This window comes from Streptomyces sp. NPDC050546 (assembly GCF_044457425.1).
In the GTDB taxonomy this organism is placed as follows: Bacteria; Actinomycetota; Actinomycetes; order Streptomycetales; family Streptomycetaceae; genus Streptomyces.
On the sequence record NZ_JBITGX010000020.1, the window covers coordinates 56,232 to 158,551 of the forward strand.

The 102,320-nt window shown below is 69.4% G+C and carries 90 protein-coding genes and 10 pseudogenes (1 of these 100 only partly in view); 62 read left to right on the forward strand and 38 right to left on the reverse strand.

The window, feature by feature from the left end:
- On the forward strand, nucleotides 1–2,479 hold the 3' portion of the coding sequence (locus ACIBK5_RS36720; protein WP_399026657.1) for an RICIN domain-containing protein. 689 nt of this gene lie to the left of the window's left edge; only the last 2,479 of its 3,168 coding nucleotides appear in the window; the start codon falls outside the window, past its left edge; the stop codon is at nucleotides 2,477–2,479.
- A gap of 62 nt (nucleotides 2,480–2,541) precedes the next feature.
- Here the strand turns inward: ACIBK5_RS36720 and ACIBK5_RS36725 are convergent, their stop codons facing one another.
- Complete coding sequence (locus ACIBK5_RS36725) at nucleotides 2,542–3,996, reverse strand: glyceraldehyde-3-phosphate dehydrogenase (protein WP_399026658.1); 1,455 nt, start codon at nucleotides 3,994–3,996, stop codon at nucleotides 2,542–2,544.
- Between the two features lie 146 nt (nucleotides 3,997–4,142).
- Between ACIBK5_RS36725 and ACIBK5_RS36730 the strand changes: the two genes are divergently transcribed.
- Nucleotides 4,143–5,033, forward strand: a complete 891-nt coding sequence (locus ACIBK5_RS36730; RefSeq protein ID WP_399026660.1) for a hypothetical protein — start codon at nucleotides 4,143–4,145, stop codon at nucleotides 5,031–5,033.
- Nucleotides 5,034–5,082: 49 nt separating this feature from the next.
- On the opposite strand, the gene ACIBK5_RS36735 is transcribed toward ACIBK5_RS36730, so the two are convergent.
- Nucleotides 5,083–6,411 (reverse strand): CitMHS family transporter, encoded by a 1,329-nt coding sequence (locus ACIBK5_RS36735; protein WP_399026662.1) that lies wholly within the window; start codon nucleotides 6,409–6,411, stop codon nucleotides 5,083–5,085.
- 142 nt (nucleotides 6,412–6,553) lie between these two features.
- On the opposite strand from ACIBK5_RS36735, the gene ACIBK5_RS36740 reads away from it, so the two are divergent.
- The 6 genes from ACIBK5_RS36740 (at nucleotide 6,554) to ACIBK5_RS36765 (ending at nucleotide 13,579) form a co-directional block, all read left to right on the forward strand.
- The gene (locus tag ACIBK5_RS36740) at nucleotides 6,554–7,477 is read left to right on the forward strand and encodes a LysR substrate-binding domain-containing protein (protein WP_399026664.1); all 924 of its coding nucleotides are present in this window, start codon (nucleotides 6,554–6,556) and stop codon (nucleotides 7,475–7,477) included.
- Between the two features lie 123 nt (nucleotides 7,478–7,600).
- Nucleotides 7,601–8,821, forward strand: coding sequence for a CaiB/BaiF CoA transferase family protein (locus ACIBK5_RS36745; RefSeq protein WP_399026665.1), 1,221 nt, complete (start codon nucleotides 7,601–7,603; stop codon nucleotides 8,819–8,821).
- Entirely contained in the window at nucleotides 8,811–9,764 is a 954-nt protein-coding gene (locus ACIBK5_RS36750) for an HpcH/HpaI aldolase/citrate lyase family protein (RefSeq protein ID WP_399026667.1), read from the forward strand. Before ACIBK5_RS36745 ends, ACIBK5_RS36750 begins: the two co-directional genes overlap by 11 nt.
- 154 nt (nucleotides 9,765–9,918) lie before the next feature.
- Entirely contained in the window at nucleotides 9,919–10,356 is a 438-nt protein-coding gene (locus ACIBK5_RS36755; protein ID WP_399026669.1) for a Fur family transcriptional regulator, read from the forward strand.
- A gap of 51 nt (nucleotides 10,357–10,407) precedes the next feature.
- Nucleotides 10,408–12,627: a catalase/peroxidase HPI gene (katG, locus tag ACIBK5_RS36760; protein WP_399026671.1), complete on the forward strand. Its 2,220-nt coding sequence runs from the start codon at nucleotides 10,408–10,410 to the stop codon at nucleotides 12,625–12,627.
- Between the two features lie 166 nt (nucleotides 12,628–12,793).
- Nucleotides 12,794–13,579, forward strand: coding sequence for a carbonic anhydrase (locus ACIBK5_RS36765; RefSeq protein WP_399026673.1), 786 nt, complete (start codon nucleotides 12,794–12,796; stop codon nucleotides 13,577–13,579).
- Between the two features lie 46 nt (nucleotides 13,580–13,625).
- On the opposite strand, the gene ACIBK5_RS36770 is transcribed toward ACIBK5_RS36765, so the two are convergent.
- Nucleotides 13,626–15,023 carry a Tat pathway signal sequence domain protein gene (locus ACIBK5_RS36770; RefSeq protein WP_399026674.1) on the reverse strand — a complete coding sequence of 466 codons (1,398 nt, stop codon included), beginning with the start codon at nucleotides 15,021–15,023 and terminating at the stop codon, nucleotides 13,626–13,628.
- A 117-nt stretch (nucleotides 15,024–15,140) separates the two neighbouring features.
- On the reverse strand, nucleotides 15,141–16,859 hold the full coding sequence (locus tag ACIBK5_RS36775; RefSeq protein ID WP_399026676.1) for a VanW family protein: 1,719 nt from the start codon (nucleotides 16,857–16,859) through the stop codon (nucleotides 15,141–15,143).
- Nucleotides 16,860–17,078: 219 nt separating this feature from the next.
- Here ACIBK5_RS36775 and ACIBK5_RS36780 point away from each other — a divergent pair, with 219 nt between their 5' ends.
- From ACIBK5_RS36780 to ACIBK5_RS36790, 3 genes are all read left to right on the forward strand, one after another.
- The gene (locus tag ACIBK5_RS36780; RefSeq protein WP_399026678.1) at nucleotides 17,079–18,344 is read left to right on the forward strand and encodes a glycosyltransferase family 4 protein; all 1,266 of its coding nucleotides are present in this window, start codon (nucleotides 17,079–17,081) and stop codon (nucleotides 18,342–18,344) included.
- Nucleotides 18,341–19,150, forward strand: a complete 810-nt coding sequence (locus ACIBK5_RS36785; protein WP_399026679.1) for a transferase — start codon at nucleotides 18,341–18,343, stop codon at nucleotides 19,148–19,150. The genes ACIBK5_RS36780 and ACIBK5_RS36785 overlap by 4 nt, the downstream gene beginning before the upstream one ends.
- Before the next feature lie 187 nt (nucleotides 19,151–19,337).
- Complete coding sequence (locus ACIBK5_RS36790; RefSeq protein ID WP_399026680.1) at nucleotides 19,338–20,000, forward strand: YceI family protein; 663 nt, start codon at nucleotides 19,338–19,340, stop codon at nucleotides 19,998–20,000.
- A gap of 13 nt (nucleotides 20,001–20,013) precedes the next feature.
- Here the strand turns inward: ACIBK5_RS36790 and ACIBK5_RS36795 are convergent, their stop codons facing one another.
- From ACIBK5_RS36795 to ACIBK5_RS36810, 4 genes are all read right to left on the reverse strand, one after another.
- The gene (locus tag ACIBK5_RS36795; protein ID WP_399026682.1) at nucleotides 20,014–20,511 is read right to left on the reverse strand and encodes a molybdenum cofactor biosysynthesis protein; all 498 of its coding nucleotides are present in this window, start codon (nucleotides 20,509–20,511) and stop codon (nucleotides 20,014–20,016) included.
- Nucleotides 20,512–20,621: 110 nt separating this feature from the next.
- A complete protein-coding gene (locus ACIBK5_RS36800; RefSeq protein WP_399026686.1) occupies nucleotides 20,622–21,623 on the reverse strand; it encodes an MASE1 domain-containing protein in 1,002 nt (333 codons plus the stop codon).
- Nucleotides 21,624–21,682: 59 nt separating this feature from the next.
- Nucleotides 21,683–22,513: a PP2C family protein-serine/threonine phosphatase gene (locus ACIBK5_RS36805; protein ID WP_382484004.1), complete on the reverse strand. Its 831-nt coding sequence runs from the start codon at nucleotides 22,511–22,513 to the stop codon at nucleotides 21,683–21,685.
- Between the two features lie 142 nt (nucleotides 22,514–22,655).
- Nucleotides 22,656–23,459 (reverse strand): DUF817 domain-containing protein, encoded by an 804-nt coding sequence (locus tag ACIBK5_RS36810; protein WP_399026688.1) that lies wholly within the window; start codon nucleotides 23,457–23,459, stop codon nucleotides 22,656–22,658.
- 100 nt (nucleotides 23,460–23,559) lie between these two features.
- Here ACIBK5_RS36810 and ACIBK5_RS36815 point away from each other — a divergent pair, with 100 nt between their 5' ends.
- Nucleotides 23,560–24,165 (forward strand): DUF998 domain-containing protein, encoded by a 606-nt coding sequence (locus tag ACIBK5_RS36815; protein WP_399026689.1) that lies wholly within the window; start codon nucleotides 23,560–23,562, stop codon nucleotides 24,163–24,165.
- 452 nt (nucleotides 24,166–24,617) lie between these two features.
- Nucleotides 24,618–25,298 carry an NPP1 family protein gene (locus ACIBK5_RS36820; protein ID WP_399026691.1) on the forward strand — a complete coding sequence of 227 codons (681 nt, stop codon included), beginning with the start codon at nucleotides 24,618–24,620 and terminating at the stop codon, nucleotides 25,296–25,298.
- Nucleotides 25,299–25,383: 85 nt separating this feature from the next.
- On the opposite strand, the gene ACIBK5_RS36825 is transcribed toward ACIBK5_RS36820, so the two are convergent.
- Nucleotides 25,384–25,920, reverse strand: coding sequence for a cupin domain-containing protein (locus ACIBK5_RS36825; RefSeq protein WP_399026693.1), 537 nt, complete (start codon nucleotides 25,918–25,920; stop codon nucleotides 25,384–25,386).
- 269 nt (nucleotides 25,921–26,189) lie between these two features.
- Nucleotides 26,190–26,861, reverse strand: a complete 672-nt coding sequence (locus ACIBK5_RS36830; RefSeq protein ID WP_399026695.1) for a pyridoxamine 5'-phosphate oxidase family protein — start codon at nucleotides 26,859–26,861, stop codon at nucleotides 26,190–26,192.
- Between the two features lie 217 nt (nucleotides 26,862–27,078).
- Between ACIBK5_RS36830 and ACIBK5_RS36835 the strand changes: the two genes are divergently transcribed.
- Nucleotides 27,079–27,420, forward strand: a complete 342-nt coding sequence (locus tag ACIBK5_RS36835) for a transglycosylase family protein (RefSeq protein WP_399026697.1) — start codon at nucleotides 27,079–27,081, stop codon at nucleotides 27,418–27,420.
- 64 nt (nucleotides 27,421–27,484) lie between these two features.
- Here ACIBK5_RS36835 and ACIBK5_RS36840 read toward each other — a convergent pair whose 3' ends face one another.
- On the reverse strand, nucleotides 27,485–29,359 hold the full coding sequence (locus tag ACIBK5_RS36840; RefSeq protein ID WP_399026699.1) for a SpoIIE family protein phosphatase: 1,875 nt from the start codon (nucleotides 29,357–29,359) through the stop codon (nucleotides 27,485–27,487).
- A 316-nt stretch (nucleotides 29,360–29,675) separates the two neighbouring features.
- Between ACIBK5_RS36840 and ACIBK5_RS36845 the strand changes: the two genes are divergently transcribed.
- The 10 genes and pseudogenes from ACIBK5_RS36845 (at nucleotide 29,676) to ACIBK5_RS36890 (ending at nucleotide 41,445) form a co-directional block, all read left to right on the forward strand.
- Entirely contained in the window at nucleotides 29,676–33,851 is a 4,176-nt protein-coding gene (locus ACIBK5_RS36845) for a HAMP domain-containing protein (RefSeq protein ID WP_399026822.1), read from the forward strand.
- Nucleotides 33,848–34,456 (forward strand): two-component system response regulator, encoded by a 609-nt coding sequence (locus ACIBK5_RS36850; RefSeq protein ID WP_399026701.1) that lies wholly within the window; start codon nucleotides 33,848–33,850, stop codon nucleotides 34,454–34,456. The genes ACIBK5_RS36845 and ACIBK5_RS36850 overlap by 4 nt, the downstream gene beginning before the upstream one ends.
- Nucleotides 34,457–34,525: 69 nt before the next feature.
- Nucleotides 34,526–36,697 carry a telomere-associated protein Tap gene (gene tap / locus ACIBK5_RS36855; RefSeq protein WP_399026703.1) on the forward strand — a complete coding sequence of 724 codons (2,172 nt, stop codon included), beginning with the start codon at nucleotides 34,526–34,528 and terminating at the stop codon, nucleotides 36,695–36,697.
- A gap of 3 nt (nucleotides 36,698–36,700) precedes the next feature.
- On the forward strand, nucleotides 36,701–37,258 hold the full coding sequence (tpg, locus tag ACIBK5_RS36860) for a telomere-protecting terminal protein Tpg (protein WP_399026705.1): 558 nt from the start codon (nucleotides 36,701–36,703) through the stop codon (nucleotides 37,256–37,258).
- 87 nt (nucleotides 37,259–37,345) lie between these two features.
- A pseudogene (locus ACIBK5_RS36865) lies at nucleotides 37,346–37,989 on the forward strand (VOC family protein).
- 276 nt (nucleotides 37,990–38,265) lie between these two features.
- A complete protein-coding gene (locus ACIBK5_RS36870) occupies nucleotides 38,266–38,796 on the forward strand; it encodes a hypothetical protein (RefSeq protein WP_399026707.1) in 531 nt (176 codons plus the stop codon).
- Nucleotides 38,797–38,891: 95 nt separating this feature from the next.
- Nucleotides 38,892–39,470, forward strand: a complete 579-nt coding sequence (locus ACIBK5_RS36875) for a dihydrofolate reductase family protein (protein WP_399026709.1) — start codon at nucleotides 38,892–38,894, stop codon at nucleotides 39,468–39,470.
- Nucleotides 39,471–39,591: 121 nt separating this feature from the next.
- On the forward strand, nucleotides 39,592–40,170 hold the full coding sequence (locus ACIBK5_RS36880) for a TetR/AcrR family transcriptional regulator (protein ID WP_399026711.1): 579 nt from the start codon (nucleotides 39,592–39,594) through the stop codon (nucleotides 40,168–40,170).
- Nucleotides 40,171–40,202: 32 nt separating this feature from the next.
- Complete coding sequence (locus ACIBK5_RS36885; protein WP_399026713.1) at nucleotides 40,203–41,072, forward strand: NAD(P)H-binding protein; 870 nt, start codon at nucleotides 40,203–40,205, stop codon at nucleotides 41,070–41,072.
- Between the two features lie 172 nt (nucleotides 41,073–41,244).
- Complete coding sequence (locus tag ACIBK5_RS36890; protein WP_399026715.1) at nucleotides 41,245–41,445, forward strand: SCO3870 family protein; 201 nt, start codon at nucleotides 41,245–41,247, stop codon at nucleotides 41,443–41,445.
- Between the two features lie 52 nt (nucleotides 41,446–41,497).
- Here ACIBK5_RS36890 and ACIBK5_RS36895 read toward each other — a convergent pair whose 3' ends face one another.
- Nucleotides 41,498–42,478 (reverse strand): phosphotransferase family protein, encoded by a 981-nt coding sequence (locus tag ACIBK5_RS36895; RefSeq protein WP_399026824.1) that lies wholly within the window; start codon nucleotides 42,476–42,478, stop codon nucleotides 41,498–41,500.
- A 108-nt stretch (nucleotides 42,479–42,586) separates the two neighbouring features.
- A complete protein-coding gene (locus ACIBK5_RS36900; RefSeq protein WP_399026826.1) occupies nucleotides 42,587–42,988 on the reverse strand; it encodes a VOC family protein in 402 nt (133 codons plus the stop codon).
- Between the two features lie 159 nt (nucleotides 42,989–43,147).
- On the opposite strand from ACIBK5_RS36900, the gene ACIBK5_RS36905 reads away from it, so the two are divergent.
- Together ACIBK5_RS36905 and ACIBK5_RS36910 are read left to right on the forward strand one after the other, a co-directional pair.
- On the forward strand, nucleotides 43,148–43,858 hold the full coding sequence (locus tag ACIBK5_RS36905; RefSeq protein ID WP_399026717.1) for a 2-phosphosulfolactate phosphatase: 711 nt from the start codon (nucleotides 43,148–43,150) through the stop codon (nucleotides 43,856–43,858).
- A gap of 110 nt (nucleotides 43,859–43,968) precedes the next feature.
- Nucleotides 43,969–44,715, forward strand: coding sequence for a phosphotransferase family protein (locus ACIBK5_RS36910; RefSeq protein ID WP_399026719.1), 747 nt, complete (start codon nucleotides 43,969–43,971; stop codon nucleotides 44,713–44,715).
- A gap of 167 nt (nucleotides 44,716–44,882) precedes the next feature.
- On the opposite strand, the gene ACIBK5_RS36915 is transcribed toward ACIBK5_RS36910, so the two are convergent.
- Nucleotides 44,883–47,267 (reverse strand): ABC transporter permease, encoded by a 2,385-nt coding sequence (locus tag ACIBK5_RS36915; protein WP_399026721.1) that lies wholly within the window; start codon nucleotides 47,265–47,267, stop codon nucleotides 44,883–44,885.
- A complete protein-coding gene (locus ACIBK5_RS36920) occupies nucleotides 47,267–48,034 on the reverse strand; it encodes an ABC transporter ATP-binding protein (RefSeq protein ID WP_399026723.1) in 768 nt (255 codons plus the stop codon). The genes ACIBK5_RS36915 and ACIBK5_RS36920 overlap by 1 nt, the downstream gene beginning before the upstream one ends.
- Nucleotides 48,035–48,143: 109 nt before the next feature.
- Between ACIBK5_RS36920 and ACIBK5_RS36925 the strand changes: the two genes are divergently transcribed.
- Nucleotides 48,144–49,364 (forward strand): sensor histidine kinase, encoded by a 1,221-nt coding sequence (locus ACIBK5_RS36925; RefSeq protein WP_399026725.1) that lies wholly within the window; start codon nucleotides 48,144–48,146, stop codon nucleotides 49,362–49,364.
- Complete coding sequence (locus tag ACIBK5_RS36930) at nucleotides 49,349–49,996, forward strand: response regulator (RefSeq protein WP_399026727.1); 648 nt, start codon at nucleotides 49,349–49,351, stop codon at nucleotides 49,994–49,996. Before ACIBK5_RS36925 ends, ACIBK5_RS36930 begins: the two co-directional genes overlap by 16 nt.
- 26 nt (nucleotides 49,997–50,022) lie before the next feature.
- Here ACIBK5_RS36930 and ACIBK5_RS36935 read toward each other — a convergent pair whose 3' ends face one another.
- A complete protein-coding gene (locus ACIBK5_RS36935; protein ID WP_399026729.1) occupies nucleotides 50,023–50,376 on the reverse strand; it encodes a hypothetical protein in 354 nt (117 codons plus the stop codon).
- 900 nt (nucleotides 50,377–51,276) lie between these two features.
- Between ACIBK5_RS36935 and ACIBK5_RS36940 the strand changes: the two genes are divergently transcribed.
- Nucleotides 51,277–51,978, forward strand: a complete 702-nt coding sequence (locus ACIBK5_RS36940; protein WP_399026731.1) for a restriction endonuclease — start codon at nucleotides 51,277–51,279, stop codon at nucleotides 51,976–51,978.
- Nucleotides 51,979–52,731: 753 nt separating this feature from the next.
- On the opposite strand, the gene ACIBK5_RS36945 is transcribed toward ACIBK5_RS36940, so the two are convergent.
- The 5 genes from ACIBK5_RS36945 to ACIBK5_RS36965 form a co-directional block, all read right to left on the reverse strand.
- Nucleotides 52,732–53,256 carry an ATP-binding protein gene (locus tag ACIBK5_RS36945; protein ID WP_399026733.1) on the reverse strand — a complete coding sequence of 175 codons (525 nt, stop codon included), beginning with the start codon at nucleotides 53,254–53,256 and terminating at the stop codon, nucleotides 52,732–52,734.
- 297 nt (nucleotides 53,257–53,553) lie between these two features.
- Complete coding sequence (locus ACIBK5_RS36950) at nucleotides 53,554–54,012, reverse strand: hypothetical protein (protein WP_399026735.1); 459 nt, start codon at nucleotides 54,010–54,012, stop codon at nucleotides 53,554–53,556.
- Nucleotides 54,013–54,081: 69 nt separating this feature from the next.
- Nucleotides 54,082–54,495, reverse strand: a complete 414-nt coding sequence (locus tag ACIBK5_RS36955; protein ID WP_399026737.1) for a hypothetical protein — start codon at nucleotides 54,493–54,495, stop codon at nucleotides 54,082–54,084.
- A gap of 201 nt (nucleotides 54,496–54,696) precedes the next feature.
- Complete coding sequence (locus ACIBK5_RS36960; protein WP_399026738.1) at nucleotides 54,697–55,419, reverse strand: transposase family protein; 723 nt, start codon at nucleotides 55,417–55,419, stop codon at nucleotides 54,697–54,699.
- A 92-nt stretch (nucleotides 55,420–55,511) separates the two neighbouring features.
- Nucleotides 55,512–55,967 carry a hypothetical protein gene (locus ACIBK5_RS36965; protein ID WP_399026740.1) on the reverse strand — a complete coding sequence of 152 codons (456 nt, stop codon included), beginning with the start codon at nucleotides 55,965–55,967 and terminating at the stop codon, nucleotides 55,512–55,514.
- A 537-nt stretch (nucleotides 55,968–56,504) separates the two neighbouring features.
- On the opposite strand from ACIBK5_RS36965, the gene ACIBK5_RS36970 reads away from it, so the two are divergent.
- From ACIBK5_RS36970 to ACIBK5_RS37010, 9 genes and pseudogenes are all read left to right on the forward strand, one after another.
- A complete protein-coding gene (locus ACIBK5_RS36970) occupies nucleotides 56,505–57,614 on the forward strand; it encodes a hypothetical protein (protein ID WP_399026741.1) in 1,110 nt (369 codons plus the stop codon).
- A gap of 175 nt (nucleotides 57,615–57,789) precedes the next feature.
- The gene (locus ACIBK5_RS36975; protein WP_399026828.1) at nucleotides 57,790–58,617 is read left to right on the forward strand and encodes a DUF3626 domain-containing protein; all 828 of its coding nucleotides are present in this window, start codon (nucleotides 57,790–57,792) and stop codon (nucleotides 58,615–58,617) included.
- A 119-nt stretch (nucleotides 58,618–58,736) separates the two neighbouring features.
- Nucleotides 58,737–59,111: pseudogene (locus ACIBK5_RS36980) on the forward strand (transposase); the annotation flags it as partial.
- Between the two features lie 707 nt (nucleotides 59,112–59,818).
- Entirely contained in the window at nucleotides 59,819–61,363 is a 1,545-nt protein-coding gene (locus ACIBK5_RS36985; protein WP_399026743.1) for a fused MFS/spermidine synthase, read from the forward strand.
- Nucleotides 61,364–61,978: 615 nt separating this feature from the next.
- The gene (locus tag ACIBK5_RS36990) at nucleotides 61,979–63,079 is read left to right on the forward strand and encodes a polyprenyl synthetase family protein (RefSeq protein ID WP_399026745.1); all 1,101 of its coding nucleotides are present in this window, start codon (nucleotides 61,979–61,981) and stop codon (nucleotides 63,077–63,079) included.
- Complete coding sequence (locus ACIBK5_RS36995) at nucleotides 63,076–64,149, forward strand: polyprenyl synthetase family protein (RefSeq protein WP_399026747.1); 1,074 nt, start codon at nucleotides 63,076–63,078, stop codon at nucleotides 64,147–64,149. Before ACIBK5_RS36990 ends, ACIBK5_RS36995 begins: the two co-directional genes overlap by 4 nt.
- Nucleotides 64,146–64,886, forward strand: coding sequence for an HAD family hydrolase (locus ACIBK5_RS37000; RefSeq protein ID WP_399026749.1), 741 nt, complete (start codon nucleotides 64,146–64,148; stop codon nucleotides 64,884–64,886). The genes ACIBK5_RS36995 and ACIBK5_RS37000 overlap by 4 nt, the downstream gene beginning before the upstream one ends.
- The gene (locus tag ACIBK5_RS37005) at nucleotides 64,883–66,193 is read left to right on the forward strand and encodes a WS/DGAT domain-containing protein (RefSeq protein WP_399026751.1); all 1,311 of its coding nucleotides are present in this window, start codon (nucleotides 64,883–64,885) and stop codon (nucleotides 66,191–66,193) included. The genes ACIBK5_RS37000 and ACIBK5_RS37005 overlap by 4 nt, the downstream gene beginning before the upstream one ends.
- Before the next feature lie 167 nt (nucleotides 66,194–66,360).
- The gene (locus tag ACIBK5_RS37010; RefSeq protein ID WP_399026830.1) at nucleotides 66,361–66,549 is read left to right on the forward strand and encodes a hypothetical protein; all 189 of its coding nucleotides are present in this window, start codon (nucleotides 66,361–66,363) and stop codon (nucleotides 66,547–66,549) included.
- A gap of 116 nt (nucleotides 66,550–66,665) precedes the next feature.
- Here ACIBK5_RS37010 and ACIBK5_RS37015 read toward each other — a convergent pair.
- Nucleotides 66,666–66,902: pseudogene (locus ACIBK5_RS37015) on the reverse strand (transposase); the annotation flags it as partial.
- Nucleotides 66,903–67,070: 168 nt separating this feature from the next.
- Here ACIBK5_RS37015 and ACIBK5_RS37020 point away from each other — a divergent pair.
- Nucleotides 67,071–67,475, forward strand: coding sequence for a type II toxin-antitoxin system PemK/MazF family toxin (locus ACIBK5_RS37020; protein WP_399026752.1), 405 nt, complete (start codon nucleotides 67,071–67,073; stop codon nucleotides 67,473–67,475).
- A gap of 117 nt (nucleotides 67,476–67,592) precedes the next feature.
- Here the strand turns inward: ACIBK5_RS37020 and ACIBK5_RS37025 are convergent, their stop codons facing one another.
- The 4 genes and pseudogenes from ACIBK5_RS37025 to ACIBK5_RS37040 all read right to left on the reverse strand — a co-directional run bounded on the left by ACIBK5_RS37025 (nucleotide 67,593) and on the right by ACIBK5_RS37040 (nucleotide 69,595).
- Nucleotides 67,593–68,336 carry a TIGR02391 family protein gene (locus ACIBK5_RS37025; protein ID WP_399026754.1) on the reverse strand — a complete coding sequence of 248 codons (744 nt, stop codon included), beginning with the start codon at nucleotides 68,334–68,336 and terminating at the stop codon, nucleotides 67,593–67,595.
- 62 nt (nucleotides 68,337–68,398) lie between these two features.
- Nucleotides 68,399–68,488: pseudogene (locus tag ACIBK5_RS37030) on the reverse strand (transcriptional regulator); the annotation flags it as partial.
- Nucleotides 68,489–68,633: 145 nt separating this feature from the next.
- Complete coding sequence (locus tag ACIBK5_RS37035) at nucleotides 68,634–69,365, reverse strand: hypothetical protein (RefSeq protein WP_399026834.1); 732 nt, start codon at nucleotides 69,363–69,365, stop codon at nucleotides 68,634–68,636.
- Nucleotides 69,287–69,595, reverse strand: coding sequence for a helix-turn-helix domain-containing protein (locus ACIBK5_RS37040; RefSeq protein ID WP_399026756.1), 309 nt, complete (start codon nucleotides 69,593–69,595; stop codon nucleotides 69,287–69,289). Before ACIBK5_RS37040 ends, ACIBK5_RS37035 begins: the two co-directional genes overlap by 79 nt.
- A 258-nt stretch (nucleotides 69,596–69,853) precedes the next feature.
- Here ACIBK5_RS37040 and ACIBK5_RS37045 point away from each other — a divergent pair, with 258 nt between their 5' ends.
- The 5 genes and pseudogenes from ACIBK5_RS37045 to ACIBK5_RS37065 all read left to right on the forward strand — a co-directional run bounded on the left by ACIBK5_RS37045 (nucleotide 69,854) and on the right by ACIBK5_RS37065 (nucleotide 72,741).
- Nucleotides 69,854–70,045 carry a hypothetical protein gene (locus tag ACIBK5_RS37045; protein ID WP_399026758.1) on the forward strand — a complete coding sequence of 64 codons (192 nt, stop codon included), beginning with the start codon at nucleotides 69,854–69,856 and terminating at the stop codon, nucleotides 70,043–70,045.
- Nucleotides 70,046–70,501: 456 nt separating this feature from the next.
- Nucleotides 70,502–71,091: pseudogene (locus tag ACIBK5_RS37050) on the forward strand (IS5 family transposase); the annotation flags it as partial.
- 41 nt (nucleotides 71,092–71,132) lie between these two features.
- A complete protein-coding gene (locus ACIBK5_RS37055; RefSeq protein WP_399026760.1) occupies nucleotides 71,133–71,726 on the forward strand; it encodes a DUF4291 domain-containing protein in 594 nt (197 codons plus the stop codon).
- 28 nt (nucleotides 71,727–71,754) lie between these two features.
- Complete coding sequence (locus ACIBK5_RS37060; protein WP_399026762.1) at nucleotides 71,755–72,291, forward strand: hypothetical protein; 537 nt, start codon at nucleotides 71,755–71,757, stop codon at nucleotides 72,289–72,291.
- A gap of 174 nt (nucleotides 72,292–72,465) precedes the next feature.
- Entirely contained in the window at nucleotides 72,466–72,741 is a 276-nt protein-coding gene (locus ACIBK5_RS37065; protein ID WP_399026764.1) for a hypothetical protein, read from the forward strand.
- A 1,942-nt stretch (nucleotides 72,742–74,683) separates the two neighbouring features.
- Here ACIBK5_RS37065 and ACIBK5_RS37070 read toward each other — a convergent pair.
- The 4 genes from ACIBK5_RS37070 to ACIBK5_RS37085 form a co-directional block, all read right to left on the reverse strand.
- Nucleotides 74,684–76,183 (reverse strand): sensor histidine kinase, encoded by a 1,500-nt coding sequence (locus tag ACIBK5_RS37070; RefSeq protein WP_399026831.1) that lies wholly within the window; start codon nucleotides 76,181–76,183, stop codon nucleotides 74,684–74,686.
- Between the two features lie 140 nt (nucleotides 76,184–76,323).
- Nucleotides 76,324–77,073: a response regulator transcription factor gene (locus ACIBK5_RS37075; RefSeq protein ID WP_399026766.1), complete on the reverse strand. Its 750-nt coding sequence runs from the start codon at nucleotides 77,071–77,073 to the stop codon at nucleotides 76,324–76,326.
- 292 nt (nucleotides 77,074–77,365) lie between these two features.
- Nucleotides 77,366–78,196: an ABC transporter permease gene (locus tag ACIBK5_RS37080; protein WP_399026768.1), complete on the reverse strand. Its 831-nt coding sequence runs from the start codon at nucleotides 78,194–78,196 to the stop codon at nucleotides 77,366–77,368.
- Nucleotides 78,196–79,110 (reverse strand): ABC transporter ATP-binding protein, encoded by a 915-nt coding sequence (locus tag ACIBK5_RS37085; RefSeq protein WP_399026770.1) that lies wholly within the window; start codon nucleotides 79,108–79,110, stop codon nucleotides 78,196–78,198. Before ACIBK5_RS37085 ends, ACIBK5_RS37080 begins: the two co-directional genes overlap by 1 nt.
- A 403-nt stretch (nucleotides 79,111–79,513) precedes the next feature.
- Here ACIBK5_RS37085 and ACIBK5_RS37090 point away from each other — a divergent pair.
- The 5 genes and pseudogenes from ACIBK5_RS37090 to ACIBK5_RS37110 form a co-directional block, all read left to right on the forward strand.
- A pseudogene (locus ACIBK5_RS37090) lies at nucleotides 79,514–79,777 on the forward strand (hypothetical protein); the annotation flags it as partial.
- 87 nt (nucleotides 79,778–79,864) lie between these two features.
- Nucleotides 79,865–80,032 carry a hypothetical protein gene (locus ACIBK5_RS37095; RefSeq protein WP_399026772.1) on the forward strand — a complete coding sequence of 56 codons (168 nt, stop codon included), beginning with the start codon at nucleotides 79,865–79,867 and terminating at the stop codon, nucleotides 80,030–80,032.
- Nucleotides 80,033–80,201: 169 nt separating this feature from the next.
- Complete coding sequence (locus tag ACIBK5_RS37100; RefSeq protein WP_399026774.1) at nucleotides 80,202–81,200, forward strand: YdcF family protein; 999 nt, start codon at nucleotides 80,202–80,204, stop codon at nucleotides 81,198–81,200.
- Nucleotides 81,201–81,480: 280 nt separating this feature from the next.
- Nucleotides 81,481–82,326, forward strand: a pseudogene (locus ACIBK5_RS37105) (aldo/keto reductase); the annotation flags it as partial.
- Nucleotides 82,327–82,758: 432 nt separating this feature from the next.
- Nucleotides 82,759–83,115, forward strand: coding sequence for a hypothetical protein (locus tag ACIBK5_RS37110; RefSeq protein WP_399026776.1), 357 nt, complete (start codon nucleotides 82,759–82,761; stop codon nucleotides 83,113–83,115).
- A 400-nt stretch (nucleotides 83,116–83,515) separates the two neighbouring features.
- Here the strand turns inward: ACIBK5_RS37110 and ACIBK5_RS37115 are convergent, their stop codons facing one another.
- A complete protein-coding gene (locus ACIBK5_RS37115; RefSeq protein ID WP_399026778.1) occupies nucleotides 83,516–83,974 on the reverse strand; it encodes an RNA polymerase sigma factor in 459 nt (152 codons plus the stop codon).
- Nucleotides 83,975–84,602: 628 nt separating this feature from the next.
- Here ACIBK5_RS37115 and ACIBK5_RS37120 point away from each other — a divergent pair.
- A complete protein-coding gene (locus ACIBK5_RS37120; RefSeq protein ID WP_399026780.1) occupies nucleotides 84,603–85,337 on the forward strand; it encodes a hypothetical protein in 735 nt (244 codons plus the stop codon).
- On the opposite strand, the gene ACIBK5_RS37125 is transcribed toward ACIBK5_RS37120, so the two are convergent.
- Nucleotides 85,243–85,731, reverse strand: a complete 489-nt coding sequence (locus ACIBK5_RS37125) for a hypothetical protein (protein ID WP_399026782.1) — start codon at nucleotides 85,729–85,731, stop codon at nucleotides 85,243–85,245. The two genes, ACIBK5_RS37120 and ACIBK5_RS37125, sit on opposite strands and share 95 nt — an antisense overlap.
- Nucleotides 85,732–86,083: 352 nt before the next feature.
- Here ACIBK5_RS37125 and ACIBK5_RS37130 point away from each other — a divergent pair, with 352 nt between their 5' ends.
- Together ACIBK5_RS37130 and ACIBK5_RS37135 are read left to right on the forward strand one after the other, a co-directional pair.
- Nucleotides 86,084–86,479 (forward strand): hypothetical protein, encoded by a 396-nt coding sequence (locus tag ACIBK5_RS37130; RefSeq protein ID WP_399026784.1) that lies wholly within the window; start codon nucleotides 86,084–86,086, stop codon nucleotides 86,477–86,479.
- 41 nt (nucleotides 86,480–86,520) lie between these two features.
- A complete protein-coding gene (locus ACIBK5_RS37135; protein ID WP_399026786.1) occupies nucleotides 86,521–87,138 on the forward strand; it encodes a hypothetical protein in 618 nt (205 codons plus the stop codon).
- A 365-nt stretch (nucleotides 87,139–87,503) separates the two neighbouring features.
- On the opposite strand, the gene ACIBK5_RS37140 is transcribed toward ACIBK5_RS37135, so the two are convergent.
- On the reverse strand, nucleotides 87,504–88,037 hold the full coding sequence (locus ACIBK5_RS37140) for a GNAT family N-acetyltransferase (RefSeq protein WP_399026788.1): 534 nt from the start codon (nucleotides 88,035–88,037) through the stop codon (nucleotides 87,504–87,506).
- A gap of 512 nt (nucleotides 88,038–88,549) precedes the next feature.
- Between ACIBK5_RS37140 and ACIBK5_RS37145 the strand changes: the two genes are divergently transcribed.
- The 4 genes and pseudogenes from ACIBK5_RS37145 to ACIBK5_RS37160 form a co-directional block, all read left to right on the forward strand.
- Nucleotides 88,550–89,002, forward strand: coding sequence for a hypothetical protein (locus ACIBK5_RS37145; protein ID WP_399026836.1), 453 nt, complete (start codon nucleotides 88,550–88,552; stop codon nucleotides 89,000–89,002).
- Nucleotides 88,915–89,347, forward strand: a pseudogene (locus ACIBK5_RS37150) (MerR family transcriptional regulator). Before ACIBK5_RS37145 ends, ACIBK5_RS37150 begins: the two are co-directional and overlap by 88 nt.
- Before the next feature lie 708 nt (nucleotides 89,348–90,055).
- The gene (locus ACIBK5_RS37155) at nucleotides 90,056–90,463 is read left to right on the forward strand and encodes a hypothetical protein (RefSeq protein WP_399026790.1); all 408 of its coding nucleotides are present in this window, start codon (nucleotides 90,056–90,058) and stop codon (nucleotides 90,461–90,463) included.
- Nucleotides 90,464–90,661: 198 nt separating this feature from the next.
- A pseudogene (locus ACIBK5_RS37160) lies at nucleotides 90,662–90,880 on the forward strand (restriction endonuclease); the annotation flags it as partial.
- Nucleotides 90,881–91,178: 298 nt separating this feature from the next.
- Here the strand turns inward: ACIBK5_RS37160 and ACIBK5_RS37165 are convergent.
- Nucleotides 91,179–92,021 (reverse strand): MerR family transcriptional regulator, encoded by an 843-nt coding sequence (locus ACIBK5_RS37165; protein WP_399026792.1) that lies wholly within the window; start codon nucleotides 92,019–92,021, stop codon nucleotides 91,179–91,181.
- Nucleotides 92,022–92,343: 322 nt separating this feature from the next.
- On the opposite strand from ACIBK5_RS37165, the gene ACIBK5_RS37170 reads away from it, so the two are divergent.
- The 3 genes and pseudogenes from ACIBK5_RS37170 to ACIBK5_RS37180 all read left to right on the forward strand — a co-directional run.
- Nucleotides 92,344–92,487, forward strand: coding sequence for a hypothetical protein (locus tag ACIBK5_RS37170; protein ID WP_399026795.1), 144 nt, complete (start codon nucleotides 92,344–92,346; stop codon nucleotides 92,485–92,487).
- A gap of 66 nt (nucleotides 92,488–92,553) precedes the next feature.
- Entirely contained in the window at nucleotides 92,554–93,210 is a 657-nt protein-coding gene (locus tag ACIBK5_RS37175; RefSeq protein ID WP_399026797.1) for a DUF2238 domain-containing protein, read from the forward strand.
- Between the two features lie 105 nt (nucleotides 93,211–93,315).
- A pseudogene (locus tag ACIBK5_RS37180) lies at nucleotides 93,316–93,446 on the forward strand (transposase); the annotation flags it as partial.
- A 102-nt stretch (nucleotides 93,447–93,548) separates the two neighbouring features.
- On the opposite strand, the gene ACIBK5_RS37185 reads toward ACIBK5_RS37180, so the two are convergent.
- Nucleotides 93,549–94,472: an NmrA/HSCARG family protein gene (locus tag ACIBK5_RS37185; protein WP_399026799.1), complete on the reverse strand. Its 924-nt coding sequence runs from the start codon at nucleotides 94,470–94,472 to the stop codon at nucleotides 93,549–93,551.
- A gap of 107 nt (nucleotides 94,473–94,579) precedes the next feature.
- On the opposite strand from ACIBK5_RS37185, the gene ACIBK5_RS37190 reads away from it, so the two are divergent.
- Entirely contained in the window at nucleotides 94,580–95,143 is a 564-nt protein-coding gene (locus ACIBK5_RS37190; RefSeq protein ID WP_399026801.1) for a TetR/AcrR family transcriptional regulator, read from the forward strand.
- Nucleotides 95,144–95,520: 377 nt separating this feature from the next.
- Here the strand turns inward: ACIBK5_RS37190 and ACIBK5_RS37195 are convergent, their stop codons facing one another.
- Nucleotides 95,521–95,787 carry an aldo/keto reductase gene (locus ACIBK5_RS37195; protein ID WP_399026802.1) on the reverse strand — a complete coding sequence of 89 codons (267 nt, stop codon included), beginning with the start codon at nucleotides 95,785–95,787 and terminating at the stop codon, nucleotides 95,521–95,523.
- Nucleotides 95,788–96,257: 470 nt separating this feature from the next.
- Between ACIBK5_RS37195 and ACIBK5_RS37200 the strand changes: the two genes are divergently transcribed.
- Nucleotides 96,258–96,731, forward strand: coding sequence for a hypothetical protein (locus ACIBK5_RS37200; RefSeq protein WP_399026804.1), 474 nt, complete (start codon nucleotides 96,258–96,260; stop codon nucleotides 96,729–96,731).
- Here ACIBK5_RS37200 and ACIBK5_RS37205 read toward each other — a convergent pair.
- Nucleotides 96,704–96,967, reverse strand: coding sequence for a hypothetical protein (locus tag ACIBK5_RS37205; protein WP_399026806.1), 264 nt, complete (start codon nucleotides 96,965–96,967; stop codon nucleotides 96,704–96,706). The genes ACIBK5_RS37200 and ACIBK5_RS37205 overlap by 28 nt on opposite strands.
- A gap of 1,849 nt (nucleotides 96,968–98,816) precedes the next feature.
- Here ACIBK5_RS37205 and ACIBK5_RS37210 point away from each other — a divergent pair.
- Entirely contained in the window at nucleotides 98,817–99,398 is a 582-nt protein-coding gene (locus tag ACIBK5_RS37210; protein ID WP_399026808.1) for a hypothetical protein, read from the forward strand.
- Nucleotides 99,399–99,411: 13 nt separating this feature from the next.
- Here ACIBK5_RS37210 and ACIBK5_RS37215 read toward each other — a convergent pair whose 3' ends face one another.
- The gene (locus ACIBK5_RS37215; RefSeq protein WP_399026809.1) at nucleotides 99,412–101,805 is read right to left on the reverse strand and encodes a Helicase associated domain protein; all 2,394 of its coding nucleotides are present in this window, start codon (nucleotides 101,803–101,805) and stop codon (nucleotides 99,412–99,414) included.
- Between the last annotated feature and the right edge of the window lie 515 nt (nucleotides 101,806–102,320).

A 102,320-nucleotide genomic window follows, 5' to 3' on the forward strand; every position in this document is an offset into this window, starting at 1 on the left:
CACCAACTACTGGGGCACCCAGATCGGCCCCGACGGACAGCCCACCGGCGGCCGCCAGGAGGGCGCCCACGCCGGCCCGGAGCTCCAGCAGAAGGTCGTACTCGCCGTGCGCCGCGCCCTCGACAAGGCGAAGACCCGCGCCACCGTCTCCGCCATGGACGAGACCAACCCGAGCACCTTCGTCCGCAACTGGAACGCCTACGACAGCTCCGCCCGCGCCGCCGTCGACCAGCTCAACGTGCACACCTACGGCACCGGCATGCGCACCAGCGCCCGCGACAGCGCCAAGGCCGCCGACCGGCCGTTCTGGATGAGCGAGGTCGAGGGCACCTGGGGCACCGGCACCGACTTCACCGGCATGGAGCCGGGGCTCGGCATCGCCACCCGGGTCGTCGAGGACATCCGTGAACTGGAGCCGTCCGCCTGGGTGTTGTGGCAGCCCGTGGAGGACTCCATCCCCCAGGCGCAGGCGGGCAAGAACTGGGGAAGCATCCACATCCCGTTCAACTGCACCGCGAAGGACACCCTGGAGACCTGCCCGGTCAAGGCCAACACCAAGTTCCACACCCTGCGCAACTTCACCCACCACATCCGCCCCGGCGACCACTTCGTGAAGGCCGACGACCCCTCCAGCGTCGCCGCCGTACGGAAGTCGGGACGCGGGGCGACCGTGGTGCACGTCAACAACGGCACGGCCCCGCGCGCCGTGACCCTGGACCTCTCACGCTTCGGGCGCGTCGCACCCGGAGCCAAGGTGACCCCCGTGGTGACCAGTGCGGACGGAGCCCTCGTCCGCGGCACACCCGTCAAGGTGAAGGACGCCTCCGCCACGGTGACCGTGCCCGCCAAGTCGGTCACCTCCCTCCTCGTCGACGGTGTGTCGGGCACCGCGAAGGACGCCGCGCTCGTCCAGCCCGGCCACGTCTACCGCCTCCAGGGAGCCCAGAGCGGCAAGTCCCTGGCCCCGTCCGCCGACGGCAACGGCGTCGTCGTCCGTACGGCCGACCCGGCAGCCAAGTCCCAGCTGTGGTCCGTGAAGCGGCTGACCAAGGGCGACGGCAACCGTGAGCGCCACGCCCTCGTCAACGCCGACACGGGCACGCGCCTCGCCGTGCGCGACAACGAGGCGGTGCTGGAGGAGAACGACACCCCGGCCGCGCAGTGGATCATGTCGACCACCGGGGACGGCACCTGGACCTTCGTGAACGCCGCCACGGGACGTCTGCTCGACGTGGTAGGTCAGTCGACCGCGGACGGCGCCCGCGTGTCGGCCTTCCTGCCCACCTCCAACGCCAACCAGCGGTGGGCCGTCACCGACGAGACCGTGCTCCGTACCCAGCAGGCCGAGGCGTTCACCGTCCCCGGCCGCACACCCGAACTGCCCGGGACCGTGACACCCGTCTACCGGGACGGCGCCCGGGGTTCGCTTCCCGTGCGGTGGACGCTGCCCTCCGAGTCACGGTGGCGTGAGCCCGGAACCGTCCGGGTGAAGGGCCGGGCCACCGGCGCGCTCGGCCGGACCGTCCGGGCCGAAGCGGTCGTGACCGTGGACACCATCTCCTCGACGCGACCGGCCCGTGCCAAGACCTACACCGGCGGACGCCCGGACCTGCCCGCCACGGTCACCGGTGTCGGACGGCACGGCGGAACGGCCGACCTCCCGGTCACCTGGGACCCCGCACCCGACGGCGCGTTCGACGACGCCGGGGTGGTGACCCTGCGCGGCACCGCCCGGGTCCCCGGCGGAACGACGGCAGCGGCAACCGTACGCGTCCAGATCACCGCGCCCCGGGAGACGAACTCCGCGCTCGACGAGGGCGTGACGGTCGGCGCGACATACACCGAGAGCGGCTACTCAGCCGAGGGCCTGCGCAACGGGAACACGTCCGAGAAGGCCTGGTCGAACTGGAGGTCAGGCACGAAGAACCCGTCCGACACCATCACCTTCACCCTGCCCGAGGCACGCGATCTGACCCGGGTCGTCACCCACTTCCACCGGGACGGCTCCAACCTCAGCTTCGCGGAGTCCCTCAAGGTGCAGGTGCGCGGGACCGACGGCACCTGGGCCGACGCGAGCGACGAGGTCGCCGTGGGGACCGAGGGCACACCGGTGGTCGACGTCCCGGTACGCGCCACCGGCCCGGTGACCGGGGTGCGCGTGGCCATGACGGCACGCCCGGGCGGCTACCTCACCCTGGGAGAGATCGAGCTGCGCGCCAAGGCGCCGGGGACCTCCTCGGACGCCGGGGCCGCCTCGATCGAGGTCGACGGTGTGCCGGTCGGCGGCTTCGACCCGGACCGGACGAACTACCGCGTGACCTCCGACCGCCCGGACCGGGCGAAGATCACCGCGACGGGCCGCGACCCGTACGCGACCGTGACCGTACGCAAGGAGGCATCCCGCGCGGCCGTGGTGACCGTGAGCAGCGAGGACGGCTCGCGGACCCGGGAGTACAGGGTCGAGCTCTCCCGCTCCTGACGCGTGAAAGCGCGGGGCCCGCACGCCCCGCGCTTTCACCGGACCACCGGGATCAGACGGGATCAGACCGCCGGAGCCGGGTACGTCGGGTACTCCACGCCCGACACGTGCTGCACGACACGGATGACCTGGCACGAGTAGCCGAACTCGTTGTCGTACCAGAGGTAGAGGATCGCGTTGTCGCCCTCGACCTTGGTGGCGCCGGCGTCGACGATCGAGGCGTGGCGCGAGCCGATGAAGTCACTGGAGACCGCGTCCGGGGCGCTGATGAAGTCGATCTGGCGCTTCAGCGGCGAGGTCAGCGAGACGTCACGGAGGTAGTCGAGAACCTCCTGGCGGGTGGTCTCCCGCGCGAGCTGCAGATTGAGGATCGCGATGGAGACGTCCGGCACCGGCACCCGGATGGAGCTGCCGGTGATCTTCGCCTTCAGGTCGGGCAGCGCCTTGGAGACGGCGGAGGCCGCACCGGTCTCGGTGATGACCATGTTGAGCGGCGCGGAGCGGCCCCGGCGCTCGGACTTGTGGTAGTTATCCAGCAGGTTCTGGTCGTTGGTGAACGAGTGGACGGTCTCCACGTGACCGCGCTGGACCCCGAACTCGTCGTCCATCGCCTTCAGCGGCGGCACCAGCGCGTTCGTGGTGCACGACGCGCAGGACAGGATCTGCTCGTCCGGCTTGATCGTGTCGTGGTTGACGCCATGGACGATGTTCGGGACGTCGCCCTTGCCGGGCGCGGTCAGCACGACCTTTTCGATCCCGGGGCGCAGGTGCTGCGACAGGCCCTCGCGGTCGCGCCACTTGCCGGTGTTGTCGATGAGGATGGCGTCCTTGATGCCGTACGCCGTGTAGTCGACCTCGGACGGGTCGTTCGCGTAGATGACCTTGATCTCGTTGCCGTTGGCGACGATCGTGCTGTTCGCCTCGTCGACGGTGATCGTGCCCTGGAACTGGCCGTGGATCGAGTCGCGGCGCAGCAGCGAGGCCCGCTTGACGAGATCCTCGTCGGCCCGCCCGCCCCCGCCCCGGACGACGATGGCCCGCAGCCGCAGACCGTTGCCCGAGCCGGACTTCTCGATGAGCAGCCGGGCCACGAGCCGGCCGATGCGGCCGAAGCCGTAGAGGACGACGTCACGCCCCTCGCGGCGCTCGATCTTGTTGGCCCCGGTGGCACCGGCGACGGCCTCGGCGGTGAACTCCGCGATCGACAGACCGCGGTCGTCCTCGCGGTACGTCGCGGCGAGCATGCCGATGTCGATCTGCGACGGCCCGAGGTCCAGCGCGGCGAGAGTCTGCAGGAACGGCAGCGTCTCGGTGACGGAGAGCTCCGCACCGGCGATCTGGCGGGCGAACCGGTGGGTCTTGAGGATGCTGACCACCGACTTGTTCACCAGGGAGCGGCTGTGCAGCAGGACGGTCACGTCCTGCTCCCGGTGCAGCTTCCCGATGATCGGGATCATCGACTCCGCGATCTCCTCGCGGTGCTTCCAATTGGTGAACGAGTCGTCGTTGACAGTCACAGATCCATCTTTCGAGCTAGGCGGCGCTCATATGTTAAACCGTCGATTTCTCGATCTTGAACGGGGTGCCTCCGGAGCCTTCCGCGAGCCCCGGACGGCATGGCCTGAGACGATCGAAACGGAGCTTCCGCGCGAAAGGGACGCTCATGGAGTACGACGCCGTGGCCGACGAGCTGTACGCCCTGCGGCCGGAGGAGTTCACCGCGGCCCGCGCCTCGGCCGTCGCCGCCGCCCGCACCGCCGGTGACCGGGACCTCGCCGAGCGGATCGGCGCGCTGCGCAAGCCCAGCCTCGCGGCCTGGGTCGGCAACCTCCTGGTCCGGGGCCTCCCCGGCGAGGTCGAGCCCCTGCTCCGCCTGGGGGAGGGCCTGCGGCAGGCCCACCACGACCTGGACGGCCCACAGCTGCGCGAGCTGAGCCGGCAACAGCACGCGATCGTCCGTGCCCTGTCCGCACAGGCCCGGCAGCTCGCAGCGGAGGCCGGCCATTCGATCGGCGACGGCGTGCAGCGCGAGGTCGAGAACACCCTGCACGCCGTGCTGGCCGACCCCGAGGCCGCCCGGGCCTGGGCGAGCGGCCGGCTGGTCAAGCCGCTGAGTGCCACCGTCGGCTTTCCGGCCGTCGGGGAGCGTGCCGTCGCGGAGAGCGGGGGAGCCAAGGGGCAGAGCCGCCCACCGGCCGTGGCCGCCTCGTCCCGTCCGGGCCGGAAAGACGACGCGCAGCGGCGGAAGCGAGTGACCCAGGCCCGGCGGGATGCCGAGGCCGCCGAGCGGGAACTGCGGGAGCTGCGGGACGAGGCGGCGGCCGCCGACCGGGCGGTGCGGGAGGCGAAGGAGCAGGTGGACGGCCTCCAGCGACGCGTGGGCGAGCTCACCGAGGAACTGGACCGCGTCAGGGGCGAGCATGAGCAGGCCCGCTTCGCCCAGCGGTCGGCCCGGGAACGGGCGCGTACGGCGGACCGCCGCGTCCGCGAGGCCGAGCGCAAGGCCGCGACAGCCGCCGCCCAGCTCGAACGCCTGACCGCGTCGGGCGTCTGAACCTGCCCAGCGAGCCGAGCCTCCGTCAGAGGAGAGGGCGCCGGTGAGGTCAGAGGGAGAGAGCGCCGGTGAGGAGGGCGCCGGCGGTCATCACGAGCGTGGTGGCGAAGGCCCAGCGGAAGATGAAGCGCTGGTGCTCGCCGAGCTGGACACCGCTCATGCCGACCAGGATGAAGGTGGAGGCGGTGAGCGGGCTGAGCGGGAAACCCGTCGTCATCTGGCCGAGGATGGCGGCCCGGGCCACCTCCGCCGGGTCGGTGCCGAAGCCGTGCGCCGTCTCGGCGAGGACGGGCAGGACACCGAGGTAGTAGGCGTCCGGCGTGAAGACCAGGCTCAGCGGCATGCCCGTGACGGCCACCAGCACCGGCAGATGGCCGCCGAGGGAGTCCGGGATCACGGACACCAGCGCCCCGGCCATCTCGTCGATCATCCCGGTTCCGGTGAGGACGCCGGTGAGCACCCCGGCCGCGAAGATCATCGTGGTGACGAGGACGACGTTCTTCGCGTGCTTGTCGAGCAGCGCCTGCTGCTGTTCCCACGTGGGGTGGTTGACCAGGAGGGCCACCGCGAACCCGAGGACGAACAGCACGGGCAGCGGCATGACCTCCAGGATCAGGGAGACGACGAGGACGACGGTCAGCAGCAGATTGAAGACGGTCAGCCAGAGCCGCGGCGGCTCCGCCACCCGGACGGCGCCCGGGCCCTCGCCGGGTGAGGCGACGGTCGCGGGAGCCGGGGCCGCCTCCCGTTCCGGCACCGTGAGCACGCCGAGCCGCCGCCGCTCGCGGCGGCCGATCAGCCAGGCCGCCACCAGGACCCACGCGATGCCGAGGCCCATCGCGGGAAGTACGGGCGTGAAGACGTCCGAACTCTCCAGCTTCAGCGCCGCCATGGCACGCACCGTCGGCCCGCCCCAGGGGACCATGTTCATCACGCCCGCACCCAGACAGACGACCCCGGACAGCACCAGCGGACTCATGCCCAGCCTGCGATAGACGGGCAGCAGTGCCGAGACGGTGATGAGGAAGGTCGAAGCCCCGTCGCCGTCCAGGGCCACGCACAGTGTCAGGACGGCCGTGGCGACGGTGATGCGCAGCGGATCGCCCTGCGCCATCCGCAGCAGACCGCGGATCAGCGGATCGAACAGGCCCGCGTCCACCATGAGGCTGAAGTACAGGACGGCGAAAGCGATCATGATGCCGGTGGGCGCCACCTTCGACAGCCCGTCGAGCACCATCCCGCCCAACTCGCCCGCGAAGCCGCCCGCCAGCGCCGCCAGCACCGGAAGCACCACCAGCGCGACCAGGACCGAGACCCGTCTGGTCATGGTGAGCAACAGGAACAGGGCGATGGTGGCGAAGCCCAGGGCTGCCTGCATGGTGGCGCTCGCTTTCAGAGCGGGGCGTACGGGGATAGCCGAGAGTGTCCGAGCGCCGGAAGATCCATGTCCAGCATCAAACCGGGATCTGTTCATGCGATCCGCGCATCAATCGGCCCGCGCTGACGTACGCTTCCCCGCCATGGAAGCCACCTTGCGACAGCTCTCGGCGTACGCGGCCGTCGCCCGGGCGACGAGTTTCACCGCGGCCGCCGCCCAGTTGGGTGTCGCGCAGTCGTCCCTCAGCCGCGCGGTCGCCGACCTGGAACGGCAGGTCGGCGCCCAGCTCCTCGAACGCGACACCCGCAACGTGCAGTTGACCGCCGCCGGTGCGGAAGCGCTGCGGATCGCCGAGCAGATCCTCAGCGCCCACCGGGCCGGGATGAAGGAGTTGGACCGCTTCCTGCTGGGGGAGTCCGGCACGGTCGCCGTCGCCACCCTGCCCTCGGTGGCCGCGGTGCTGCTCCCGCAGGTCATCTCCGGCTTCCGCGAGGACCGTCCGCGGGTGGCCGTACGTCTGCTGGACGGTTTGGAGCGGGCGGTGCTGAACCGGGTCCTGTCCGGTGACGCGGATTTCGCGATCACCACGGTCGGGGTGCCGCCGGACCGGTTGGAGCACCGCCCTCTGGTCCGGGACCGTTTCGTAGCGGTCCTGCGCGAGGACCACCCGCTCGCCGAGCGCGACGAGGTCGGCTGGGCGGACCTGGCCCGCGAACCGTTCCTCGCTGTCGGGCGCGACTCCAGCGTGCGGCGGCTGACCGACGCCGCGTTCGGTCAGGTCGACGCGCACGCCGTACCGGCGGCGGAGGCCGGCGGTGTCGCCACGGTGGGCGGACTGGTGGCCGCCGGCCTCGGGGTGAGCGCGCTGCCCGCGCTGGTACTGCCCCTGCTGGGCACGGGCCCCTTCGCCTTCCGGCCGCTCGTGGACCCCGTGGTCGACCGGCGCCTCGACATCGCCCTGCGCGCACGGCGCACCCTCCCGCGCGTCACCGAGCACTTCCTGGAGACGCTCGAGGACTTCCGCGCCCAGGGCAGGGAGCTGCCGCCCGGGGTGTCCTGGTCCTGAGGCCGCCTTGGAGTCTCATTCATGCGTCAACCGCATTGATTGATGGCGTTCTTTTGCTGGACAGGCATTTCTGCGCGTCGGCAGGCTGAAGAGCCGGACCAGCCGAGCCGAAGGGACGCATCCGTGTCGGACGAGGACAAGCCGAACACCACCGGGCAGGGACAGTTGCGCGGGCTCAGGGTGGTCGAGTTCGCCCATGTGGTGGCCGGCCCGCTCGCGGGTTCGATGCTCGCCGACCAGGGCGCGGACGTCGTCCACGTCGAACCACCGGGCGCCGGCGACGCCGCCCGCGCGATGGGGCCCCGGCGCGACGGCGTTCCCCTGTGGTTCAAGGTCGCCGGCCGCAACAAGCGCTCCGTCACCCTGGATCTGCACCACGAGGCGGGCCGCGCGGTCGCCCATCGCCTCGTCGCCTGGGCGGACGTCGTCATCGTCACGCTGCGCGCCGGGCGGCTGCGCGGCTGGGGCCTCGACTGGGAGGCCGTGCACCGGATCAACCCCAGGGCCGTCCTGTTGCAGATCTCCGGCTTCGGCGCCACCTCCAGCCAGGCCGACGCCCCCGGCTTCGGCAAGATGGGCGAGGCCCGCAGCGGCGTCGTCCACCTCACCGGTTCCCCCGACGGCCCGCCCGTCCACACGGGTTTCTCGCACGGCGACGCCGTGACCGGCCTCATGGGTGCCTACGCGGTCCTCGCCGCCCTGCACCGGCGGGACCACGACCCCGACTTCGACGGCGAGTGGATCGACCTCGCCCTGTTCGAGCCCCTCTTCCGGCTCGTCGAGTGGCAGGTCATCGTCCACGACCAGCTGGGCACGGTGCCGCAGCGCTCCGGCAACCAGCTGGCGGTCGCCCCCGCCGCCGTGATCAACACCTACCGTTCCCGCGACGAGCAGTGGATCACGGTGACCTCCGCGACCCTGCGCTCGGTACGCAACGTGGCCCGGCTGCTGGGCCTGCCCGAGGAGGAGTTCGCCACGTCGGAGCAACAGCACGCGCGACGCGGTGAGTTGGACGAAGGACTGCGGGCCTGGGTGGCGGACCGCTCCGAGGCCGAGTGCCTGGAGGCGTTCGCCCGCGCCGAGGTCGTGGCCTCCCGGGTCTTCGACGCGGCCGACATCGCCGCCGACCCCGTCTACGCCGAGCGCGACGACATCGTCACCGTCGACGACCCCGACCTGGGCGAGGTGCGTATGCAGGCGGTCATCCCGCACTTCCGGCAACGCCCCGGCCGCATCTGGCGCACCGGCCCGGCGCTCGGCCAGGACAACGACCTCGTGTACCGGGACTGGCTCGGACTGAGCGACGAGGAAGTGGCGGAGCTGGAGAAGAACGATGCCGTCTGAGGGCCCTACGCCCGCGACCGGGCCGGCCATCACCAAGGCCCCCACCGAGTCCCTGGCCCGGACCCCCCTGCGCTCCCTCCTCTTCGTCCCCGGCCACCGCACCGACTGGCTCCCCAAGGCCCGTGCCGCCGGCCCCGACGCCGTCATCCTCGACCTGGAGGACGCGGTGCCCGGGCCCGACAAGCCGCGCGCCCGCGCCCGGGTCGCCGAGGCCCTGGCGGAGGCCGCCGCGGAACCAGCGGGAACCATGCCCCTGTTCGTCCGGATCAACCCGCTCGACGACTGGACCGCCGCCGAGGAACTGCGTGCCGTCGTACGCCCCGGAGCGGCCGGGATCGTCCTGCCGAAGGTGCACACCGCCGCCGATGTACGGCTCGCCGACCGCCTGATCACCTGGTGCGAACAGGAACACGGCCTCCCCGCCGGCACGACGGCCCTCGTCCCCCTGCTGGAGTCGGCCCGCGCGCTCCACGACGCCTACGACATCGCCGCCGCGACCCCCCGGGTCGCACACGCCGGTGCGCTCACCGCACCCGGCGGAGATGTGGAGCGCGCCGTCGGCTACCGCTGGAGTCCCCAGGGCACCGAGACCCTGGCGCTGCGCTCCCGCGTACTGCTCGACGTCCGTGCCGCCGGAGCGCCGTACCCGGTGACCGGACTGTGGACGCACATCGCCGACCTGGCGGGCCTGCGCGCCTTCGCCGAGCAGAACCGCGCCCTCGGCTACGACGGCATGATGGCCGTCCACCCGACCCACATCCCCGTGATCAACGAGGTCTTCGCCCCCACCCCCGAAGAACTCGACCGCTGCGCCCGCCTCGTCGCCGCCGTGGAGTCGGCCCAGCGCACCGGCACGGGCGCGCTCACCTTCGAGGGCCAGATGGTCGACGAGGCCATGGCGGCGACGGCACGAGCGGTGCTGACACGCCACGGGCACGGCTGACACCCGCGCCGACGGCGCCTCACGGCACAATCGCTGTGACGGAGTTCACAAACCTGCGATGAGGCCCGCCACACAAGGCCTCACGAAGACGACACCAAAATTGAACCGTTCGTTTTCTTGAACCGCTCGTGTTTGTGCCGTTAGGTTGTGCGGCATGACCGCATCCCAGAACCCGACCACCGCCGAGGAGCTCCGCGGTGCCGGCCTGCGGGTGACGGCCGCCCGCGTCGCGCTGCTCGAGACCGTGCGGGAGGGTGACCACCTCGGCGCCGAGGTCATCGCCTCCGAGGTGCGCGGCCGCGTCGGCCACATCTCCGTCCAGGCCGTGTACGAGGGGCTCCACGCACTCACCGCGGCCGGACTCATACGCCGCCTCGACCCGCCGAACAGCCCGGCCCTCTACGAGGGGCGAGTCGGGGACAACCACCACCACCTCGTCTGCCGGTCGTGCGGGGCCGTCGCCGACGTCGACTGCGCGGTCGGCCACGCCCCTTGCCTGACCGCGTCCGACGACCGCGGCTTCGCCGTCGACGAGGCCGAGGTCATCTACTGGGGCCTGTGCCCCGCCTGCTCCACCGCCCGCAGTTCCTGAGCAATGTGATCCACCCGAGCACCGTGATCCACCCCGTCCGGAAGGATTTCCATGACTGAGAACCACGACGCGATCGTCACCGACCCGAAGTCGGAGGAGACGGGAGGCGGCTGCCCGGTCGCGCACGGCCGCGCGCTGCACCCGACCCAGGGCGGCGGCAACCGCCAGTGGTGGCCCGAGCGGCTCAACCTGAAGATCCTCGCCAAGAACCCCGAGGTGGCGAACCCTCTCGGTGGGGACTTCGACTACGCCGAGGCCTTCAAGAACCTCGACCTCGACGCCGTCAAACAGGACATCGCCGAGGTACTGACCTCCTCGCAGGACTGGTGGCCGGCCGACTTCGGCAACTACGGCCCGCTGATGATCCGTATGGCCTGGCACAGCGCGGGCACCTACCGCATCAGCGACGGCCGCGGCGGCGCCGGCGCCGGCCAGCAGCGCTTCGCCCCGCTCAACAGCTGGCCGGACAACGGCAACCTCGACAAGGCCCGCCGTCTGCTGTGGCCGGTCAAGAAGAAGTACGGCCAGTCCATCTCCTGGGCCGACCTCCTGATCCTCACCGGCAACGTCGCCCTGGAGCAGATGGGCTTCGAGACCTTCGGCTTCGCCGGTGGCCGCGCCGATGTCTGGGAGGCCGAGGAGGACGTCTACTGGGGTCCCGAGACCACCTGGCTCGACGACAAGCGCTACACCGGCGACCGTGAGCTGGAGAACCCGCTCGGCGCCGTCCAGATGGGCCTCATCTACGTCAACCCCGAGGGCCCCAACGGCAACCCGGACCCGATCGCCGCGGCCCGCGACATCCGTGAGACGTTCCGCCGCATGGCGATGAACGACGAGGAGACCGTCGCCCTCATCGCCGGTGGCCACACCTTCGGCAAGACCCACGGCGCAGGCCCCGCCGACAACGTCGGCGCCGACCCCGAGGCCGCCTCCATGGAGGAGCAGGGCCTCGGCTGGCGCAGCACCTACGGCACGGGCAAGGGCGGCGACGCCATCACCTCCGGCCTGGAGGTCACCTGGACCACCACGCCCACCCAGTGGAGCAACGGCTTCTTCAAGAACCTCTTCGAGTTCGAGTACGAGCTCGAGCAGAGCCCGGCCGGCGCCAACCAGTGGGTCGCCAAGGACGCCCCGGAGATCGTCCCGGACGCGCACGACTCGTCGAAGAAGCACCGCCCGAAGATGCTCACCACCGACCTGTCGCTGCGCTTCGACCCGATCTACGAGCCCATCTCCCGCCGGTTCTACGAGAACCCGCAGGAGTTCGCGGACGCCTTCGCCCGCGCCTGGTTCAAGCTGACCCACCGTGACATGGGCCCGAAGTCCCTGTACCTCGGCCCGGAGGTCCCGGAGGAGACGCTGATCTGGCAGGACCCGCTGCCCGAGGCCGAGGGCGAGACCATCGACGCCGCCGACGTCGAGACCCTCAAGACCAAGCTCCTCGAGTCGGGTCTGTCCGTCTCGCAGCTGGTGTCCACCGCGTGGGCCTCGGCGTCCACCTTCCGCGGCAGCGACAAGCGCGGTGGCGCCAACGGGGCTCGAATCCGCCTGCAGCCGCAGCGCGGCTGGGAGGTCAACGAGCCCGACGAGCTCGCCCAGGTCCTGCGTGTCCTGGAAGGCATCCAGCAGGAGTTCAACTCCGGCGCGAAGAAGGTCTCCCTGGCCGACCTGATCGTCCTCGGTGGCTCCGCCGCCGTCGAGAAGGCCGCCAAGGAAGCCGGCTTCCAGGTGCAGGTTCCCTTCGCCGCGGGCCGTGTGGACGCGACGGAGGAGCACACCGACGCGGAGTCCTTCGAGGCGCTCGAGCCGGCCGCCGACGGGTTCCGCAACTACCACGGCAAGGGCAACCGCCTGCCGGCCGAGTTCCTGCTGCTCGACCGGGCGAACCTGCTCACCCTGAGCGCGCCCGAGACGACCGTCCTGGTCGGTGGCCTGCGTGTCCTGGGCGCCAACTACCAGCAGTCCCAGCTCGGCGCCTTCACCAAGACGCCCGGCTCGCTGACGAACGACTTCTTCGTCAACCTGCTCGACCTGGGCATCGAGTGGAAGTCGACGTCCGAGGACCAGACCACGTTCGAGGGCCGCGACGCCGCCACGGGCGAGGTCAAGTGGGCCGGCTCCCGCGCCGACCTGGTCTTCGGCTCGAACTCCGAGCTGCGCGCGCTCGCCGAGGTCTACGCGAGCGACGACGCGAAGGAGAAATTCGTGAACGACTTCGTCGCCGCGTGGGTCAAGGTCATGAACCTGGACCGGTTCGACCTGGTCTGATCATCCCCGCGTGACAGGACGCCCCGGGCCCGCCGGCCCGGGGCGTCCTGCTCTGTTTCTGAGAGATCGTCAAAGACCGTTCAAGGTAAGAACATCACTTACCCAACTCTCACCATGAAACGGCAAGGAAACGGGCCGGGACGGAATCCGGGCATACGTTCTGCTCGTGAACACAGATTCCACTGCCCACAGAGGCGCCGGCCGTGAACCGCACCCCTTCGCCGGTCCGCGGCCGACCACCGGCGGTACCGTCCGCCGCACCCTTCTGCGCACCGCGCTGACCGGGGCCGCAGCCCTCGGCGCGGGCCTCGGCGCCACCCGGCCGGCCACCGCCGCCCCCGGCGCGCCCCACGCCCCCGGCCCACGGCCCAGCACCCCGGCCGAGGCTCTCGAGGAGCTGGCCGCGGGCAACCGTCGCTGGCGCGCCTGCCGGGAGCGCCACCCGCACGAAACCCCCGAGATCCGGAGGGCGTTGGCCACGGCCCAGCACCCCTTCGCGGTCGTACTCGGCTGCATCGACTCCCGCGTGCCCCCGGAGCTGGTATTCGACCAGGGGCTGGGGGATCTGATGACCGTACGCACCGCCGGCGAGGTCCTGGACGAGGCCGTCCTCGGCAGTGTCGCCTTCGGCGTTCTGGAACTCGGCATACCCCTGGTCGTCGTCCTCGGCCACCAGTCGTGCGGTGCGGTGCGGGCCGCCGTGGAGGCCGAGCAGTCCGGGAGCCACCTGCCCGCGCACATGCAGTACCTGGTCGACCGGATAAGCCCGGCCATAGACCACAGTCAGGAAGGCGACGCCCGCATCGACGCGACCGTCGACGCCAACGTCCGGCTCGTGCGCTCCGAGCTGGAGGCGGAACCCGACCTCGCGGCCAGGATCACCACGGGCAAGCTGGCGATCGTGGGCGCCCGCTACGAACTGACCGACCAGACCGTCCGCCGCGTCCGTTGACACCCCGCCCGGTCCGCCGCACGCCACGGCGGACCGGGCAGCCGGGTCACGCCTCCAACGGGTTGAAACGCGCCGCGGCCAGCAGATACCAGGCGGTCGCCCCTGTATGCCGGTACGGGTAGTACCCGAAGCCGAACCCCGTATCCAGCGGGCTGCTCGCGGACACCACCCCACAGCGTTCGGGAAGCACCCTGCCGCCGACGGTCTGACCGCCCCCCAGCAGATCCTGGGCCTGCTCGATCGAGGCGAGCAGCCGCCGAGCGCGCGCTCCGTCGCCACGTGCACCGCGGTCCCGCAGAGCGAGCGCCAGATGAGCCGTCCCCTCGAACCACACCCCGTTGCGGTCGGGCCTGGGCTGGCCCTCGGCGATCGGCGCGTCCTCGTTCGCCACGAGGCTCGCCGAGCTGAAGGTGACACCCCCGTACCACTGCCCCGCGGGCACCGTGCTGTTAGCGCGCCCGGCATGATCCAGGACCGCCAGCTCGGCCGCTGCCCAGTCCAGCGAACGGGAGTAGCCACGGCCACGGGAGCCGAGCGCGAGATGGGTCCAGGTCTGTGTGTCCTCGGGAATCGGGGACTTGTTGACGCTCACGCCGTCGTTCGTGCCGGTGTAGAAGAAGCCCCCGGACGGCTCCCACATCCGCCGCACGAACGCCTCGGCCCGCCCGCGCCGCTCCAGCCACACCCGGTCCCCGGTGAGCCGGGCGAGCCGGCCGAAGAGGCACACCAGGTCCGTGTTGTGCTCGGTGGAGGTGAACGGCAGCTTCTGGTTCGCCCCGTCCACCCCGAACTTGTAGCCGCCCAGCGGCTCGTCGGTCCGGCCGGTGCGCTCGATCCACTCGCCGATCCGTACGGCGCCGACGAGGAAACGGCGCTCCCCGGTACGGCGGGCGAGCGCGCTGAGCGCGATCCCCGCCCAGGCCATGTCGCCCACCGCCGTACCGGTGAAGCCGAACTGTGTACCGACGTTGACGGTGCCGTCCGCCCGTACGAAGCCGTCGGGCTGCACCGAGCCGTCGTAGAAGGTGTACGGCCCGACGTTGTAGGCCTGCCGGAGCCTGCCGTCGTCGTACGCCGGGTCGTGCGACTGGGCGTGCAGTAGGGCGTCACCCAACGCCGTGGCCCTGGTGCGGCCTTCCGCGGTCCGGGCCGCGAGGTGGGCCAGGATCGCCAGGGCGTTGTCGTAGGTGAACGCGGTGCTGAACAGGCCGGCCTGGTCGGTGTAGCTCTGGGTCAGGCGGATGCGGCCGTGGTCGGGATAGGCGTCCATGGCCGCGGCGAGGAAGGCCCGCCCCCGAGCCGGGGCCGATCCCCGGCCGGTGACGTTCGGACCGGCCGCCAGGGCCTGCCCGGAGCCGGCCGCGACGAGCCCCGCGGCACTGATGCCGACTCCGACACCGATGAGCGAACGCCGGCTGAACGCCGGGCCTTGTCTGCCAGTCATGGATCTCCCTTGAGAGCGCTCTCAGCACACTGCGCGCTCATTCTGCTGACGCCGTCAGGGCGGGTCAACGCCCCGGCGGCAAAGGAGAGTTCCAAGTGAAGACGAACGGCGGACGGATCACTCGCACACGATCTCGTCACGCGGCGTGTAGTGCGTGCGGTACGGCTCCCGCTTCACTTCCCTGCCGTCGCTGTAGAAGACCCGCTCCACGGTGACGTCGAACCCTTCGAGAGGCGTCTGCGGCACGCACTCCCTGTCCTTGCTCACCTTCTTCGACGGCTTCTTCACCTCGGTGCGCGGCCCCTTGACCGACTTGATCTCGTCGTACTTCCGGGTGCCGAGGAAGGAGACGGTCACGGACGTGTCCGTGGACTCTGCCTGGATGTAGATCGCCTTGCCGGAGTCGTTGGTGAATCTCAGGTCCAGGCTGCCCCAGGCGACCGTGGCCTCGCGGCCCTCCGGGTAGCGCTCGATGTAGAACGAGTGCGCGCCGTGCTGCACCGGCTTGACCCCGGCGAAGAACAGCGCGTTGTACATGGTCGTCGCGACGGCCGAGACGCCGCCGCCGGCCGCCTTCGTGAACTTGTCGTCGAGGATGATGATGCCCTCGACGAAGCCGTTCGCCTCGGTGCGCTCGCCGACGGTCCGGTTGAAGCTCCACGTCTCGTCCGGCCTGACGACGGAGCCGTTGATGAGTTCCACCGCCCGGCCGATGTTCTTCGTGCGGTACTCGGCCGGTTCGAAGTGGACGGTGAAGGACGACATCTTCTCCGTCAGCCCCAGCCCCGGGGCGTTCTCCCGGGTCACCTCCGGCCGGGTCTCGCGTACGGCCACCTCGCCGGCGCGGTCGGCGCCCGATCGCGTGAGCAGCGGCAGCACCGCCTTGCCCAGCGCCTTGTCGGTGACCTCCCGGCCCACCGTGGCGTCCGCTTCGACCACGACCTTGTCGCCGTCCGACCCCAGCTTCGCGTTCTCGGCGGTGGTGGTGATCTCGTCCAGCGGGCCGGCCACGGCGGGGTCGGCCCGCAGCCCCTTGGCGTCGAGTTCCGGTCTCAGCCTGCCGCCGCCGTCCGGCCGCATGGCGAGATGCTCGCCCAGCACGTCCTGGCCGACCGTGAACCGTCTGCCACCCACGGTGAGAGTGACGGGCGCCGACACGGCCGGCTCCGCGAACGTCCGCACCGCCCGCCCGACCTCGTCGGCCGTGACCTTCGGCCGGGTCTCGCGGGCGGGCAGCGACGTGACCGCGTCGGCGTCCCCGCGCAGGAAGGAGGCGCGCAGGGGAGCGACCGCGGCGTTCACGTCCAGCGCGTAGCCGGAGCGCGGCGCGACCTCCTCGACCCGTCCGCCGTCGAAGGAGACGGCACCGTCACGGACCTTCTGGTCGAGCCCCTTCGCCAGCCGCCCGAGTGCCGCCCGGGCCTTGTCCTCGTCCAGGCGTACGACCGGCTCGATCACGCCGCCCGAACGGAAGAGGCCGCCGAACACGCTGAGCGGATCGGCGCCGGTGCGTGCCGCCCGATCGACGGTCTCCTGAACGTCGAAGGAGAGCCCGGCGCGCCGCGGGTCGACCGTGCCCGTGCGCTCCCCGACCTCCACGGGCAGCTCCCGCGCGCCGTCCGCGCCCAGGTGCCGCTCCAGCTTCCGCACCGCCTCGGCGCGGCTCAGCCCTCCGATCTCCACCCCGCGTACGGTCGTGCCGGTGTCGATCTCCCCGCCCGTCAGCATCAACCCGGCGAGATACAGACCGCCGACCCCCACGGCCAGCGCGCCGCCGGCCAGGGCGAAGGGCGGGAGGGAGGTGATGCGCGGAAGAAAGGCTATTCGGGGGCGCATGGGTCTCCTGAAGATCGATACGAGGGTGCACCCGATGACGCGACGCTGCTGCGGGCAAACACGTCAAGCTATTCACAACCGGGCGGCAAACGGGTATGGCCCAGACCACTTATGTCCGAGATCATGTCTGAACCGGCGGGAACGCCCGCCCTGACCCGCCACGGCCACAGAGTGGTAACGACGAACAACGCTCCGGTCGTTGACGCGGTCTAGGCCACCATGAAGATCTCTTTTCTGATCCACAACGCCTACGGAATCGGAGGCACGATCACCACCACGTTCAACCTGGCCGGGGCGCTGGCCGAGCGGCACGACGTGGAGATCGTCTCCGCGTTACGCCACCGGGAGCACCCCAACCTCACCCCGCACCCCCGGGTGCGTCTGCGATCCCTGGTGGATCTGCGCAAGGAAGCGGACGATCCGCTGCACCGGAGACCGGCGCGGGTGTACCCGCCCGCCGAGTACCGGCACCACCAGTACAGCGAGCTGACCGACCAGCGGATCGGCGAGCACCTCGAGTCGCTCGACGCCGACGTCGTCGTCGGCACCCGCCCGGGCCTCAACGTGCACATCGCCCACCAGGCCCCGCAGCACGTCCTGCGCGTCGGCCAGGAGCACCTCACCCTGGACAACCACTCGCCGCGGCTGCGCACCGCGCTGCGCCGCGCCTACCGCCGTCTCGACGTCGTCACCACCGTCACCGAAGCGGACGCCGCCGCCTACCGGCGCAAGATGTGGCTGCCCGGCGTCCATGTGGAGGCCCTCCCGAACAGCGTCCCCGACCCCGCGCTGCCTCCCGCCGACGGCAACGCCAAGATCGTGATCGCCGCGGGGCGGCTCGTGCGGGTGAAGCGTTACGACCTCCTCATCGAGGCGTTCGCCCAGGTCGCCGCCGCGTTCCCGGACTGGCAGCTGCGTATCTACGGCAAGGGCGAGGAGCAGCCCGCGCTGCGGCGGCTCATCGAGCGCCTCGGCCTGTGGAACAACGTGTTCCTGATGGGGGCCGCCACCCCCATGGAAGCCGAATGGGCCAAGGCCTCGATCGCCGCGGCCACGTCCGACTTCGAGCCGTTCGGCATGACCATCGTCGAGGCGATGCGCTGCGGACTGCCCGTCGTCAGCACCGACTGCCCCTACGGCCCCGCCGAGATCATCAAGGACGGCGCCGACGGCCGGCTGGTGCCGGTCGGAGACCGCGACGCCCTCGCCAAAGCCCTGCTGGAACTCGTCGGCGACGACGAGCGACGCCGCCGCATGGGCCGCACCGCCCTGGAGAACGCCCACCGCTTCGCCCCGGCCCCTGTCGTCGCACAGGCCGAACGCATCTTCGACGAGGCCATGACGGCCAAGGACACAGGCCGGAGGGCCCCCGGGCACCACCGCCGGACGGACAGTCCGCTGGCCGGACGGGGCCACGCCGCCCGCGACCTCGCCCACACCGCGGCCGCCGGCGCCCTGCGCGCGATACGGAAGGGACAACGATGATCAAGCACCACGACACCCCCCTGCGCACCGACTGCGCCATCGACACGGACGGCCGGATCACCTTCAGCCTGCCCCCGGCCTCGGCCGCCGCCCCCCAGCTGCTCCTGGTGCTGCGCCCCAAGAAGGGCCGGCCCGAGACGACCGTCCACCACCTCGACCTGGAACCCGCCCCGGCCGACGGCGGGCAGCACGCCGTACTGGAGCCGCACCAGGGCCTCGACGAAGGCCGCTGGGACCTCTTCCTGCTGCCGGAACCGGGAGCCGAACGCCAGCGGCTGCGCCCCGGCCTGCGGGACCTGCGCGTCCTCGTCGACGGACACCTGCGCGACCGGCCCTCGCCCATCGCCGTCCGGATCCCGTACGTCACGAAGGACGGATTCCTCGCCCTGCGCGCCTGGCTGCGCCCCGCACACGCCGAGGCCCGCACCATCGACGTCACCGACCGGGCCGTCACGGTCGAGGCCCGCCTGCACGGCGCCCGGCTCCACGAGGACGCCACCGTGCGGCTGCGCCTGCGCGGCAGCAACACTGTACGGAGCATCCGGCCCCGGCTCGACGAGGACGGCAGGGGCTTCTCCTTCACCGCCGGTCAGAAGGACCTGGCGGTCGACGGCGGGGGAGCCGGCCGGTTCTGGGACGCCTTCGTCCGGCCCACCGCCGACGCACGGCCGATCCGGATCGGCCGGCTCCTCGACGACGTGGCGGACCGCAAGCACGTGTACGTCTACCCGGCCGTCACCGTGGACGGAACCGCCGCGCGTCCTTACTACACCGTCGACAACGACCTCGCGATCGAGATGACGTAAGCCGAATACGGATATGCCCGAAATGAAAATCCATGGAGTTTCGGGTGGTTATTTCGTCAAAGCGCCGCGACAGGCGTGTGTGGATTTTGTGTAAAGCGGCGGCAAAAAGGTCACGCGCTCGTTCTCAACAGCCGCAAAAGGGAAGGGGACTTGCGGCAATAACCAAACTCAAGTACCTAGATGAATCATGAACCTGTTCAACCGCGTCGTGTCGCCCCGCCGGCAGGCGCCGCCCGTCCCCCCACAGCGTCCGGCCGGCGCACCGGCATCCCCCACTGCCGTGCTGCCGGACCCCCGCCTGACGAACCTCACCGGTGAATGGGTCGTCGACCCCGCGCACAGCAGGATCGGCTTCTCCGTCCGGCACGCCATGGTGACGACCGTGCGCGGATGTTTCCTGGAGTACGAAAGCCGGCTCTACTTCGACGCGCACGACCCGTCCCGTTCGCGGGCCGACATCACCCTGTTCACCTCCAGCGTCGACACCGGTGTGGAACAACGCGACGGCCACCTGGTGGGCCGTGACTTCCTCGACGCCGCGACCTATCCGCGTATGCGCTTCACCAGCACCGCGGTGGAACAGGCCGGCAGTGATCTCTACCGCATGTCGGGCGAGCTCACCATCAAAGGCGTCTCCCGTCCCGTCGTCCTGGACATGACCTACATCGGCTACGTCAGCGACCCCTTCGGCTACGACCGTGTCGGCTTCGACGGCACCACCACCATCAACCGCTCCGACTGGGGCCTGACGTACAACAGCAGGCTGGCCGAGGGCGGCGCGATGGTGAGCGAGAAGGTGCGCCTGCAACTGGACATCGCCGCGATCCGCACGGCGCCGTCGGCGGGCTGACCCCCGGGCGGCTTCACGGCGTGGCGCCGGCCCCGGCCACGACCCGGAACGTGACCGGGCCGAGTGTGAGGACCCCGTCGCTCAGCGGCGTGCACCGCACACCGCCCCGCCCGCGCAGGGCACGCTGGGCGCCGGGGCCGATCGTCACGTCCATCCAGGCGCAGGGCCGGGCGGGCCGGTGGACGGCGAACTCCACCGGCCCGGCGCCGCAGTCCAGGGAGATCGTCGTACCGATGTACGCGTCGATGTCGATGCCCGCGAGCAGGATGTTCCGGCGGGTGTGCCGAAGGTCGGCGTCCTGCGGGAGGCTCTCCGAGGCCATGATGGTCACCGACGCGTTGCGGTGGGCGGGCCGGGCGTAGTAGCGGTCGCCCACCAGCCCCAGACCGCTGCGTACCTCCGCCCGTGGGACGCGTTCGTCCGACGGGCCGGGGGAGGGCCCGTCCGCCGGTCGTCCGGCCAGCCGGTGCGCAGGTGACACCAGCAGTTGCAGCACCTCCACCTCGGTCATGGCGCCCACCCTACGTCTCGGTGACCACGCCCGGCCGTGTGCCCGCCGGCCCGCGAAGGCTCACGGCGTCCCGGCCGCGGCAAGCGATTTCTCCGAACGGCCTCGGGTCGTCACTCGTCCTGCCTCCGTCCCTGCCCGCCCTCCTCCAGGGGGGCCCGGCCGTCCGCCGACTCGCCCGCGGTGAGGTGCTCCAGGACCTCGACCAGTTCCTGGCACGCGCGCTCCACGGAACGCCGCGTGTTGATCTGCTCGGTGATCACGGCCGACAGGATGAGCGCCGTCAGGGCCATCGCCCCGTTGAAGGCCTGCAACTTGAGCATCACCTCCACGCGGCTGAGCCCGTCGAACGGACCGACCCGGTTGGTCGCCGCGACCGTGACCATGATCGAGGCGAAGAGGGCGCACAACATGCTGCCCGCCAGCTGGAAACGCAGAGCCGCCCAGATCAGCAGGGGGTAGACGAGGAACAGCAGACTGAGCCAGCTGTGCGCGGCCAGCGGAACGACACAGCAGGCGATCAGCGCCAGGCCCGAGGCCTCCTTCCAGCGGGTCAGCCGCAGGGGCGGACGGAAGCGTGCCAGCAGGAGCAGCACCGGGGTGACGATCAGCACCCCCATCGCGTCACCCACCCACCAGGCCAGCCACACGGCCCAGAAGCTCGGCCAGTCGAGCTTGGCCGTGGCGATCAGGAGGCCCGCGCCCACGGTCGAGCTGATCAGCATGGCGGTGAACGCCCCGAGAAACACCAGGGCGAGACCGTCCCGCAGCCGCGCGAGATCGGTCCGGAAACCGGCCCGGCGCAGCAGCAGGTACCCGACGACGGGTGCCGCCGTGTTGCCCGCCAGGACGCCGAGCGACGAGGGCGTGACGGAGGTGATGGAGACGATGACGAGAAAGGCGCCCAGGGCGATCCCCGGCCAGCAGCGCAGCCCGAGGATCAGCAGGAAGGCGACCGAGACGCCGGTGGGGGGCCAGATGGGTGTGACGACCGCGCCCTCGACGACCAGCTCCCGCAGCAGGCCCAGCTTCCCCGACGCGTAGTAGCAGGCGGCGACGGCGAGCGTCTGCAGAGCGAGGACGACCGGCTTGCGCAGATCCTGGCTACCCACCACAGCAGCCATCACACACCGAGGTCGCCGCGTCGGCGAGGTGAGAGCGGAGCCCTGCGGCCCTATGGCTGAGCGTCCGGCCCGTCGAGGCCGACCACCAGGACGGCGGCGTCGTCGTCGTGCCCCACCCGCTCGGCACCCTTGATCACGGCGGCCGCGAGCCCGTCCACGTCCATGCCCGCCACCGCGGCGATGCCCGCGAGCCGCGTCACCTGGTCCAGTCCCTCCTCCAGCGGCATCGACGGCCCCTCCACGACACCGTCCGTGAGCAGTACGAACACACCGCCCGTGGTGAGCTCGTACCGGGTCACCGGATACGGCGGCCCCGCCTGGACACCGAGAGGCGGACCGCCCTCGTCCGCGGTGAGGCCGGACTTCCCGTCGGCCGTGGCCCAGATGCAGGGCAGATGCCCCGCCCGCGCGCTCTCCAGCACTCCGGCGCACGGATCGAGCCGCATGAAGGTGCAGGTGGCGAACAGGTCCGAGCCCAGGGACAGCAGCAGTTCGTTGGTCCGGGCCAGGACCTCGCCCGGCTCGCTGGTGACGGAGGCCAGGGCCCGCAGCCCGGCCCGCACCTGCCCCATGAAGGCGGCTGCCTCGATGTTGTGGCCCTGGACGTCACCGATGGACAGACCGATGCGGCCGTCGCCGAGCGTGAAGGCGTCGTACCAGTCGCCGCCCACGTTGAGGCCCTGGGTCGCGGGCGCGTACCGCACGGCCAGATGCAGCCGCCGGGCGACGGGCAGATCGCGCGGGAGCATGTCGCTCTGCAGCGCGAGGGCCAGTTCGACCCGGGAGCGCTGCATCTCGGCCTGCGCTCGCGCCTGGGCCGTCAGGTCCCCGAGCCTGGTCAGCAGCTCGTCGCCGTCGTCCGTGGTGCCGGTGCGGGACATTGATCACTCCGGCGAGGGTGGTCACGGTCGGTGAAGAACCCTCGGTGGCAAATCATCTCAAATACGTCCATAGGATGATACTCAGTCGAGGGCTCCGGCGACGACTCGCGCACGCGGGCAGGGCCACGCTCCCCGCGCTCGCTCACCGCACCGACCGGACCGCCCCGGAGCCCGCGCGCCGGCCGACCGCCGCCAGGACGAAGGTCACGCTGATCAGCAACGCCCAGGCGCCGAATTTCGCCACACCCACCGGCTCCCAGCCGTGCTCCTGATACGGATAGCGCCACGCGCCGACCAGGGTGGCCAGATTCTCCGCCACCCACAGAAAGAACCCGATCAGCACGAACGACACGGTCAGCGGCATCTGCCGGCGCACGCCCCGCACCGTGAAGCGCACCGACGTCCTCAGGGTGACGGCCACCAGCAGCCCGGCCAGCACCCACCGCACGTCGGGCAGCCAGTGATGACTGAAGAAGTTGACGTAGACGGCCGCGGCCACCGCCGCGGTCGCCCGCGGCCGGTAGCGCACGATCTCCAGGTCGAACAGATGCCAGGCGCGGCAGATGTAGCTGCCGACAGCCGCGTAGAGGAACCCTCCGTACAGCGGGACACCGGCGAACTTCAGCACAGCCGGTTCCGGGTAGCTCCAGGAGCCGAGCGAGACCTTCACCAGCTCGAAGGCCAGACCGATGACATGGCAGACCGCGATGACGGCGACGTCCCGCCCGTTCTCCCAGCCGCGCATCCAGAACACCAGCGTGAGCAGCACGCCGTAGACGACCAGCAGGTCGTAGCGCGCCACAGGGAGCTCGGGCAGCAGCGTGGACACGGCCACGCCGCACAGCAGGGCGATGGCGAAGGCGCAGGCCCGCGTCTGTGTCCAGGCGAAGTCGAGCAGCTGACGCACCGGTCCGGCCCAGGGGCCGGTGAAGCTTGAATGGATCATGGTGCCCTGTAGGACGGCACCGCACGCCCACCGGTTGCAGCGACCCTCCCACCCGCCGCTCGTGGCGCGAGGAGCCGAAGATCCGCTTTACGGTGTCCTGGTGCGATCTGTTCAAAAATGGGTGCTGTTGTCGTCCGGCTGCGCGCCCGTCGTGCTGATCATGGGCTGGGCGGTGTCGGCATCCCTGCAGGGACCCTCCTACGACCCCGCCGCCCAGACGATCAGCGTCCTCGCGGCACCCGGCGGCTCCAGCTACTGGGTGATGACAGCCGCCTTCGTCGCCCTGGGCATCTGCCACCTGCTCACCGCGTGGGGCCTGCGCCCGGCCGCGCCCGCGGGACGCGCCGCCCTGGCGGCCGGAGGTGTGGCGGCCCTGGCCGTGGCGCTGTTCCCGGCGCCGACCAGCGGCGGTTCCCTCACGCACGGTTCGGTCGCCGTCGTGGGCTTCGTCGTCCTCGCGGTCTGGCCCGTCCTGGCCGCCAGAAGGGGCGACGCCGTGCCCTGGGCCCTGAGGCCCTTTCCCTCCCTGGGGGCGACCGTCGTGATGGCGCTGGGGGCGGCATGGTTCCTGGCCGAGCTCCACCAGCAGGGTGCCCCTGGCGCCGCTGAACGCGCGGTGACGACGATCCAGTCGGTCTGGCCCTTCGCGGTCGTCCTGTCCTGCGTCTCCTTCCCCCGGTCAGCGCGTGAGGAGTACCGGGGCTGACCTCAGCCCCCGCACACCTCCCGGTACGCCGCCTCCGGCACGTACGTCCGCCACTGTGCCCTGGTCAGGTTCGAGGACCGCGCCCGCGCGCAGATCTGTTCGACCGCCCGCTCAGGGGCGACGGTGTACGCGCGTGGTGTAGAGAGTGCGGCCGCCGGGGGACAGGGCGACGGCGACGACCGCCGCGGAGCAGGCGGCCGTCGCGGGTGGCGCGCAGTTCGAAGTTGTAGCCCCTGCCGACGGAGGCCCCGCCCGGAGAACCGGGCCCGGGCCGGGGACCTGGGACGTGACGACGCGCCGCCGGACCGGGGCGGGGAGGCTGCCCAAGGGCCGGATGTCCCGGTCGAGAAGAATGAACGGCAGAGCCAGGGCCCGTCTCGGCAGGCTCACCCTCGTGGCAGGCAGCGTCGCCGCCCTGACCCTCACCCGGGCGGGCAGCGCGAGCGCCGCCATTGACGCCCCTGCCGCCGAACGCCAGCACGTTCCAGACCAAGTACAAGCCGTTCTTCGACTACGACTCGGACAGTTGCTTCCCCGCGGCGGCCATCGACAACAACGGCACCCTCAACGGTGGCCTCAACCCGTCGGGATCACTCACCGGCGGATGCCGCACCAACCACCTCGGCAAGGCCGACACGTACTCGCAGTCCCTGTGCAAGAACGGCTGGTGCGCTTACGTCTACACCCTGTACTTCGAGAAGGACCAGTGTGACCCCACCGGCATCACCGACCGCGGGCACCGTCACGACTGGGAGTCCGTCGTGGTGTTCCAGAAGGGCGAGGAGAGGCCCCGCTTCCTGTCCGCCTCCCGGCACGGCGGCTACAGCACCCACCCGATCAACGAGGTGCCGATGGACGGCAACAACGTCAAGATCGTCTACCACAAGGACGGCCCGAGCACGCACGCCTTCCGCTTCGCCAAGTGGGGCGAGACACCGGTGGCCTGGGGCGACGGCGGCTGGGACAAGCCGGGTCTGCTCACGCTGGACAACATGAGGAGCGACCTGCGCACGAAGCTGTCCAACGCCGGCTGGGGCAGCGCCAACTTCCCGCTGGCCGGTGCCCTCGTCGGCAACATCAACAGGGCCCGCGGCGCCGACAGCCGGGCCGTGTCCGCCATGCCGGCGTTCTGACGCATCCCGGGATCCGAGGCGGGACACCTCCCGACCGCGGCCGCCGACGCACCCTCCCCCAGGGCGTCGGCGGCCGCTTCCCGTCTCAGCCGCGCGCGGCGAGGGCCTCGCGCCACGCCGGGCTGTCGACGTAGTGGTTGTCGAACCGCTCCGAGGAGTCCTTGATCTCCTGCGGATCGGCCTCGCCGCGCATCACCCGGCCGAGGAGCCGCAGATAGTCGAAGCGGCCGGCGCCCGGGGTGAAGACGAACAGGACGTCGGCCGTCCTGCCGGGCGCAGCGGCGAAGGCGTGCGGGGTGTGCGGCGGCACGACGAGGAAGTCGCCCGCCTCCAGGACGGTGATCTCCTCGCCCACCAGCACCTGAAGTGCTCCGTCGATCACGAAGAACATCTCGGACGCCTTGGTGTGCAGATGGGCGGGTGCTCCGACCGCGCCTTCGGCGAACGTCGACCGGTAGCCGGTGAGCCGCCCGCCGGTGTCGCCGGAGTCCGCGAGAAGAGTCATGACACTGCTGGGGTCGCGGGTCGTCTCGGCCTCGGAGGCGCGGGTGAGGACGGGGCCGAAGCCCGCGGTCCCCGTGGTCCGGACGGTCTGCGTGGTCTCGTTGCTCTTCGTCGTCATGACTACGACCCTAGGGAGCCGATCGACCGGCCGCGGGGTGCATTTCACGGTCGGCATCATGGGTCAATTCGCTCTGGCCCTCCCTCCTCCGCCGAGGCCGGACCGGGCCGCCCCCTCGCGCGGGAGACACGCCGGTCCGCGGTTTCGAGGCCCGCGGCACCGAGGGGACGCGACGCCACGAAGGCAACCGGCCGGCCGAAGACAGCCTGGATCTGGGGACCGGCGAGGGCGCGGCCACAGGTCCTGCCCCGGAGAAGGCCGGCCGGCGCTCAGCGGGAAGCCAGACCCCGCTCCTGGGCCGCCGCTCCGAAGTAGTCGCCGCCCTTGCGCTTGACGTCGTCCGTGCCCCAGCTCTGCTCCCCGCCGGCCGCGGCACCGTCCGCACTGCCGGCGTGCTGCCGGAGCGGTGCCGGGACCAGCCGCGGTATGTGCTTCGAGCAGTGGATGTACGCCTCCTCGACCTCGACCTCCACCCAGACGTGGGGACGGCGGCCGGGTACCGGATCAACCGGCAGGTCCGGATGCCTCCGGCGCATCGTGTCGTCGGCGACCAGCCGCGCCCGGCCGTTGACATGCAGGCCGATGCGGTCCCGGGCGAAGTCGATCATCAGCAGGCCGACGTGGGGGTTCTCCCGGATGTTGCCGAGCGAGGCCATGACGCCGTTCCCGCGGTACTCCGGGTAGGCCAGGGCCTTTTCGTCGAGTACCCGGAGGAAGCCGGGCGGGCCGGCCCGGAAGGTGCTGTCGCACTCTCCGTGGCTGTCCGCGGTCGCCAGGAAGAACATCTCCTGGCGGGTCACGAACTCCCGCATGCGGGAGTTGAGCCGGTCCAGCACCTGCTCGTCGTAGAACCGGTCGGCGCGGTCGACGGTGCCCAACTCATCCTGGATCTGGTGCTCGCCATGACTTCCGGGCCGGTCTGTCCGCTCATCGTGGTGCAACGGTCCTCCTGACGGGGATCTCGGATCACCTCGGCCCAAGCGGCTGATTCGGCCACCTGGCAGGCCGAAAAGCACCACCGGCCATGCAGGAGAGGGTAGAGCAGTCGTTGCACGGGTTGATGGCTGCTTCTTTTGGCGTAGGAGTTCTTGTTCTCAGTTCGCTACATATGTGACGCGGTGCAACCGTCTACATATGATTTCTTCACAGAACGCTGAAATGAACAGAACTCGCGACTGCCGCCGCCGCAGGGCGAGTCCGGCCTTCGTGCTCTTCGCGGTCGCCGCGATACTCGGCGTCGCCACCAGGGCGGAGGCCCTGCCGACCGCCCGATTCGGGCCCGACTGGGACGCCATCGCAGCGTGCGAGTCCGGCGGGAACTGGAAGGCGAACACCGGCAACGGCCACTACGGCGGCCTGCAGTTCACTCAGTCCAGCTGGGTGGCCGCCGGAGGACGGAAGTTCGCCCCGCGCGCTGACCTGGCCACCCGCAAGGAGCAGATCGCCGTGGCCAGGCGCCTGGCCGCGTTGCAGGGCATGTCGGCATGGTCCTGTGCGTGAGTGAAGAAGCCCGGGTCGCCGCCGACTTCTGAGCCGCGCGGCACCCGCTCGGCCGATCGGCGGGTCACAACTCACCGTGAGGGTGGCCGGTTGTGATGGTTCCCGCGCTCCTGAGGACCGGCACTGCTTCGAGCACGAGTATGGCCAGGTCGTCGGCGATGGGCTGGGTGCTGAAGTCATGGGTGATCTGGCGGACGCGCTCGGCGATCGCCTTGGCACCGAGCCCGGTGCACGTGGTGAGTATGCGGGCGAGGCCGTTGTCGTCGTCGAGTTGGTGTGCGCCGTTGCGGCGCTCGGTGACGCCGTCGGTGACACAGAGAAGGGTTTCGCCGGGTGTGAGGGTGATGGTGTCGGCGTGGTAATTGGTGTGTTCTTCGACGCCCAGGAGTATTTGGGGGTGCGCGGCGGAGGTGACGGTGCCGTTCGTCGTCAGCCGCAGGGGCGGCGGATGTCCGGCGCTGGCGATGGTGCATCGGGTGTTGCCGGTGACGGCGTCGGGCTCGAGTTCTCCGTAGAGCAGGCTGAGCAGGCGAGGGTGTTCGTGTTCGCCACGGGGTGCTGCGGCTTCGGCGGCTTCCTCTGCCATCGCGTGGTTGAGGCGGTTGAGAAGGGTCTCGACGCCGTGGCCCTCGCGTGCGAGCAGCCGTACGAGGTGGCGGGCGAGGCCGGTGACGGACATGGCCTCCATGTCGTGTCCGGAGACGTCACCGAGGAGGAAGCACCACCGGTGCCCGCCCATGGGGAACAGGTCGTAGAAGTCACCGCCGACGGTCTGCCCCTCCGCCCAGGGCTCGTAGACGATCGCCGTGTCGATGCCGGGGATGGCGGCGAGTGAGGTGGGGAGCTGCCGGCGCTGGAGCGTGCGGCTGATGGTGGCCTGGCGGGTGTAGTGGCGGGCGGTGACCACCGCCTGGGCCGTCCGGCGGGCGACGTCCTCCACGAGCCGTACGACGGTGTCGGTGAGTTCGGGTTGTCCTGCCTGGCCGATGAGGAGCGTGCCGTGATACCGGCCGCCGGCGACGAGGGGGAAGGCCAGTGCGGAGCCGCCTGTGCTGTGGTCGGTCTCGTCGGGGGCGGATTCGCATTCGGGCCAGGGCCAGGGGAGACCGGTCGTGCTGAGTGCCGCGCTCGGGGGATCCTTCTCCAGGGACCGGCGGAGGGCGCGGATGTGCCGTTCGTCGGTGTGCCAGACGCGGGAGAGCCGTACCCCGGCGTGGTCGGTGGTGAGCCATATGGCGCACCAGTCGGCGAGTCTGGGCACCAGGAGCTGTCCGGCGAGGGCGGCGACCATGTCCTCGTCCAGCTGTCCGGCGAGGAGCTCTCCGGCCTCGGCGAGGAACCACTGTCCATCGCGTTCCGCCCACTGGGCTCTGTGACCGGGGTGTCCGCGCGGCAGAGCGGGCTCGGGGGGAGGCGGCGGGCGACGGGCGGCCTCGGCCGGGAGGCCCGTGACACGGTGCTCGGTGGCGGCAAGCGGGGGAGCCGTAGTCGCGCATTCCAGGCGGACCCATGCGGCCTTCCCGGTGCGCCGGCAGGTCACGCCCCAGGATTCGGCCAGTGTGTGCATGAGCTGGCGGCGGTAGCCGTGCACGGGGCTGTGCGGGCTTGTCGTGCCGCCGGGACTCCGGGCGGCGCCGTGCTCCAGCACCTCGACCACGACACCCACCCACCCGGCCCCGGCCTGTGCGGTTTCGGCCCACCCGGCCACGGAACCGGTCTGCGCGGCCCCGGCCTCGAGGTGACAGGCCACTTCGAGGCCGGACCCGGCGTGTGCGGCGGCGTTGGTGACGAGTTCGCTGGCGAGGAGCACGGCATCGTCGACGGACCGGTCGCTGATCGCCGGCCCGGCGGGGGAGTGGGGCGCGGTCCGTTCGGTGAGCACGGCACGCACGAACTTTCGTGCTGCCGCGGCCGCGAGTTCGTTGGCGGGTACATGCATCCGTGCCGCTGCCGTTGAACGCGGACCCAAGGACCGTCCTGTCTGCGACCCCGCTTGTGGCGCCACGGCAACCCCTGCCCAGCTCACTGCGGACCAGTACAGGACGAATGTAGCCTAAATGGGGAGTGGTCATATTTTGTGCCAAGAGAAGTGTGTTGTCATGGATTCTGTCGCTCGCTCCGAAGTCGCTTCCTCCGAGCCGGAATCCGGGGAGCAGGAGCCCGCTGTAACCGGTTCCGCGGTCGCTGACCGACCTGCCCCCGGTCCCGGGGACGAGTGGGTGCACGTGACCCAGCTGCGTCCGCTGCTGGCGGCCATGAGTTCTCTTCGTGACGGCGATTTCACCGTACGCATGGGTAACGTGCCCGAAGGGCTCCTCGCCGAGCTGGCTGGGGTGTTCGACCAGATCACCACGCGGAACGCGCATCTGGCTCTGGAGCTGGAGCGGGTGCGCCGGGAGGTGCTCCGGCAGGGGCGGCTGGACGAGCGGCTGGCGGCGAGCCCCGGGTCGGGCGGATGGACGACGGGCGTGGACGCGGCCAACGCGCTGCTGGAGGCGCTGGCCGTCCCGATCGTGAACGCCACGCGCGTACTGGACGCGGTCGCCGACGGTGATCTGACGCAGCGCGCCGAGCTGCACGACGGCAGGCGCCAGCTCCGCGGCGATCTGCGGCGCCTGGGGCGGGGGGTGAACCGCATGGTGGAGCAGCTGTCGCTGTTCACCGGTGAGCTGACCCGCGTCTCCCGGGAGGTCGGTACCGAGGGCCGTCTCGGCGGGCGTGCCACGGTGCAGGGGCTGTCCGGCGACTGGCGCTATGTGACCGAGGCCGTCAACACGATGGCGTCCCGGCTGACCGCGCAGGTGCGCGACATCGCGGTGGTGACCACCGCGGTCGCGCGCGGCGATCTGACCCGGCAGGTCACGGTGGAGGCGACCGGCGAGCTGCTGGAGCTCAAGCTGACGGTCAACACCATGGTCGACCAGCTGCGGGCATTCGCCGACGAGGTCACCCGGGTCTCCCGCGAGGTCGGCACGGAGGGGCAGCTGGGCGGCCGTGCCCAGGTGCCGGGCGTGTCCGGGGTGTGGAAGGACCTCACGGACAACGTCAACTTCATGGCGTCGAACCTGACCTCCCAGGTCCGCAACATCGCCCAGGTGACCACGGCGGTCGCCACCGGCGATCTGAGCCAGAAGATCACGGTGGACGCCCGGGGCGAGATCCTCCAGCTGAAGCTGACGGTGAACACGATGGTCGACCAGCTGTCGGCGTTCGCGGGTGAGGTCACCCGGGTCGCCCGCGAGGTGGGAACCGAGGGCCGTCTCGGCGGCCGTGCCCAGGTCCGCGGGGTCTCGGGGGTGTGGAAGGACCTCACCGAGAACGTCAACTTCATGGCGGACAACCTGACCTCGCAGGTGCGCAACATCGCCCAGGTGGCGACGGCGGTCGCCCAGGGGGATCTGGGCAAGACGATCACGGTGGAGGCCAAGGGCGAGATCCTGGAGCTCAAGTCGACGATCAACACGATGGTCGACCAGCTGTCGGCGTTCGCGGGTGAGGTCACCCGGGTCGCCCGAGAGGTCGGTACCGAGGGCAATCTGGGCGGGCAGGCCCAGGTCCGCGGGGTGTCGGGAGTGTGGGAGGAGCTGACGGACAACGTCAACTTCATGGCGTCGAACCTGACCTCCCAGGTCCGCAACATCGCCCAGGTGACGACGTCCGTCGCCAACGGCGACCTGTCGAAGAAGATCACCGTCGACGCCCGCGGCGAGATCCTCCAGCTGAAGGAGACCGTGAACACGATGGTCGACCAGCTGCGGGCGTTCGCCGACGAGGTCACCCGGGTCGCCCGCGAGGTCGGCACGGAGGGACAGCTGGGCGGCCGTGCCCAGGTGCCGGGTGCGTCCGGGGTGTGGAAGGACCTCACGGACAACGTCAACTTCATGGCCTACAACCTGACCTCCCAGGTCCGCAACATCGCCCAGGTGGCCACGGCCGTCGCCCAGGGCGATCTGTCGAAGAAGATCGACGTGGACGCGCGCGGCGAGATCCTGGAGCTGAAGACCACCATCAACACGATGGTCGACACGCTCTCCTCGTTCTCCTCCGAGGTCACCCGCGTCGCCCGGGAGGTCGGCAGCGAGGGACAGCTGGGCGGCCAGGCGCGCGTCGAGGGCGTCTACGGAACGTGGAAACGGCTGACCACCAACGTCAACGAGCTGGCACTGAATCTCACCACCCAGGTCCGGGCGATCGCGGAGGTGGCCAGCGCGGTCACCCAGGGCGACATGTCCCGAGCCATCACGGTCGAGGCACAGGGCGAGGTCGCCGAGCTGAAGGACAACATCAACCTCATGGTCTCCAACCTCCGCGAGACCACCCGCGCCAAGGACTGGCTGGAGTCGAACCTGACCCGTATGGCCGGGCTCATGCAGGGCCACCGCGACCTCGTGGAGGTCGCCGACCTGATCCTGCGCGAGCTGACGCCGCTGGTGAACGCGCAGTTCGGCGCGTTCTTCCTGGCCGAGGCGGGGGCGCCGCCGGGTGAGGGCCTGCAGTTCATCGCCGGGTACGGCACCGACCAGGCCGGCGGGGGCAGCCCGCTGCCGGGCACCGGTACCCCGGGCCGCGGGCTGATCGCACAGGCCGCGCAGGAGAAGAAGCGCATCCTCATCACGGACGTCCCGCCCGACTACATCACCATCAACTCCGGGCTCGGCACGGCCCGTCCGGCCAGCATCGTCATCCTGCCCATCCTCTTCGAGGACCAGGTGCTCGGAGTGATCGAGCTCGCCTCGCTCAGCAGGTTCAACGATGTGCACCTGGCCTTCATCGACCAGTTCGTCAACACCATCGGCGTCTCGACCAACACGATCATCGCCAACTCCCGTACGGAGTCGCTGCTGTCGGAGTCCCAGCGGCTCACCTCCGAACTGCGCGAGCGTTCCGACGAACTGCAGCGCTCCAACGCCGAACTCGAGGAGAAGGCCGCACTGCTCGCGACCGCCTCGCAGTACAAGTCGGAGTTCCTGGCGAACATGTCGCACGAACTGCGCACGCCGCTGAACTCCCTGCTGATCCTGGCCCGGCTGCTCGCCGACAACCCCGACGGCCACCTGGCCGAACAGGAGGTGCAGTTCGCGACCACCATCCACCGCTCCGGCTCGGACCTGCTCCAGCTGATCAGCGACATCCTCGACCTGTCGAAGATCGAGGCCGGGCGGATGGACGTGCGTCCCAAGACGCTCCCGCTGATCAAGCTGCTCGACTACGTCCACGCGACCTTCCGGCCGCTCACCATCGACCGCGGCCTGGGCTTCGAGATCGCGGTCGAGAAGGACGTACCGGGTGAGCTGTACTCCGACGAGCAGCGCCTTCAGCAGGTACTGCGCAACCTGCTGTCCAACGCGGTGAAGTTCACCCACGACGGCCATGTGGAGCTGCGCGTCAGCCGGGTGCTGGGCATGCACTTCACCGAGGAGACGCTCAGGGACGCCGAAGCCGTCATCGCCTTCTCCGTGAAGGACACCGGGATCGGCATCGCCACCGAGAAGCTTCCGATGATCTTCGAAGCGTTCCAGCAGTCCGAGGGCACCACCAACCGCAAGTACGGCGGCACCGGCCTCGGTCTGTCCATCAGCCGGGAGATCGCCGGAATGCTCGGCGGCAAGATCGTCGCCGAGAGCGAGCCGGGCGTGGGCTCGCGCTTCACCCTCTACATCCCCGCCCTCCACCCCGGCGCCACCGCGGTACAGAGCCCCGCGGACCCGCGCACCGCCGGTACCGCGCCCGCCCTTCCCCCGGAGCCCGGCCCGCCCGCGGCCGACGTCGGGGACGCCTCACCCGAGGACATGCTCGACAGCGCGGAAACCCTCCAGCCCGGCACCCCGGTCCCGGACCACCTGCCGGACGATCTGCCGGGCGCACGGACCGCCGAACCGGCCAACGGCCGCGAGGACACCTGGCCGGAGACCACACGGCTCAAGGAATGGCTCAGCGGCCGCCCCGGCCGCGTCCTGGCCGGCCGCCGCCTCCTCATCGTCGACGACGACATCCGCAATGTCTTCGCCCTCACCCACGCACTGGGCCGAGTCGGCATCACCGTGCGCTACGCCGAGAACGGCCGGGAGGGCCTCGAGGTCCTGGAACGCGCCGCTGACGTCTCCCTGGTCCTGATGGACATCATGATGCCGGAAATGGACGGATACGAGACCATCCGCACCATCCGGGACACCCCCCGGCTCGCCCACTTGCCGATCATCGCCCTCACCGCCAAGGCCATGCCCCAGGACCGCGACAAGGCGATCGACAGCGGAGCCAACGACTACGTGCCCAAACCGGTCAACATCGACCGCCTGCTCTCGGCCATCTGCGACCTGCTCGACCCACCCACCGAGCCCCCGGTACCCGCACAGGCCCAGGGCGCCGCCGACGACCCCGCACCGCCACCCGCTGACGACACCGCCGACGATCCGCCCCAGGACGCACGATGAACCTCAACCTGGCCAGCCCGTGCAGCATCCTCATCGTCGACGACATGGAGGAGAACCTCATCGCCTTCGAAGCCGTACTCGGCCCACTGCACCAGCACCTGGTCCGTGCACGCTCCGGAGAACAGGCCCTGAAAGCCATGCTGCGCCAGGAGTTCGCCGTCGTCCTGCTCGACGTCCGCATGCCCGGCATGGACGGCTTCGAGACCGCCGCCAACATCAAGCGCCTCGACCAGACCAAAGACGTCCCCATCATCCTGGTGACCGGAACCGAAGGCGGCGCCGACTACGCCTACAGGGGATACGCCATCGGCGCCGCCGACTTCATCGCCAAACCGGTCGACCCCTGGGTGCTGCGCACCAAGGTCACCGTCTTCCTCGATCTGCACCGCAAGAACCGCCAGTTGGCGATGCGTGCGACCGGCACGGACACGGACCGGCTCACGGAGATCGCCCGACAGCTCACCGAAATCGAACTGCTTCTGCGCGACAGACCGGAAGGCGATCCTGGCACGGCAGCACTCGCCGACCGCATTGCGGAGGTGGAGCGCGCTGTGGGATCCCTCCTCTCGGGCGACGTCACGCACCCACCCGGAGTCAACCCCTGATCGGGTTAAAGAAGCAGGTTAAATGGCGAGGTAAGCATTGCTAGGGTGGCCGTGCGAAGGGAGATCCGCATGGCCACCGAGGAAGAGCTGTTCGCGTCCGTCGACGCGCTGTTGGAAGAGGAGCCGCAGCTCCCACCCCCGGCGGAACGCGCCCGGCTGCGTGAGGCCGCCGGCATCACCCAGGCCCGTCTCGCCCTCGCGCTGAAGACGTCGACGCAGACGGTGAAGAACTACGAGAACGGCCGGAGCGAGCCGAAGTCGCCCCGCCTGGAGGCGTACCAGCGCCTGCTCAACGGCTGGGCGGCGAAGTACCCCACGCACGGCACCCCGACGGCCCCAGCCGCCGCGCCGCCGCAGGAGACGTCGGCCACGCCCGCCCACCCAGACGCGCCCGCACCGGAGCACACCGCACCGGAGCACACCGCACTGGAGCGCGTCGCACCGCAGCACATCGCACCGGAGCGCGTCGCGCCGGTGGAGACGCCCGCCGTCCAGCCCGCCCCCGAGCGCCCCGCCCGTCCGGCCGCCCGCCCGGCGACGTCGTCGCGGCGCCCGGCCGCGAAGAACGCCACGAAGCCCCCCGTCGACTCCGGCTTCCCGCACGGCCCGCTCGCCGTCCTGGACGATGACGGCTCGGCGTACGGCGTGGACGGGATCGTGCTGGACTGCCCCGCTTCCACCGTCCCGGAGTTGGTGGAGTGGACGCTGCACGAGTCCGGGCTCGGCGCGACCCGACTGCACCGCAACGGCCGTGACGCCGATCCGCTGATCGTGCTCACCGCGGCCGCCGCCGTGAAGCTCGGCCTGCCCGAGCGGTTGGAGGACCGCCGGGGCCTGCGGCTGGCGGATGATCACCCGGTCGTCAAGCAGGTCACCAGGGCGAAGTGGAAGCTGACCCAACGCGGATTCGGCCCGTGGGCCCGCGTGTACCGCCCGGCCCAGGGCAGTCAGCGGCAGTGCGTGCAGCTCGCGGTCCTGTCCTGGGACGCCCTCGACGAGCGATCCTGGCCCGGCGTCGCGGACTTGGCGCCGGCCGACATCGCCCGCGTCCTGGGCGTCTACGCACAGCGCGTCCTCACCCCGCGCGGTTCGACGGCCGTCTCAGGACTGGAGCTGATGACGGCGCTGCGCCCGCCCACGCGCGCGGTGCAGGATCGTACGACCGGGCAGTGGAGTCCGGGCCACAACCCCGGCTCGCTCGGCACGGAACCGATCGACCCGGCCCCGCCGGAATGCGTCCCCGAACACCCCCTGGTCGTGCACCACGACTGGAAGGGCGGCTTCCTCGACGAGGAGGCCTACCAGTGGGTGCGCGACGTCAACCTGCTCACCGGGGACGAGGTGTCCCTGCCCTGGGCACTCGGGCTGGACCTGAACACCGCCTTCCTCGCCTCCGCCGCCCGCCTCGTCGTCGGCCTGTCCGCCCCGGACCACTTCCACACCCCGAAGTTCAACCCGAAGATTCCAGGCTCCTGGCTGGTCGACCTCTCCCACGTCGAGCTCGACCCGCGACTGCCCAGCCCGTTCACGCCGTCCGGCGCCCCTCCCACAGGACCGGCCTGGTATCAGACCCACACCGTCGCCTACGCCCAGGAACTCGGCTACAACGTCCAGCCGCTGGAGGCGTACCTGCGGCGGGAGACCGGCGCCTACCTGGACCCGTGGCACGACCGGCTGCGGACCGCGTACGTCGACACCATGGCCGACCTCGGCGTCACCCGCGACCTGGACGACCGCGCCTTCCTCGCGGCGATGGAGCGGCACAAGGACACCGACCCGGCCCTGGCAGCCGTGCTCGCCGCCATCAAAGCCACAGTGAAGGGCGGAGTCGGCAAGCTCCGCGAGCGCCCCCAGGGCAAGGGCTACCGGGAGGGTGACGCGTGGCCGGCCATGGAGCGCCCGACCTGGCGCCCGGACATCCGTGCCGCGGTCATCTCCAAGGCCCGGGTCAACATGCACCGCAAGCTGCTCAACATGGCCCGGATGACGGGCCTGTACCCGCTCGCCGTGCTGTCCGACTGCGTCGTCTACCCCTCGCCGTCCCGCTCGCCGATCGACATCCTCCCGTACAGCACGTCCGGCAAGCCCATCCCCGGCACCTTCCGCCTCGGGCCCACCCCGGGCCTGGCGAAGTTCGAAGGCGTCCAGGAGATGTCCTGGGCGGTCGACCTGATGGAAGCGGGCTACAACCCCGCCCGCCACATCAAGGGCGGCGACGCCGTCCTGGAAGAAGGGGAGTAGCCGGTGAGGGAGATCGAGGAGGCGATCGAACGTGCCGACCGGGAGTCCTTCACCCGTGAGCCGCCGAAGACGCTGAAGGGCCGGATCGGCTATCTGATCCGGCAGTTGGGCAGCGCGAAGGCCGTCGCCCAGGAGATCGGTGTCACCGCTGACTCCGTGAACCGCTACCGGCGCGGCGCCCGAAAGCACGCCCGGCCCGACGTCGCCGCGAAGATCGACGAAGCCGTACGGGCCCGCTGGCAGCCGCAGGTACGCAAGCGCCGCCGACGACAGGCCGCCGCCACGGGCGGCATCACGGTCGAGACGAGGGCCCGGTTCGGCTACACCGCACCGATCGGCACAACGGACGACGGCCGCTTCCGCCGTCTCACGGTCCACCTCCCACCGGAGTACGCAGGCCGCCTGTTCGACGCTCGCGACGCCGGCGCCGGCGACCAGCAGATGCGGCAGATCATCGCCGACGGCTTCAAGGACGTGTACTTCCAGGACGGCGGAGTCCGCGCTACGGGCCTGTCGGACGTCGCCATCAACGACATCGACTACCTGGATCTCGACTACTGACGCGGCCCCCGGAATCACGAGCGCTTGCCGGAGTGGCTCAGGTGCCGGCCGAAGAACCGGTTCCCGTCGTCCACCTCGAACCACGGGGTGCCGGGCGGCCACCGCGTAGCCGTACGCCGCGCAGTGCCGGGCCCGGGCCACCAGCCGCGATCGCACGGCCTCCGGGAAACCAGCAGTGGTCGCCGTGCTCAGCCAACGGATTTTCGCGCCGAGAGCGACACTCTCTCTGACGACTCGGCGGTCGTCACCGTCCCGGAACCCAAGTCGACGACAAAGAACCGCGCGCACCTCGATCTCGCCACCACCTCCGTGGCCTCGCCGACCCCGAGGGCAACGAGTTCTGGGTACTGGAACCTCGGGAGATCTACCGGGACACCGGGCCGATCGCCGCCGTGGTGGTCGACTGCGAGGATCCGCGGGTCATGGCCCGGTTCTGGGGCGAGGCGACGGACTGGACCCTGCACGAGGTGACCGACGATCAGGCGGTACTGCGCTCCGCCAGGGGAGTCGGCCCGTACCTCGAGTTCCTCCGCACACCCGGCGTGAAGACCGTGCCCGACCGTGTTCACATCGACCTGCTCCCGTACCCCGGCGACGACAAGGCAGCGGAGGTGGCCCGGCTGCGAACTCTCGGCGCCACCGACCTCGACCTCGGCCAGGGCGACGTCCCATGGACGTGCCTGGCCGACCCGGAGGGCCACGCGTTCTGCGTCCTGGGCTCCTCGTCCTGACGCAGACCCCCTGCCGGGCATGCCGGCATGCCGGGACACGGTGAGCGTTCACTCTCAATCCATTGCAACAAACCCTCTTCGATCGTTGCATTAGTCCTGTACTCATTGCAACGAAATTGAGGCAATGGCCTGCATGTATGGGAGCAATGAGCAGTCAGCGCGTTGCTCAATCCATGAACGCAACGTAGCGTTTGAGCATCAGGAAACAATGAATGGGGAGGCCTCGTAGGCCGAGACATACATGTTTCGGGGGTAAGTGATCAAGGGGGTTGGATCATGACAGCGCAGAGCCGACACCAGGCGGCACCCAGCGTCTTCACCGCCTTCGCCCGCTTCGTGCTCTGCGGCGGCGGAGTGGGGCTCGCCTCGAGCTTCGCCGTGGCGGCGCTCGCCTCCTTCATTCCGTGGGTCCTGGCCAACGCGCTGATCACCGCGGTTTCCACGCTCGTCGCAACCGAATTGCACTCCCGCTTCACCTTCGGCGTCGGCCGGCGCGCGACGCGGCGCCAGCATGCGCAGTCGGCCGGGTCCGCGGCGGCCGCGTACGCGGTGACGTGCGTGGCGATGCTGATCCTGCACCAGTGCGTGGCGGCGCCCAGCGCGGTGCTCGAGCAGGTCGTCTACCTTTCCGCCTGCGCACTCGCCGGTGTCGCGCGGTTCGCGGTGCTGCGCCTGCTTGTCTTCGCGCGGAACCACTCACAGGTCGGCGCCCCCACCCGCACAGTCCGGCCGGTGCACGTGACCGTGGCCCGCGCCGCAGTACCGGCCGATCTGGCCGCCCCGGCGGCGCTCTGCCGGACCGCCTGACGCTTCCAGGAGTCCGGGGGCGATGAGTCTCGCCGTGGCTGCCGGTCTGTATCTCCAGCACGTGGTCAAATCGGACTCGACTCGAGGAGAGCATCATGACCGCTTCCTACACGTTCGACGTCTTCTCCAGCCTCGACGGCTTCGGTGCCGCCGGCGGCGACTGGACCGGCTACTGGGGCAAGCAGGGCCCCGAGCTCCTCGACCACCGCCTCGCCCTGTACGGCGAGGAACAGCGGATGGTCTTCGGGGCCAACACCTATCGGGCGTTCGCGCGCATGCTGGCCTCGAGCACCGAGGAATCCGACGTACGTGACCCATGGGTCACACGGATGAGGAGCCTGCCGGCGACGGTGGTGTCGACCACGCTGAAAGGATCCCTCGACTGGCCCGACGCGAACGTCGTGAGCGGCGATGCCGTCGACGTCGTCGCCCGGCTCAAGAAGGAGTCCGAGGTGCCGTTGCGCTCACACGGCAGCCTGTCGATGAACCGGGCGCTGATGGCCGCCGGCCTGGTCGACCGCGTCCAGGTGACGCTCTTCCCTGTGATCACCGGCCGGACCGGGCTGGACCCGGTCTTCCGGGGCGCAGCGGACTTCGACCTCGAGTTGATCGAGCACCGAACGCTCGACGGCCACATCCAGGAGCTCATCTACCGGCCCACCCTGCATGCCTGAACCCCGGTGTTCGGGGAGCGTGGTGGCAGGACATCAGCGACGTCTGCGGAAGTGGGGCATCAACGCCCCATAACGAGGCGGTGCTTGTCACTTGTGGGGTGGCAACCGCTACCGTGCGGTCATGGTCAGCAGTATGCGCGAGTCGGGAGTCCGCGGCCGTACGCGACGGGTGATCCTCGAAGCTGCGGCGTCCGTGCTGTCCCGTCGGTGTGATGCCACTCTGGCGGACCTCGCGGCTGCGGCGGACGTCGGGCGCAGCACCCTCCAGCGGTACTTCCCCGACCGGGAGATGCTCGTCTCGGCGGTCGTCGAGCACTCCCTCCATCGGCTCGAAGAGTCATTGCACGAGGCCCGCATCGAGCAGGGCCCGCCACTGCAGGCGCTGCGCAGGCTGGCGGTCGCGATGCTCGACGTCGGCGATCACGTGCTGTTCCTGTACGGCGACGCGCGGATCACCCAGGCCGTCGCCGCGCGAAGCGACCCCGAACCTGCGGCCAGGGAGATCGGGCGGCTGATCAGGCGAGGCCAGGCCGAGGGACTCCTGGATGCGGAGGTGAGCGCCGAGTGGATCGAACATGTGCTGTGGGCTCACGTCTGCGCGGGCTGTATGGCGGTCAGCGGGGGGACGCTGCCGCGCCATGGCGCCTCCGCATGGGTCATCCGCACGCTGGAGAACGGCATCGGGGCTCGCGACACCTGACGGATGTGACGCGACGAGACGAAAGGTGAACGATGACGATCCTGGTGACGGGGGCGGCCGGCCAAGTCGGGCGGAACGTCGTGCGGCAACTCGTCGAGATGAAGCATGACGTGCGGGCGTTGACCCGCAGGGCACAGGCCGGGGCGTTTCCGCGAGGGGTCCGGGTCCACGAGGGCGATCTCACCCGTCCACAGACGCTGACGGGCGCACTTGAGGGCGTCGACGCGCTCTTCCTCTTCCCCGTGGCGGCCACAGCCGAGGAGGTGGTCGGCCTGGCTAAGGCGGCGGGCGTGCACCGCATCGTGGTGCTCTCCTCCGCCGCGGTCACCAGCGGCTTCGACACCGACTTCCATCTGCCGGTGGAGCAGGCGGTCGAGGCGTCGGGGCTGGTGTGGACGCATGTGCGCCCCGGCGAGTTCGCCCTGAACAAGCTGGCCCTGTGGGGGCCGCCCATCCGCGCGGAGCGTGTGGTGCGCGACCCGTTCCCCGACGCCGCGTGGTTCCCGGTGCATGAGCGGGACATCGCCGACGTGGCCTGTCTCGCCCTGACCGAGGAGCGCCACTCGGGGCAGGCGTACACGCTCAACGGGCCCGAACTCCTCACCCACCGACGCCAAGTGGAGCTCATCGCCCAGGCGCTGGGGGAGGAGATCCGCTTCGAGATGGTGACTCCGCGGGAGGCCCGCGGGATCTATCTCGAGCAGGGCGGCTTCGCGGCGGAGAACGCCGACTTCCTCCTCGGGCTGGAGGACTACGGCGGTGCTGAGTCGGACCCGTCGCAGGCCGAGGCGTTCGACCCCTCGCCCCTGGGGCCCATACCGACGGCGGAAGCCGTCACCGGGCGGCCCGCCCGCACCTTCGCGCAGTGGGCCCGAGACCACGCCGAGGAGTTCCGTTCCTGACGGGCTGCCGGTGGCCTTCCTGCGTCGCGGGACGAGTGGGCGCGAGGGCAACTAGCCGGTGTGGAGCAGGGTTTGGTGCCCGGCTGATCTCCACAACCGTTTCCGGCTGTGACGTCGCGAGGCAGGTAGGCTCGTTCTCGATCAGTTGTCCAGTGGCTTGGAGGAAGCATCCATGACGAAGGGCCCGTTCGTAGCCATGACCGGCGCGACCGCTGCGCTGGGGACCGCACTGGGTTCCCTCGCGCTTCAGCTGCGCGCGGACGGCTACGAGCAGTACGTCGAATCGGTGGCCACCTTCAGCGTCCTGATGTACGTCACCGCTGCTCTGGTTCTGGTGACATGGGTCCGCGACGGCCGGCCGCACGCCAACTGAGTTTCTCGCGGGAAGCCAGGCCGGAGCGGCCGCCCCGGCCGCGGTCCCGTCTTCACCCCGCCGGAACCAGCGCCAGCGCCTCCTTCAGGTGGTGCTCGGCGATCCCTCGCATGAACTCCCGGTCGGGGAAGTCCCCGTCGAGCAGGCGCAGCGGGCCGGCTGTCAGCGACAGATGCTGGGTGAGTTTGTAGAGCGCGAGGCGGTCCTCGTCGAGGCCGTCCACCGCCAACTGCTGATACTGGCTGTCGGTATGGCGGAGGCGTAGGAACACGTGCTCCCACTCGACGTCGAAGTACAGCAGGTTCTCGATGTCGATCACGACGGGTCGGCCGTCCCGGTCGACCATGACATGGTCCAGGCCCAACTCGCCGTGGACGAGGGAGTACTCGGCGCGCGGCCGCACCGCCGCGGTCAGCTGACGCAGCCGCTCCTCCAGCAGATCGCGGGCGTCGGCGATCCTTCGGTCGCGCGCGGCCGCCTCTGCGAGGCAGCGCAGCGCGAAGGCGAGCGCTGCCTGCTCGCACGAGACCGAACGTGATGTGCCACCCGCGTCGATCAGAGCCACCTTGCCGAAGGCCGGCGCCCGATGGCCGCGCATCATCGCCAGGCTCGCGGCGAGGCGCTTCATGGTCGGCTCCGCAGCGCGGGGGTCGCGATTGCGCAGGTCCATCAGGTTCCCGCCGGGCACGTCCTCGACGATCGCGAGGTCGGCCGGGCAGTGGACGCGGTCCCGGTCGACCAGGTGGATCTCGAGAACCCGAAGGCCCAGTGCCTCCAGCTGCGCGTGCGCGGCCTCGAACAGGTCGAGCCCGATGCCGGGCGAGAACGGGTCGGCGAGGTCGCCATCGTGCTCAGTGACCGGCCAGTAGTTCTCTGAGTCCTCCCACAGGTAGGCGATCGCCGTCATCGCGTCGTCCATCGTCAGCCGGTAGACGCCCTTCGTGGTGCCGCCCGCGAGCCGCTCGACCGCCTCCAGCCGCCGCCCACCGCCCAGCGCGGCCCCCGCCGCACCCGCCAACTGCTCCCGCGTCACGCTCTTGGGTGCCACGCCCACAACCCGCCTTCCGCCTGATGACTGGCGCACGCTACGCGAGCCATCGTTCAAACCCGAACGAATTGTTCCGAAGGCGGGCCCAGTAGGTCAGGTCCCCTGCTTCGGCGACTCGGACAATGCCGCCCGCTCGGATTCGGCCAGCAGAACGCAGAACTCGTTGTCTTCCGGGTCGGCGAGAACGACCCAGCCCCAGCCGTCGGGCTTGCGATGATCGGCGACCAGGGAGGCGCCCAGCTTCAGCAGCCGCTCGACCTCTGCCTCACGTGAGGTGTCCGGGCGCAGGCACAGATGGAGCCTGTTCTTGATCGACTTCGGCTCGGGAACCTCGTTGAAGTGCAAGGCCGGGCCGCCGGGCAGCATAATCTCCGTCTCAGGGTCACCCGGTTCGTCCTCGGGATCCAGCGCGCGTCCGGTCACCTCGCTCCAGAACTGCGCCAGCCGGTAGGCGTCCGCACAGTCGATCGCCACATTCGTCACTGTAGAAGGCATGCGCGCGATCATCCCGGAGCGGCGCCTCGGCCCGCCACCGGAATATGGCCGAACCCCCGGCCTACTGCTTCAGCTGACCTCCCGCCCGGCGGTCCCGAGGCGCCGAGAGATCGCCAAATTGCTTTGTGAACCGCTTCAGTGGGCTGCAACCATCCCGGCATGGACTCGCGAGTAGTCGGAATACCCGAGGTGGACGGCAGCGAACAGGTGGCTGTCGTGATCGATGTGATGCGGGCGTTCACCACCGCCGCCTGGGCGTTCCATCGCGGGGCGGACAAGATCGTTCTCGCTGCCGACGAGGGCGAGGCACTGGAGATCAAGGCGGGCCACCCGGGTTGGCTTGCGCTCAAGGACGGGGCACCGGTCCAGGGGTTCGACCTGGTCAACTCCCCTGGCCTGCTCCAGGAGGCCGACTTGGCCGGCCGCACCGTGATTCAGAAGACCACTGCGGGAACAGTCGGGGCTCTGGCGGTTGTCGAGGCGAAGCTGGTGCTGTGCGCCAGTTTCGTCGTGGCCGGCGCGACGGCTCGTGCCCTGGTGGATGCCGGCGCCGACTCGGTGACGTTCGTCGCCACCGGCGAGGACGGCCGTGCCGTCGAGGATCTGGCCTGTGCCGAGTACCTGGACCGGCTCCTGGCCGGGGATCGTGTCGACCCAGGGCCCTGTCTGCACCGTGCCCGCACGTCCCCAGCCGCGGACGACCTGCGCAGTGGGCGACGCCGCGGCGCTCACCAAGCCGATGTGGACTTGTGTCTGGAGGTCGACCGGTTCGACTTCGCCATGAAGGTCCGGCTCGAGGATGGGATGGCAGTGCTTCGGCCGCTCCGGACTCCACCGGATGCGGTGTCAGTCACACACCGCGCTCGGTAGTCAGTCGGCCCTTCCGGCCTCACGCTCACGCGAGGCTGAGAGCGGTCTGCCGCGCAATCGCCCACGAGAGACCTGGCGTTGTCGAAGGTCATCCCGGGATAGTGGTATCCATGGACGAGGTCGAGGTCGTCGTCGCCCATTCCGAGCGCGCGACCCTGCGCGTCGGCGATGTGTTCCTGAAGGTGGATGCCGATCAGGCGCGCGTCGACGTCGAAGTCGAGGCGATGGCCTTGGCACCGGTCCCGACCCCGGAGGTCCTGTGGCGCAAGCCGCCCGTGCTCGCGATCGCCGCCGTCCCGGGGACGGCTCTCGGCCGCCTCGGTGAGCCGTCTGTCGCGTCGCCGGCGGCGTGGGCCATGGCGGGTGCCGCCATCCGGCAGCTGCACGACGCGCCGTTGCCGCCCTGGTCCGGTCGGGGCGGCCGGAACCTCGACGAGTTCGCGGCGGATCTCGACGCCGAGTGCGAGTGGCTCGTAGCGAACGGCGTCCTTCCCCCTGACCTGGTCACCCGCAACCGTCAGGTCGCCGAGGCGGCGCTCCGCCCGTGGACACCGGTGTTCACGCACGGCGACCTACAGATCGCTCACGTGTTCGTCGAGGGCGACGAGATCACCGGCATCATCGACTGGTCCGAGGCGGGCCAGGGCGATGCCCTGTTCGACCTCGCCACTCTGACGCTCGGACACGGGGAGCACCTCGGCGACGTCGTAGCGGGCTATGGGACCGACGTCGACCTCGACGTGATCCGTGCGTGGTGGTCGTTGCGAAGCCTGCTGGGGATCCGCTGGCTGATCGAGCACGGCTTCGACCCGTCCGCGCCGGGCTGCGAGGTCGACGTGCTGAGAGCCCGGCTGTGAGGCCGCCCGAGCCCGAGCCCTGTGCGTGCGTTCTGACGGCAGCGGAAACGGCAACGGCATCGGCATCGGCAACGGCATCGGCCCACCGCAGTCCCTGACGAGCGGGTGGCGTGTCCTGTGCCACCCGCCCCTTGCCTCCTTCCCGGACGAGCTCGTCCGCGTATCCCTTACGTCCCCTGCCTCCGCAGCGTCCTAGACGTGACCGCGATCCCGGCCACCACGGCCGCCAGCAGGGTGCCGACGACGGCGGTCGCGATGGCGCCGGTGTCGAGGCGCAGGCCCACATCGGATGACGTGGCCTCGGAGAGACCGGCCGCCATGCCCGCCAGCGGGGCCAGCGTCACCAGCACACCGAGGGCGGCCCCGACGGCGATGACCAGGACGGTCTCACCCGCCGCGATCAGCAGCAGTTGACGAACGGTGCCACCGGCGGACTTCATCACCCCGAAGTCGCGGCGCCGGCCATGGGCGGCCATGGCCATGCTGTTGGCCACGGCGATGACGCTGTAGCCGACGGCGATCACGATGAGCATGGAGGCGAGACTGTCGGTCAGCTGAGCGTCGGTGTTGTAGTCGGCCAACGCGTACTCGGCCGCGTCGTGCAGCGCGGTGCCGGGTACGGAGTCGGTGGCCTTGGCGTCACCCGGGACGAAGATGTCGTCGGTGAGCGCGGCCGGGTCGTGGGCCCGGACCAGGTCGCGGGCGACCACGAAGTCACCGCGGGCCGGGTCGTCGGGCAGGACCGCCCCGACGCGCAGGGTGACTGCGATGCCGTCGGCGAACCGGACCGAGACGTTCTGATCCTTCTTCAGGCCCAGGCCCCTGGCGGTGCGCTCGCCGAGCACGGCCTCGCCCGGCTTGTTCCACTTCGGGTCCCGGCTGCCCAGGACATCCAGGACCGTCGGGCTGCCCTTCGCGTCCTTGACCACGAAAGCGCGGGTCGGCAGGGCGGCCTTGCCCACCGGGTTGGCGGCGACCACCTCGTCGGTGTTGCCGGGGGTGCCGTCCGGGGTGACGATCGTCCGGCCCGAGACCTTGAGCGCATCCCCGGCGGGATAGGCCACCCGCATCGTCTCCACCATGCCGCTCAGCAGGACCGCGAAACCCACTGCGGCGATCACGGGAGCCATCAGGGAGGCGGCACGCCCGGGGTTGGCGACCAGTTCGGCCCGGATCAGGACCGGCCCGGCCGACCCGCCGCGGTTGAAGGGCGCGGTCAGGAAGCGGCCGAGGGGGGCGACGAACACCGGAGCCAACAGAGCCGCCGCGACGATGAGCGTCATGGTCGCGAGGATCGCCATGTTGATCCGGTTGTCGGCCCGGGAGGTGGCGGTGCCGAGGGCGAGCAGCACGCCGCTGCCGAGGACGGCCGAGCCGGCGATCCACCGTCCGCGCCCCATGCCCTTGTTGACGGAACGGCTGTCCAGCAGCGCCTCGACGGGGGCGACCCGGGCGGCCCTACGGCCGGCGGTCCAGGCGCCGATCACAGTGACCCCGACACCCGTGGCTGAGGCCGTGAGCAACGGCCAGGCGGCGACCGTGACCTGCATGTCCGGCGGAAGCACGTCCAGCCCGCCGAGGATGGAGTGCAGCAGCGGGGTGGCTGCCACGCCGGCCACGCAGCCGGCGATCGAGCCGAGCAGACCGACCACGGCGGCCTCGCCGAGGATCATGCGGCGGATCTGGGCGGGGGCGGCGCCGATGGTGCGCAGCAGACCGATCTCGCGGCGGCGCATCCCGGTCGACAGGACCAGCATGGAGGCGACCACGAACACCGTGGTGAACAGGCCGAGCACGGCCATGGCGCTGATCAGCTGGACGCCCAGGAAGCGCTTGTGCTCGATGTGCGCGGGCTGGAGTTCGGCCCGGCCGTCGCCGGAGACCAGACTGCCTTTGTCGCCGAGCACCGACCGGGCGTCGGCGACGATCGCGCCGGTGTCCGCGCCCGTGTCCGCGATCAGGGCGATGGCGCGGACTCCGGGCTGCTGCCGCGCGGCGAACGCCTCGCTGAAGTAGTAGCCGGGGCCGTCCACGGTGCCGACGACGGTGAACTGCCTGCGGCCCTCGGTGATGTTGACGGTCAGTTCGCTGCCCACCGCCGCGCCCAGGGCGCGGTCGACGACGACCTCGTTCACGGCGCTCGGGGGCCGACCGGCGACCAGACGGTAGGGCGCCAACCGCGCGCTGTCCCAGCCGTGGCCGGACTCCAAGGCGCCCTCGTCCGCGACGGGCTTGCCGCCCTTGACCGCCTGGGCGTAGAAGGCGCGGTCCACCACGGCGTCGGCCACGTCCGGAACCTTCTCGAGTCCGGCCAGCAGCGGCTCGGCCTCGGACTTGCTCCACGGCACACGGTCTTCGAGGCTGCCGTCGATGTCGAGGGCCTGCTCGGGCAGCGCAAGGGCGGCGGTGCCCGCGTACCGCGGTCGGACCTCGGGTCGGGCGGAGTCGTAGATGACCAGAGTGGCGGTGATCAGGGCCACGCCGACCAGGACGGCGATGAAGGCCCCGAGGAATCCCGACCAGCGTTCGCGTACGTTCGCGAGGATCAGCATCACGCCTCCAGCCGGGCCATGTGGGTGGCGATCGCGGCCGCGTCGCCGCCGCCCGCGTCCCGGCTGAGCGGGAAGCGATCGGTGATCCGGCCGTCCTTGAGGAAGACCACGACATCGGCCATGGCCGCCGCCACCGGGTCGTGGGTGACCATCAGGGTGGTCTGGCCCTCCTGGTCCACCAGCATCCGCATCATCCGCAGCACCTCACGGGAGGTGACGGTGTCCAGGGCGCCGGTCGGCTCGTCCGCGAAGAGGACGTCGGGACGGGTGACCAGGGCCCGGGCGAGGGCCACGCGCTGCTGCTGGCCACCGGACAGCTCACTGGGGCGGTGCCCTGCGCGCTCGGCCAGACCGACCGCGCCGAGCGCGTTCGCGACGGCCTCGCGGCTGACCTTGCGGCCGGCGAACCGGGACGGCAGCTCCACGTTCTGAGTCGTCGTCAGGGATTCCACCAGGTTGAAGGCCTGGAAGACGAATCCGACGTGGTCGCGGCGGAGCTGGGTGCGTTCCTTCTCGCTCTGCCGGCCGAGGTCCACGCCGGCGAGGACGATCCGGCCATCGGTCGGCCGCTCGAGGCCCGCCGCGCACTGCAGCAGGGTCGACTTCCCGGAACCGGAGGGGCCCATGATGGCGGTGAAGGTACCGCGGGGAAAGCCGAGGGAGACGCCGTCCAGCGCGGTCACCCGGCGCCCGCCGATGCCGTGGACCTTGCGCACGTCCTGGAGTTCGACCGCGTCCTGCACGGAGGTTCGCCTCATCGTTGTCATGCGTCGATTCCACTGCTCAGGGGGTGGGCGACACACTGATCCACGCTCTACCTCGGAGGTAGAGCCAGCTCTACCGCGGCGACCGAACGAGCCGGGCTACGGTGACGCCATGCGTCCCACAACGGCCTGGCAGGCCATGGCTCAGCGTCCTTTGAGCTTTCTGACCTCGAGCTGGCCCTGGCGGTCGCTGGCCTATCTGACCGGAGGCGTCGTGGTCGGCGCCGCGGCGGTGCTGGTCTTCGCCCTGGGCCTGGCCGCAGGGGTCGCCCTGCTCATCGTGCTGATCGGCGTCGCGCCCCTGGTCGGCCTGGTGCTGGCCTCCACCGTGGTGGCCACGGTGGAGCGGCACCGGCTGCGTCTGGTGGACCTGGACCGTCTGCCCGACCCGCACCGGGCCCCGGACGGCCCCGGCCTGCGCGCCTGGGTGGCCACCCGGCTCAAGGAGCAGGCGACTTGGCGGGAGCTGATGTACACGCTGCTGTCGGCGGCGGCACTGTGGTGGCTGGACCTGCTGGTGCTCGGCTTCTCCTTCGGCGTGCCCGCCGTGACCTTCGCCTCGGTCGACGGCCAGACCTGGCCCTGGACGGTGTTCGGGGCGATCGTGTTGCTCGCCTCGCCCTACACCGTGACCTCATGGGCGGGCGCCCGGGCCGCCATGTCCCGCACCTTCCTCGCCCCGCGCGACAAGGAACTAGGGGAGGAACTGCGCGAGGTGCGCGCCTCGCAGTCGCGGCTTCTCGACTCCTTCGACGCCGAGCGGGTGCGCATCGAGCGCGATCTGCACGACGGGGCGCAGCAGCGGCTGGTCTCGCTGGGACTCACGCTGGGGCTGATGCGCCTAGATGTTCCCGAAGGCTCCCCGCAGGCCGAGCTGCTGACCCGGGCCGAGGACCAGCTCTCCGCCGTCCACCAGGAGTTGAGGGCCCTGATCCGGGGACTGAACCCCCCGGTGCTGGCCGATCACGGACTGGTCGCGGCGATCGAGGACTACGCCGGCCGGTTCCCGATCCCCGTCACGGTGGACCTGCGACTGCCCGAACGGCTGCCCAGGAAGCTCGAGACGACGATGTACTACCTGATCAACGAGGCCATGACGAACATCGCCAGACACAGCGGGGCCGGCAGCGCCCGGATACATGGTCGCTACCATTCCGATCTGTTGATCCTCGACATCACGGACGACGGCCACGGCGGCGTCGATCCCGAGGCGGGCACCGGTGTGACCGGACTCGCGGACCGGGTCACGGCGCTCGACGGCCGGATGCGGGTGTCGAGCCCCGTGGGTGGTCCCACCCTGCTGCATGTGGAGGTGCCGTGTCGCTTCGCCTGATCGTGGCCGAGGACGCCGTTCTGTTGCGCGAGGGCCTGATCGGGCTGCTCGAGCGGGTCGGCCACGAGGTGGTGGCGGCGGTCGGGGACGCCGACGCGCTGGTCGAGGCGGTACGTGCCGAGCGGCCCGACCTGGTCGTCACCGACGTACGGATGCCGCCGTCGCTCAGCGATGACGGGCTGCGGTCCGCGGTGAAGCTGCGCGAGGAGTTCCCGGTGCTGCCCGTGCTCGTCCTCAGCCAGTACGTGGCCCGTTCCTACGCACTGCGTCTGCTGGACTCGGGCGGCGGAGTCGCGGTGGGCTACCTCCTGAAGGAACGGGTGAACGCGGTGGCCGACTTCACGGCCGCGATCGAGCGAGTCGCCGCCGGAGGAACGGTGGTGGACCCGGAAGTGATCCAGCAGCTGGTCCGCCTGCGCCAGGACCCGCTGGAGCGGCTGAGTGCCCGGGAGCGCGAGGTGCTCGGGCTGATCGCGGAGGGCCGCTCCAACGCCGGCCTCGCGGCGCACCTGTTCATCAGCGAGGCGGCCGTCAACAAGCACATCGGCAACATCTTCAGCAAGCTGGACCTGCCGGTGGACACCGAGGGCCATCGGCGGGTGCTGGCGGTTCTGGCTTTCCTGCGAGCGTGACGGCGGAGCTCGGCCCGCCGCTCCGCTCAGCCGGGCGGGATCCGGTCCCACGGCCCGTCAGCCGGCTCTGCGGCGTCGTCGTCCATGTCGTCCATGTCGTCCATCTGTGCGCGCTCGGCCACGGTCGGGTCGGTCGAGTCCGAGACCAGCTCCGCGATGCGCAGGGTGCACTCCCACTGCGTCAGCTTGCCTTTGATCACCACCAGGTATGACTCCTGGTCGGCGAAGCGATACACGCGGCGCCACTTCTCGACGATATTCTTGCTCGGCACATACGTGTGGACTGCAGCACGGAGTGCCTCCAGCGCCTGGCCCTTCGTTTCCTGTCCACGACAGACGAACTCGGTCCTGTACGTGTCGCTGTAGTACTCCGCGATCACGACCCAGCTCCCCATGCTCACTCCCCCTCGGCACCGCTGCCAGTCAGCCACAGCTCAACCTCCGGGGCAAGGGTGATGCGGAGCGGTCGATGGCTTCTACTGCGGGGGCGGTGTGGGCCGGGGGAGGGGACGAGCAAGTGACCACTCCTGGACAGGACGCGCCATAGTCACGCTGAACTCGACGGGGAAGGCGAAGAAGCGGACCGGCCACTGTTCAGTTCGCCATTCATGCGGGCTACCACTCCTGTCACATCGACGGCCCCTCTGTCAGGCGCTCTTCGTCCAACCCGTAGTACGCCTCAGCGAGGCCTCCGGTCACCGAGGCGACGGATTCGAACCATCCGACGGCGAACGACTCTCGACCTGCGGAGGTGCGCCGTCTCAGGCGCCCTGGCTCCGAGACACCGGTACGGGTCACATAACTCCATCCGGCGGTCGCGCCAGGCAGGCCTCGGCCGCCGTTCGGGTGCTGTGAGCCGAGTCCGCCACCGGCAACGTCCGGATCACGCCTTCCTTGATCACTGTGTGTGGTGCAGTGCGGACCGGTTGTCAGTGCCTGCTGTCACGATGGGCGGTCCTGGTCATTGGCTTCGAGGGGGAGGCTTGTATGCCTTTGGTGCGTCCGTATGTTCGCTCTGATGGGACGTTCGTTCGGGGACATTCGCGGTGGGCTCCGGGCGCCAGACGGGAGATGACGATTGTCGCCGGGTTCGCGTTAGCCGTCGTCGCGTTAGGCAACGGGAACGGCAACACGTCGGCGGGGAACGGAGATACGGTGCCGCGGCAGCAGTCGACTGTGCAGTACCCGATCCGGTTCGACGACGCCCCGCCGTCCCGGATCCAGCAGCCTCGGCCCACGGTTTCCTACCCCGTCCGGTTCCTGGATACGGAGGGAGACCGGTGACGCGCCGGCGTCCGGCCACGCGGCGGCGCACGCGGCGCCCGGGCAAGCGAAAGCAGCAGCGGGACGCTCAGCTGATCGCCCTCGTTGTCGTGGCGACGGCGGTCATCAGCCTGGTCGTGATGGTGGTCAACTGGCTGCTGGCCCACTGGTGGGTGCTCCTCGCCGCCCTGGTGCTCGCCGCGCTCGCGGGAGCCGGCTGGCTCTACGGCCGGCAGCAGCGGGCCCGCTGGGACGCCGTCCGTGCGCAGGGCCTGCGCTACGCGCTGTCCGAGCTGGACGTGTTGCATCACGCCAAGTTCGAGGAGGCGGTCCGGGACCTGATGCGCCGGGACGGCTGCTCGGACGCCCGGCGGGTCGGCGGGGGCGGTGACCTGGGCGCGGACGTGAAGGCCACGGACCCCCTCGGGCGGCGCTGGGTGATCCAGTGCAAGCACCGCCGCCACGGCGCCCGCGGTTCGGCGGTGGGCACGCCGGACATGCAAGTGCTCAACGGTACGGCCCGTCCGGTGCACGGGGCGGACGTCGCGGTGATTGTCACGAACGGCAGGGTGAGCGGGCCGGCTGTCACCTTCGCCAAACAGCAGCGGCTGCATGTGGTGGACCGCCAGATGCTGGCGGCGTGGGCGTCGGGCTCCCGGCCGCTGTGGGAGCTGCTGCGGGCCGTTCCACCCCCGAGGCGTCCCACGTCGCTGAGCTGATCGCACAGCTGCCCGGCCGCCTTGGCCGAGGTTGTCGTTCCACGTCACCGGCCGGGCGGGTCAGTCGAGGATGCGGAGGTCGATGTCGGGCTAGCAGTGGGGGCAGGCGGGCAGTCCAGTTGTCAGCAGCCGGCGGCCTCGTCCAGTCGATGGCGCGGCGGCATACCAGTCGCCGGCTGTGATGCCGTGCTCCGTCCGGACCGGCTGGGGAGGAGACCTACCGGCAGGGCCTGGAACGGCTCGCTGACCTGTTGCAGAGGTGCTGCGCGTGAGGACACTCTCGCGCCTCGGTGCCGAAGTCCGCGTCGGTGCAGGCCAGCCGTGACACGTTAGTTGGGAACCTGGCCATGAGAGTTGGAACCAGTCGCAATTGGCGCCGACTAGGCTCGCCTCTACGCCCGAGCCAACCCCTGATCCTCGCCTGCAACCCTTGATCAACCGGCTCCGGCCGGGCCGCGTGAGAACGGTGGAGGTCATCGGGTTCGACAACGCGGATGTGCTCGTGAAGCTAGTGGGTGCCGAGCGAGAAGATACCGAGATCGGTCGGTCCCCCGTCATGAGGCTTCGTCGCGTCCGGGGGGGGGAGGGGGGACCCGACGCAGCTGTTCGAGATCGGCCAGTAACTTGAGGCCGAGGAGATCGGACGTTGGGGTGTAGGTCAGCTTCACCTCTCCGCGAGGGCGTGCGAGATCCCGTTACCGGTTCCAACTATCGTGTCCCGGCTCAGAGCTCTGGCGCCGGAAGGTCGTTCTCTCAATCCTTGAGGGCCTCTGCGATCTGCTGGGCGGCCTGGGCAGGTGTGAGGTGCGTGGTGTCGACGACCTCAGCCTCGGCATGCAGCCACGTGCGAGCCGCCACGGAGTAGGGCTCAAGGTACTGGAGACGGAACGGGGAGTTGGGGCCAAGAACGGTATCGCCCGCGATACGCCCGCGGAGGGTGTCCTGGTCGGCATGGAGGACGAAGTGCCGGACCGGAATGGCGTACTGGGCGAGGCCCGAGCTGATCTCGCGCCAGTACTCCTCGACGAGGACTGTCATGGGCATCACGAGGGTGCCGCCGGTGTAGTCGAGGACGCGTCGGGCGGTCTCGACAACGAGTGGCCGCCACGGCGGCCAGTGCTGGAAGTTGTCCGTCGCGGGCAGCCCCGGCGTGATGTCCATGAGCGCCTCGCCGACCTTCTCGGCATCGAACACCCGCGAATCGGGGATGAGCTGCTGTACGAGCACGCTGGTCGTCGTCTTGCCCGCGCCGTGGGTGCCGTTGAGCCATACGATCATGGAGCCGACGCTAGCGTCGTGCGGGCCGCGGGGGCAGGCAGAGTCGAGAATCCGGCAGAGTCCGCCGGCTCTCGGCTGATCTCTCAGGAGAAAGGGCAAGGACACTGAGCCTCCGCCAACTTGAAGTCGCAGGTCAAAGGGCTAGTGTGGCGGTCTCTCGGATGCTCGTGCTGGTCGCGGGCGGCAGTCTGCGGAGAAGATCGTCTGCCGGGCTGTGCCAGAACCATCGTTCTGTGACGCTCGGTGTCCAGTTACGGCTGACGCCGACAGCCCTTTCTGAACGGAGGCCGTGACGCTTCAGCCGTGTTGGTTCCTGATGGCCATCGTGTGGAATATCTTCTTCGGTTCCCAGCGGGCCTCGTCGAGCACCCGGACGACGCCGTACGAGCCAAGGTCGTGCTGCCTGGGCCTGCTGTAGCCGGCGAAGGTGAACCAGAGCGCGGTGTCCACGCCTTCCTCTTCGAAGATGTCCAGCAGCTCGGTGAAGTAGCGTGCCTGTTCGTCCTCGTCCGGCACCGCGCCGTGCGGCACTTGCCAGGCCATGCCGCCACGTTCGCCCGCGCCCTGGTAGGCGCAGGTTCCGTACTCGGTTACCGCGACGGGCTTTCCGTGGGCGAGGTGGCCGCGCAGCTCGTCCCGGAAGCCATCAGCGTTGTAGGCAGCCCGGTAGGCATCGATGCCGACGAAGTCGAACGGATGCCAGTCGACGAACTCCCAGGGCGCCGAGGCGTAGGTGACCGGCCCGCCGAAGTGCATGCGGGTGGTCGCAGCGGCTTCGGAGAGGAAGTCATTGAGGCGTTCTTGCGCCGGTCCGAGGGAGGACCACTACTCCATGTCGGCGCTGGCCATGGCCTGCAGGCGGTCGCCGTAGGTGTCGCCCGGGATGAAACCCCCGCAGAACGCGCTGATCTCGCAGCCGGCGACGAACACCACGTCGGCGCCGGCCTCCCGCACGGCTTCGGCGCGTTGGGCGCAGTCGGCGAAGAACGGGAGCAACTGGCCGTGAGGGAGGTCCACGGGAAAGGGAGCGAACCAGACCTCAAGGCCCGTGTCTGCGGCATGCCGGGCAGCAATGCTCAGCCGTTCGGGCTCTCGCCCGGAGATACGAACGGCGTCGCAGTGGAGCTCCCCGGAGATCACCGCCATGTCGTGGCGGACTGTCTCAGGGGTGAAGCTCTTGCGGGAGAGTTCTTCCCCAGGCAGGAATCCAGTGTCGTAGTTGATGCCGCGTGCGCGCACGCCCTTGCCCCTTTCGCATGCCCGGTGCAGTGTTCTGGCAAGTCAATGCCGTGCCCGGGGTCCTTGGCCAGAGGGGGAACGCTCCGGACGAACGTCGCGCATTGGCTGTGGCGTTGTCTCAGCGGCTGACTTCGAGGTTCGTCAGGACGAGCAGGGCGCGCAGGAGTTGGGTGGCGCGGGCGGGGTCGGTGCGGAGTTTGGTCAACACGCGCCAGTTCTTGAGGTGAGCGAAGCCGTGCTCGACTGGGGCCCGTCCGGCGGCCAGCACGTGGTTCGCCGTCTTTGTCCGGGGATGAGTTTGCGGTAGCGGGTGGCCTTGAAGCCGGTGACGATGACCAGGTCGTCGGGGTCGTTGGGTTTGTCCACGCCGAGGAAGCCCAGGTCGGCGAGTGCACCGAGGCCGGCTTCCTTCAGGTGGGCGACGAGGTGGTCGTGGCGGGCGGCGGTGGCGTCGTGGGTGCGGCCGGGCCGGGCGGCTGAGATCCAGATCAGCCGTCCCTTCTCGTCGGTCAGGGCGAGGAAGTGCAGGCCGTGGCGGTGGTGCTTGCCGGAGAAGTTCTTCCGGTTGTCGCGTCCGGTGCGGCGCTGGGTGGGGATGAGGGTGCCGTCGACCAGGACGACTTCCCCGCCCCGCTTCGCGATCTTCTTCAGGGCCCGGTCCAGGCGCGGGGCCCTCGCGGCGAGCAGGTGGATCATCTCGTCGCGCCAGCGGCGGACAGTGGATTCGGCCATGCTGTGGCCGCCAGCCATGTCGGCCAGGCGCTGGTCGTGGCGGAGCACGGCCAGGACGATCACCGCGATCTTCCCCGGAGGCAGCGACCGCCAGCGGGCGCCTATCGATTTCAGGTGGCGCCGCAGCAGGCCGCCGAGGTGGTTGACGGTGTGCGTGGACAGCGGCAGACGGCACTGGTAGACAAGGGACACCGTTGTCCCCGGCGTGCTCTTCGGTTTTGGTCACACCCTCCCAACGAGCCCCAGGGGCACCGCAGTTACGACCCCTTGTACCGGCTCGCGCCTCACGGGCGGACGGTGAACCGCCCGTCGGGACGTTTGCGCAGCCAGCCCCGATCGGCCAGTTTGGTCAGCTTCCCGCGCAGCGGCTCCAGCTTGCCTCGCACCCCGGTATCCAGCCCGATCGCCTCACCGACCTGGCGGACCGTGACGGGCCCGCCCGCGTCACGCACTGCGGCGAGAATGCGGTGGTACTCCGGTGGGAGCACGGTCTCGGTGACCTCCGGCGTGCGGTGCGGGATCAGCAGCACCGCTTTCCCACCCACCTGCGCGGCAGCCGGCGCCGTTACGGCTCGTACGGCGGCGATCTGCTCGCCCATCCGGGTCAGCACCCGCTCGGCCGCGGCGAGGTCATCGCGCTCGGCCCGCACCTCCGCCAATTGCTTGACCAGCTGTTCCTCCAGATCGTCCAACTCCGCGCGGCGTACTGCGATCCGCTCGGTCACCTCGGGATCCACCATGCGCCGGATCGTAGGGAAGAGGGAGAGGCAGCGGACCGGAACAGGCGAAGCGCCCTGCCAGATGATCTACATGCTGGACACTGCCCCACCACCAGCCCGAGCAGCCCCACCCACCATTACGTCAGGGCCCCCGACCAGCCGCAATCAAGATGGCGGAGGCTCGCTGTCGGAGGCAATGACCGCGCTGGCCGCGGCAGGGGGCACTGCGGTGGTACAGGCCGCAAGCACCGACGCATGGGCAGGGCTGCGCCAGCGGCTGGCCCATTGGCTCGGCCGGGGAAACCCGCAGCGCGAGAACGCCGAACTGGAGCGCCTTGACCAGACCGCAGATGAGCTGGACCACGGCCGGGCCGAACATGGGCAGCGTGACCGTGGGAACCCTCCGCAGCCGGGTCCGCCCCAGGGCTGAGCGGACCCGGCACCAGCTCACCCCCGAGCCCCGCTCCCGCCTCTGTACAGGCGACACATGGCGGAGTCGCCGCCTACAGCATCGGGCATCTCCACCAGCATATTTCCGAGAGGCGGAACTTTGCCCGGATGGATCGTCCTCGGCCTGTAGCGTCGTGGACAGCGCAGCAGCTCGGCGTCCACCCCGCCATTCATGGCACCACCCCACCGGATGACGACGCCGTTTTCGTACTCCCGGACTGCATTGAACGCGACCATGACCGGCGGCTGCGCGACCATCTGGTGAGGGCGGCCTCCACCGGTCAGCCGACGTTGGTGCTCGTGCGCGGAGAGTCCTGCACGGGCAAGACCCGGACCCCCTTCGAAGCCATCCGCGCCTGTCTGAAGGACTGGCAGCCGGTCTTCCCGACTTCCCGAAGAACGCCAGGAGGCTCCTCACCCGCCCTGCTCGATGCCCACGCCCTCGCCCCACGCACCGTCCTGTGGCTCAACGAAGCCCAGCATTTCTTCACCAGGACCGACGGCGAGGAGGCCGCCGCCGCGTTGCACAGCCGACTGGAGCAACCCGGGCCGGTCGTGATCCTGGGCACGCTGTGGCCCGGGCATTACCGCATCCTGACTGCTACCCCGGAGCCCGGGAAGGACCCGCACCCGAACGCCCGCGCCTTGCTCAACTTGGTCAAACCGGTCGACGTTCCGGCGTTCTTCACCACAACGGCCCTGCGAGACTCACTCGTCCACCGCGACCGATCGCTGGCCACGGCCGTGAGCACAAGCATCGGCGGGAGGATCACCCAGACCCTCGCGGCAGGTCCTCAACTGGTCGATCACTACCAACAGGCCACCAGCCACAGCCCCTACGGCCATGCCGTCATCACCACGCCCATGGACGCCCGCCGCTTCGGCCACACCTCGCCCCTGCCGACCGCACTTCTCAAGGCCGCTGCCCCTGGCTACCTGACTGAGCAACAGCGCGCCGCCGCAGACCCCGACACCTGGTTCGCCCACGCCCTCGACTACGCGCGGGAAAAGGTCAAGGGTGTGGTCGCGGCCCTGGAACCGGTCGCTTCCCGCCGGACTCTTTCTGGACGGCGGTCCGGGGACCACACAGCCGGCACGGCAGACCTGGAGGTCCCGGCCGCAGCGGCCGATCAGCGGGGCCCTCACCGCATTGCCAAACGGTGGAGGCCATTCGACGTGGAAGCTGACGGTTCCCCAGGTCGCCGACAACGTGGCTGAGCTGATCACCCGCCGACTCGCAGCGGGCCGCCGCCACGCCTGGCTCGGCCCCGGCGCAATCCGCGTGCGCCAGTCGATCGCCTTGGGGAAGACTCTGCGGATGAGCTCCGCAACCTCCCAGACATCGCAGGAACGGGCCCTTCGGCATGTCACGGAACTGGCGTCGGGCCCTCCGATGGACCCGGGGCTGCGGGTGACCCTCAACTTCCACCCGGACCGTCTGCTGCACGGCAAGCCGATCCTGGACGCCATGGCCGAGGACGGCGTCTACCGCTCGCAGTTCGTCACGGGGACCAGTAACGGCGGACTGACCGCGCACCCAGACGGCGACCGGTGGCGCTGGGAGAGCCGGATCTTCAACGGGGCGTACGACGAATCGACCGCTGACGATCGGCCCGTCTACGGGGCGTTGAACTTCCGTCGCAAGCCGGTCGGTGGAGCGCCGCGGTTCGGCTCAGCCCACTTCCGCCTGACTGCCGAGACGCTGACGCGGACCACGTTCTGCTACCCGGACAGTTTCCTTGAACCTACGCATTTCGGTGTCGCGGCCCGCATGGGGCTCCTCGAGCTTGCCCTCGCCGATCGTCAGGATGAGCTTGACGACTACGTCGAGGCGCAGGTGCACGGGCCGGTCCGGCTGAACTGCCATGTGGCAGCACTGGTCCTGGACCCCTGCTACCGAGACACGACCGTCGAGGCCGCGGCTCTGCGCCTTGGCTGCCCCGTAGAGTGGCACCCCGGCTTCCGACTCGAGGTTGAAGAACTCCGGCGTCACCCCGGCTACCGCGGCCAGGAATACGTCGACCTGGGCACGCAGATCGCCGTCGACGGTGTGCTCGATCCCCGGATCGTCGGAGACGCTGCATGTACCGGCCGCTACGACCCCCAGGCGGTCAAGAAGGTGTGGCACTACCTGGCGCGATTCGGCACGCTCTGGAAGTCCGCTGACAGGTCGGTGGCTCCGACACCGATGGAGGGGGCTGTACTCGATGGCCTTCGTTGAAGGGCTGGTGCCGGAGGGCCTGTGGGAGGTGTCCGGCCTGTGAGACCGTCGATCCCCACTGGTCCGCAAGGCGTTGACCGTCAGAGGGTCGATGATCGCGCGGTGCTCGGGCCTCATGACAGTTGGACTGGTCGCGATGCGCGATCGACTCCGTGAACGTGCGAGCCCCGAAAGGGGGGATCTGACGCGCCCGAATCCCGTCGATCATGACAAGAAGGGCTCGAAAATCCACTTGATGACACAACGGACAGAACTGCCCCTCTCCATCGGTATCTCCGCCGTCAACACCCACGACAGCCAGAGCCTCGAACTCCTCGTCCGCGGCATACCGGCCATCGCTCTCGCGTGCGCCGCGTCGTCGCCGCCCCACCCATCTGCACGGTGACAAGGGCTACGCCTACGACTACTTGCGGAAGTGGCTTCGCTCTCGGTACATCACGCCGCGCATCGCGCGCAGGGGCATCGAATCTTCCCAGCGTCTCGGTCGTCATCGTTTGGGGCCGAGCTGCTGGACGGGCGCTCGTTGCCGGCCAGCCGGTCCCTCTCATGGACCGAAGGGCGTCCGGATCGCCGGTACGCGGCGCGCATCGCGCGGCTGCGAGGTCCCCCTCGTCCCTTACGAACTGGGGCTTGGGCACGATGGTGGAGCGCCGGGAGTTGCGCCGTGCGAGCGCGGTGGCCTCCGCGGGCGGCTCGTTTCAAGGTCGCCTCGGAGCACAGCGTGCGCTCGGCGAGTTCGGCATGGGTCAGGCTGGACCCGTCTCGCGGCCGGCGCAGGTGGGTGGCCAGAGTGCCGGCCGCGGGCACCGTGTAGTCGATCGGCTTCTCGGGGCGTGCCATGGCGCCCTCAGCCCCGCGCCGGACCGTTGCCGGTTGCAGCGTTCAGCAGCCTTCGCAGCATCCGACCGTCCCTCTTGTTCTCACCTCCCTTCACGTTCGCGGCCAGGAGGACGGTGATGCCGACGCAGCCCGCGGTGCTGAGGAGGAGAATTACGTCGCGCACCGGCATGTGTGCGACGAGTCGGCGAAGTCCGTGGCTTCCTGATCCGCTTCGTCGATGAGGAGCTACTGCTCCCACTTGGCCCTAAGGAGAGGCAAGAGGCGGTTCGTATCTGGCGCCGCACGCTGCCTACTTGATGGGAGACCGCCGTTTCCATGCCGATCTGCCGCCCCTGAACTGCTGAGTTGCCCGCGTGTGAGAATGTCGCCTGTGACCGGATCGTCTTCCCCGCCCGCTGCCGAAGGCACGCCTGGCGACCACGGCCTGGGTTCCCGTACCGCTGCCACGCTCGTGTTCGCGTCCTCTGCCGCGGTCCTGGTGGTCGAGATCGTGGCTCTGCGGCTGCTGGCGCCCTACCTGGGGCTCACCCTCGAGACCAGCACCATGGTGATCGGTATCGCCCTCACTGCTATCGCCTTCGGCTCCTGGCTGGGCGGGCGTATCGCCGACCTGGTCGATCCGCGACGACTTCTGGGTCCTTCGCTCGGAATCTCGGGCGCGGTCGTGGCCCTCACACCCGCCGTGCTGCGCACCACCGCGGAGTGGGGGCCGGTGATCCTGTTGCTGATCGCGTCGCTGACCATCCTCGTGCCGGGCGCGCTGCTCTCCGCGGTGACGCCGGTCGTCACCAAGTTGCGTCTCACCAGCCTCGCCGAGACCGGAACGGTGGTCGGCCGACTGTCCGGCGTCGGCACTGTCGGCGCCATTGTCGGCACGGTCCTCACCGGCTTCGTCCTCGTATCGCGGTTGCCGGTGAGCGGCATACTGATCGGCCTCGGAACGCTGCTGGTGGCCGGTTCTGCGCTGGTCGAGTGGCGAACGCGCGGGTGGAGCGGCACCCCCGCCCTGACACTCGTGGTGGTTGCCGGCGGACTCGCCGCCGTGGTCGCGCCCGGTGACTGTGACACGGAGACCAAGTACCACTGCGCACGGGTCGTCGCGGACCCCGACCGCGGCAGCGGGCGCACACTCGTTCTGGACGGCCTACGGCACTCCTACGTCGACCTGGACGACCCGACCTTCCTGAAGTTCGCGTATGTTCGCGCCATCGCGTCGGTCGTCGACGCCGGCTTTCCCGCGGGTGAGTCGCTCACTGCCCACCACCTCGGTGGCGGCGGGCTCACCTTCCCCCGTTACCTCGCGGCCACACGGCCCGGGACGCGCAGCCTCGTGTCCGAGATCGACAGCGGGGTCGTACGTATCAACCGCGACCGGCTCGGTCTGACGCCGGGGGCCGGTGTCGACGTACGCGTCGAGGACGGCAGGCTCGGGCTGCGGCGACTGGACGACGGCAGTCGTGACCTGGTCGTCGGCGACGCCTTCGGGGGCGTCAGTGTGCCGTGGCACCTCACCACGGTGGAAGCGATGGCTGACGTACGGCGAGTGCTCAGCGAGGACGGCCTGTATGTCGCCAACCTCATCGATCACGGTCCTATGGCGTTCGCGCGTGCCGAAGTGGCCACCCTCGGCTCGGTTTTCCAGCACGTCGCCTTGGTCGGCGAATCCTCGGACATCGGCCTCGACTCGACCGCCACCGCCGAGGGCGGCAATGTGGTGGTGCTCGCCTCCGACCGCCCCATCGACCTGCCGTCGCTCCAAAAGGCGCTGGACGCCCGGCAAACCGGCTGGAAGATCGCCGCTGGCGACGACCTCGCCTCCTGGACCGGCGATGCACGGCCGCTCACCGACGACTACGCACCGGTCGACCAGCTCCTCCAGCCCTCCGGCCCGCAGAGCAGCCGGTGAATGACCGTGTGCGGTCCGGGGCTTGCAGGGCGAGGGGTGACGCGGCATGGGCCGCCTTGATCATCGTGGAGATCTTCGTGTCCGGCTGGGTCGGTCTCGAGGTGGCGCAGTGGCAGGGGCCGCGGGCGCTGTAGTCGTTCCACCATCGAGGCGTCCCAGGTCGCTGGGCTGATCGGGCAGCTGTGCGGCTTCCTTGGCCGGAGTCGTCGTTCGACGTCGCTGGCCGGGTGGGTTGGTCGAGGGTGGGGGGCAGTTCGGAGGCTAGGGGCTGGCGGGCCTCGTCCAGGTCGATGGCGCGGCGGCGCAGTACGGGCCCCTCGGAGACCCGCTGTGCCCCGGCTGGCAGGAGCAGGGGACAGTTGCCGGTTCCCGTCGTCTTCTTCGATGCAGTGGGGCGCGGCGCGGCGCGGAGCCGGACGTCGGCGGCGTTCCGGTAGCGGGTGTTGCACAGCGCCACGGCGGCGAGGATCAGGGCTCAGTGTCTGTTTGAGATCTCAGCTCGCAGTCGGCCCTTCCGCGGCCGGCCGCTGCTCGCGTCGCCGGCGTCATCAGTTGGGGTGATTCAGCCCGAAGGTCGTTGATGGGGCAGGGGAGCGGGAGCAGGATCTGCTCCTGATGAGCGCATCTGTACTGGCCTGTGGGCCAAGTGAGGCGGCAACGGCTGCCGCGTGTGAATTCCTGGATAGTGCCCGCGTCGCCGTCGACCAGGCCCTGCATGCTTTCCTCGTAGGGAAACAGCCGCCCGAGAAGCCCGGTGACGACGGCCTGGGCGCTGCGGTGGCTGCTCTGCGGGTTTTTCTGTCCGGGCCCGGTAAACGGGTGCGGCCCCTGTTCTGCCAGGTCGGCTGGCGGGCGGTCACCGACATGTCACCGTCCCCGCGTCTGACCGACGTCAGTGTGGGGCTGGAGCTCGTGCACGGCCACGCTCTCGTTCACGACGATGTCGTGGACCGCTCTCGATGGCGGCGTGGGCGGCCCACGCTGCACGTGGCGTGCGCGGGGCTGCCCGGTGGGGGTGCCTGGCGCGGCGTCGGTGCTGCGGTATTCCTCGGCGACCTGGCTGCGGTGTGGGCCGAGGAGTGCTTCCAGTACTTGTACGAGCCCGATGTACCGGCCGCTGCCCGCACTCATCTCAGGACGATGCGCACCGAGTTGATTCACGGGCAGCTCCTGGACCTCGCGGGGCCGCCGGGACTGTCCGCACGTGTGGAGGACGCGTTCGCCGTGATCCACGCCAAGACGGTCGCCTACACGGTACGCGGGCCGTTGCTGATTGGCGCGGCAGCAGCCGGGGCGGATCGGCGGGCCATGGACGCGCTTGCCGGATACGCCCGACTGCTGGGGGAAGCGTTCCAGCTCCAGGACGACTTGGAGGACGTCACCGCCGACGAAGGCAGCGGGGAAGATCTGCTGGAGGGCAAGCACACGGTCGTCGTTGCGCTCGCCGCCGAGGGGGCAACGGCCGCGCAGCGGAAGGTGATGGGCCGCCTGCTGGGGCGTGCCGAGATGAGCGGTGACGAGCTGGCCGATCTGCGCGCAGTGATCATCGATACCGGGGCGGTGGGCCGTGTGCGGGCCATGATCGCCCAACGGCGCCGGGAGGCCCTGGCGGTCGCGGCCCGGGGACCCTTCACCGGTGCGGGGCGGGCGCTGCTGGCCGCGATGACAGACCGGTCTCTGCCTGGCGTCGCGCTGTGGCAGGAGAGCACCTCGTGACCATCACCAGCGCAGGCGTCCACGAGCGCCACGAGCGGACAGCCGCCCTTTTGTCCGAGGTGCGCAGCCTGGTCGGCCCGCTGCTGCGGCACAGTGTGGACGGCCTCCCTGCCGGCGCTGTGCGTGAGGCGGCCCGTTACTACTTCGGCTTCACCGACGCTGACGGGAATCCCGCCCGCGGGGCCACCGGGAAGACGGTGCGGGCAGCGCTGGTCCTGGCGACCGCCGAGGCGTTGGGCACACGAAATGATGCCGTACTGAACGCGGCGGCGGCAGTCGAACTGGTTCAGGGCTTCACGCTCATCCTCGACGACGTCCTGGACCGCGATGTGGTCCGGCACGGACGCCCGGCCGTCTGGTCGGTGTTCGGCACCCCCACCGCCTTGTTGACCGGGAACGCGCTCCTTGCCGTCGGCATGAGCATGCTCGGCCATCGCGACCTCCCCGGGCGAGCCGTGACGCTGTTGGGATCGGCCACCGCCGCTATGTGCCAGGGCGCGGACGCAGACACGGCGTTCGAGACCCGCGACGGCGTCACCGTCGAGGACTGCTTGACGATGTCCCGGCAGAAGACCGGGCTTTTCCTGGGTGCGTGCGCCGGTCTGGGCGCGTACGCCGCACACGCCGCTACCGAGAAGGTGGAACTGCTGACCGAGGCGTTCACCACGGCCGGGGTGGCCTTCCAGTTCGCCAATGACCTGCTGGGGATCTGGGGTGATGAAGCCAAGACCGGCAAGCCGACAGGGTCGGACCTGGTCGGACTGAAGCGGACTCTCGTGACCGTGGACGCACTTGGCCACAACAGCGCACCAGGCCGGGAACTCGCTGCCCTGTACGCCGCTGGAACTCCCCTGACAGCCGACGAGACGGCCAGAGCCGCCGAACTGGTCGCGGCGACCGGCGCCGGGCACCGGGCACTCCACGCCGTGGGCCAGTACGCCCGGCGCGCTCTGGCCCTGATCGGTAAAGCCGTGCCAGCTCCAGGCCAGCGCGCCGGCCTGGAGGCTTTGGCCGCGATGCCCGCCGGCTACTACCGGGCAGGGGCCACCGAGGAAGGCCCTCGAACATGACTGCCTTCCACACCGACGGCCGTCTCACCGCAGACGCCCACCCCGGCACAGCCGCCGCCGAGCGCGGGCCGGTTGCAGCAGTGGCATGCGACATCGACGGCACGCTGACCGCCACCAGCTCGGCCCTCGCCGTCTCGCAGGCCCTGGGAGTGTCCCCGGCCGCCCACGCCCGCCTGTACCGGGCCTACCGCGCCGGTGAGCTGTACGGGGACGGCTTGCGCAAGGCACTGCTCGAGGTGTGGAGCGGTGCGACGCGTGATCGTTTGGAGGAAACGTTCGCCGCCGTTCCGCTGCGCGAGGGAGCCTCCCGCTTCCTCGGCGCCGTCCGCGCCGCCGGACTGCCGTTGGTGCTGATCACCTCCTCGGTCCAGGAGTACGCAGATGCCATGGGCCGCCGTCTGGGGGCTGCCATGGCCCACGGCGCCGGACACGTGCGCTACGGCCACGACGGTGTGCTGACGGGCCTGGAGCTTGACGCGGCCGACGACACGGCCATGGCCGCCCTCAAGGGCCGCCAGCTGCGTACGGCCGCTCACGCTCTCGGGCTGGAGGCAGAGCGGGTCCTGGTCGTGGGTAACGGCACCAACGACCTGGGCCTGTTCGCCGCCACCCCCTACAGCGTGCTCATCGACCCTACTGGCAACAGCCCCCTGCGGCCTCGCACCGCCTACGCGGTACCGGGCCTGGACGAAGCAGCCGACTACGTCCTTGCCCTGACCGGCACCGCGCTTTCATGAACGGCCGCATCCACCCGCTCGACACGGCGTTCCTGGGCGCCATGGACGCCAAACCACCGACCGCCCGGTGGGAGATGGCATGGATCCTTACAGTGCACGGCCAAGCCCCCACCGCCACCGCATTGCGCGCCCGCGCCGAAGAGCTGGCCGCAAAGCTGCCCCCGCTGGCCCTGCGCCTGCACGGCCGGACCGGAGCCCGATTCTGGGCGCCGAGCCCCTTCGACGCGTCCGCACACGTGTCGGTGACCGCAACCGACAACGCCGACCACCAGCAGGTCCTGGCACGGAAATGGATGGACGAACCCCTGCCGGGCGGCCGGCCTGACCGGCCAGGTCCTGCCTGGCAACTGCGTATCGCCCACACCTGTGGCGCATCCCGATTCACCGCTGTGTACACCGCGCACCACGCCTTCCAGGACGGTTCGGCCGCAGCCCGTTCCGCACTCGCCCTCCTCGGCTGCACCCCACTGCCCTCCCCACCACGCCCTCGGCCCCCGGCCTTCCGCCACGTCGCCGATGTGGCCCGTCTCGCTGCCTGCACCACCATCGACCTGGCCCGCTCCCGCGCCCACCGCCCCGCGCAGTTCCCGTTCCTGACCGGCCAGCCTGGTGCGTCGCTGACCGACGACGTGCCCCTGGCCCGCCTGAAAGCCATCGGCGCAACGACCGGAGCAAGGCCCAACGACGTCTACGTCGCCGCCGTAGGAGCCGCACTCGCCCACTGGGCCACCACCTGCCGCATCGACCTCCCCGAACTGCCCGTACTCATCCCGCTCGACGCCCGCCATCCCACCGAAGAAACCTGGCAGGGCCTGCAGACCGGCAACCGCCTGTACTCCACCCGCCTGATGCTGTCCTGCCAGGAGACCACCCCCGCACGTCGTCTGGCTCAAGTCACAAAGACGCTGCACCAGCGGACCGTCACTGCCCGACACGCCGTGCAGGACACGGTCCGGCATCTGCCCGCGCCGCTGGCCCGGACGGCCGTGAAGCTGGCCACCGCCCCCGGCTACAGTGCGGCCGTCGTCTCGTGCTGCCCCTTGCCCGCCCACACCCCACCCGAAGGGCTGCGCATCACTTCCTGCACGGCCCACGGCCCTGTGGTCCCCGGCCACCTCCTCGCCGTCGCCATGTGCCCCTACAGTCAACGCGCCAGCATCTGCTTCCACACAGACGCCGGGCTGCCCCGCCCCGAGGCCCTCCTGGACGGATGGAGGCAGGCCCTGACCGAGCTGGAGTCCATCCGGGTCCCCTCCAGCATGACGATCCCCCGTGACGCGCATCCCGAGCCCGACGGCCCGGCATAACCGCGGCCGGGCCGGTTAGCGCCTGCTGCACGTTCGGCTGGGATGCAGGGGCAGGGTCGGGTGCGGCAGCGGGGGCGCAGTGCGCCGGGGTACTTCGTCGCCCGGACCTTCAGCTTGTCGTTTATCTGAAGAGGCAGCGGCGGCGGGGCGACCCGGAGATTCTGGTGGTGCTCGGCTCCGGCTACGACGCGCCCAGAATCACCCACCTGCTCGGCAACCTGCCGGTGCAGACCCTGGGCCGCTTGCGTACGGACCGGTTCATGCGCCGCCCGGGCGCCCTCCCGCGAGGAGTTCCACCTGGCCCACCCGGCGGGTGGCCGACCGCCCAGGCACGACGGCGAGTTCGTCTTCGGTGACACGGCTACCTGGGGCGGCCCAGCAGACGGTCGCCACCACCGGGCACAGCGACCGCTCTCGACGGGTCAGCCTGGGGGTGCAGCCGATTCCAGGCACGCGCGGCCCCACCGGCCGCCGCCTCGTCGTCGTGCAGATGCTCCACCACGTAGTCACCCACCTCGTCGCGGACCTGGTCGGCGTCCCACTTCGCTCTCCCGAGCAGGTGGTGCATGCCGTCCGGGGTCCTGTCCCCGGCCCACTCGGCGATGGTCCAGCAGTTCTTGCGCGGCAGGTCCGACAACAGGCCGAGTTCCAACTTCCGGGCCCGGCGTCGGGATTCGACGCATGTGAAGCGTCCCGCTATCCGGCTCATAAAGGCCCTCGAACGCCTCCTGCCAACGCCGCAGGGTCTACGCTGTGACCTGCGGTCATCGCCTGATCGTTTGTCTTCACGCACCGATGATCAACGGTGGCCGCACCCGTCTCCACATCGCGTCAGGTCGCGCAGCGTCTGCCTGCCGTCCTGTGTATCGGAGGGCTTGTGCAACGTGGCGAAGTCTGGTGGGTCCAGTTCGACGAGCGGAGGTTGGTCGTACTGCTGTCGGGAGACGACGCGTCCGGGTTCCAGGTGATGCAGGTCGTCGCTCCGGCGGGCGTCGACGTCAGCGGTCTGGGCATCGAGGTGACGGTCGGCGCCGGTGAAGGGCTGCCGTTCGAAGGCGTGCTGCGGCTCGCGTTCCCGCGTCCAGGCTTCACCCCGTGCACGTGGCTGACCACCGTGTCCCGGGACGACTTGATAGAGCGGGCGGCGGTCCTGTCCTCCGGGAAGCTCAGCGAGATCGACGATGCCCTCCGACTCGCTGAACAGGCGCAGGAGCGGACTGCGGCAACGACCGCGAAGCTCAGCGAGATAAGGGACGCCCTCCGTCGCGGTGAACTCGGGTAGACGGAGAAGGAGCCGACGCCCGCGACGGCATGGGTGATCTCGGGCGAGATGATCCACGCTGGACACCTGCCGCCTCGACGCCCCTCACCATCGAGATCACGATCTACGGGTGGAGTACTAGGCGGTTTCCACGCTCGCCGCGTCCACCCAGCGAGCGAGAACACTGAACGCCGCCAGCTGCTCCAGCGCTTCGTGCTCGGGCAGTTCCGACAAGCCGTCCTCATGGCTGTTGGGATTGCGGATGCCTGCGTAGCAGCCCTCGGCGAAGGCCATGGCGCCCCGATGGACGCTCCGGAAGGTGTCGCCGCCGTCGTCCTCCATGAGGCGCAGACGGGGTTCACCGGCCTTCGGCGGGCTCTGCGAGAAGGCGTTCTGGAAGAGCTTCGTCTCGCTCAGATCCCGGCGGCCGACCTTGTTCTGAGTCTCGGCGTTCACCTTACGAGCGGCCGCGGTGACGGCCTCGCGGAGGTGGCCGCTCTGCCAGAGGGCCCGGGCGCCGTCCCAGACCCACGGGTGCATGGAACCGGCGCTCAACTGCGGAGCATCGTCGCCGAGGCGGGCCCGGACCTCGGTGTCGCGTTGCAAGGCTGCGTCCGCACGTTGGGCCGCCTCCCGGTGCTGATACCAGCGGTTGACGGACTTGTTCCTCGCGGAGGAGACCTCGGTACGCCAGCGAGGCACGACCCGGTCGAGGATCTGCTCCACTACATGGGCACTGGCCGCGATGTCAGCCTGAGAGCCCCGGTTAGCGAGTTGCGAGGTGAAGTTGATGACGTTCGGCGGATCCGGCGGGCGGTACAACTCCGTGAGTTGGAGGAAATGGGCCAACTCTCCGCGCGCCCAGGTGATATCGATGCCCATGGTCCCATCGTGCCGCACGGTACTGACAATGCCCGGCCGCTCAGCGACGGCCGGGCATCCGCCGCGGCCAACGCGATGGTGAGCAGCTTGCCCATCGAGGCCAGGACCGACGGCTCGACTCGGTAGTAGACCCAGGTGCCGCGCCGCTCGGACCGCCGAGGGGCGTACAGGCCGTGCAGAATGTACTCGGTCTCGGCAGCCTGCTGGACGAGCTCGCCCAGGCCGAGCGTCAAAGCTGCCTGCTCCTCGCTCATACCTTCAAGCAGTTCGGTCCTGCCGGGAGGAAACGGTTTTATCTCAGCCTGGGGCATGTTGCGTCGATTCCGTAGGTCCCGACGGGCCTGTCGGCAGCTGGGTCGCGGGCTGTGCGAGGGCGAGGTTCATGGGCCATTCCGCTCCATCAGCCTGTGTTTTCGGGACAGCGGTCGCCTTCTGGGGTGCTCCCGCGCTGGCCCGTGCCGCTACGAGGAGGCCCTCAGCGGCGAGATGTGGGTGTGGGTGGCGTAAGGCTTCGACGATGGCGGCGAGTGGGCGGGGTTGGGTGCTGTTGGTGACTCGGGCGGGGGCTTGTTGTCCGGCGAGTTTGTGCAGGAGCCGGGCACGGCCGTCTTCGACAGTGCGTTCCTCGAGGAACACCTTGCTGAAGGTCTTCATGACGGCGTCCGGGCCAACGGGGTGGGGTTGTGCATCGGTCGGTGGTGGGTCGCTCGGGCCGGTGGAGTCTGCTGCCGGGTCGGTGGTGGGTGAGGTGTTCTGGAAGAGGGCGGGTTGCAGGTACGCGGCTCCGCCGGTGGCCTCGCGGCGGGCGTGGTCGAGGAGCTGCTTGAAGTGGTCGGCGTCGCCGCCCAGGACGCGTACGAAGGCTTCGAGGACGTGGGGGTGGGGGAGGAGTGAGGCTTCGAGGAGGGAAGCGACGGCGCCGGCGCTCAGCAGCCAGCGGCTGGCGACGGCTACGTCGCTGGGGGCGAGTCGGCCGGCGTGCAGGTGGAGGGTGTGCACGGCGGTGCGGAGCCTGTCGGCGGCGGGCATAGAGGGCTCGTCCGGCGTGATGGCGGGCTCGCGGTTCTTCTCGCTGAGCTTCTCGGATTCCCAGACGTCCGCGGCACTTCTGGGTCGGCGCCGCAGGTCTGGGCGAACTTGCGTGTGAGCGCCCAGGTGGGAACGCGCTCGCCGGACAGGATGCGCGACAGGTAGGAGGAGGAGCATCCGATGCGGCTGCTGACCTCCTTGTTCGTGAGCTGGGCGGTGCGGATCAGCATGGACAGGATCGGTGCGAGACGGTTGTAGGCCGCTCCGGATGACTCGATCGGTGTCGACTGCTCGGAGCTGTCGCCCCGTTCGGAGCCTGAGTCGCGTGACTCGCCCCCGGACTCGCCTCCGGCTGGCTCGTGGGAGAGTCGGCCGCCTGTGTGACCGGGCGGTTGAAGAGGCCGGCGAGCGAGGTGAGCGCCGTCTCGGAGCGGTTGAAGCGGGCGAGTCGCCGCAGGACGTATCGCTCGGTGTAGCGGTGACGGGCGGTGTCCTCGCTGACGCCCCAGGATCGAGCTGATGGTCGCCCAGGTGAGGCGTCGGTAGCGGGCCCGGCCGACGACCGCCGCGGTCAGGCCGTCGAGCTGCTCGTGCAGCTGGGCGAGGCGGCGCAGGGGTTCTCCTCCGTCATAGGACGGAAGGAGTCGTGCGAGGTCGCGGGCACCGTCCTGGATGTCTGACTATCTCGATGAGGAGTTCGTCGCCTGCCGTCAGGCCTTGCGGGGCCGGGCGGGGCGCTGGGCTGCGAGGCACGGGCCGCGCTTCGGCCGGGACCTCCGCGAGGGAGGACGGCAGCGTCCCGGCCGGGGCCGGGGGGTCACCGTGCACGCGGCGCCGGTTGGCGGCTTGGCGGCAGGCATCGCCGCAGTACTTGCGTGGTCGGCCCTTGCCCGGCCCTCCGCTCAAGGCGGTGCCGCAGAACTCACACATCGCCCGGCCTCAAGATCCTGCACGTGGACCGCAACGACCGACAGAGCCGAAGCGTGGCCGTAGCCACCGCCTCGAGCTACTCCAAGAAGGTGGCGAAACTTGCCACGTGAGACGCCCTCTAAAGCCCTCGCTGAGCGGACCGAAGCCAGCTGATGCAGGTCCCACACGGCAGGAGCCTTCCGACTCACAGCATTGTCATCAGAGTGGCAAAGGCTCGAGTATGGGCCAAGCTCCATCGCCTGGTCCTCGACGAACTCGGCTCTCGCGGTGAACTGGACTGGTCCCGCTGCGCGATCGACTCGGTGAACATGCGGGCCCTCAAAAGGGGGAACTGACAGGTCCGAATCCTGTGGACCGGGGCAAGTACGGGTCGAAGATCCACTTGATCACCGAGCGGACCGGGCTGCCCCTCTCTGTCGGGATCTCCGGGGCAAACCTGCACGACAGCCAGGCCCTCGAACCGCTTGTACGCGGCATCCCGCCCATCCGCTCCCGCCGCGGGCCTCGTCGACGACGGCCCACCAAGCTCCACGGTGCCAAAGGGTACGACTACGACCACCTGCGCAGATGGCTCCGCTTACGGAACATCACCCCGCGCATCGCCCGCAAGGGCATCGAGTCCTCCCAACGGCTGGGCCGCCACCGCTGGACTGTGGAGAGAACGGTCGCCTGGCTTTCCGGATGCCGCCGCTTGCACCGCCGCTACGAGCGCAAGGCCGCGCACTTCCTCGCCTTCGTCGGCATCGCGGCCACCCTCATCTGCTATCGCAGGCTCGACGGCCTCACACCGCGGTAATTCGATGGCGCGAACGAAACAGTGTGCCCACTCTGGTCCCCGTGGCAGAACCCAAATACCAGATTCGAGCCCTGCACTCGGACTCCACGGTCACCGTCTACCAGGCGTACACCCCGGACATAGGCCTGCCGGCAGCCCGGGAAGGCCGCTTCCCGGCGGTGTGGCAGCGGGACCGGATGACATGGATCAAGCCGTCGTTCCTGTGGATGATGTACCGCTGCGGGTGGGGCACCAAAGAAGGACAGGAGACCGTCCTCGCCGTCGAGATCTCCCGTGACGGCTTCGAGTGGGCACTGGAACACGCCTGCCTGTCCCACTACGAGCATGGGCTCCACGCCGACCGCGCCACGTGGAAGCGCGAGTTGAAGCGGGCTCCGGCCCGGGTGCAATGGGACCCCGAACGCGACCTGCGCCTTAAGCCGCTTGCCCACCGGTCGCTCCAGCTCGGCCTCGCCGGCGAAGCCGCACGCCTCTACGCCGATGAGTGGACCGTCTCCATCACGGACGTCACATCGCTCGCTCACACCATCCATGCGCATGTACAGGACGGAGACCTGGACGCCGCACGACAACTCCTGCCCCTTGAACGCTCCTACCCCGTGAACGAAGGGGGTCTGGCTCATCTGCACCAATGAACCGAAGTACCAATTGAGATGACCTCTTATGAACTGGCATGAAGCACTACCCGAGGAGGAACAGGCGTCGTTCACGATGAGCCTGCGGCCCTTGCTGAACTCCGTGTGGGTAGGCGTACTCGGTGACACGACTGCCTTTACCGCGGTGAAACGTGGTGTCGCCGAGTACATGCTCAGCGACTACTGCCACAACGACGGCCAGGACGGCCCCGACGATGCGGACGAGCATGCGGCTGCGGCAACGTTGTATGCCGCGTACGCGTACCTGTTCGGCTGCAACGACTTCGCTATCTGGGCCAGCCGACGGGCCGTAGAGGCAATCGACCAGCACCTGGAGTACCTCGCCGAGCAGAACGAGGACCTCCCCGAACCCGATGAGGCACTCCTGGCTGAGCTTCAGCGTCAGATGAGGGATCTCGACCTCATCGAGAGCTACTCGAGAGACCTCCGCTACTCGAGCACGGGGCTCACCATCGACACCTCGATCCGGCTCAGGGCGGAACTCCGGACGCCTCTCTCCAGCGCCAGCTCTCGTGATGGCCGGACTGACGGCCCCAGGCGATGAACTCGCGCGTCACCAATGTTGCTGCGGCAGCCCGTACGGGCTGCCGCAGCAACATTGGTGACATCGATTCTCAGGCTCTGTTCCACTTCGTGTGGTGGGCTCACCGACAGTGATGTCAGAGGCATGTGGTGAGATAGCCGCGCTCTATCAGCCGCCTGGTGGGAGATCGTTCCGATGCCTGTGTATCCGTCGCTGACCCGCGCCCTGGCGGAGGCTTTGGTCGATGTCCTCTGGTTCGTTGAGGGAAGCGAGGACGAGCAGATGGATCATGATGACGCGGTCAAGGTCTTGGAGGGTGCCGCCCATCTGGTGACTCAGCTGTCGAGTGATCAGCGAAGCGAGTTCATCGACCTCCTCGGTTCGATGGCTGCGGAGGAGGTCGATCCTTCGCGCCGCGAGTTCTTGGAGGGCTTCCCTGAAGGATTTGGACTCGTCGAGGACGACTCCTGACCCGGGATCTATGCAGAGAGTAGGGCTCGTTTGTGGGGGAGTTTGAAGTCTGCGCGGCCGAGCTTCTGGCGCTTGAGTATCTTGATCCGGTTGACGTGGCCTTCCGCCTCGCCGGGGTTCCAGGGCGGGTGAGGCCTGTGGTGGCAGTGTCGGGGTCGTGTTCGAGGTGCTGGGCGAAGTGCCGAAGTGTGGGCAGGTCGGTAGTGGCGGCAGCCAGCTTCGATCTGGGTCGGTAAGTGGTGGCTCTGAAGGTGGGCGACTATCTGGCCGAGGGAGCGCATGTGCTCGGAGAGTGTTACCGGTTCGGGGCGGTTGGCCGGGATGGCTTTGAGCTGGATCCCGGTTGCTTTCGGGCAGGTGTCGGGGTGGGTGAGGAGCCGGCGGGTGACGGTGCGGGCTGATGGTGGGCGGGGGCCGTTGGGGCTTGCTGCAACGGCTGCTGCTGGTGTGGTCGCGGGCGCCGGCGTATCTGTGGGGACAGTCTTGTTCCTTGGTGTTCTCTCATGGTTTTCAGGTGTTGGTGCGGCCTTCCTGTCACTGCTGGTCGTGGCAGGGTTTGTAGGTGTCGAGTCTGGGTGGATGGTTTTGCTCCTGCCCGGTGAATTGTCTCTTCCGGGGTGGTGGCGCGGGAGAAGCGCAGGATGTCTGCTGTGTTGAGTGTTGTGCCGAGTTGCCGGGCGGTGGACCGCTTGCTGTGGCCCGCGGCTGGCGGAGCGTGGATGGTGGCGTGCTGAGCGCGGGTGCGTTCGGTGGACCGATGGCCCGTCGGTCGGGGTGGCGACGGGGTTGGCTCCGCATCTTCTTGTGGTTGGTCCGGTGGTGCCGGGCTGGGACGCAGGCAGCCGGGGTGCCGGTAGACGCATTTCTCGGTTTCGCCCGGGTTGTGTGAAAGGTGCCGTCGGTCAGTCATCTGGAGGGTCTGTGGGGTGCCGTGGGTGGCGCCGTCGGCGAGGAGGGGGGCGCGGTCGCGGCCGACGCTCTGGATGCCGGGCCGCTGGGCGAGCCTGGCCGCGGGCGTGTCGGCCTCTTGGTTCGGCAGGAGATCGATCGGGCGTTGTGTCTCGATGTCGACGGGCACGGTTCCGTGGGTCTGGCCCTTGCGCTGGGCGTATTCGTCCACGCCGACCATGCGAGGCGTCGCGATGGGCGGGGTCGGGTAGCGAGGCGGTCAGCCGCAGCGGGGTGTTCCGGCTGGCCGACGCGGTAGGGATCTCCGGCATCCGGGCGCCGGCCCTGCCCGCGTGCGTGAGACCGACCGAGACCAGCGTCGATCGCAGCGGCTCGGTGCGTCGACCAAACCGGCGGGTGAGCCCCGGCACTTGCTCGGCAGACGTCTTCCGGGCGCGGGATGCCTCCGCGCAGACGAACCGGCGCACCCGTAACGGCACCGCGACGGACTTTCCTGCTGTCGGTAGATCGCGAGGAAATCGCAGATAGGAGCGGTGTTTTCGTTCTTGCCAGTCCCTGCGGCCGTGCGGTCCTACTTCGGACAGACCGCCCGTCTGGCCGTGCTTCGGGCCTCCACCTGGACAACCGGGTCGGCCACGCTGACCGACTTAACGGACACGCCTTCCACCGAGGGGAACAGCAGCTCATACAGCTGCAGCGGTACTTCGTTCACGGCGCGGCACTGTCGACCGCGCAGCACACCGGCCAAGCGATTTTCGGGCGTCCTCAACCCAGCGCACGAAGATCGACAGTCACGCTGTGTATGCGACTACATTAAGTGGAGCAGAGCCCGAGAACGGGCGGTACTGTACGTCGGTTCGGGAAGCGGTTGGCGGTCGTGGCCCGGCCGGAATGTTCACGCGTTTTCGACCGCGCCTGCCCCCTGCTGTCGGGCCCCCGGTCGGCCAGGGACTTGAGGCTGTGCGGTCTGCGTGTGTGGGGGTGAGCTGCCCGGCGCACGGCGGGCTTGGGGCGACCCTCGCCCGGCGGCGGGTCATGGGTGGCCGGGCTCGTGATGGGGGGTTCCGCCAGCCGTGGCATCGCTGTCGGCCGGTCGCGCGACGGGCAGTTCCAGGCGGAACAGCGCCCCCCGCCCGGGGGCCGAGTCCAGCGCGATGTGCCCGTCGTGGGCGTGTGCGAGGGACCGGGCGATGGCGAGACCGAGACCGGCCCCGCCTCCGGAGGTGCGGCTGCGGGAGACGTCCGCGCGGTAGAAGCGTTCGAAGACACGCTCGCGCTGGTCCGCGTCCAGCCCGGGGCCGCTGTCCTCGACCTCGAAGACCGTCCGGTTCCCCATGGTGCCGACCCCGATGCGTACGGGAGTGGCCCGGGGAGTGTGGGCCACGGCGTTGCCGATGAGGTTGGTCACCACCTGCCGCAGCCGCCGTTCGTCGCCCATGGCGGGGGCGGGACCCACCGGGCCCCCGCCGGGCCCGGTGAGCGTGACCGTGCGATCCGGGTCGAGGGCCCGCAGATCGTGCAGGGCGTCAGCGGCCAGGCCGCGCAGGTCCAAAGGCCCGCGGTTTAGCGCGAGTCCGGCGGACTCGGCCTGCTCGTCGACCCGGGCGAGTAGCAGCAGGTCCTCCACCAGGCCGGCCAGACGTGCCGCCTCACGCTCGACGCGGTCCATGGTGCGGTCGATGTCGTCGCGTTCGGGCAGTGCACCCATCCGGTACAGCTCGGCAAGTCCTTTGATGCCCGCCAGGGGCGTGCGCAGTTCATGGCTGGCGTCGGCGACGAACTGCCGCATCCTGGCCTCTGACGCCGTCTGCGCCGCGACCGCCGCCTCGATCCTTGCGAGCATCCCGTTCAGGGCTTTGCTCAGCCGTCCGATCTCGGTACGTGGGCCTGCCGTGTCCGGCACCCGGCGCGAGAGGTCGCCGGCCGCGATCGCCGCCGACGTCTCTTCGATACGCCGCAGGGGCCGCAGTCCCGCCGCGACCGCCACATAACCCAGCAGGGTCAGCACAGCGAGTGTCACCGCCAGGATGAGCAGGCAGCTTCTGCGGACCTGGGCGACCGTCGCGTCGACCTCGGCCAGCGACGCGGCCACGACCACGCTGCCCGGTTCGCCGTTCCGCGGCAGGACGACCGCACGCCAGGCCTGGCCGCCCGGGGCCGACACGTCGAACGGCCGCCCCGCCCCGGCTGCCGTCTGCCGGTCGCCGGGCGATGGCAGGGCTGGAGGCGGACCCTCCTGGTGGGAACCCGCACGGCCGGTGTGTTCGACCCGCCCGGTGTCGGACACATAGGCGACATACAGGTCCCCGACCAGATCGGAGGGGAATCTTCTCGCGGAACCTTGCTGGAGTGCCGTCAGCGCGCCGGGCGGCACCGTGGCCATCAGCTGGCCGGTGGTGTTCAACTGGCTGTCGACACGGTTGGTCAGCGGGCCGCGCAGCGACGCCAGCAGGAACGCGTTGCCGATCAGCAGCCCCACCGCCAGCAGACACACCGTCAGCAGCAGCACCCGCGTCCGTAATGACTTCGGCATCAGCGCACGCAGCAGCCGCCGGGCACGCCCGGGCCGCTCCGGCTGCCCCTCGCCCCAGCCGCCCCTTTCCCTTTCCCTTTCCCTTTCCCTTTCCCCCGGACCCAGGCGGTCGGAGTCCCGCGGCGGGGCTTGGCCGCGGGTCACGGGCGGGGCCTGCGCAGCGCGTAGCCCACTCCGCGGACGGTGTGGATGAGCTTGGGTTCGACGTCGTCGACCTTCCGCCGCAGATAGCTGATGTACGACTCCACGATGCTGGCGTCGCCGCCGAAGTCGTACTGCCAGACATGGTTGAGGATCTTCGATTTGGCCAGTGCCTGGTCCACGTGCTCGGCCAGGTACCGCAGCAGCCGGAACTCGGTGGGGGACAGGTCCACCGGCTGCCCGGCCCGTGTCACCAGATGGGCCGTCACGTCGATCTCCAGGTCCGCGACGCACAGCACACCGTCGATGCTTCTGCCCTGGGCCCTGCGCAGGATCGCCCGGATGCGTGCGATCAACTCGTCCAGGCTGAACGGCTTGGTGACGTAGTCGTCGCCGCCGAGGGTCAGTCCGCTGACCTTGTCCTCGGGGTCGCTGCGCGCGGTGAGGAACAGCACCGGGGTGTCCGGCGGGGCACCGGTCCCCGGGCGTGTGTTCTGCTCGCGCAGCAGCCGCAGCACCTCGAAGCCGTCCATGTCCGGGAGCATGACGTCCAGGACGACGAGGTCGGGGCGCTGCGCCGCGGCGATGTCCAGGGCCTCCTGCCCGGTGGCCGCCGACCTCACCTCGAACCCGGAGAAACGCAGGCTGGCGGCGAGCAGTTCGCGCAGCGTCGGCTCGTCCTCCACCACCAGCAGCGCGGCGTCCCTGGACCGCTGCCGACGGCCGGGGGACTGCTGTCCCGATGCCATGTCACACCCCCGGATCGTCATCAACCAGACGAGAGAATCATGCGCTCACCCGTTCGCCCCCGTGGCCCGTCCCCCCGTGGCCCGTCCCCCTGCGGCCCGTCCCCCTGCGGGCCGTCCCCCTGCGGGCCGTCCCGGGCGGGGAACTCGCGGGCCGTCCCGGGCGGCCGTGCCCCCAGCGTAGGCGCGCCGCCGCGGACAGACCCCTGAGCCGACGCGCCGGCCCGCCGCAGCCGGGAGATGCCCCTGAGCGACAGGGGAGGAACGCCGTCGCGCCCGCGCCTACACATCACGCCTACACATCACGCCTGCGAAGGACGACGAACGCGGCCGCGAGGATCACGGCGACGGCCGCCAGCAGCACCCCGTACCCCTGCCAGGGCCCCAGCGCTTCCGAGTCGTGGTGGACTGCCATGATCCGGCTGCCCGCGCTCGTGGGCCACCACTTGTGCACGGCGTTCGGCCACGAGCCGGGGAGCGCCGTGGAGATCACCGGAATCAGCAGGGTGACCGACACCAGGACGGCCAACGCTCCCGCGGTCGCCCGCAGCAGGGTGCCGAGCGCGATCCCGAGCAGTCCGATCGCGGCCAGGTACAGACCGCAGCCGAACACCGCCCGCAGCACGTCCGGATCACCGAGCGAGGCGGAAGGCACATCCCTGGCTCTCAGGACGGGCTGTCCGGCGAAGAACGCGGCGAAGGCCACGATCTCGCCGACGACGAGTGCCACGACGCAGAAGACCAGTGCTTTCGCACCCAGCAGCCGGGCCCTGCGCGGCACCGCCGTCAGGCTCGTGCGCATCATCCCCGTGGCGTACTCGGAGGTGACGGCCAGCACACCGAGCTGGCCGAGCGCCAACTGGGCGAGGATGTAGCTCTTGACGCTGGTGGCCGTCGGGTCGAAGCTCGCCTTGTCGCCGGCGCTGCCCGAGCCGTACCCGGCCGCCCCCGCCGCCGTGAACAGCAGGCCGAGACCGACTCCCAGGCCGATGGTGACCAGCAAGGTGTAGGTCGTCGACCGCAGCGTACGGATCTTCATCCACTCGGACCGCAGCACATCCGTCATCCGGTACGGGCGCGACGCCGCCCGGCCCCGCTCAGCCGTGGTCGCGGTCGTGACGGCCATCAGAGCGCTCCTTGTGCCACGGTGTACTCGACGCTGTCGCGGGTGAGACGCATGAACGCGTCCTCGAGCGAGGTGCGTTGCGGCGTCAGTTCGGCCAGCGGTGCACCGTGGGCCGCGGCGAGCCTGCTGATGTCCAGGCTCTCCATGCCGGAGACGACCAGCCGGTCCTCCCGCTCGGCCCTGACCGTCGCCCCGTTGCCGCGCAGCGCCTCGGCAAGGGAGGCCGCGGACGGAGTACGCACCAGCACCGTCCGTTCGCAGCTTGACTCGACGAAGTCTTCCAGGCTGGTGTCCGCCACCAGTCTTCCCCGGCCGATCACGATCAGGTGCTCGGCGGTCAGAGTCATCTCACTCATCAGATGACTCGACACCAGGACCGTGCGCCCCTCCTCGGCCAGCCCCTTCATGAGCTGCCTGATCCAGCGGATGCCCTCCGGGTCGAGACCGTTGACCGGCTCGTCGAACATGAGGACCTCCGGGTCACCGAGCAACGCGCCCGCGATACCCAGCCGCTGGCTCATACCGAGCGAGAACTGCCCCGCGCGCTTGTCGGCGACGCCCTGCAGACCCACCCGCTCCAGCACATCGTCCACCCGCGCGACCGGAAGGCCGTTGCTGACGGCCAGGCACGCCAGATGGTGCCGGGCGGTGCGGCTGGGGTGCACCGCCTTGGCGTCCAGCAGCGCACCGAGCGCCCGCATCGGCTCCACAAGCTCCCGGTACGGCCGCCCCGCCACCGTCGCCGTACCGGAGGTCGGGGTGTCGAGGCCCAAGATCATCCGCATCGTCGTGGACTTGCCCGCGCCGTTGGGACCCAGAAAACCAGTCACCACACCGGGTGCCACAGTGAAGGTCAGCTGGTCCACGGCGACCTTGTCCCCGTACCGCTTCGTCAGGTCCTTGACACTGATCATCGATCAGACTCTCGCGGGGCCCTGTACTCCGCCCTCAAACAGTTCCTGTGCGTCTCCATGAACGTCACCGTGCCAGACCCATGTCACTCGGAACTGAGCGAATTCTGGGAGTCTGCCGAACGCCGCGGCCACACAGGCGGCCGATCCCACTCCATACGTTCCCCCCCCCGCCGCAAAAGAAGAGGGGGCGCACACCGCCGGCGGGACCACAGCACGGGTCTGGCCGACTGATGACACCCAGGCCTTTCCCAGCAAACTCCCACCGTTCACAAAGCTGTTCTCCCCTTCTCAGCGCGGCAGCTCCTCACCGCGGAGGGTGACCACAGCAGCCTCCGACCCGGCGCTCTCGCGCCTGGCAGTCGGCAGGAGCAAGACCGCGACCGGACTGCACAAGCCTCCGGCCGTCACGGAGACGCCGTGGGGCGGGATCACCTTCGCGCCGATCACCCACCCCGACGCCCACCTCAAATTCAAGGACCAAACGGTGACGGCCGACAGCGAGGTGCGTCTGACCTGCAACTGGGACGGCAACCTCACCGGGACGGTCATCAACACGTTCCACCCGCAGCTGCCCAACGAGTCGAACGCGCCGGTGCTTGGACGAGCCGCCCGACTTCGAGTGCGGGGCCCAACGCACAGAGGTCCCCGTACGAGGGCTGCCCAGTAGCGCTGCCGGCCTGTACCGCCTCCTCGGGACGCTCTCCCGAGTGGGGCGGCCGAACATGAGGGCACCGGCTACCGGACCGCGCCACGGATGACGGCCATCGATGCAGCATCTCCCGAAGCAGCAGTCCCCCGCGTCGCGCTTGCGCACCTGCTGGACCTGCTGGCCCTGCACCGGGCTATAGGGCACACCATCCATCTGCGCGTCCTGCGCGTCCTGCGCGTCCTGCGCGGCCGCCAGGCAGCACCACCGGCATGACATGCCGCTCCCGCCGAACGCACCGCCGCCCGCCCGCGTTCGGCGCACCACAGGTGATCTGGGAGGATGGCCGGCAGCCGCCCGTACCGGGTCGGGGAACCCGCAGCGGCGAGAAGCGGGCGGGTACGGCCAGCGGCCCGGCGGGCGCGAGAGCGGAGCAGTGCGGCACATGCCTCAGTACCCGGAGTATTTCGCCGCGATCATGTTCGCCGCGGGCGGTGTCGTCAACGCCCTGCTGGCACCGCACCGGTTCTCCACCGCCGCCCTGTTCTGCCTCGCGGTGACCTCTGCCGGACTCGGCCTGGCCGCTCGCAGTGCGGCGGCCCACCCGACCATCGCCACCGTCCTCGCCGTCGCTGCCCTGCTCCCGGCGCTCGCGCTGGGCCTGCTGTTGCTGGCCGACGGCCTCCTCCTGGTCCGCCGCTACGGACCGCAGGCAGCCCCGCTGGCGACCGGGGCCGCCGGCTGCGCGGTGCTGGCGGTGCTCGGCCTCGACGCAGTCTTCCACGCGGTCGGCGGCGAAGCTTTCGGTGCCCTCGTCGTCGCGGTGAACGCGGCCGCGGGATACCTCACTCTGCTCTTCCTCGTCTTTACCGGCTACGTGTTCGTCCGGGGCCGCAGCACCCCCCTGCCGGAAACCACCCACGTCATCGTCCTGGGCGCCGGACTCAACGGCGACCGGCCCGGCCCGCTGCTGACCCGCAGACTGGAGCGCGCCCTTGCCATCGACGCCGCCCGCCCACCGCACACGCCTCGTGTGGTGTTCGTCCTCTCGGGCGGCCAGGGCGACGACGAGGTCCGCTCCGAGGCGGACGCGATGGCCGACTACCTGCGCGCACGCGGAGTGCCCGCCGACCGGCTCGTGCGCGAAGACCGCTCCGTCAACACCGGGCAGAACCTCCGCTTCAGCGCCGCCCTTGTGCACGGCACCACTCCCGGCCACCGCGCCACGGCGGTCACCAGCAGCTTCCACGTCTACCGCACGACCCTGCTGGCCCGCCGCCTCGGCGTGCCCGTGCACGTCGTGGGCGCACCGACCTCCCCCACCTACTGGCTGGCCGCGACACTGCGCGAATTCGCTGCAATCCTGTGGCTGGACCGCCTCCTGCTGGCCGGACTCAGCCTGCTGCTGGCAGTGCCGGTGGCGACAGCGGTCCTCGAGCACTAAAAGCGCTGGCCGCAGACCTCGTAAGGGGTCCTGACAAAGGCGCCGTACAGGGCGCGGTTGAGGAGGGGAGAGGGCTGGCCGGGCTGCCCGACCGGTGCGCTCAGCCCGCTTGTCATGGAGTGCGCTCGAAGCCATAGCGTCGAGGACGCAACAGCGCACGAGGCCCTCTCCGCGCCCGCTCCTCCTGGGATGCCGGGCGGTGGCATCTGTGCCTGGATGGACGGGAGACTTCGTGCCGCCCGAAGGACGATCAAGCGTGCAGGGAAGGCTGGGACACGACATGCAGAAGCGCAGTCTGCGGGAATTGCAGGTATCGGCCATCGGCCTGGGGTGCATGGGCATGTCCGCCTTCTACGGAACCGCCGACGAAGAGGAGGGCGTCGCGACGATCCGGCACGCCCTCGACCTCGGGGTGAACTTCCTCGACACCGCGCAGATGTACGGCCCGCTCACCAACGAGTCCCTCATCGGCGAGGCGATCCGGGGGCACCGCGACGAGTATGTGATCGCAACGAAGTTCAACTATCGGATGGACGACGCTGTACCGGGCGACATCAGCACGGTCGGCCCGCAGGACGGCTCGGCCGAACACGTCCGCAGCTCCGTCCACGGCTCCCTGAAGCGTCTGGGAACCGACCACATCGACCTGTACTACCAGCACCGGGTCGACCCGAACGTGCCCATCGAGGAGACGGTCGGCGCGCTGGGCGAACTGGTCGCCGAGGGCAAGGTGCGCTACATCGGGCTGAGCGAGGCGAGCGCCCAGACCATCCAGCGTGCGCACGCCGTGCACCCGGTCACGGCTGTGCAGAGCGAGTACTCGCTGTGGTCGCGGGATGTGGAGGCCGAGGTGCTGCCCGCCTGCAGGGAGCTGGGCATCGGCTTCGTACCGTACTCGCCCCTCGGCCGCGGCTTCCTCGCCGGGCGGTTCACCTCGCCGGACGACCTGGACGCCAACGACTGGCGCCGCCAGAACCCGCGCTTCCAGGACACCAATCTGGAGGCGAACCTGCGGCTGGCGGCGAAGGTGAAGGAGATCGCCACCGAGAAGGACGTGGCGCCGGCTCAGCTGGCCATCGCGTGGGTGCTGGCCCAGGGCGAGGACCTGGTGCCGATCCCGGGCACTAATAGCCCCCTCGCGCGTACGCTCGCCTGAAACGCCCGAGTGCGCATGCAGCGGCAGGCCACCATCTCAAGATGGTGGCCTGCCGCTGCTGTCCCAACGTCATCCTGAGTCGACGGCGAGACCTCGCACGGTTGCAGTGCCGGATCGGACTACCCAGATGCCGCTGTGTGGAGGGGTTTCCTCTGAGCGGCTCTTGAGTTCTTGGACATCCACCGCAGGAGGCCACTGGGTTCCAGTCTCCGACCATCGCACTCCAGCGAGGTTGACGCCGTCGAGGTCGACCGCCCGGAGGTCGGCCATGGTGAAGTCATTAATGAACGCGTGCACGGAGTCTCGGTCAAGCGCTGGTGCTTCCTGGTCCAGCACCATACCGATGGCTCGTGAAACCTCATTGACTCTGATGGCGACGATGGTGGAAGTGAGAACGCGTTCGTGGGAGCCGACACGCTCGAGGACCAGTTCGAGATCGCGGGTGCGAGAGTGAGCGCGGTCAAGCAGGAGCTCGAGGGAAGGGCCCTGACTGCGACCTCGGACACGGTTGAGGACGCGGAGCATGGCGCGGACACGGTCAAGATCGCGGGCGATTGTGTGAGGGTGGTTGCGGTCGGTCCCGCGTTCGAGGTCGAGGGTGAGGGCGCGGTTGAGGGCGCTCGCGCGCTCCAGACCACGTACGAAGTCGCCGTCGCGATCGCACTCCGTGTCCTTGCTGCGGCTGAAAGCGTGGTCCAAGTCGTGCGCGAGAGCACGAACCAGATCCAGGTCCAGGTCGCGTGCGTGATCGCGGGTTAGGTGATCCCGTGCAACCGCGACGTCCCGTGTGAGGGCCAGGTAAGCCTTCGCGACGTGTGCGTTTGTGCGCAGGGCCAAGCGATCCGATGCACGGACAGGCCAGGAGAACCGATTGGCGCTACGCCCCTCTTTAGTGGGGCGAGGGGGGGACTGGGAGGACCCCTGCAAGGGTGGGAGGACTGTCCTTAGGCCTGCCTCAACGTCGAGAATGCTGTTGAGATCATCTACAGCGACGTCGTGACGGGCCTGCAGCAGCACCTCTCGCAGGCCGGCTTCGACATCCAGGATGTTGTCTAGGCGGTTGGTCAGGTCGCGCTCGTACCGGTTGAGAAGGCGACCGACAGTCTGGTCGTGAAATTCGGGCTCAGGGTGGTGGGGCACTATTCCCCCTCCCGTGCCTTCATGTAGGAAACCGCGGCGCGCCGAGCCTTCCGCAGATTGCTTCGCACAGCAGCAGTGGCAACAAAGCGTAGCGGTCCTCCCATTCTGAGATGGCGTCCGGACGTGGAAGCAGCGACGTTGGTTCCGTGATTTGATCCACTGGGCTCTCCTCAACAGAAGCGATCCTGCGGGCAAGCTCTCGGGACGCGACGGTGTGGGCCCAGGCGCGGGGTTCGCGGAGGTCATTCCAACGCTGATAGACCTTGACCATGGTGTCCTGAGCAACGTCAGCTGCAACAGGAACCGTGGACCCCTGATTGATCAAGAAACCAACGAGTTGACGGATATTCTTGCGGTAGAACGAGGAGAATTCTTCCTCTGTCTGTCGGTGTGCAGGACGGTGTCCCTGGAGCTCTCTTTGATGAGCGGCTGGTGTACTCGGGAGGTCCATGCCGTCTAGGGGGTCTTGGTCGCTCATTCTGCTGGGTTGCCCTCGCAAGCCGTGGGACTGGTGATCTTCATGCGGATGCGGTGTCCATCACGGTGTTGGTCATCCAACTCCAGCTGAACGCCCGGCCCTGCTGCTTCCGTGACGCCCAGGAGGCACTGCCGCCGCACTTCTTCACCGCGGGCACGCCAGCGTAAGCGCAACCACAAGGCCAGCAGGGCACAAACCTTGGCGGTGATCAGAGAGACAAGAGCCGTGATCGTGGCAGAGTCCATCCGTGTCCTCTCTTGGTATCCAGGCTCCGCGTTCTTCCGCGATGCCCCGTCACCTAGTTAGAGCGCGGAGAGGGCATGATCGTGAACTTTTACTTCGAACTGATCGGCACGCAGCCGTGCACGGTCGTGCTGGCGGCGGTGGTGCTGGAGTGCATTTGCGGATGATCAGGACATGTCCTCTGCGATCACACCGCGCGGACGTTCTCACGCGCGGCCACGTCCTCGCCCAGCTGAGTCCGAGGTCGGTGAGCGCGGCGAGCTTGTCCGCAGTCAGCTTCGCCCGGCGGCTCTTCTGTTGCTCAAGAACACCCCGAGTCGGACTTCGGTCCCGTCCTCCAGGACCTCTACGTGGCCCCTGGGGGCGGTGACGGAGCCACCTGGGCATGTACGACGCCATCGACAACGCCACCGCCTACCGCGCCGAGCTGTCGGCCCGCGTCGCCGAGCCAGTCCTGTCCGACGACCCGGTCCTCCAATACGACCTCCAGCTACCGGACTCCTGGTGGACCGACCTCGCCGAGGTGCTGGAGAAGGTGTCGGCGGCCGGTACCGAGCGCGTCGCCGTGCGGCAGCAGTACATGGACCGGGCGATCCCCGAGTTCCTCGGCATCCCGGCCCCGACGACGACCTGCTGGACCACCGCCCACGGCGATGTGCACTGGGCCAACCTCACCGTCCCGTCCCTGCGGCTCCTCGGCTGGGAGGGCTGGGGCCAGGCGCCGGCGGGTTTCGACGCCGCCATGCTCTACGCCTACACCCTCCTCCAGCCGGACACCGCCGCACACGTCCGCGCCGCCTTCCCGATCCTGGGCAGCACGGCCGACCTCGCCGCGGGAGTGACCGTGTGCGCCCAGTTGCCCCCAGACCGTGGCCCGCGGCGACAACCTTGCCCTCGCAGACCAGCTCCGCACCTGGGCCGGGGAACTGCGCTCGGCGGCCGGGCGGTCCAGGCCCCACTGGATCTGACACAAGTCGATATACAGCAGCCCTGTCCTGGTCAGCAGATGTGCGCGTGGCTTGCGATCAGATGTCCGCCAGTTCCCGTAGTGCACTCATCGCTGGGTTCCGGGCCAGTGCCGGATACTGAAGTTCGAGGTACTCCACACCGTCGGTTATGAAAGACCGGGCCTCGGATACGTACTCCTCGAACGAGCAGCTGGGATGAGGCGTCGGCACACCACGCGGCGTGGAGGTGAACTGCACCTGATCGCCCACGAGTTGCAGCCGGATAACGTAGGTGTTCTCCGTGAAATCGATCTCCGCCGTCCCGGCGGTCCGCAGGCTTTCCATCGAGCGCCCCAGACTGAACATGATGTCGATCAATGGCGGTCGAGCGGCCGAAAGGAACGCGTGACCGTCCACGGTGAAGTCGACCGGGTACTCGAAGAACTCATAGCGCAAATCTGTCGTGCCGAGAGTCGCCAGGTCGATTCGGCCGGCCTCCCAGGCCTTCTCGTAACCTGACCCTATATCCCTGTGCCTGTCCGGCATAAACTTGATCTCGGGGGGCATTTGTCCGCTCTTTCTTGTGGTCCGTGCCTGCCGGGGGCGGTCGCGTAGCCGCTGTTTCGCTACGCATCCGCCCCCGGCTCAGGCGTGATCTACATGGGGTGCGCGATTCGCAGGAACCGTCCTCGTTGAGAATCACTCTGATACCCGTCGAGATTCCGGCAGGCTGCGACCGTCACCACGTTCTGAGAGCCGCCACACCGGCGACGGCACACGTCGACCCATTCGGTGCGGCCGGCCCGCACCGGCCTCCTGGCTCAGCCCGGCAACTCGTCATGACGGCGGCGGAAGGGACGGCTCATTGTCAGACCCCCTCCGTAGGCTGGTCGTGAGGTATCTGAGACAGGAGGGCAACGTGGCCCGCAACTCCAGCAGCCAGCGACGCGGGATCGAAAAGCACCTCAAGGGCATCGCCAAGGACTACGAGCGCGCAGCCAAGCGGAATCCCATCCGGGTGCCGATCCAGACTGAGGCGACTGGCACAGGAGGAACCATGCCCGGCCGTGACACCGCCGAAGGCGACCCGGTCCTGGCAAGACTCCTGATCTGGCTCGACGCGCAAGCTCAGCAGAACCGCTCGCACCACGTCGACGTGACTCGGTTCGTTGAAGAGCAGCAACTGCCGGACGAGGACCCCTCCGTGCTGGCCTACGAGCTGGAAGAGCGCGACCTGGTCCGCAACTCGCGCGGCCTCGACGACGCCCCCACGGTCTGCCTCACCGACGCGGCCGCGCCGCGATCCACCGGCTGAAGAAGCGGCGCGGCGACCGCGCCGCCCGCCTCCGCTACACCATGGACGCCTTCCACCGGTGGCTGTTCGACACCGTCGGCGACCAGGAGCCCATCAACCCGGTCCTGTTCCGTGCCACGCCCGCCGCCTACTTCGCCGGATCCGAGATCACCGGCACCGAGCTACACGAAGCGCTCGCCCACCTGTCCCAGCACAAGCTGATCGAGCACATCGACACCGACCCGGCCACGGTCGCCATCACACCCCAGGGCGTCAGCTGTGCCCTGGCTGGAGGAAGCGTGCAGGACCACATCAACCAGCCCCGGCCCGGCGCCACATACAACACCTGGCTGCCGAACGCCAAGGGCGTCATCATCGGCGAACAGCAGCACTTCACGCAGAACAACACCGATGGCGTCGACCCGACGCTGTTCGTTCAGCTGGCCGGGTACGTCGGACAGATCAGCAGCACGCTGGGCCTGCCCGAGCCGGAGCGTGTGGAGTTGGAGCGCGTCGCCCAGGACCTCCATGACGAAGCGACCTCGGAGACTCCCGAGCCAGGCCGCCTGCGGCAGTTCACCACCCAGCTCAAGGACAAGCTCCTGGAGGCCGGCACCACCATGGCCGCCACGATGGGCGTGCAGATGGCCGAGCAGGCCCTCGGAGCGCCGGTGCAGTAGCACCCCGCCGTACAACGTCACGGAGCCCCGGGAGATCTGCCGTCCTGGGGCTCCGGCCTTCGTGAACGCTCCAGCGAGCGAAGCCATCTTCCTGCGCGCCCGGCCGGGTCCGAGTTCAACCGCCGTGAGTGCCTGGTCGCGTGGACATGTTGGCGGTCAGGGGCAGCGTGGGCCGTCGACTGGCCGCACATGCTTCGGGGCGTCCACCCACACCGGTACTCCGCCGCGTCCCCCCGTCCTCGCGGTCCCGGTACGACGGCAGACCCGCAAGGCGACCCAGCCCGTCTCGGTCTGCCGCCGTCTCCACAACCGCGCGACGACCTCCTGGGAGGTTCACCGGCGGCGGTGTGCGGCCGGGGTCATGCTCAACGATGTGCCGGCGACCGAGTCGAGGCTGGGACGGTGGCGGGCCAGGTGTATTCGAACTCGGGAAGCTCGAATCCCTGGTCGAAGCGGCAGATGCGGGATGCGGTACGGCGGCCTCCGTGGCGTTCGTAGAACGCGACCGCGCGGGTGTTGCCCTGCAGGACCTCCAGGTAGACGTCTTGGCCGGGGCGCGCGGTGGTGGACCAGGCCAGGGCATGCTCCAGAAGCCGACTGCCCAACCCGCGCCCGGTGTCGCCAGGACGGGCATGCAGGTTGTCGAGCAGGATCCGGCCGTCAGGCTGCGGTTCGAGGTAGACGAAGCCGAGCAGCACGCCGGTTTCCACGGCCAGGAACAGCGCCGAGCCTGGGACAGGATCGGCCAGCCGCGCCCGCCACACCTGTTGGCGTTCGGCGAGCAGCGGGCCGTCCAGGTACTGCGCAGGGAACAGGTTCGCATAGGCTCCTCGCCAGCTGGCCGTGTGCAGTTCGGCGACGGTATCGGCATCGGTCGCCACGGCGGTTGTGATCTCCATGGCCGCATTCTCGCGGCCGACTCGTCTGACGTCTGTGACGGCCCGGGCCCGAAGAGCCAGTTCCTGAGTGAACCGTCGCGCGACACGCAGGAGGAGTCCGTCCTCCAGCACTTCGGCGCGACCGGGGCCGAGCACCGGGCGCATCATTCGGGCTGTCAACCGCGCAGGCGATGTTGGCCCCAGCGGCCCCGGGGTCCTGCGTTTCCCCGGGGGCCGCTGGTCACCGGCCGGTCACCGGAGAAGAGCGCGGTCGGGCCTGTACGGGGGGCAGGCCCTGGACCGCATACGCGGTGTCAGTGTCGCCGGTCCGGCGAGCGCAGCCCGGCAGCGACACCAGCGCATCTGCGAACACCGCCCACGGCCTGTCCTCTTCGATGTTCGATGGTGGCTGTTCGCCGCCGTGCCGCTCAGCAGCCCGGGTGTCGGTCTGTGAAGTCCGGCCAGGTGCCCACGGGTTCGGCAGAATACGGGAGGTGAGCGATGTAGATGGCGCGGCACCGTCGACCGAGTAGGTGTCGGAGGTCAGGGCCCGGGTATGTGCCCGGGCTCGGGGGCTGGACGGGTGGAGCGTTGCGCGGCGGCGCCGGGCGGCGGAGGGCGATCTGCGTTTCGCCCGCAGCAGCGGTGCGGACGGCCAGGCGGTGGCCGTGCAACTGGAGGCGGAACTGCCCGAGTGGCGGCGGATCGAGACGTTGCTGGAGTCTTCGACCGCCGCCACCGCTGCCTGGTACGACCCCGGTTCCGATCCGGTGGCGCTCGTCGCGGCCGAGGAGATGCACCGTCGGGAGCAGGCCGCTGCCGACGCGGTGGAGGCGGCCCGCCGAGCGGAGCGGGAGCGCCGGGACGCCGCGCTCAGACGGGCGGAGGACCTGCTGGAATTGGCGCAGGCCGGGAAGTTGGACGCCTCCGTGCCCGTGGAGGCGGACGACCCGCACGCGGGGAGCTGGCCCGACGCACCGGGGTGAGCGTACGCTCGCTGCGCTACTACGAGCAGCAGGGGTTGCTGAACGGAGCGCACCCCCGGCGGTCATCGCGAGTACACCGAGTACGCCGTCGACCTGGTCGTCCGGATCCAGGCACTGTACGGGGCGGGCCTGTGCAGCTCGAAGATCGCCGAACTGCTGCCCTGCATGCGAGACACAGACGGCACCGCCGCCTCGACCGCCGACGGAAAACTGGTGGCCGACCTCCTCGCCGAGCGCGACCGCCTCGACCGCGCCATCGAAGACCTGCACCGCTCCCGCACCGCCCTGGACGAGGTCATCGCCACCGCTCAGGCATCGACAGCAGCAGGCCCTGCACTCCGCTGACCGGCTCCGGCGCGGGATGCTGTACGGGATTCCCGGCAGACCCTCGTAGTCCCGCCTGCGCGCCGAGAAATCGAAGGTAAGGAGCACAGGCGCCATCAGGATCGCCCCGGGCGAGGAAGCCATCCGTCCGGGTACCGCAGGTGGTCCCCGGTCACGCATCCGCGATCACCGCAGCCCTGCCCTCCCGGCGGAACCTGCGGACACTAGCCCGGCCGGTGCGCCGGCTTCCACTCCCAGCGCTTCACCTTCATCGAGCCGCTCTGACTCGGAGGCTTCCGGCCCGAGGGCAGTAACCCTGAGAGTGGAGCCGGGAACGCCGTGATGGCTCGCGTCCACCGGCCCGTACGCCGGCCGGTGGCGGGGCGGCGTTCCTGTCCGGCGATCCCGAGCGTGCCCGCCGGCTGGCCACGGGCGCGGATTATGTGCTGCTGTTCCACACGTCGAAGGCCATGGACCGGGGCCCTGCCCTCAGGTACCGATAGAACACCTTCAACTCCAGTTACACCGCAGTCGCCGATACCGCGCCCATCATCGGCATGACGATGCCGGTCGTGGTCAAGGACTCGCTCGCTTACCAGGGCATCGAAGGCCTGACCGCCGTGCCCGAGGCTGCCTGACCGGGTGGGAACGCCTCCTCCCGCCTACGGGGTGAAGTGAGGCGTCGGCTGGGCCACGCGCCGACGTAAGTGCGCCCCGTAGGGTCGTCTGATGTTCGATCGTTTGGAGATCAGGGTGTTACCGCCGGGGCCCCGGTTCGCTGCCCAGTTGCGGTTCTGGGTCAACGGCGAGGACGTGGTCGAAGAGGCGGTCGGCGAAGGCGGCCGCGGACCGTACGCGGCTGATGTGCTGCCGGCAGGCCGACCCAGCCCTCTGCGGGCGACTGGCAAGGCGCGCCGCCTGGAGCTGGGGGAACCCGACTGCACCGGTGGCTGCTGCGGCTTCCTGACCATGGTCGTGCAGCGGTTCGGGGAGATCGTGCAGTGGTCGGACTGGGAGGTTCCCTGGACGGCGCACACCTCGCCCCACCCCCCGCCAGAACTCCACTTCGACGCGCGTCAGTACGACGCCGAAGTGGCTCGCGCTGAGGCGGCCAACTGGTGGCAGGTGCACCCATAGCCCAGCACCGCGCGCTCCCGCCCGAGTGCGGCCCTTACCAGCACGCCCGCATAAACGCCGTCTTGAGGACGTTGTGGTGTCACGCCGGATTCTCCGCGACGTCCGGAGCGCGCTTCTAATCGAGCGGCGGCGCGTCCTTCAGCGCTTCCTCACACTCCCGCGTGTGCAGAACACCCTGCGTGGGCCCGTGCCCGCCGCGCCCGCACGGTGGCCGCCGACGTCCGGCGCCACGCCGCCGCCCTGCCCAAGAACGACGGCCGCAGCGCCCTCGCCGAAGTCGTCCTCCGCGAAGCCGACCGCCGCCTGTCCGCCCCGATGCAAGGCACCGCCCGCTGCGCCCAGAACCGTGCCCGCCTCGTACGGGCCCTCTACACGCGACTGGACCGCCTCACCGAATCCGCCCCGGCCACTGCATAGTTCGGAGGAGGAGCGGCCCAGGAACCCAGGGCCTGCGGCGCATGAATTTGCGAGCCGGTGCCCCCCATGGTCATGGTCTGCGCCATCTCCGCCGCGCCCTCGTACCCCTCCTGCGCCTTCTTCGCCCACTCGAGCACAAGCCCCTCGAACTTCTTGGCACGCTCGGACGCCTCATGCCCGGCCATCCTGACAACCTCCCCGTAGATCAACCGGACTCCCGTTGTACCGACCGCGCAGCCAACAGGTGCGCGGGTCTCGGTGGCCGATCCGGGGTCCTCACCCACGGCCACACCAGCGATCAGCTGTCTGTGGAGAGGTCCCCGGCAAGGAGCTGTCCTGTGAGTTCCACGCACCGTGTCCGGGCCGCGGAGAAGCCGTAGGGCATCTTGGTTACCGCTTCGAAGGCGCTCATCTGGACCTCCTCCTCGCCGTTCGCCTCGGCGTCATAGATATCGAAGAGTTTCTCCTCGGCCTCGTCCAGTCCGGCCGCTTCAATGGCCTGGTGCAGGGCCTTGTGGTGGGCGTGGTGCTGGGCGGCGAGTTCGTCGACCTGCGGGTCGTGGGGGTCGACGGTGTCATCGAGGGTGGCGTCGGCCGCGTCGAGGCGGTCTGCTTCGGCCCGTAGGCCGGGGTGGGTGGCCAGGGTGATGAACACGCTGGCCTGGATGGCGGCTCCGAGCGGTCCGAAGATCCGTTCCGTGACCAGCAGGGTGTCCAGGTCGGAGGGGCGCAGTGCGCCAGAAGGCAGGTGGCTGAGCCGGTCCGTGACCAGCGGGGAGAGCAGGCCCAGTGGGCTGCCCACGGCCCGCAGACGCTGTACTGCCGCCCGCTGACGCTTGATGTCGGCCTCCTGGGCGGCCAGATTTTCCTCCAGCCGGCCCAGGACGTCCTCAACGTCCCGGGCTTCGTCGAAGGCGGCCCGCATGTCGTCCAGGCTGATGCCGGCCTCGGACATCTTGCGGATCCACAGCAGGCGGATCATGTCGTCGTAGCCGTAGCGGCGGTGTCCGTCTCCGCCTCGCTCGGGCTCCGGCAGCAGACCGATCTGGTGGTAGTGACGAATGGCGCGCGGGGTGGTTCCGGCGAAGGCGGCGGCATCGCCGATCTTGACCTCTTGGGGAGGTGCGGCGGAGGGGTACATCGCAGACAGGGCCTTTCGTGCTGGGGTGCCCCCGACGACACCACATGCCGCTACGGCATGTGCAACTTCCCACCACCCGGACCCTGACGGGCTATCGGGCGCTTGCTCGCCATTGAGTGGTGTGCATCGTGAAGTTGCAGGTCATGGGTCTGGTGTGCGGGCGTCTTACCGTGCTCGGGCTGGTCGGCGGCCGGTGTCCACGGTGAAGATTGTCTGTCAGGGCGGCCGTGGCGGTTCTCGGGTTCCGCTGCACCTGTCGTGAGGGCCCGCCTACGGTCCGTCGCCGTGCGGATGCACCGCCGGATCGCGGGAGGGAGCGGGGATGTCCGAGCTGGAGCGGATCACGGCGCGCCGGAGCGAGCTGGACGCGCTCGCCGGGGAGTTGGGCAAGCGGCTGGGTGAGGTTGAGGCGGAGCGGGAGGAGTTGGTGATCGCCGAGCGGGTGCTGCACCGATCGTCTGAGTAGTGGTACTCAGGGCGCCGGGGCCCGGGGCCGCCATGATGAGGTGACCGAGAAGAAGGAGCGCCTTCGATGTCCCTGTCCGCAGCTGTTCGTGGCCGTACGGCGGCCACGTTTGGTCCGCCCTCTGCGCTCCCTCGCCTCTGCGCTGCGGTGGTGGTCGCGGGGGTCGCCGTCTCCGCATGGGCGCCGTACGACCGGATGACCTGGCTGCTGGAAGTGGTGTGGGTGCTGATCGGGCTGCCGTTGGCCGTCTGGACCTGGCGGCGCTTCCCCCTGACGGGCCTGTTGTGCTGCCTGCTTGCGGTGCACGCGCTGGTGCTGGCGCTGGGCGGACACTACACCTATGCCCGGGTACCGCTGGGCGAGTGGGTGCAGGGCCAACTGGGGCTGGCGCGGAATCCGTACGACCGGTTCGGGCACCTGATGCAGGGCTTCGTGCCGGCCATTCTGGTACGGGAGCTGCTGAGCCGGACCTCGCCGCTGCGCGGCAGCCGCTGGCTGGCACCGCTCACGGTCTGCGCGTGCCTGGCCTTCAGCGCGCTCTTCGAAATGTTCGAGTGGGCGGCGGCGGTCGTCGGCGGGCACGCGGCGGATGACTTCCTGGCAACGCAAGGCGATGTGTGGGACACCCAGTGGGACATGTTCTGCGCGCTGATCGGCGCCACCGTCGCGCTGCTGCTGCTCAGCAGGTGGCACGACCGGCAGCTGGCGCGGCTTGCCGGGTGACCCGGAAGTACGCGAGCGGCGGCGAGGGCCCGATTGGCAGTCTGCTCGGTTGGGGTGAGTTCGCCGTGGTCTCCGGCGTGCTCGGCCGACAGTTCCCCAAGGTCAGAGATCCTGCTGGAGGCCAGGGAAGACCTGAGCGCGTTCGCGGACTTCCCTCACGGCACTGGAAGAAGATCCAGTCGACCAACACGCTGGAACGGCTGAACCGGGAGATCAAACGCCGCACCGACGTCGTCCAGGCATGGACGCCCTCTACACCGTACTGCCCGCCACGTCGGACGACTGATCGCCCACACCACGACAAGGGACATCACCCAGAGGTCTGGTGCGCGGCACTTTCAGGCGGTGGACCGCAGGTGTTCCTGCGTCCACTGTTCAAAACTGGTCAGGTCGATGCCCAGCGCGCGGGCGAACTGCGGGCGGGCCGGCTGGCCGACCACGTTCAAGAACTCGTGGGTGGCGCCCATGTCCGGCATGCCGGCTGCGAGGGCCTGGTCCTCGGTCATGTCCGGCGCCGACAGCGGGACCCCCAGAGCGCGGGAGAGGATGCCGGCGATCTGCGTCATGGTCAGGTAGTCGCTCGCGAGTTCCAGTTCCACGCAGTGGTACTTGTCGGGCGCGGACAGGGCGGCCGCGGCGGTACGACCCACGTCTTGTGCCGCTACAAGGGCAAGGTGCGTGCTCGGTTTGATGATGGTGACCAGCCCCCCTTCGACTCCGCGGGGGAAGTAGAACCGCATGGACGGCTCGAAGTTCTCCATGAAGAACGCCGGCTTGATCAATGTCCAGCAGGAGAAGTCCAGTTCGCGCAGGCGGTCCTGGATGGCCGCCTTGGTCCCCAGTGGGGCTTCCATCGTCGCCCAGCGTCCTTCGGCCCAGCCCGGAGCCTGGGTGTGCTGCCCCACCCCGCTGGTCGAAGACTGGACGAACTGCTCCACCCCGGCGGCCCTGGCGGCCGTCATCAGGTTGTCCGCCTGGGTGACCTCGCCATCGAAGTCGACACCCTGCTCGGTGTATGCGGGCATCTGTACGGAGAAGACGGCCCGCACGCCGTCCACAGCCGATTCAAGCGTCGCCGGGTCGGTCAGATCGCCCACGATCAGGTGGGCGCCGAGTTCTTCGAGCGCCTGTGCCCGCGGTGTGTGCGGGTCGCGTACCAGTGCACGCACCGGTGTTCCCTGTGAGAGCAGGGCACGGGCGGTGGCGCCGCCTTGGCGGCCGGTAGCCCCGGTGACGAGGATCGGTATCGCGGCAGTAGCCATGAGTGCATCTCCTCAGCGATCAGGCACAACATAAACGGCGTGGCCCGCCGTTTCATGCTTCGCTAAAATATGGCGAGGCCCGCCACTTATCAACGTTGAGGGAGACAATGACCGGCCAGCGCTCGGATGCCCGCCGCAATCACGCCCACATCCTCACCGTGGCCAAGGCCGAAGTGGCAGCCCAAGGGGCCCAGGCATCCCTCGAGCAGATCGCCCGCATCGCAGGCGTCGGATCAGCCACCGTGCGGCGCCACTTCCCTACACGCAAGGCCCTGCTCGAAGCCGTCTTCAAACAGCGCGTCCAGGCCCTGTGCGACCTCGCCCATACGCTCAGCGGCGAGGACGACAGCCGCATCGCCCTGCTGACATGGCTACGAGAACTGCTCGCCTACTCGCTTGCCGCACGTGGCCTGGCCGACGCTCTCTCCTACGAGCCCCTCCACGACGAGGCCGCCCAGAACTCCTGCGCAGCAACTATCGAAGCAGCCGGTATCCCCCTGCTGCGCAGGGCCATCGAGGACCAGGCCGTCAGGGCAGACACCACCATCCACGATCTGCTCACGCTGATCGTCGGAATCGCCCTGGCCACTGAGAACCACACCGACCCGGCCGTTCAGGCGGAACGCGTCTTCCAGCTGTCCATCGACGGCTTCAGCCCCACCGGAACCTGACCTCCCACGGACAGCCGTCTCGTTGTGTTGGTGCGGCAGGATGGTCTGTCGTGGGTGCGCGAGGTGAAACTGAGAGCGAACTGTCGCCGGAGGACCTGGAGGTCCTAGACGGGGCGTTCGAAGCGTTGTGTGCCCAGCTTGGTCGTTGTCGGCGATTACGCCGCGGTTGCCGAAGCCGATCTGAGCAGGCGGCCATGCGCCGGATCGCCGAGGAGTGCCCGGACACCGACGTGACCGTCAACCCTGTTCCCTGATCCGAGTGCCTTGAGCGCTGCGGGGGCCTGGGCTGTAAGACGCGTGCCCCGGCGCGGCGAGCGAGCGTGAGGCGGCGCCGGCCGTCCGGGGATCGGTGGGGCTCTCGCCTCTTGCGGGTCGGGTCAGGAACTGTGTTGCCGGAAGGAGTCCAGGTGGGTGGCCTCCGGGTCCGGTCCGGAGCGTCGGCCGGTGTCCAGGGCGTCGATGGCCGCGATCTCCTCCGGGGTGAGCGAGAAGTCGAAGTCGCCGGAGCTCTCCGCGATCCGGTACGCCTTGACGGACTTGGGGATGACGCAGATGCCGTGCTGCGGATGCCAGCGCAGCACCGTTTGCGCGGGCGTCTTGCCGTGTCGTGCGGCGATCTCGGTCACCACGGGCTCATCGAGCACGCGGCGTCCGCTGTTGGCTCCCTCGGGCTCGTACTGGGTGACGGCGCCGAGGGGCGACCACGCCTGGGTGGCGATGCAGCCCCGCGGCGATCGGCGACGTCGTCACCCGCGCCGGCGAACGCGCAGGGATCGAGATCCGCTTCACCGGCCACAGCCCCTGCCGCGGACTCGCCACCTCATCCCGCCTGAAGGGCCACGACCAGATCGTCATCGCCAAACAGGGCGGCTGGGCCCCGCACTCCAAGGTCCTCGCCGGCTACCTCGAAGTCGTCGACCAGTGGGAGGACAACGCCCTGCTCGGCGTGCTGTAGGCACCAGGTGAAGATCGACACAGCCGGTGGCGCCGAGAACGGGCATGGTCGATGACCGAACCAGGTAAAAGACCGATCTTCGATGTGAACGCCCATACGCTGGGCGGGAGTTCATCGGACAGCGCGCGCCGGCGCGCCGACATCATTGGAGTTGATTGAATGTCCCATCTGGTCGACCGCAGCCTCAGGCGCGGAATACGTGCCACTGCCACTGCCGCTGTTACTGCCGCGATCGTCGGAGGATTCGGTATCTCCACCGGATCGCCAGCCGTCGCAGCAGACGCCACGTCGGCCGGCTCGGGCACGCAGGTGCAGCAGGCCTCCCCGGAGGCAAAGCAGGCCGCGCGGTTGCGTATCGCCCTGGCCTCGGGTGCCGGCGAAGCAGTCCTGGAATTTACCGGCATGACCGGCCGTCAGTTGACCTTCGTCCGTGGTTCTTCGCGTAATCCGGAGGTGACGAACTGGGTTCGGGGACGGACGAACCCAACCTCGGTCACCACGACGGTGCGCGACGCGTCCGGCCGTGTCGTGCGGGCGATCCGGTACACCATCCCCCAGGTCATCAGGATCGAAAATGCGGGGTCGAGGCAGAGCGTGACCTTCCGCTACTCCAGCTCCACCGTCGTGGGCTGACGGCTGCTGTCTGCGGGGGATGATGAGCGGCGATCGAGCTGTGACCCGCCGGGCGTCCGGTCGGCCAACGGTTTGAGCCGTCCATCCGCCCAGGTCAAGAAGCCGTCGCACCAGATCACCTTGTAGTCGTGCTTGTACGTGTAGACGTACTCCAGGGCGAGCTGGGACTTGCCGACTTCGCCGAAACCGTGCAGTGCATGCGGAAGCACGGCCGCAGTGGCTTCGTTGATCTCCAAGGACAGCGTTTGTCGACGGTTTCCGGAGGCAGTTGGTGATCAACCGGCTCTGGAATGTGGATGAGAAATGACGGCACTGCGTGGATGCGAACGTGGGGACGGCCAGCCGCCCTTCGGGTGGCTGGCCGTCGAGGCAGGTAGCGGCAGAGGTCAGCTTGTCGTTTAACCTCGTCCCAGTTGGGGGTGGGGGATGGAGCAGGCCGTATTTGAATCCGTCAGGTACTCCGCGATGTGTCAGGACTGTGGTGCTGAGCTGGAGTGCTGCGGTGTCCAGGCCCTCGTGGACGGCCGCTTGCGGTGGGATGTCGAGTCAACGTGTTCCGCCTGTGGATTCGCGGTCGCCGTGTGTGGTGGGGACCTGCCGAGCGAACGGCGGGATCAGATGCTGTCCGAGCATGGGCCAGCGAGGCTGCAGGTGATCAGCCCGTCGGCGAAGAGTGTCGTGATCATGCAGGTGCTGCGAGCTGAACTCGGCATTGACCTGGTCAACGCTAAGGTTGTGTTGCGCCGCTTGCTGAGTGGCGACTACTCAGGGACCCTTCCCGAGATGGAGCTGCTGGCCCGGAACTTGCGGGCATCTGACATCGCTGCCGTAGCTACCCGGTCATAGGTGTCTCATCCGGCAGCGTGGTGCGGATGCGCCTGGGTGTGAGCAGGCGTGTTGGTGGCATTGGGTGGGTGTCAGCGGGGCAGTGTGCTGGGTGCCTGGTCATGGGGATAGTCGCGGGTAGGCCCGCTGTCATGAGGTGACCAAACAGCTGCTGTTTTCCGGCTGATATGGGGTAGGTCGGCTGTCGTGGAGATGGCTGTTCCTATGGTTTGAAGGACAACCGCAGGGGAGCCCGCGAGACTTGGACTGGTGTGGGAGCTCTGGTGAGGACACCTGACGGGCTGGATGAGTTTCGTTGGCGGTGGATGCTTCTTCGCCGTCCGAGGACCGAGTGGTTCTTTCTGCTGCACGCCGCGACGCGGCCTGCTGGTTTCCAGGACATTCGTGTCTACGGCCGTGACGGGATATCCGATGCGCGGCTGGTGTGGAAGGTCTGTCACGAGTGTGAGCGGGGCGTCATCTCGAAAATCTCGCTCTCTCCGGAAGTGCAGCGGCAAGGTCTCGGCGCACGTCTCGTCGACAGGGCACTCCTGGACGGTCCCGGCTATCGCTGGACGACCAGCAGCCAGTCCCCGGATGGTCGGGCGTTCTTCCGGGCGATGACGGCACGCACCGGCGCCGAGTTCGCGGCAGGAGCCCGAACATGCGAGCACATCTTGGAGAGCCGGCCCGGACGCCATAAGCCAGTACTGGACCGACGCCTCCACCGGGCACGTGGCTGACTGTCGGCGCGCCACCCTCCAGGTGGAACCACGGTGCGCTGTCAACAAAAACCGCAGGCAGGCCTCGGTGCTTGAAGGAACGGGGCGGGTGCGCAACGCGCGCTCCAATCCCTGCTCGATCTGTCCCACGTCCGCCTCTCCAAGCGGCCAGCCGACAGAACCGGCACCTGCAGTCCGTCGCCTCAGTTCTCCCACGCCATCTGCCCCCGCCTGCCAGTTTCCGCATTCTCGGGACAGCGCTGGCTGAAGCGAGCTACGAGCCCGTCCCCTACGCGGAGAACACCACCGCCTCGTCGTCGCAGACGAAGACAAGAGCCGACGGCCGAGCCGGTATCCTGCCCGCAGGGCCGACGCCCTGGGCTTCGCCGACGCCCACACCGCACCCGGACACCCACACCGTCCGGAACACCGGTGGAAGGTCTTCCGGGATCAACGGACCGCTCGACGAACACCTTGACGATCCATCGAGCCGGGGCTGCCGTGTGGGGGCGAGAACCCGGTGCGAGAGGACCCGTCCATGACCAAACGCACTACCGAGCAGCAGCGCGCCCGCGAACTCCAGCGCAGCTCACGCGAGCAGGGCACAGACCTCAGCTACCACGAAGCCCTCAACTGGGTACGCGCCACAGCCGAAGCGCACGCCGAGAATCCGGGCAAGATCGCCGTCTGCGTACCGCACACACACTGCATCATGATCTTCGGCGCGGACGCGGACCCCGAGTACATCCGTAAGTCGATCACACCGGCTCCCGCGGCCGAAGTCGAACTCGCCAACGAGCTCCTCCAGCGGAGAAACGCTCTGATGCGCGACCACTCCAAGGCAGAGATCATGGCCATGATCCTCAGGAGGCGGCGCGTTTCGCGCGCGGATCTCGCACGCAGCACCAAGCAGGAGCTCGCCAACGAGCTGGTTGACGGCGAGGACAGCCACGAGCGCTATGAGGCATACGGGCGGGTGACGCTGATCAACGGCAGACCGACGCGCGACTCACGACCTCTTTGCGGAGGTGTCGACTGCTCCGGCCACGACAGCGCCACGCCTTGGCCAGAAACCCGCATGCGCTTCCGCACCCAAGAGCCCTGCATCAACGCACAGTAGCCCGAGTGGCTTTCTACGCCCTCGTCCAGTCGAGCCCGAGTGCGGCGAGTGCGGCGAGCTTGTCCGCCGTCAGCTTCGCCCGGCGGCTCTTGCTGTTCGACAAGAACACCCCGAGCTTGACCTCTGTACCGTCTTCCAGCTGCTCTGTGTGCCCTCGGGGGACGGTTAGGGAGCCGGTGCGGGCCGTGTACTGGGCCAGTGCCGCAATGCCCCGTTCGAACGCCCCAGAACCGCCCCTGGAAGCCTTGGTGGGCGTTTCCGGCTCCGGGGGCAGGGGCCGGATGCCGAGTTGCTCCAGGAGCTGGCGCTGCCCGTCCATCAGGCTGTGCCATACGTCGTGTTGGCGTTGCCGGGCGTACCACCTGCCGATGTCCATGCCGTGGACGGTGACGCCGGGTTCGATGTAGGCTAGGACGTTCTCCTCCACGAGCATCTCCCGTACCGCGGCGTAGTGCCTCTGCCAGTCGGCCGGCCATGCGGGGTTCCAGTGCTCGTCGATGGCCTCCAGCGCGGCCTTCCAATCGGGGTGTCCGTCCAGGGCGCCCGGCCGCCGAAGGTTGCTCAGCCATTGGCCAACGGGCTTGTCGAGAGCCACTGCTGACCGGGGAGCGGCCAAGGTCCAGAACTGCTCGTGGTACGCCTTCGCTGCCTCCAGGTTTTCCTGGAACCGCTCATCCGCTACCGACCACACCATGCCCAGTTTCTCAAGCCGGCGGGCGCGCTGGTCGGTCATCTCTCCGGCTCCGTAGGCCCTTCGTTGTTCAGCGACCCATTGCCCAAGGGGGTACGGGCCGGGGGCTTCCTTGTGGCCGTAGGGCACCCGGGCGTGGCCCTCCCGCTCGGTGAACCGCTTGAGCGCGGCCCAGCCGCGCCCCCAGTCCTGCCGCTCTGTGTCGATCACGTTGAAGGAGACCCACTCCGCGACCACCACTGGGTCCCTCGGTGCGGCGAAGCGGAGCAGCAGGCGTGATCCTTCCTCGCCTTCCTCGGGTTCCGTACCGATGCTCACCGAGGGCTGCGCCATGTCCTTCTGGGGTTCCTGCGGAATGGCGAGCAGCTCGATTGCTTCCTCATCGTGAGCCCGTAGACCTGCCAAAACTTTCACCAAAGGCCGATACGATCCCGAGGTGAACATATCCTCAGGCTTCTCGTCGGGCTGGAGGAATACCGGCACGATCAGCGAAGCCAGCTTTCCCTGTCCCGGCTTCTGCCGGAGTGCCCGGCCGATCGCCTGGACGATGTCGTGCGGCGCCCCCTTGGGATCCAGCAGGGCCACGCTGTCCACGGCCCGGATGTCGACGCCCTCCCCGAGGACGCGGCAGTTCGAGAGCACAGCCCGCTGCGCGGTGGCCCCGAACGATCCCAGCACTTCCCGTCGGCGTTCGGGGGCGTGTTCGCCGCACAGCCAGTTGGCCCAGATCCGTTTCGGGTACGCCTCCGGCTGGTTCGCGTGCAGTTTCGCCGCCACCCGCTGCAGGCCCTCCGCGTAGGCCTGAGCCTCCATCGTCCGGTGGTGGAACGTGATGCACGTCTGCAACCTGTGCTGCGCCATGGTGTGCAGCAGCGCCGCCTGAAGAGCACCCAGCCGCTGACCCCGCACCTCCTCGCCGCGTCGGTCCTCGCCCATCAACCGCTCCGGGGTGACCACCGGGTCCTGGAGCTCGAGAACAATGATCTGGTACCGGGCCAGCAGCCCGCGCGATACGGCTGACGCCAGCGACAGCTTGTACAGAACCGGCCCGAAGACCTCCTCGTCGTCCATGGAGGCCGCCATCTCCCGCGGCAGCGGGTCCCGCGCGCCCTCGGCGACCTCGCGGTTGAGCCGCTCTTCCCAGATCCGCGGAGTGGCCGTCAGGTACAGCCGGCGGTACGCGGGGATGACGGCCTGGTCGTGGATCTCCGCCCACGCCTTACCCATCGACCCGGAACTCCTGTGGGCCTCATCAACCACCGCGAGGTCTACTGGATCAAGCTTCTGGCCGTAGGCGCCCTCGAAAGCCTCCGCGAGGACGCCCAGCGACGCGTAGGTGCCGTAGATGGTCACGGGCCCCTGGCCGTGCCACAGCGCCAGCTGCACGGGATTCGTCGTGGCGCGCACCTTCAGGTTCCACAGCTCCGGGTCGTCCTGGAGCGAGCACACCGCAACGGCCGGCCCCGTGTGCCCGACCTCGTGCCACGCCTTCACCGTCTGCGCCAGGAGATCCAGCGTCGGCACCAGCACGAGAGTGCGCCCCTTGGGCACAAGTCGCATCGCCGACGCCGCAGCGATAATCGTCTTCCCTGCGCCGCACGCAGCGTGCACCTGCCCACGCAGGCCATTCCACGGAATGCCACCCGGCGGAATATCGAAGCCGCGCACAATGGCGCTCACGGCTTCAACCTGATGGTCACGCAGTTTCACGGACATGCCCCGTGTTCTCCTTTTCGTGGGATGTAGAGCGTTGCCAGAAGAGGAATCCTGGGTCGATGGAGGGTTGGGTTCGGGGATGTGCTGTCTAGTACCAGACTCTACACAGTGCATCACTCTGATGCATCCGCTCTGCGGCAACTTCCCCTCTCGGGGGTGATACACAACTGAATCGCACCCTGTCGGGGCCAGTTGCCCTGTAAGCTCTTGGAGTGTTGTTGAGGTTGGCAGTGTGAAAATTTGAGGTCTGGCGGGGGATCCGGGTGGAGCGTAGCGGAGCCCGTCTCTGCGTGTAGGCCGGCGTCCGACCGGGCCGACGGCCCGTCACATCCACTGTGGGGGTGGTGAATACACAGGCCAGCGTGCGATGCACCCTCGTAGCCAGCCCCAGGAATCCCGCTTGCGGGATTCCGTCAATTCGCGCTTGCGCGAATTGACACGCTTTCAGAATTCCGCTTGCGGAATTCAATTCCCGCGCTTGCGCGGGAATATGGCGAAGCGTCAGCGAAGCCACG

Excerpts from the sequence above, each read along its gene's own strand:
- ACIBK5_RS36885 (WP_399026713.1), top strand. The coding sequence starts at position 40,203 with ATGACGATCCTGGTGACGGGGGCGGCCGGCCAAGTCGGGCGGAACGTC.
- ACIBK5_RS37025 (WP_399026754.1), bottom strand. The coding sequence starts at position 68,336 with ATGGGCATCGATATCACCTGGGCGCGCGGAGAGTTGGCCCATTTCCTC.
- ACIBK5_RS36840 (WP_399026699.1), bottom strand. The coding sequence starts at position 29,359 with ATGCATGTACCCGCCAACGAACTCGCGGCCGCGGCAGCACGAAAGTTC.
- ACIBK5_RS37155 (WP_399026790.1), top strand. The coding sequence starts at position 90,056 with ATGTTCGATCGTTTGGAGATCAGGGTGTTACCGCCGGGGCCCCGGTTC.
- ACIBK5_RS36970 (WP_399026741.1), top strand. The coding sequence starts at position 56,505 with ATGGATCGTCCTCGGCCTGTAGCGTCGTGGACAGCGCAGCAGCTCGGC.
- ACIBK5_RS36990 (WP_399026745.1), top strand. The coding sequence starts at position 61,979 with ATGAGCGCATCTGTACTGGCCTGTGGGCCAAGTGAGGCGGCAACGGCT.
- ACIBK5_RS37070 (WP_399026831.1), bottom strand. The coding sequence starts at position 76,183 with ATGCCGAAGTCATTACGGACGCGGGTGCTGCTGCTGACGGTGTGTCTG.
- ACIBK5_RS37115 (WP_399026778.1), bottom strand. The coding sequence starts at position 83,974 with ATGAGCGACCAAGACCCCCTAGACGGCATGGACCTCCCGAGTACACCA.
- ACIBK5_RS36775 (WP_399026676.1), bottom strand. The coding sequence starts at position 16,859 with ATGCGCCCCCGAATAGCCTTTCTTCCGCGCATCACCTCCCTCCCGCCC.
- ACIBK5_RS36825 (WP_399026693.1), bottom strand. The coding sequence starts at position 25,920 with ATGACGACGAAGAGCAACGAGACCACGCAGACCGTCCGGACCACGGGG.
- ACIBK5_RS37075 (WP_399026766.1), bottom strand. The coding sequence starts at position 77,073 with ATGGCATCGGGACAGCAGTCCCCCGGCCGTCGGCAGCGGTCCAGGGAC.
- katG (WP_399026671.1), top strand. The coding sequence starts at position 10,408 with ATGACTGAGAACCACGACGCGATCGTCACCGACCCGAAGTCGGAGGAG.
- ACIBK5_RS36910 (WP_399026719.1), top strand. The coding sequence starts at position 43,969 with ATGGACGAGGTCGAGGTCGTCGTCGCCCATTCCGAGCGCGCGACCCTG.
- ACIBK5_RS37080 (WP_399026768.1), bottom strand. The coding sequence starts at position 78,196 with ATGGCCGTCACGACCGCGACCACGGCTGAGCGGGGCCGGGCGGCGTCG.
- ACIBK5_RS37005 (WP_399026751.1), top strand. The coding sequence starts at position 64,883 with ATGAACGGCCGCATCCACCCGCTCGACACGGCGTTCCTGGGCGCCATG.
- ACIBK5_RS37200 (WP_399026804.1), top strand. The coding sequence starts at position 96,258 with ATGTCCCATCTGGTCGACCGCAGCCTCAGGCGCGGAATACGTGCCACT.
- ACIBK5_RS37095 (WP_399026772.1), top strand. The coding sequence starts at position 79,865 with ATGACGGCCATCGATGCAGCATCTCCCGAAGCAGCAGTCCCCCGCGTC.
- ACIBK5_RS36875 (WP_399026709.1), top strand. The coding sequence starts at position 38,892 with ATGACCGCTTCCTACACGTTCGACGTCTTCTCCAGCCTCGACGGCTTC.
- ACIBK5_RS36890 (WP_399026715.1), top strand. The coding sequence starts at position 41,245 with ATGACGAAGGGCCCGTTCGTAGCCATGACCGGCGCGACCGCTGCGCTG.
- ACIBK5_RS37190 (WP_399026801.1), top strand. The coding sequence starts at position 94,580 with ATGACCGGCCAGCGCTCGGATGCCCGCCGCAATCACGCCCACATCCTC.
- ACIBK5_RS36740 (WP_399026664.1), top strand. The coding sequence starts at position 6,554 with ATGGAAGCCACCTTGCGACAGCTCTCGGCGTACGCGGCCGTCGCCCGG.
- ACIBK5_RS36985 (WP_399026743.1), top strand. The coding sequence starts at position 59,819 with ATGTCGCCTGTGACCGGATCGTCTTCCCCGCCCGCTGCCGAAGGCACG.
- ACIBK5_RS37100 (WP_399026774.1), top strand. The coding sequence starts at position 80,202 with ATGCCTCAGTACCCGGAGTATTTCGCCGCGATCATGTTCGCCGCGGGC.
- ACIBK5_RS36835 (WP_399026697.1), top strand. The coding sequence starts at position 27,079 with ATGAACAGAACTCGCGACTGCCGCCGCCGCAGGGCGAGTCCGGCCTTC.
- ACIBK5_RS37140 (WP_399026788.1), bottom strand. The coding sequence starts at position 88,037 with ATGGAGATCACAACCGCCGTGGCGACCGATGCCGATACCGTCGCCGAA.
- ACIBK5_RS36965 (WP_399026740.1), bottom strand. The coding sequence starts at position 55,967 with ATGGTGGATCCCGAGGTGACCGAGCGGATCGCAGTACGCCGCGCGGAG.
- ACIBK5_RS37185 (WP_399026799.1), bottom strand. The coding sequence starts at position 94,472 with ATGGCTACTGCCGCGATACCGATCCTCGTCACCGGGGCTACCGGCCGC.
- ACIBK5_RS37035 (WP_399026834.1), bottom strand. The coding sequence starts at position 69,365 with ATGCCCGCCGCCGACAGGCTCCGCACCGCCGTGCACACCCTCCACCTG.
- ACIBK5_RS36850 (WP_399026701.1), top strand. The coding sequence starts at position 33,848 with ATGAACCTCAACCTGGCCAGCCCGTGCAGCATCCTCATCGTCGACGAC.
- ACIBK5_RS36770 (WP_399026674.1), bottom strand. The coding sequence starts at position 15,023 with ATGACTGGCAGACAAGGCCCGGCGTTCAGCCGGCGTTCGCTCATCGGT.
- ACIBK5_RS36915 (WP_399026721.1), bottom strand. The coding sequence starts at position 47,267 with ATGCTGATCCTCGCGAACGTACGCGAACGCTGGTCGGGATTCCTCGGG.
- ACIBK5_RS36795 (WP_399026682.1), bottom strand. The coding sequence starts at position 20,511 with ATGACCGAGGTGGAGGTGCTGCAACTGCTGGTGTCACCTGCGCACCGG.
- ACIBK5_RS36780 (WP_399026678.1), top strand. The coding sequence starts at position 17,079 with ATGAAGATCTCTTTTCTGATCCACAACGCCTACGGAATCGGAGGCACG.
- ACIBK5_RS37000 (WP_399026749.1), top strand. The coding sequence starts at position 64,146 with ATGACTGCCTTCCACACCGACGGCCGTCTCACCGCAGACGCCCACCCC.
- ACIBK5_RS37215 (WP_399026809.1), bottom strand. The coding sequence starts at position 101,805 with ATGTCCGTGAAACTGCGTGACCATCAGGTTGAAGCCGTGAGCGCCATT.
- ACIBK5_RS36925 (WP_399026725.1), top strand. The coding sequence starts at position 48,144 with ATGCGTCCCACAACGGCCTGGCAGGCCATGGCTCAGCGTCCTTTGAGC.
- ACIBK5_RS36870 (WP_399026707.1), top strand. The coding sequence starts at position 38,266 with ATGACAGCGCAGAGCCGACACCAGGCGGCACCCAGCGTCTTCACCGCC.
- ACIBK5_RS36950 (WP_399026735.1), bottom strand. The coding sequence starts at position 54,012 with ATGCACTTCGGCGGGCCGGTCACCTACGCCTCGGCGCCCTGGGAGTTC.
- ACIBK5_RS37210 (WP_399026808.1), top strand. The coding sequence starts at position 98,817 with ATGACCAAACGCACTACCGAGCAGCAGCGCGCCCGCGAACTCCAGCGC.
- ACIBK5_RS36945 (WP_399026733.1), bottom strand. The coding sequence starts at position 53,256 with ATGATCGTATGGCTCAACGGCACCCACGGCGCGGGCAAGACGACGACC.
- ACIBK5_RS37065 (WP_399026764.1), top strand. The coding sequence starts at position 72,466 with ATGCCTGTGTATCCGTCGCTGACCCGCGCCCTGGCGGAGGCTTTGGTC.
- ACIBK5_RS36735 (WP_399026662.1), bottom strand. The coding sequence starts at position 6,411 with ATGCAGGCAGCCCTGGGCTTCGCCACCATCGCCCTGTTCCTGTTGCTC.
- ACIBK5_RS36790 (WP_399026680.1), top strand. The coding sequence starts at position 19,338 with ATGAACCTGTTCAACCGCGTCGTGTCGCCCCGCCGGCAGGCGCCGCCC.
- ACIBK5_RS36920 (WP_399026723.1), bottom strand. The coding sequence starts at position 48,034 with ATGACAACGATGAGGCGAACCTCCGTGCAGGACGCGGTCGAACTCCAG.
- ACIBK5_RS36810 (WP_399026688.1), bottom strand. The coding sequence starts at position 23,459 with ATGATCCATTCAAGCTTCACCGGCCCCTGGGCCGGACCGGTGCGTCAG.
- ACIBK5_RS37085 (WP_399026770.1), bottom strand. The coding sequence starts at position 79,110 with ATGATCAGTGTCAAGGACCTGACGAAGCGGTACGGGGACAAGGTCGCC.
- ACIBK5_RS36905 (WP_399026717.1), top strand. The coding sequence starts at position 43,148 with ATGGACTCGCGAGTAGTCGGAATACCCGAGGTGGACGGCAGCGAACAG.
- ACIBK5_RS36845 (WP_399026822.1), top strand. The coding sequence starts at position 29,676 with ATGAGTTCTCTTCGTGACGGCGATTTCACCGTACGCATGGGTAACGTG.
- ACIBK5_RS37120 (WP_399026780.1), top strand. The coding sequence starts at position 84,603 with ATGTACGACGCCATCGACAACGCCACCGCCTACCGCGCCGAGCTGTCG.
- ACIBK5_RS36880 (WP_399026711.1), top strand. The coding sequence starts at position 39,592 with ATGGTCAGCAGTATGCGCGAGTCGGGAGTCCGCGGCCGTACGCGACGG.
- ACIBK5_RS37135 (WP_399026786.1), top strand. The coding sequence starts at position 86,521 with ATGGACGCCTTCCACCGGTGGCTGTTCGACACCGTCGGCGACCAGGAG.
- tap (WP_399026703.1), top strand. The coding sequence starts at position 34,526 with ATGGCCACCGAGGAAGAGCTGTTCGCGTCCGTCGACGCGCTGTTGGAA.
- ACIBK5_RS36900 (WP_399026826.1), bottom strand. The coding sequence starts at position 42,988 with ATGCCTTCTACAGTGACGAATGTGGCGATCGACTGTGCGGACGCCTAC.
- ACIBK5_RS37060 (WP_399026762.1), top strand. The coding sequence starts at position 71,755 with ATGAACTGGCATGAAGCACTACCCGAGGAGGAACAGGCGTCGTTCACG.
- ACIBK5_RS36785 (WP_399026679.1), top strand. The coding sequence starts at position 18,341 with ATGATCAAGCACCACGACACCCCCCTGCGCACCGACTGCGCCATCGAC.
- ACIBK5_RS37170 (WP_399026795.1), top strand. The coding sequence starts at position 92,344 with ATGTCCGAGCTGGAGCGGATCACGGCGCGCCGGAGCGAGCTGGACGCG.
- ACIBK5_RS37040 (WP_399026756.1), bottom strand. The coding sequence starts at position 69,595 with ATGCTGATCCGCACCGCCCAGCTCACGAACAAGGAGGTCAGCAGCCGC.
- ACIBK5_RS36750 (WP_399026667.1), top strand. The coding sequence starts at position 8,811 with ATGCCGTCTGAGGGCCCTACGCCCGCGACCGGGCCGGCCATCACCAAG.
- ACIBK5_RS36805 (WP_382484004.1), bottom strand. The coding sequence starts at position 22,513 with ATGTCCCGCACCGGCACCACGGACGACGGCGACGAGCTGCTGACCAGG.
- ACIBK5_RS37125 (WP_399026782.1), bottom strand. The coding sequence starts at position 85,731 with ATGCCCCCCGAGATCAAGTTTATGCCGGACAGGCACAGGGATATAGGG.
- ACIBK5_RS37165 (WP_399026792.1), bottom strand. The coding sequence starts at position 92,021 with ATGTACCCCTCCGCCGCACCTCCCCAAGAGGTCAAGATCGGCGATGCC.
- ACIBK5_RS36975 (WP_399026828.1), top strand. The coding sequence starts at position 57,790 with ATGGACCCGGGGCTGCGGGTGACCCTCAACTTCCACCCGGACCGTCTG.
- ACIBK5_RS36755 (WP_399026669.1), top strand. The coding sequence starts at position 9,919 with ATGACCGCATCCCAGAACCCGACCACCGCCGAGGAGCTCCGCGGTGCC.
- ACIBK5_RS37175 (WP_399026797.1), top strand. The coding sequence starts at position 92,554 with ATGTCCCTGTCCGCAGCTGTTCGTGGCCGTACGGCGGCCACGTTTGGT.
- ACIBK5_RS36730 (WP_399026660.1), top strand. The coding sequence starts at position 4,143 with ATGGAGTACGACGCCGTGGCCGACGAGCTGTACGCCCTGCGGCCGGAG.